A 115,343-nucleotide genomic window follows, 5' to 3' on the forward strand; every position below is an offset into this window, starting at 1 on the left:
GGATGCTGGAAAGCTGACACATAAAGGGAACTATTCACTGTGTGATTATAACCGCCAAGGTACGCCTCTTGTTGAAATCGTATCCGAACCGGATATCACTTCCCCGGAAGAAGCTTATGCTTATCTGGAAAAGTTGAAATCCATCATTCAATACACCGGCGTTTCCGATTGTAAAATGGAAGAAGGCTCACTTCGCTGTGATGCTAACATTTCCTTGAAACCTGTCGGCCAAAAAGAATTCGGTACGAAAACCGAATTGAAAAACTTGAACTCATTCAACTTCGTTCGCAAAGGGTTGGAGCATGAAGAAATCCGACAAGCGGAAATTTTGAATGAAGGCGGCATAATCGAACAGGAAACCCGCCGGTTCGACGAAGCTACAGGCAGAACGGTACTAATGCGAATTAAGGAAGGTTCCGATGATTACCGTTACTTCCCGGAACCGGACTTATTGACAATCCATATCGATGAAGAATGGAAAGCGCGTATTGCTGCCGAGATTCCGGAACTTCCGGATGCCCGGAAAAAACGCTATGTCGAAGAATTTGGCTTACCTGAATATGATGCAGCCGTTTTAACGGTAACGAAAGAAAGTGCTGATTTCTTTGAAGCGACAGTCGCTTCAGGAGCTGATGCAAAACTAGCATCTAACTGGATCATGGGTGAGGTTTCCGCTTTCTTGAATGCAGAAGGTAAAGAGCTGCATGATGTCAAATTGACTGCTGAATCGTTGGCTGGAATGATCAAGCTGATTGAAGATGGCACGATTTCTTCTAAAATCGCTAAAAAAGTTTTCAAAGAATTGATTGAAAACGGCGGGGATGCTGAAACGATCGTCAAGGAGAAGGGACTAGTCCAAATTTCCGATGAAGGCGCATTGCTTACAGCCGTTGAAGAAGCATTGAATAATAACCCGCAATCGATTGAAGATTTTAAAGCCGGTAAACAAAAGGCAATTGGCTTCCTTGTCGGACAGATCATGAAAGCGACAAAAGGACAAGCCAATCCACAGCTTGTTAATAAAATTTTGGTGGAAGAAATCAATAAACGTTAATATTGACCGTATCACTTTTAAAGTGGTACGGTTTTCTCTTGATTAAGAAAAGTGTTTACTGTGACAAAGGAGAAAATAATTTTTGATTTTTTTTGAGTTATCTGTAGGGGTAACTCCTTTTTGTGTCGTCTATTACATGAAAGTTTAACATAACAGGAAAGGAGGAAGAGAAGTGACGGATGAGTTAGTTGAGAAGGTAAGGGCTGGGAATGATCATGCATTCCGAATGTTGATTGAAACTTATAAACAGACGATTTATAGAACCGTCTATTCCGTCTTGCGGAATCAAAAGGATGCTGAAGATGTTACCCAGGAAGTCTTTATCAAAATCTATACTTCTCTTCCTCAATATAAGAACCAAGGTTTCAAAACTTGGATTACCCGAATTGCGGTCAATCATGCAATCGATTTAAAGAGAAAGAGGGAACGCCAAAAGGAAGAATTGCAGGACGAACATTCATCGGAAGCTAATTTGGGTTTAACTGATGATGTCGAGGCAGTATTTTTTCGGAATGAAAGGCGAAAGCAAGTATTACGGAAGCTGAATGACCTTCCAGAGGGATACCGGGACGTTGTATATGGCTATTACATAAAGGAAAAGACATTCAAGCAAATTGCAGAGGAACAGCAGATTCAAGTGAAATCTGTGGAGGTAAAGCTATATCGGGCAAGAAATTGGATGAGAAAACATTGGGAAGAGGAGGATTTTTCATGAATCATGTTCCTGAAGCAGAATGGGATGCATATTTGGCAGATGAAATACCAGAGGCTCTAAAATTTGAATATGAAAATCATCTATACTCCTGTGACAAGTGTTTGTCCTCCTATATGGAAGCGATGGAAAAAGAAGAAAACAGTCTGGACATTGAAGGGTTTGATATTGCAGGTCCTGTCATGGAATCGATTAGCCGATTGAAAGTCGACTCTGTTGAAGAGGCCAAGGCCAAGCAACACAGAAAAGAGAAATCACTTCGGACGATCACACGACATTACTTGATCGCGGCAGGGTTTACGATTTTATTAATGGCAGGCGGAGTATTTCAAACATTGACAGAATACGTGGATTCTGTCGAATCAAGCAGCGAAAAGGAAACGCAGTCCTTAACCGATGGACTTATTGATAAAACATTTAATTGGATGGACTCTATTGAAAAGAAAAATAAGGAGGGGTTTAGAAATGAATAAAAGTCCGGTATTAGCCTTTTTATTATCATTTTTGCCAGGTTTCGGACATTTTTACCTAGGAAGGAAATATAAAGGGTTATTTTATTTTCTTGCCACAGCTGGATTGGGGCTTGGAGGTCTTTTTCTTTCGTTGATCAGTCAATCTGATGCGTTTCTGGCTTTTTCCATTATTGGAATGGTGTTTTATTTCATCAGTATATTTGATTTGGTGGTCACCTCACTGAGGAAGCCTAAAAGTGAAGAGGATGTGGAGGGAATGGCAGATCAGCAGCCGGAGGCGGAAAGATTTTATGTAATCATCCTTTCATTCGTTCCAGGGTTAGGGCACTTTCAGCTGGGCCTCATGAATCGGGGACTCATTTTTCTCATCGGCTTTTTAGGCCTTGGCATTATGGTGATCTTCATCAGTGTGATGACACAGATGGAAGGTCTGTTAATATTCATGGCACTATTGCCTGTTATTTGGATTTACAGCTTTTTTGATTCTGTTCAGCAGCTCAATAAAAAGCAAAGAGGTGAGGAGCTTATCGATCGGACCGTTTTGGAAGATTTCGAGGAGAGGCGGGAATCCGGGAAGAAGAGTAAATCGGTCGCGACTTTATTTGCTATTTTTCCTGGTGCAGGTCACTTATATTTGGGGCTGCAAAAACGTGGGATTCAATTGATGGCCGGCTTTTTATTCGCCATTTACATACTGGATTTACTCCGTTTAGGTTTCTTCTTTTTCCTTATTCCAATTATCTGGTTTTATAGTTTTTTTGATGGATTGCAAAAAGCCTCGAAAATGGAGGAAGGTCCAGTTGAAGATATCCCCATCATTTCGGGGATGGTCGATCACCAAAAATGGATAGGATTGGGATTGGTGGGTCTTGGAATCTATTTCCTGGCTAGTAATATAATCGTCCCGGCCATAGCTCCTCATTTAGATGAATGGATTGGAAGAAACTTAGAATATTGGTTTAGAGATTATTTTCAAAAAGGCCTGGTATGCATCCTTCTTATAGGCGGGGGAATCAAATTGCTGTCGGGAAGTAAAAAAGGAAGAGTCAAGGAGGAGACAAAATGAGAACATGGAGAGTCGGAACGATTTCAATGGGAATCTCCCTGGTTGGTTTGGGTTTGGTTTTACTGGTTTCGCAAATTGCGGATATAAATTTGACGACGATTCTGCTATCATGGTGGCCATTGCTGTTCATTATCTTGGGTGCAGAGATTCTCTTCTATATATATTTTTCCAGAAAAGAAAGTTCTTTTGTAAAGTATGATATTCTTAGCATTCTTTTCGTGGGATTGCTTGGAACGACTGGGATAGTTTTAATTCTGCTAACATCAAGCGGATTGATGGATCAAGTTAAGGCTGCCGTGAATAGTGAAGAGAAAACGGTTAATTTGCCTGGTTTCAATCAAAAGGCAGGGAAAGGCATACAGAGAGTTGTCCTGGACCCTGGCCCATACCCATTGACAATTGAGAGTGGTAAGGGCGAGGAAGTTTCCATTTTTGGAACATATGGTGAGCGGGTAAGGAAAGAGGATGATTCGTTGTTGAATAAGGCGGAAGATTATTTACTCGTTGAAAGAAATGGTGATACGCTTTATATAAGCTTCAAGGATTTGCCGATTCAAAATGGGCTTTTGAACAGTGGTACAATGAATCTTAAGGCAACTCTTATAATCCCTGCTGAGTTGGCCGTGGAGATAGACGGGCAAAGTACCGATCTTGTCTTGAAGCCTAGAAAGCTCTTGAATGACTGGAGTGTGAAGGACAGCGGAAATCTAAGTGTATTCCTTCAGGATAAAAGTGATGTCAAGATAGATGCTAGAGGGGTCGAGGAACTTGAAGGACCTGAGAATGGCTGGAAGATGACTGAAGTGAAAGAAGAAACAAGTGAAGAAGGCGCTGTTAAAAAGAATGGGATATTCAATATTGGAAAAGGGAAACATACTTTAACGGTTACCGATACATTTAACGTGAATGTTCAATATCCATGATTGAAATCATTTACTAGAATAAAATTGTAAAAAGCATTATAATTTTCCCTGATAAGATTTCTAGTAAAATGCAAAAGATATGGACCGAAATACGGTCCTCTTTTTTCGAATATTGCTTTTCATGTAACGAAGGATTAAGATGTAAATTATGGAATCAATATGTATAAGGATGATGGGAAATGAAAAGAGCAAGGTTGATTTACAACCCGACTTCGGGCCGGGAAGCCATTAAGAAGAGCCTGCCAGGTGTTCTAGCGAAACTTGAAGAAGCTGGTTATGAAGCTTCTGCACATGCAACGACCGGTGCTGGGGATGCGACGAAAGCGGCTAAGATAGCGATTGAACGCGGCTATGATATAGTTATTGCAGCAGGGGGCGACGGTACGATTTATGAGGTTGTTAATGGACTGGCCACTGCAGAGAAACGTCCGAAACTAGGAATCATTCCGACGGGAACGACCAATGATTTCGCGCGGGCGCTGCATTTACCGAAGTCAATCGAAGGGGCAGCCGAAATTATTGCCAGCGGGCATACGATGCCGATCGATATTGGGAAAATGAACGATAAGTATTTCATCAATATTGCAGGCGGGGGCAGATTGACTGAATTGACCTACGACGTGCCGATCAAGCTGAAAACCATGCTTGGTCAGCTAGCGTATTATATTAAAGGAATTGAAATGCTTCCTTCAATTAAACCGACGGAAGTTTCTATTGAATATGATGGAAAGCTTTTTGAAGGAGAGATCATGCTTTTCTTGGTGGCTAACACGAATTCGGTCGGCGGCTTCGAGAAACTGGCTCCTGACGCCTCTCTGAATGATGGTATGTTCACGTTGCTTATTTTGAAAAAGGCCAACCTCGCTGATATTGTCCGTGTTGCAACATTGGCAATGCGCGGTGAACATATCCATGATAAAAACGTCATTTATGAAAAAGCCAATCGAATTAAAGTCCAGGCCAAAAACGACATGATGCTTAACTTGGATGGGGAGTTTGGCGGGATGGCACCAGCTGAATTCGTAAATCAGTACCGCCATTTTGATGTATTCATCCCGCAAGGAATACTGCCGGACGATCCGGCAAATAAATAGGGTGAAAAGGCCACTGATTATGGTGGCCTTTTCAGTTTAATGAAGCAAGGAGAATTGCAAACATGTATATCAGGAAAGCGACACCGGAAGATGCGGAAAAGTCAGCCATATTGACCCGGTTAGCGATTAAGGAAATTGCAGAGGTTTTGACAGGTGAAACGGAAGAAGAAAGAGTACTTTCCGTTCTTGCCGATTTGTTCAGGAAAAGTGGAAATCGGATCAGCTATGAAAATACCTTTGTAAGTGAACATGATGGACAAGTATCTGGATTGATCATTGCTTACCATGGCAAGGATGCCGAAAGCTTGGATGAACCGATAGTGAAACAATTAAGGATGAAAATGAAAGATCCGAGCCTTACACTCGATAAGGAAGCGGAAATGAAAGACTTTTATTTGGATACAGTATCCGTTGACCCGAATTTTCAAGGAAAAGGAATTGGTAGTGCACTGATTCAATATATTGAGGGATACGCTAAAAATAAGGGGTATCCAAGGGTTTCTTTAGTCGTTGAAAATGAAAATGAAGGGGCGAATCGTCTCTATAGCAGATTAGGATATATCGAAATGAAAACCATTACGATTAGTGGCCATGAATTTCGCTATATGGTTAAGGAAATAGAAGAACCTCCTGTTTAACAGGGGGTCCTTTTTAGTTATTTGAAATTTGGCACTGAATGCAATTACATTTGCTGCCCATTCATGGCTGCCCAATCAGCGTAAGCTCCGGAGCCATTACAGCCGGGACAATCGTGTATATCGGAAAAATGATATTCCGTAGGTACGAAAGAGCTGTATCCGCGTCCGTAACAATCCGGACAGAGTCCTTTTTGCTCCATACTTGCACGATGTTTTTCTAACCTTGTAGCATTCCATGCTGATATAGAGTTAAATAAACCCATTTTCTCACCTCATCTATTTTTCCTTATTTTTCTTTTTTTATTGAACTTTTATTCATGGAACTATGAAAAATCCGTAATTCCTTCCACTATATTTTATGAAATCCAGGGTAAATTGGTGAGTGGTTTTGTGGCAAGGCCTCTATTGTGGTAAAATACAGGCTAGCATAAAAAAGAAAAGAGAAGATGATATGAAAAAAACAGCACCAGTTGCTAAAAATGATATTATAGAGGTTTTATTTGAAGATTTAACACATGAAGGGGCTGGCGTCGCTAAAGTAGATGGCTACCCAATCTTTGTTCAGAGCGCCCTTCCTGGTGAAAAAGCAAAAATTAAAGTGATGAAGGCTAATAAGGGTTATGGCTTCGGACGTTTGATGGAGATTATCGAAAACAGTCCATACCGGGTTGAGGTCACGACTGAAGATTACCATAAATACGGTGGTTGTCAGCTGCAGCACATGAGCTATGAAGGACAGTTGGAATTCAAGGAAAAGCAAGTACGTGAAGTGATGACACGCATCGGGAAACTGGAGGATGTGAAGGTTCACCCGATCCTTGGGATGGAGAATCCAACCCATTATCGTAATAAAGCGCAAGTGCCTGTTGGTGAAAAGGATGGCAAGCTAATAGCAGGGTTCTTCAAACCGCGGACACATGAAATTGTTGAAACAAAAGAAAGCATTATCCAAAATGAAGTGATCAATGAATCCGTTCAAGTCGTTAAAGAGATTTTCAGTAAACTTGGCATCCCTGCTTACAATGAAGAGGCACATAAAGGTGTATTGCGGCACATCATGGCCCGTTATGGCAAGCAAACAGGTGAATTAATGATCGTTCTCGTTACAAGAACGAAAAGTATCCCTTTCATCGAAACAATCGTGAAGGAAATCGTTGAACGTCTTCCACAAGTGAAATCCATCGTTCAAAACGTGAATTCTAAGAAAACGAATGTTATCTTAGGCGATAAAATGACTGTACTATGGGGCGACGAAGTGATCCATGATATGATCGGTGATGTGAAATTTGCGATATCAGCAAAATCCTTCTACCAAATCAATCCAGACCAAACGAAAGTCCTTTATGATAAAGCACTTGACTATGCAGGGCTGACTGGTGAAGAAACGGTGATTGATGCCTATTGCGGCATTGGAACCATCTCTTTATTTTTAGCTAAAAAAGCGAAAAAAGTAATCGGTGTCGAAGTGGTCGAAGAAGCGATAGAAGACGCACGCCGCAACGCTGAATTGAATGATATCTCAAATGCAGAATTCATGGTTGGCGATGCAGGTAACGTTATTGCTGAATGGTATCAAAAGGGCAACACTGCGGATGTCATCGTTGTGGATCCTCCACGCAAAGGTTGTGAAGAGTCCCTTCTGAATACGATCATCGATATGAAGCCAAACAAAGTCGTATACGTATCATGCAACCCAGGCACTCTGGCGCGTGATCTTCATATCTTGGAAGAAGGCGGATATAAAGCAGTTGATATTCAGCCTGTCGATATGTTCCCAATGACGACACATGTTGAAAATGTAGTGTTATTAGAGTTGAAATGAAGGAATGGGGCCCGGTCTAAATGACCGGGCCCTCAGACTGTAGGCGAACTCGATGAAAATCGAGTCTGTCTACAGTTTTTTTATGGCTTGTACAATTTGGACGTTGATTTCCGCTCCAGACACTTGTCGCTGGCCGTCAGCTCTCTTGCCCCTACTGCGCGCCTCCTTAGACGCACTTTTCCCGCAGGAGTCTGGCACTGTTTCTCTCCAATAAACTTTGTTATAACATTTAGATAGAAACCATACCTGAGGAGAGGTGTTTCTTTGGGGCAGATGGTTCGGGAACATCATGTGATGAAAGATATGTTTTCCGAACCCATTGTCTACAAACTGTGGGTCTCGGTCTAAATGACCAGGGCCTTTTTCACGTAGTTAAATTGAAGTAAAGGGAGGGGGATTTTTTTTTATTATGTATATTCTTGACGCTCTGACTTGGACATATATTAAGGAATATATGATTGGGAGGCAAGGTGATTTTATTAATTTTCAAAAAGCGGTGGCTGTAATTGTTGGTAGCTTTTTGGTAGGTGTTGGAATCAATGGTTTTTTAGTTCCTCATCATTTAATAGATGGCGGCGTTATTGGGATTGCACTCATCCTTCATTATTTCTTTGATTATCAAACGGGGCTATCCATGTTGATCCTTAGTATTCCTATATTTTTATATGCTTGGTACTATGAACGCCCTTTTTTCTATAGCAGCGTTCACGGATTGCTTTTGACATCCCTTTTTATGGATTGGCTAAATCCACTGAAAAAGGTCTTTTCCATTTCGATACTAACAAGCTCTTTGATTGGCGGTGCCATCATAGGGATGGGCATAGGACTCATGCTTCGATATGAGACAAGCAGCGGGGGAACGGATATGTTAGCCAAAATCATCGCAAAATCTACCTCCATGGATATTGCATTTGCGATTATCGTCATAGATACACTAATCATTTCAGCTGCAGCATTCACTTTAGGTATCGAAATTTTTCTTTTTTCATGTGTGACGATTATCATCATTGGACTGATCACTTCACTTATGAAAGTGAGGGATTGAATATAGTGATCAGTTCCTTAAGATATGGGCTACGCCATCTATTGCCTTTTGCAGCTTTTCGCTATTTTTGCTAAACATCTCTTTAGCTTCCTTTGATTCCGTTCCAAGTGCAAACAGCTCTAAATCCGCCTGGCATTTTTTCAAGGTCGCGAGCATAAGAGGTTTTTCTTGAGGAGAAGGAACTTTAAGTTTATCATCAAAAAGGTCCACAGTTAATTCTCCGTTAGAATTAGCTTGAGCAAGAAAAACATTCTCGAGGATTACCCCCAACTTATCCAGTTCAGTTTGAAGCCAATTTCGGTTTAGTCCAATCGTGGAAAGTGGTTCATCGAGTATACTGCCGTCCATAATGATTGTTTGTGGCTCCTTTACTGCAGCCACTGGCAGGTTAAGGTCCTTAGGTGTTATAGGTTGATTTTGCTTCTTTAACATTACGGAAAAATCCCCGTTGGCTTCCAATAAGGCAAACTCAACTTCAGAGATATCGAAGACATCCTTTTTTCGGAGCAATCCCAACAATTCATCAATGGTATATTTCTCTTTTTTTAAATTATCTTCCATGACTTTCCCATCTTTGATGAAAACCGATGCTTTTCCTTCCACAAGATCACGGAAAGTTTTACTTTTTAGGGATATTAATCCTGCAATGAAGGGTGCTATGGCAAAAACTAGAATGGACAGTACACCATGTATAATATTGCCCTCCACTTTCGTAGCTAATTCTGCCCCAACATTACCAATGGTTATGCCCGTTACATATTCAAAAAAGGAGAGCTGGGACAATTGTTTTTTTCCTAACACTTTTGTGATCAAAAAAAGAACAATTAAAAAGAATAATGAACGCAAAAGAATTTCTATCCAATCCGGCATTACTAAACACCTCCTGCTTGATCATTGTTTTTAAAAACCTTTATATTGTGGTTCTTCCCGTTCTAACTCGCCCACGCGCTTCAGTACATCCTTCATAACTTCATTCACCACCAGCATCGTTTCATGTAAGATGCGTTTAGATTCCTCATCTTGAGTCCGGAGTGCTAAGCTGGATAAGCCTGCTTCAACTCCTTTCAGGCTAGAGACACATTGTTTTACATTAGAAGCTATCGTCATATAGCATCCTCCTTATCCTTAGGTCTAAAAATAATCGTTCGAACACCCCGTGGCTGTTTATTCCGGCACTGGTTACTTTAAAAATCCCAGCATGCTTTTCCGTATCCGCGAAGGCTACGGAAACAATCTCAGCAACCACGAATGTTCATTCTTTATGAGCAGGCGTATGTTTGAATCATGTTTGTGGTTCACCGCCATATTCGATCGATACGGCATGGGCAATGCATGGAATCGTCTCACTTTGTTGAAAGGATAGGGGAGATAACAAAGCACCGGTAGCCACGACGAGCAATCGTTTAATCTCTCCCTTTTTCATGCGATTTAATAAATGACCATAAACAACGGTTGCGGAACACCCAGGGCCACTTGCACCGGACAGGACCGGTTGACCTTCCCTGTATATCATTAAACCGCAATCTTTATATTGCTCTTCTTTAATCGGTGTATTATGTTTTTTAAATAATTCCAATGAAACTTCATGTCCAATTTTTCCTAAATCCCCAGTCACTATTAAATCATAATAGGATGAGTCAAGGTTCCGTTCTCTTAAATGGGCTTCAATCGTATCCACAGCGGCCGGGGCCATTGCACCTCCCATATTGAAAGGATCAGTCAATCCCATGTCAATGACACGGCCTATCGTAGCTGATGTGACCCTTGGGCCTTCCCCGGCACTGCTTAATAAAGCTACGCCGGCCCCCGTAACGGTCCATTGGGCTGTTGGAGGTTTTTGCCCTCCGTATTCAGTTGGATAGCGAAATTGCTTTTCTACTGCGGCGTTATGACTTGATGCTCCTGTCAATAAGTACTCTGCCCCTTTTGTATTGACAAGGTATGCACCAAGAGCCAGTCCCTCCATGGAGGTGGAGCAGGCACCAAATAAGCCGAGATAAGGTGTTCCTAGTGTTCGGCAGGCAAAACTCGTAGGGGTTATTTGGTTGATAAGGTCGCCTCCAAGGAAAAATTGAATCTGTTCCTTTTGAAGACCCGCCTTTTCGATTGCTTTTGTACTCGCTTCTTCCAATAAGACTTTATGTGCCTTTTCATAAGTATCTTGATTTATCCATAAATCGGAATGGAGAAGATCGAAATCATCCGCAAGCAAACCGTCTGCTTCAAATGGACCGCCAACAGTTCCTGTGGAGACGATGACAGGCTTTTGATCAAACACCCATGTACGATGCCCCGTAAGCATTATAAACCCCCCCATTGTATGAGTATTTTCATTACCAGTGCTGTGATAAAACCAAGGAATAACATAAATGATTCAGCCAATTTGAATATATTGCAGCCATTTCCTAAAACGTAACCTTCTGCCCGGTATTCTATGGCTGCTGCGGATATAGCGGCATTACCGAAACCTGTAATCGGAACGAAGCGGCCAATTCGGTCATACACCCCAAATCCGGTGAGGATCATAGCAATGAATATTAATATTCCAGCCATGGGGTTTCCAGCTGTCTGGTCCATGAAGTCATGGTATAGGAAATGAAAATTCGGAATGACTTGTCCGATCATATAAATTATACCGCCGGTCATTACTGACCTTTTAATTTCCAATTGAGTTTGAACTTGCTGATGTTCCTGTTGGATAGGAGTCAACTTTTTCTTTTTATCATTTAACATCCTCGCATCACTTCTTCCATCCATTCAATAAGGCATTAACCTTTTATTAAGGTCTTTCCAAAGTTCCTGTCAATCAAATTCTAAAAACGACCGGTTTACGATGATTTTTAAGCGTATGCAATTCATAGCTTTTACATCCGCGACTTCGTCCTTTTCCATAAGCTTTAGGCTTGAGCGCCCTCTGTTCGGTCAATTGGATTGCTGGTATGTAACCCTATGGTATATTCAAAATAAGTCCCTTATAATAGCCGTCTGACTCTCGAAAATCCTGTCTAACATAAAAGTAAAAAATTTTATTCTCCTTATGGATTGAAAGATATAAAAAAGGCTGGTTGCTTTAACCAACCTTTTTTATATGAATGATTATTGTTTATATTGAGGTTCCTCGTTTTGAATCTCTTCTATGCGAGGAGTGATGCTATCCACAATCGTTTGTGTTTGTTGGGCAGCTTGTTGGTATAGTTGTTTGGCTTGCTCATTATCTGTGGAAAGCGCGAAGGTTTCAAAGCTCGCTTGAGCGCTTTTTAGCCCTGCAATAGTTGTTTTGACATCGTTTATTACTGTCATGTATGAACCTCCTTAGTTTGTAACTGCTTTATTAGAGTAAGGAAAAAATAATTATCTATACCTTCCAAATTTCTCTAGGAATTGAATAAAGTAACTAACTCAATCCATTAATCAAACGTTTGATTAATGGAAAGGGAACAGGCAGAAGCATTCTTAAAATGGGATTTATTCGTAGTACAAATCGTTTTTATTGTTTAATTATTGACTGAATTCAGAATTATAAATATAATTGTAGGAAACATAACGCGATTACGTGAGGTGATATGACATTTATATTAGGGATGATTTATATAGTAGAGTTGTTTTTGAAATTTCATCTGAAGAAGTGATAAAAGGACTGCTCTTCCATAAAAGCAAACAAGAGTCGGAAATTGAATCGATCAAAGGTAAAATTCATAAATATGAGCAAAAACGAAGAGCTGAGGAAGCTTGGTATCAATCCCTATCACCGTTTAAACGTTTTTTTACAGGGCGTGCCCCAAGTCATCACCAGGCAGTTGAGCATTTGGTGAATGTTAAAGATAGATATAAACAAATCGAGAAAATAAAACAGAAGGTCGCTTTTTTAAATGAGGTGATCGGTTTACTTGAAGCTGAACCGGAAAAAAGGGAAATGAATTTGCCATCAGACATCATTAAAGAAATAATGGCCTGGCAGAAAGCGGAGGGAACACCAAGATGACTTTAGAAACGTTAAACGCTGGCTTGGATACGGTTTGGGTGGTTCTGACAGCAGCCATGATTCTATTAATGGAGGGCGGGTTTGCCTTATTGGAGGCAGGGTTCGTCCGCACGAAGAATAATGTGAACATTATTATGAAGGTTTTTGCCGATATTACGATAGGAACACTTTGCTATTTCATCGTTGGTTTTGGCTTAATGTATGGAACGGATGTATTTGGAACCATCGGAGCAAGCGGCTTTCTGCTGAAAGGTGATTTGTCGCACATCGACCTTACGATTTCCATGGATGCATTTTGGTTATTTCAAGGCGCATTCGTCATCGCCGTTATTTCCATCGTTTCGGGAGCAGTTGCGGAAAGGATTAATTTTCGGGCGTACCTTATTATTGTCGTAATGATGACGGCGTTCATCTATCCGATTGCTGGTCACTGGGTATGGGGAGGTGGCTGGTTAAGTGGGTTGGGCATGCAAGACTTCGCAGGGTCGGCGGTCATTCATGCGCTAGGCGGTTTTTCTGCACTTGCTGCTGCCATTGTAATCGGGCCGAGAGCGGGTAAATTCACTTCACGGGGTACTAGTTCCATTTCCTTGCCGAGTAATCTCCCATTGGCATCTGTTGGGGCATTCCTTTTATGGTTTGGCTGGTTTGGGTTTAATGCAGGAAGCACCTTACAAGCTACAGATGGGCGCATTGGCCATATTGCCATTGTCACGATGCTCTCAGCTGCATCAGGGGGGGCCGCGACATTGCTTTATACACTATTTAGGTATGGTCGTTCGGATGCACCTTCCGTCATCAATGGCTCACTTGCAGGCCTTGTCGGGATTACAGCAGGCTGTGCATTCGTTAGTGATCTGGCGGCGTTACTGATTGGAGCAGTTTCTGGAATGCTCATGTTAGCTGCGACAAATTGGTTGGAAGCAAGAAAAATCGATGATCCGGTTGGCGCCTTTCCTGTTCATGCGGCATCAGGAATGTGGGGTACGATAGCGGTAGGGCTTTTCTCCACTGAAAACGGATTGTTTGTAGGTGGGGGATGGCATTTGCTTGGAGTTCAAACATTAGGATTAGTGGTGTTATGCATCTGGGGCTTTTCATTGACATGGCTTGTTTTTAAAGTTATAAATGTTTGGCTGCCTATAAGATCCACTGAAGAAGAAGAAGAACTCGGGTTGGATATCAGTTATCATGGCATCATGGCCACACATACCTCGCCGGAGTTCATCAAGGTAGAGGATTACTATAAGCAGGAAGAAGATTTGACAAGGTAATGTCCATAATACTCATGGTAGAATCAAGTGAGAGGTGAATTTTATATGGGTACATGCAATCTTAATCATTCGCAGCATGATGTCAGGCTGAAATTTGAGAGTCAAAAGCCATTTTTACCAACTGAATTGAGTCAAACATTGAATCGTTATCTTGAAAAAGGGAATTCGCAGGAAACATTGAATGAACTCTTTCATCTATTGAAGAAGTATGACTTGGCTACCCAGAAGGACCAGGAATCAAGAAATGAAAAGTTGAAACAGATAATGTTATAAACAAGAAAGAACGGGAGTGCAAGAATGACTCCCGTTCTTTTTTGTTTTTTTATTATGGAATATCTTCTTTTAAATGATTTAAGGGATATTTGTGATACTATCTCATGAATTATTCACATATTTATACATGTGACGAAAGGAAACTTACGCATGGTGCTATCTATATAGATAACGATGAATGGAATTGAGGTGAGAAAAAACTAAATATATAGGCTTATAGGTGTAAGGAGGAACAAAAGGAGAGAGGCATAAAAAATGAGACATTGTAAATCATGCGGCAATCCTGTGAACGAGGACTCTCGAACTTGCCCATCATGTGACACCCCCATTGTTGGTGAAGAACAAATAACGGAAAAGGAAGCAGCCTCCGAGATGAGACAAGAACAAGCAGAGGAGACTTCTACCAAAAGGCATAAGAAAAGAACATTAACCATTACTGCAATATTGGCCTTTATCATGATTTCCAGTGCGGCCGCTGCCATTATTCTTCATAAATCCCCGAAAGAGCTCTATCTTCTTTCCGAATATAAAACATACCAGAAATCCAAAGAAGGATGGGTTGAGAAGTATGGCGATAAGATGGAATTTCAAGAGAAAATGATGAAGAAACCTTCAAGTTCGGAGATGACTCTAAGCGGCAATATCGATATGGATTCAATATCGAATGATCCAAGCTTAGAAATGTTTCAAGAATTATTGAACAAGGCAACAATTACTGCTAAAACTGAACGGGATCCAATAAGCAATCAAAGTTATTATAATTTGGCCCTGAATGTCGAGAAGGAAAAGGCAATGGATGTAGAAATGCTCCAAACCAAAGATCGACTAGGTTTGAAAGTCCCATTTTTATATGAAAAATTCTTTTATGTAAATTTTGATGAATATGGTGAGTTCATGCAAATGATCGATCCATCATATACTGGCCCTGAAACCTTGGATGCATCCGATCTTGAATGGCAAGACTTGAATATAACGGAGAAAGAACAGGAATACATCCAAAAACGATATGGGGCATTCCTGTTGGGAAATTTAGAAGATAAAAACTTTACGATGAAAAAGGGCGTGGAGTATATACATGAAGGCGAAACGATCAAGGTCAGGGAAGTGACGCTTATACTTTCTTCTTCGGAAACTAAAAACCTAGTAAATGATTTCATGGATCATTTGATTAAAGATGAAAAGCTTCAAAGCATGATAGTCACCAGGGCACAAAAAGTGTCAAAAACCGGTACAGTGACAAAAGAAATAGGAATTTCTGATGCAAACGGATTGAAACGGCAATTGGTGGACGGCCTAAAAGATGCAAAGAAAGAAATGAAGGGTATCCATTTTTCTAAAGGATTTTCTTCTACATTGCTAATTGATAAGGATGAGCAAATAATCGATCGTAAAATAACAACGGCTTTTGGAGGCAGCAAGAATCAACTCAACATGGAATTGAGGAGCAAAAACGTTTCATATGGCGATGATCAATTATTCGAAGAATTTAGCGTGGCACTCTCTCCTGAAGATGAAGAGGAATCAAAGATTTTGTTCCAGGTTACAAATGATGTGGTCATAAAAGAGGCTACTCGGAAAGAGAATCTTAATGCCTCCTTTAAGATTGAAGAGTATGGGGAGTCTGAGGAAATTAATTTTTCGATGAAGAGTGATATTGACGGAGAAAAGGATGGTAAGAAAAAAATCAGAAGAGATTTCAATCTTAACTTCGTTGTTGGCGAATTTACTGATAGGCCATCGGGTTTTAAAGGAACCATTAAACAAACGAGTGAACTTAACTTAAAGAAAGACTATTCCAACGCGAAATTCGAATTAAAGCTTGGTTTAGCAGATGAATTGGACTCTGATACGGTCACGTTCAAGCTGGACTCCAAAACGAAACTAAAAGACATACTGGAAATGCCGGATTTGAAACTTGATTCCGGTGCGGGCCTAAACTTAGTGAACATTCCAGAAGGTGAAATGTATCGTATTCAGGAAGAAGTGGGAATGAATTTGATGGAACTGGGCATTAGATACGGACTTGTACCAGAAGATGTATATCAGTTCGATAGCTATGATGGTTATTATGATTTAGAAGATGAAGATTCGGTTGATAAATTGTAGACGGGGATGTGTTGCTTTTTATTTAATAGTACTACTGAAAATGGAAAACAGCAGCGGAAATTTGGAAACTCCTATTTTCTTTTTATTGGACGCATCAGAAATTGGTAACTACTTTTTTAAAAAGGATGGCAGGGGTCACATTCAAGGTAGCGAAAAATACACATGATAGTAGTGAAATCGTAAAGCTCAGTAACCGAAAAGCTGTTCCTTTAAAATGGATTAATCAGTTTAAGTAACGCGGACAAGGGTTTAGTGGACCTTTAAAGATTTAATCAATCGTTTGATTAAATCTCATGTACTGACTATCAGTGCCTTCAAAAAATGCATCGGGAAAATAAAAAAAGCGGGAGCCCATAATGAGCTCCTGCTATTTCATTATTAAAAACCATCGTCTGTTGCGGTGAAGGGGATGTTTAGGTTTCTTTCCACAGCCCGAAGTCTTTGATTCAGCCTGTTTAACCTATTTGTATGTCGCTGGTCCGCTTGACTTAGCCTGGAGATTTCCTGGTTAATGCGGTTCACTTCACGATTTATCCGCGTGATTTCTTGGTTCTGCCGATTGAGTTCCCTCGTTTGACGTTCGTTTTGACGCTCAAGTTCCCGGACTCTTCTTTCAAGTTGTTGAGGCTGCCTTTCAACATCGATTGGGTCGGGCACCTGGCTATATGGATTCTCTTGTACCTGCTGAAGGTTCCAATCTTGCTGTGGCATATAATCAAATCGTTCAGGCTGTTGGAAATATGGGTTAAAATTAGATTGATAGTACTGATGATTTCCATTTTGTTGTGGAAAAGGATAAAATCCGTATGAATTCATAGTCAACTCTCCTTTTTAAAATCGGGATGGATACGTTATAACTTATGTAAGTTCCGGTGAAGTGACTAGGCGTTAGCCCATATGAGTGGGAAGAAGAGGTAATTTACAGAAAAAATTTCAATAAATTTGCAGAAACCATCCGGTTCCTATATCGTTTAGGATAGGAGAAATTCTTTTATCCATCTTGAAACCAATCCCAAGGATAATCCGTATATAAAGAAAAGAGTGTAAGTCAGGAGTGTAATGATTATGAATCGATTTCTTGCTGATTTTGTTCCGATATTGATTGCATTTCCAATGGTTTTGCCGGTGTGGATGATTAGCTATTTTGTATTGAATCAACCGTTTGCCCTGTCCGTTGTCATATCTTTAGCAGGAGGGGGGCTTGTATACTGGCTAAGTTCCGTATATTTTTCCTCTCGATACCTCAAAAAACATGAATTGACGAGAAAAGAATATCAATATATAAAGAAAAATTTAATTGAAGCAAAACCGAAGATATGGCGTGTGCAAAAAGCACTAATCTCGGTCAGGCATATCTCTTCTTTTAAACAGAGGAAAGATATGATTAAAATGATCAGGAAAATATATAGTCTGACAAAAAAAGAGCCAAAGCGGTTTTACCAGGCGGAACAATTTTATTACTCGCATCTGGATTCCGCCATGGAGCTTGCGGAGAAATATGTTTTTTTAGCACAGCAGCCAAAAAAGAATAGGGAACTCGAAATTTCCTTAACAGAGACTCGTAAAACCTTAAAGGAACTCACTTATACGATAGAAAAGGATTTATATAAAGTGATTGCCGATGATATCGATAACCTTAACTTCGAATTGGATGTTGCTAAGCAATCGATTAAAACTAGAAAAGAGTCACAAGTAATTGATGAAAGCAGGAGGTTAAAATGAATAACAATGATCCAAACCTGTTGAATAAAACGAATAATGCCAGTTTGATCGATGACCTTTTAGCCAATCCATTTGATGGGGTGCAGGAGCTTGAGAAAGTATCTTCCCAGGAAGCGAAACCGGTTAAACTGATCGATGTCATTCCTGAAGAGAACAGGGCAAAGGCTTATCAGCTTGCCGAACAAATCGACCCTACGAATCATCAGGCGATGATATCTTATGGTACACCCGCCCAATCAAAGCTCCTGACCTTTTCTAATTCCATGCTTGAGCATGTCCAGAAAAAAGATGTGGGTGAAGTGGGCAACATCATCAGTGATTTAATGAAAAAGTTAAACGAGCTGAGCCCGGATGAGCTAAAACCGGATAAGCCCTCATTCTTTGCGCGTATGTTCGGGAAGCTCTCGGGATCTGTCCATGAGGTGCTATCCAAGTATCAAAAAACTGGGGCCCAAATTGACCGAATCAGTGTGAAACTCGATCGGAGCAAGAATATCCTGTTATCGGATATCGTAATCCTTGAAAAGCTATATGAAACGAATAAGGATTACTTCCAGGCATTGAATGTCTATATTGCAGCTGGGGAAATTAAACTTGAAGAAATCCATGAGAAAACGATTCCGGAGCTAAGGAAGTCCGCTGAATCAAGCAATGATCAAATGAAGTTTCAAGAAGTCAATGATATGCTGCAATTTGCTGAACGGTTGGATAAAAGGCTTCATGATTTGAAATTGAGTCGGGAAATCACGATTCAAAGCGCACCGCAAATCAGGCTGATCCAAAACACGAATCAGGCGCTAGTCGAGAAAATACAATCTTCGATCATGACAGCCATTCCACTTTGGAAAAATCAGGTTGCGATTGCATTGACCCTAATCAGGCAGAGGCATGCTGTAGAAGCGCAAAAACAGGTTTCCAAGACTACAAATGAATTGTTATTGAAGAACTCTGAGATGCTGAAAACGAATACCATTGAAACGGCTAAAGAAAATGAGCGCGGACTTGTCGATATCGAAACATTAAAGAGTACTCAAGCTAACTTGATTACCACTCTTGAGGAAACCATGCGGATTCAAGAAGAAGGCAGGCATAAACGCCGTCAAGCCGAGCAGGAATTGGCGTCAATGGAAAATGAACTGAAGCAGAAACTATTAGAGATAAAGGGATAAGGGGAGACAACATGGAAACTATCGAGGCTATAAAAACGAGAAGAAGCATTGGAATCGTTAAGCAAGATCCGGTACCTAAGGAAATGATCGAGCAAATCATTGAAGCTGGAACGTATGCACCCAATCACCATCGAACGGAGCCTTGGCGTTTTTTTGTATTGACAGGAGAAGGAAGAAATAAACTTGGGCAGGTATTCGAAGAAATCACAAGAATTGAAAATGCTGATGATACCCCTGAAAGTTTAATCAGCAAGCTGGAAAGGCAAAAAAAGAATCCATTAAGGGCTCCAGTCATCATCGCAGTGGGCATAGAGCCTAGTGATAAGAATAATGTCCTTGTGGCAGAAGAATATGCGGCAGTGAACAGTGCCATTCAAAACATGCTTCTTGCAGCACATTCTCTAGGTCTGGGAGCAGTATGGAGAACGGGAAAAATAACATATCATGACAAGGTCCGTGAATTTTTCAATTTATCCTCTAAGGGAGAAGTATTGGCTTTCATATACTTGGGTTATCCTGACATGGAGCCGAAACCTACTAAGAAAACACCGATCGATCAATTGACCACATGGATCGGATGAAGGATTGAGGGGCAGCTGCAGCAGTGCATACACACTGCTGCAGCTTTTTTTATTGCCTTCAATTGGGCTTTTAATGTAAGGGATTTGGCTTCGTTTCAAGTGACGATTGATGAATTAGGTTGTACAATACAAAAGAAGAATAAATTTTGATGAATTAGGATGTGTCTATAGATGAGAACGATTGATCCATTTGAGATACTCGATGGAAAAGCGATAAAATATTTGGATGTTTTTGGCGTTGATGATGGAATTGCTTTAAAGAGTAAGTACGAAGATAAATCGTATTGGATATATGATTATTATTGCATGCATCAGACTTGTGATTGCCAGGAAGTATACCTTGAATTCGTTGAGGAGCTTAAAGGCAATAAACAGGCAGGACAACATTTTGGAGTGAGGGTTTCTTTCGGGGATAATCAATTTGTCCTTGAGGATTATAATATTTCCAAACAAAAGGCGATGGATATCGCGGAAGATACGTTAAAGTACAGTAAAGATGTAATGGAGTTATTTAAACAGCGGTATCAGCAAATGAAGGAAAAAGGCACGCAAATTATCATGGAAAGTGCAAAGGCAGCTAAAATGCCGCATGTTCATACAGAACCGGTTATTGGCAGAAATGAACCTTGTCCATGCGGAAGCGGGAAAAAATACAAAAAATGCTGCGGTGCAGCTTAACATCTTGGAAGCTGACTCGATTCGGAGTCGCTTCTTTTTTATTTGCGAAAAAATTGAGTAATGAATAAAAAAATATGGCATTAAACGAACATTTGTTCTATAATAAGAGTACCAGATAATAACACAAAAAGAAATAAAAAGTAGTCATTTAGATGGAATTTTCCGAAAACTTCTTTTTTATTTTCATAAATCTGGTATATATAAGAGAGAAGAGTTTTTTGATCTCATCTCTTTCAACGGTAGACGGCAACCAGACGGGATGAATATCCCCACACTGATGGCAGTTTAACTTATTGAACGAAGGAAGGGGTAATCAAATGACAAGAGAAAAAAGATTAATACCTTACAAAGTTCTTGAAGTAATGGAAACGGTGAAAGAGAAGATTCCTGAGGGTGTCGAGCTTGTGAAAGCCCCGGCAATTTGGGAGAAAAGCAATTATGGCGAGGGCGTGGTAGTTGCCGTCATCGATACAGGCATTGACAAGGGACATCCAGACCTAAAGGAAAGAATCATAGGTGGGAAGGATTTTACAAATACCGGGGATTATCAAGATGATAATGGACATGGGACACATGTTAGCGGTACGATTGTGGCTGCCGTCAATAATGCTGGTGTAGTGGGAGTGGCTCCGAAAGCGAGCATATTAGCGTTAAAGGCCCTAAATGGTCAAGGGCAAGGTGATATAGATTGGATTAATGGAGCTCTAGAGTATGCAATCAATTGGCGGGGACCTAATGAAGAAAAGGTTTCGGTTATTTCACTTTCACTTGGCGGTCCTCCGGATGAAGCTGAACACAAACTCATTCAAAAAGCCCTTCAGAACGATATCCTTGTTGTTTGCGCAGCTGGAAATAGCGGTGATGGGCGTCATGAAACGGATGAATTGGATTATCCAGGAGCATATCCCGAGGTAGTGGAAGTCGGTGCTGTGGATTTAAGCAGAAATTTAGCTGATTTTTCGAATACAAATGATGAAATTGACTTGGTGGCGCCAGGGGTTGATATTCTCTCTACGTATCCAGGAAATAAATATGCCAGGTTGAGCGGAACGTCAATGGCTACGCCTCATGTAAGCGGTGCAGCAGCCCTCTTGAAAGTGATTGCTGAAAAGGAATTTGACCGCAATTTAACTGAATCGGAATTATATGCACAGCTGGTGAAAAGTACGGAAGATCTGGGAATAAGCAAAAAAGCACAGGGAAATGGATTGCTTAACTTAACAATAGCGGACCAAAGAACTGAAAAATCGATTAAGATTACGATAGAATCAGAAAACCTTAAGTTACCGAGTAAATCGGTGGTAATGGAATATTAGAAGAGAAAAAAAGGTGCCTCAAGAATTTTTGGGGCACCTTCCTAATGATTATTTTTTAGTTTTCCTTAGAGCTGCAAAAAGCGCTACAATGGACAGAATTAGTGAAATGACAGCCAGAGTGATGATCAGCGTTTGATTTCCATCACCTTCTGTTGTTGCTGAATCCTTTGAATTGTCAGTTGCCGTGGAATCATTAGTGTCAGCTTCATCTTTGTGACCATGGTCCGCAGGTTCTGCATCAGCCTTGGGAGCAACTGTAATCTCCGTTACAGAATGCGGTAGGTCTGAGCCTTCATCACCGCTCCATTCAACAATTTCACCATCTTCGTAATATTGAAAAGCATCCCAGGCAACTTTCGTTTCTTCTTTAGGATTTTGTGCTACGAAAGAGAATTGCTGGAATTGTCCAGCAGCTATTCCTTCATCAGTTGATGCCCAAGTTACTGTTTTTACATGCCCATCTTTGTCAGCTTCTGTTGTTACTTTCCACCCCGGTACAGGCTGATAGCTTTCAAAAGTAACCCCTTCAGGTACTTTTAAAGTCACCTTTGTAGTGGCAGTTTCTTTTTCTACTGGTACTTTGAGTGTATAAGTTTCCCACGCCTCAGGTGCAGACGAACTAGGCTTGACTGTAACGTGAGCATATGCTGAACCGGAAAAAATGAATAATGCGGCAAATGTGAAAATAATTAGCTTTGAAATATTTTTCATTAGAATAAATCCCTCCTGTTATGAATTCCCTATCAAAATTATAAAATCAGCATTGATTGAATCCAGGCTTTCAGTTAATCCGTGAACATGGATATTCCACTTTCCTGGCATGGTTATTATAGACTTTGATGAAAATGTACCTGTGTTTTTCTCCCTCATCTGCAGCTTTATTTCACCGCGTGGTGAATCTAATGGCTGCATAGTGATTGTAAGCTGCTCTATTTCAGCAATTGGCTTGCCTTCATTGGAAAGATTTACTTGAATCAGGTTATCCCCTACTTCATTAGGAGTCACCATTAATGTAACCTCATTATTTTCTTCAGTCCGTAACGTCTTTTCAATGGGCCCAGGAGAAGACATGGCAGTTTGGACATTTGTCAATAGAGCTGCAATGAGAAGTATGACGATCCCTAAACCAAACTCCATTCCCACACTATAACCAAGTTTTTTCGTTTGCTTTTTCCCTCTGAGGAAATGAAAGCCTCCTAAAACGATCATGACTAACATGAGGCCGATTTTCGCCAGTAACAATTGTCCATATGTTGTATTGAACAATGAATGGACAGTCGGAACATGCTGTAAACTGCTATATATCCCGCTAACAATCAGTATGATTACAAACAAAAATGCCCATCTGGAAAACCTTTGAATGATCGACCAGTAAAATGTTTTCTTATCTTCTTGGACTGCCTGCCGTTCAGCAAGCCCAGGTAAAATCACCAATAAGGCCATAATGCCGCCGAGCCATAAAGCCATGGACAACAAATGAAGGAAATCCATCAAAACGGCCAGAAACTGATTAGGAACAGCTGCTGTATGTCCAGTTAAAGCCTTACATATCATCAAGCTTGCCATTATGATGAAAGAAAGGAAAGGCAATGATTTATTCAGGGAGTTCTCGAGCATGAAATAAATCACTAAAAATAGAAGCAGCAATATTAGAACTTCAATGATCCAGATCGTTCCAAAATTTGTAGCATTCAATACTTCTTTTATAAAATTCAATTTAAATGCATCTGTCCAACCTACGCCAGCGTCAATCGTAACTTTTAAAGGCAGATTGAATAAGATAGAAAATGCTAGTCCTGCATATGAAAGCCAAAGGTATAGACGTGTTCTTCTGCTTGCTTCAAAAAGTCGAGAATCCTTCATTAACGATAATCTGAAAAAAAGGATTCCAGTAAGTGCAGCGAAGCATATGTATTGAAGACTTTGAAGGATAACATTGATGGAATTCGGAAAACTTGCATTCACTTCGGGATTTTCTTGGTCTGAAAGGCCCGCTGAATCTCCGAATTGAAAGGGAATGGTTCCTTCAATGGGATGCCCATCACTTGAAACCACTCTCCACTTAATGTAGTAAATCCCTTCGTCGATAGTGCCCTTCCACTTAGCTTCCAGTATTTTTTCACTTTGTTCCGAGATTGTACTGTCTTGAATTTGAATTTTGTCCCCATCTTGGCTGTATACCCCAAGCGAATGGAAAGATGGTTGAATATTCTCGCTGAATTGAATGCTGATCTTTTCAGGAAGAGTATCCATCGCTTCATTCGGGCTAGGATTAGAGCTTATTACCGTAGCATGACCAAAAGCCATTGCCGGGTATAAAAGCAAACTGAATAGGCTGACTACCAGCCATAAATATTTTTTCATCTTGGTGTGCCATCATCCTTTCATCAGATCATGTAAGCCCATTATAAAAGGAAAATGTGAAAAAACAGTGAAAATAAATTAGTTATCTAAAGGCAGTTTGAAAGGTTCGCTAGAAAAGTGATCACAATAAGTTTAGATTTGCCTTCCTACCTACATTATAGCCATAAATATTGGTTTGGAATTCCGCTTTGCACAAAGTTGTTGACGAAAGAATCAATAGGTATTCTCCTGTTGGTATAAACTCCATTAAGAAATAATTAAGGTTCCTTTGGTAACCTGGCCCTATCATGTTTGCAGGAAATATAGGAGGGATAGGATTTGCTGAAGAAGGGATTAAAAGAAAAAAGTGTGAAGGTGATCTTGGTTGGTTCCCTTGTGGGGATGGGAACATCCACTTATATGCCTGTGGCAGGGGCTGAGGAAGGCACTTCTGTCATTCAGGAAGAGGCACAAACGGTAAATAGTCTTTCAAGGCTAGAAATAGAGGGCATAGCACTGGATCAAAAATTTTCAGAAGATGTACACGACTATAGTGCAGCAGTGGGAAATGATGTGGAAAAGATCACCTTGCTTGCAGGAAGTCCTAGTGAGACTGCAGCCATATACGTGAATGGTATCAAAATGACAGATGGTAGAGTGAAGGATTTAACTCTTCAAACTGGCATGAATACGTTTGAAATTACCGTCAGCGATGGGGAAAATGAAACGGTTGCCTATACTCTCAAGGTCGAAAAACTTGAAAGTGATGATAACCTTTTAACATCGATTGGATTATCAAAAGGATCATTGACATTCGATTCTAAAGTGACAGCTTATAATGCTTCTGTTGAAAATGAAGTCCAGTCCGTTACGGTAACACCGACATTGAGTGACAGTACCGCAAGTGTAAAGGTGAATGGAAAGGATGCAACCAGTGCCGGTGTAAAGGTTACCCTTCCAGTCGGTAAGACAACGGTGAAGATTATCGTTACAGCAGAAAATGGAGATGAAAAAACATATAAGCTTACGATTACACGGGCAGCTGCCAAGGAAACCGAATCGAAAGTTGCCCCTAAAGAGGGTGAAGTACAAAAGGAGCCTTCAACAGGAACAAGTAAATCTCAACCTTCATCCGATAAGGGGAATAAATCATCTTTAACATCAGCGGAACCCTCCAATAATCTAAAACCGACCAGTGGTGTCAGCCAAGAACCGAAAGCAAAGCAACTTGAAAGTATTTCAACACAAGAACCGAAAACACAGCAACTTGAAAGTATTTCAACACAAGAACCGAAAACGGATTCTATAGTGAAGGAAGCGTCAGCAGATTCTTTAGGCGAGGAAGGCAATAATGCACCAGTTTTGAACAATCTGACTGTATCATCCGGAGTATGGAACAAATCTTTTGATTCTAATGAGCATACCTATCATATCGAGGTCGAAAATGATGTGTCTTCAATTGAAATGTATGCAACGACAAATGCCAGCGGAGCGACGATTGAATATGACGGTGAGAGCAGTGAAAAAGTGAAGATCAAGGATAAAGCGAAGACGGCCATTTCCGTTACCGTTTCAAAGGATGGGGAGCGCCGTACTTACGTCCTTGTTTTCGAAAAGGATATAGATGTGGAAATGGATGAAGAAGAAACAGTGGATGATGTCAAAACAAAAGAGGCGGAAGTAGAGGCAACGCAAATGAGTACAGCTGGCAAGACGGTGAGCGATACATCCAATAATACAGGAGGCCAGGTTAATGGAAAACAGCCTGTTGAGACCGTGTCATTCTTTGGGAATATAAAGGATTTCTTCACCTCCCTGTTTAAATAGGAATGGTTCTGAATCCTGCAAAAAAAGGACAAGGTTTAGGCTTGTCCTTGGATTTATATTTTTATGGGCAGAATGATTTGGACCTCGGTTCCATGGTTTAGTTCGCTGTTAAAGCGGACCTTTCCCCGATGCGCCTCAATGATTCGGCAACTGACTGTCAGTCCTAATCCGGTTCCTTTTTCTTTAGAAGAATAGAAAGGCTCTCCAAGATGCTTTATCCGGTTTTTTTCAATTCCGCTTCCATTATCTTTGATTGTGATGGAAAGGTTATTGTTCATGCGTTCGAAATCAATCCAAATGTGATCGGCGGATGCCTCCATTGAATTCTTGAGCATGTTTATGAATACTTGTTTTAATTGGTTCCCCTCACATAATAGAAGCGGTATTTCGTTTTTAACAGATATTGATATTTGGGTGGGGTACGAGTCCGCCTCTGGTTTCAACAAGGTTTTGACATCATTCATCAGGTCGATGATTTGATGTTTGCTGAATGGAAGTTCCTGTGGTTTTGCCAGAACGAGTAACTCGCTTACAATAAGATTGATCCGGTCCAATTCACTTAACATGATCGTGTAGTATTGTTCATAGGGATGGTCGCTCTTTTTAAGCAGTTGGACGAAACCTTTTAAAGAAGTCAGAGGGTTTCGTACCTCGTGGGCTACACTTGCGGCAAGTTCGCCGACTATCGATAATTTCTCGGTTCTTCTTAAGCGTGCTTCGGTTTCTCGAATTTGAGTGACTTCTTTAGCATAAGTTATGATTCCGACCAAATCCTCGCCAACCATCATCGGGACAAACGTACAAGAAAGTAAGATGGACTTCCCGTACTTCGTCAGGAATTCTATATCTTTCCCTTTTTTGATCCCCTTTTGGTTTTCCTTGACATATTGGCAAGATGTACGGATCAATTCCGCGTCTTCTGCTGAAAAGTTTAAATTAATGAATGAGGCGCCATGTATTTCTTCCTGTTGAAAGCCTGTTACTGTTTCAAACCTTGGATTTACGGTCGTGATCATTCCGTTTAAATCAAGCATCAGCATCGGATAAGGGTTGTGTTCAAACAATGATTTATAGCGTTGTTCACTATCGAATAATTGATTCTCAGCGACAACCCTTTCAGAAATATCCCTGCCAATGACGACTAAGCCTTTTCGTGAACCATCCTCATTGAACAGGGGAACTTTAATCGTATCAAAGGTCTTGTGATTCCCATCAGGAAGAGGGACGATTTCTTCACACCTTGTGATTTCCCCTTTTACCCACGTTTCTTCATCGGAAACTTCACAGTAGATCAACGACTCTTTATAAAATTCGGAGTATTCTGCGAGCTCACTGTCTCTTTTTCCCTTATAATCTACATGCTCCAATTGAAATAATTGCAGCCCGAAGGTATTGGATTCAAGCCATCGGCCATCACCATCCTTGAAGTTAACGAAATCCACCATTGAATTGATGAGTGTACGCCGACGTTGTTCCGCTTCTTTTAATTGTTTGAATTCTTCCCTTTTAGCTAAATAAAGATATAAGATCAAGCCTATTGATAAAAGGAAAACAAAGCCTTCCACTCTTTGAAGTTGAATGAAGACCTCTTTGTTATGAATATTTGTAGTTAAAAAATAGTCGAACACGACTAGTGTAAGAATCCCGGATAGGATATATATTGCTAAGATGGAGCGTTTGGACATGGAGATTCTCCCTGATTTTAAGACATTTCAAAGGTAAAATTACATACACATTTTAACAAACTATCGGAAAAAAATATATGCAGAACCCTAAATAAAAAAACAGGGGCCAATGAGGTCACCTGTTTTTTCTGAAGAAGGTTAGCTTCTTCTTCTTTTTTGCACGCTTATAGATAATGAAGAATAGTAAGGAGAGGAGTGCGAGAGCAGCTAGCGTATATTGGTTCATTTCAACAGATAGAAGTCCATATGGGATTAGCGATAGGAAGAAAAAGTATATAAGGTTGCCTAGTGCCGTCGCTAATAAAAAATCCTTGAAAGTGACGGTGCTGACTCCAGCTGCCAAGTTAATTAAACTTGTTGGGATAAGAGGGAAAATCCTGCCTGTAAAAACGTACATGAAACCATGCTCCACAACAGTTTCTTGCCATTTTTCGCCAATCTTCTTTAAGAGAAGCTCCTGAAGCCAGTTTCTTGTTGCATAAAAAATGAAGCCTGAGGCAACAACACTTGTAAACCAACTCCATAGATAGCCATATATGAATCCGAATATCGTGACATTGATAGTCAGGAGTAAAATTAAGGGGATGATTGTAAAAGAATTTTGTACAAACATCAATACGAATGTCACAATAAATGTAAGTAAAAGGTTTTCCTTCAATATGCCAATGACAGAATCCAGATCACTTTTCCAAACCAAAGTGAACAACTCTGCATTAGAGTAAATAAATATTGCTATTACCAGTAGACCAATTATGGTCAGGACTTTTTTCAAAGGGCCACCACCATTCTTACTTATAGTTTATCATTTTCGAGTTCATTGGTGAAAAAAAAGAGCTGCCGCATCATGCAGACAGCTCTTTTCCATTATAGTGGGTTAACGTCTCGAAGATTCCTTTAAAGCCACTTTTCAAACTGAATTCTTTTGTTCATTCCATAAACGATTGGCGCACCAATCAGGAGGACAACGAACTCACCGACAGCTGTAGTCATCCAGCTTAGCCAGAATGGCAAGCCAAAGGCAAGGTTCAGTTCAATTGCAATTAAAAACATTGTGAACGTGAAAAAGATAATCGTGGCAATCATCCGTCCTTTAATGCTTTTTATGAACCGCGAAACAAAAATGACGAGCAATAAGGCGAGCAGAGATTGCCCCACCCCAAAAATCAAATCATATGGAACCATCGGAGAAAAGAGCAGATTCGATATGAAGACTCCGCCGACGATACCGTAGATATACTTTTTATTGAATACAATCAGATGGTTCAACATTTCCGGTACACGAAATTGGAACATCTCAAAAGCTATTGGTTTAAACACCAATGAGACCGCCACATATAAGGCAGCCAATAACCCGTTTATCACGAGTGTACGAACATTCATTTTACTCTCTCCCTAGTTTTTTATCGTGGGATGGTTACGAACCACGTTTAGGCGTTTATCCGAAGATTAATAGTATCCCATGTAAGCTTGTTTCGTCAATTTGTAAAGAATGGTTTTAATTTATAAGTTTCCGAGCAGGAGAAGTAGCCCAATAGGATTTTGATTTATTGCAATGAAGGATGATATTATTTCAATATGTACTTCAAAGGAGTGAATATTTTATGTCGATCGAGAGTGTCAAAAGCCATTTTAAACAATGGAATCGGGAAGGCGATGTAATGGAGTTCGAAACATCGAGTGCTACGGTGATTGAAGCAGCGGAAACCATCGGTGTTATTCCAGCGCGGATTGCTAAGACTCTTTCCTTTAAGGGGGAAGGTGAAAATGCAATTTTGGTTGTTGCCGCTGGGGACGCGAAAGTGGATAATAAGAAATTTCGTCAGACGTTTGGTTTCAAGGCACGAATGCTGTCACCTGAAGAAGTGCTTGAGCAGACCGGCCATGCAATCGGAGGAGTTTGTCCGTTTGGTCTGGCAAACGATTTAGCTGTTTTTCTTGATGTATCGATGAAGCGCTTTGAGTCATTGTTCCCGGCATGCGGCAGTTCGAACTCTGCAATAGAACTTACACTCACTGAATTATTTGAATATTCAGGTGCGAAGGATTGGGTGGATGTTTGTAAGGGGTGGGAAGAAAAGGGGAATGAGGAAACGGCGGTAGGCAATGCAGTTGATGGCTTTTGATTAATTAATGGTGCCAAAAAGATTCACATGAATGTGATTGAGTCCACTAGGGTGGACTTTATTTGTGGGGACCGCATGCATTTTATCGGTCTATGATTAAAGTGGAAAATCGGGCAGAAAGTGTTCCTGAGCGGAGGTTGAAAGGTGTTAAATGGAAGCCATAGAAAAAGCAATAGCAGCTATCTTAGTCTTAAAACTCTTTATGAAGAAAATATAACGGTTAAGAGCATTGCCCAGGAGCTTGAGTGTTGCCATAAAAACGATCTGGCGGTGGATATCCAGAAAGCATTGGAAAAAAAGAATTTTGATATATTGGCCGTGCAAGATCAAGGGGAAATCATCGGTTATATCGAAAGGGAAGAACTAGGTGAAGGAAGCATATCTGAATATTTGAGAAACTTTTCACCAAGGGAAATGGTTTCGGATTCAACACCTTTGATCCAGCTTCTCCATATTTTCAAGAATAAAACAAGGGTGTTCGTATTAGAGAATAATTCAATTAAAAAGTTGATTACCCATGCCGACCTTCAAAAGCCTCCGATCAGGATGCTTATATTCGGATATATTACCTTATTGGAAATGAGGATGAGCGATATCATCCTTGATAGATTCGGCGATGGCAGCTGGTATCCAATGATCAGCGAAGACCGTTTAGAAAAGGCAACTGAATTATATAGAAGAAGAATCGATAAAAATGAGGATATCAATATAATAGAGTGCCTACAAATCAGTGATAAATTCGATATCATACATAAAGATAAAGAATTGAGGTGTTTCTTCCAAATCCTTTCGAAAAGTAAAGGGAAAAAGGATGCGAATGCCATCCGGAAATTACGGGATAAGATTTCCCATGCTAATGAACTGGGTCTGGACATGTCCTGGATGGAAATCATCGAGGTTGTCGAGTCCTGTGGCCGGCTGCTTGAAATCTCTGAATCCTATCAGTATGAAAAATAAGGATCCGGCTAATCATGCTGGTTCCTTTTTTGCGCAGACAGAAAAAAACTGCCCATATCAGGCAGTCTCCCCGAAAACTCAAAACTCCGGCAGTTGATCCAGGTTATTTTCTTTTATTCCATCGGGCTCACTCCGCAATATGTCACGTCCATATTTATGAAAGACGTCAACATTGGCCAAGATTCCTGCTTTGGCTTCCGAAAGGGCAGTGGGGTAGTCGAGTTCGCGGCCAGAGTTCGTCTTGATGGCGATAATATTGTCCTCCTCATTTTTCCTTACGGCGATGATTTCTTCTTTTCCTGCTGCATCAAGTTGGTTTGCTTGCGGTGTTCCCTGCTGTTTATATGATTCATAGGCTTTTTCAAATTGGTCCATGTTTTGGACACCTCCTATTTATAGGGTGAGCTATTTTTTCTGCAATATACAAACCGGATTTCGTCCAACTTGAGCCGTTAATTCGTCCAAATGGGCCGATTTTTCGGCACTTTTTTTAAGTGAACGCTGTCGTCTTGGTCTTTTTACAGTGGCACGGCACTTGCATCTTGTTTAAGTAGTTGTAAGAAATAATATCCACTAGATTAAGGGAGGAATATGAATCATGAATGTAAAACAAGGGGCTAGCACTGTAAATGCAAAACAACAGGTCAAGACAATGAAAGCAGCGGTCGTCAATGAATTTAACCAAAAACTTGAGATCAAAGAAGTACCCATCCCAGAATTGGAATATGGTGAGATATTAGTGAAAATTAAAGCCTGTGGCGTGTGTCATACAGATTTGCATGCGGTACATGGTGACTGGCCGGTAAAACCCAAGCTTCCGCTTATCCCCGGACATGAGGGTGTGGGCATTATAGAAAAGGTGGCAGAAGGCGTAACTTCCTTGAAAGTAGGTGACCGTGTTGGGATACCTTGGCTTTATTCGGCCTGTGGCGATTGTGAATATTGTCTGACTGGAAGGGAAACGCTTTGCTTGGATCAATTGAATGCAGGATATTCCGTGGACGGTGGGTATGCGGAATATTGTAAAGCACCTGCCAAATATGTGGTGAAGGTTCCTGAAGGTCTTGACTTTGCGGAGGTTTCACCGATTTTCTGTGCAGGTGTAACGACTTATAAAGCGCTTAAGGTATCAGAAGCAAAACCTGGTGATTGGGTAGCGGTTTATGGAATTGGCGGATTGGGACATGTTGCCCTGCAATACGCGAAAGCGATGGGCTTTAATGTAATTGCTGTCGATATTCAAGATGATAAGCTTGATCTTGCAACGGAATTGGGGGCGGATTACACGGTTAATGGGCTTAAGACCGATCCTGTACAGGCCATAAAGGATAAAGTTGGCGGTGTACAGGCATCCATTTCTGTAGCGGTTACGAAAAAAGCATTCGAACAGGCTTATAGTTCAGTCAAGAGGGGCGGGACACTTGTCGTAGTGGGATTGCCAAATGATGAACTTCCAATCCCGATTTTTGATACAGTGTTAAATGGGGTAACTGTAAAAGGGTCAATCGTCGGGACGAGAAAAGATTTACAGGAAGCTGTTCAATTTGCAGCTGATGGTAAAGTCAGAACGAATATAGAGACGAGGAAACTCGATGAAATCAATGATGTGTTTTCAATGATGGAAAAGGGAGAAATCAACGGACGCATCGTATTGACGCTAGAATAGTAACAGAGGAGGATGCCCTGGAACGGGGCATCCTCCTCTTTATTATGTCTGGTTCTTCTCATTTAATATATAGCGTAATTTCCTTATGGATATTTGCAAGCGTTTGGCTGCTTCATTCCGGTTGCCGTAGGTTTTTTGCAATGCCTGCATGACGAGCTCCTTTCCAATTGTGGATTGAAGCTGTTTGATTTCCGTAAGGATTTCTTCAAGCATCAGTTCATCCTTCTCATTAAAGTCAGCCACTAGCCTTTTACGCCACTCTTCAAGAAGGTTTTCAGTTGACTGAATCTCATTAGGGGACACGTTTTTGTCAGGGGTGATCTGGCCGTTAGATAGAGAGATATCATCGGCGGTTATTACCGACTTATGGTCTGCAAGAGTTAGCGTGCGCATGACCACATTAGATAGTTCGCGTATGTTGCCCGGCCAGTTGTATTGCTGTAATTTTTCAATGGCTTCATTGGAAAAAGAGATATCTCCATGACCATTTCTCTCCATCAAGTGACGGACAAGCAAGGGAATATCTTCTTTTCGGTTGCGCAAAGGCGGGATATCTAGAGTCACGACGTTCAGTCGGTAAAATAGGTCTTCCCGGAATTTATTCTTATCCACTGCCTGCTGCAGGTTTTCATTGGATGCCGCCACTAGCCGGGCGTTCGTCCGTAATGTCCCGCTGCTGCCGACCCGCATGAATTCACGCGTTTCCAAAACTCGAAGCAATTTGACTTGAATGGCGGGACTTGCGTCTGCGATTTCATCAAGGAAAAGCGTCCCGTTCCCTGCAATTTCGAAAAAACCTTTTCGCAGTTGGGTAGCTCCTGTGAAAGCCCCCTTTTCATGACCGAATAATTCGCTCTCAAGCAGGGATTCAGAGATCGCTCCACAATTGATGCCGATAAAAGGTTCATGGTTTCGGGGGCTGGCTATGTGGATGAAGCGGGAAAGCACTTCTTTACCGCTACCGGTTTCTCCTTCGATTAATACATTGACGGATTTTTGGGCCACCTTGAAGGCCATTTCAATCAAATTCTTCATTAAAGGACTTTCACCGACAATGAGTCCTGAATCCTCGGCTAGCTTATGGATGAAATGCTGATTCAAATCTTCATTTTCATTCAATAGGTTGTCAATCTGCCTTTCCAGTACTTCAATATCCACAAAGGGTTTTTCCATATAATCACTCGCGCCAAGTTTCATTGCTTCAACAGCAGTCTTGACGGTGCTGTATCCGGTCATGATCAGTACCTTGCAACGCGGCTGCAGTTGTTTTAGATGCTGAAGGAGGGAAAGTCCATCACAATCCGGAAGCTTCAGGTCTATCATTGCGACATCAAAACGCTGCTGATTCCAATCGATCTCATGAAATTCCTTCCCGCTATTCACAACTTGTACGAGGTAACCTTTCATCGTAAAAAGGCGGGATAGAAAAGTCCCAACCTCTTTCTCATCGTCTACCACAAGTAAATGAATCACCTTATCATCCCCTTTCCTCTTCTGCTTGGAAGGGAAGCCTCAGGAAAAAAGTGCTTCCTTGTCCTGGTGCGCTCAAAACGTCGATCTTTCCGCCATGGTCTTTGGCGATGCCATGGCTTACAGATAGCCCCAAACCTGTACCTTTTTCACGGTCTTTAGTCGTATGAAAGGGATGGAATATGAAGGGCAGGCGTTCTTTTTCAATCCCCGTTCCGTTATCAGTCACCTGAACCACCATGAACTTGTTTTCTGAATAGGTAGTGATCGCAATCGATTTTTCCTTCTGAGTGGACTCATCCAATGCGTCCTTGGCATTCAATAGCAAGTTGATGATGATCTGTTCTATCTGCGGCTGGCTGCCCTTTATGAAAGGAAGGTCTTCCTGAAGGGTAAGATGGAGGGAGATCTGCTTCTTCCCAAGTTGGAACTTCAAAAGGTTCAAAACCTGGTGAATGGCTTCGTTAATAGAGTAATAGTGGAATCTATACTCATCCTGCCTTGAAAAGGTAAGCAAGCTTTTCACTATTTGCCTGCATCGGTCTCCGCAAATCTTAATATCGTTCAATAGCATATAATCCGGATTGCCCTGTGGAGTTTTCCGTAATAAAATTTGCGAGTTACCAAGAATGGCCGTTAATGGGCTATTCAATTCATGGGCAATCCCAGCTGCCATTTCACCAATCGCCCCAAGTTTACCGGCATGTAATAGCTGGACTTCCATCTGTCTTCTTTCGGTGACATTTTTATAATAAGCAATGACACCATAGACTTGATGCTCTTTATTTTGAATCGGGTAAGCATGCATTTCCAAGATGGTATCATGCTGAAGGAGTATTTCCTGAAATCCTGGCTTATTGAATGAAAAGGTATCTTGAATCAGATTTTGGGATTTTTCAATTAAAGGAACAAGGTCGGAAAAGTCCCTGGCTGAATCATTGGATTGATAGACCGTTCCTTTGTGATCAAAGACGATGATCATATCTTCAACTGCTTTGAATGTATCCTCCCACTCCTGTTTGGAATGAAGAACTTCCTTATAAAGCTGGGCATTCTCCAAAGTTAACGCAAGCTGATTGGATAGTTGCTCAAGAAATTCCAGTTCATCTTTATGCCATGTTTTCTTTTTCTTCCTGCCGAAAGTCCAAATTCCGATTTTTTTACTTTTTCCGTATAAAGGAACTAATAGAAGCGATTCAATCTCAAGGGATAATAGACGTTCCTTTTCTGGGAAGTCCGGTAACCGTTTAACTTCCACCTGAATGGGCTGCTTGTCTTTCAAGGCAGACGAGAAATCATGAAAAGGGTGTAACAGGTTTTTAGAATCCATTTCAAGTTCGCAGTGACCATTGGGGCAGATGTGAAGCAGGGCAGGTTCTTCCTCATACAATATGACAAAATGACTGTCATCGAAGGTAATGAGCTGCTTAAGTTTTGTAATAACATTTCGGAGAATCTCTTGGATGTCGATGTCCATATTCATATTTTTAGTGATGTCATTCATAATTTCAAGCTGCATATTCTTCTTCTTCAGCTGATCCACGGTTTTCTTAAGTTCCGTGTAATACGTTTTCTTTGAAGATTTCACACCCGTCATTAAATCTATCAATTCAAGTTTGTTCATGCTTTTCACCTCTTATAGGGCTGTAAGAAGCAGCTGGTTAATCTGTTCTAATGACATATCACGAGGATTTGTGATCATGCAGGCATCCTCAAGAGCGGTCATACCTATGGGATCTATCATTTCCTTTGTAATGCCGACATCACTTAAACACTTGGGAGCCCCTATATCCTGGGATAATTCCCTTACGAAGTGAATGGCTGCCATTCCTGCTTGCTGCTCGGTCAATGTCCGTGTATCGATGCCCATGATGTCGGCAATCTCTCTGAATCGCCTTGGTGAGGCAATTCGATTGAAATCCATGACATGGGGAAGGAGTATCGCATTGATTTCACCATGCGGAAGGAGGTACTTGCCGCCTATGGCATGTGAAATGGCATGGGCAGCTCCCAAAATTGCATTGGAAAAAGCTAGTCCAGCCTGCAGGCTCGCCATCGCCATCGCTTTTTTTGCTTCCTCATTATGCCTGGATGCAACAGAGGGGCGTAAGTGGCGGGAAACGATGGAAAGTGCGTTTTTAGCTTGTACATCTGTCAATGGTGTCGCAGCGATTGAAACATAGGATTCAATGGCGTGGGTTAAAACATCCATTCCCGTAGCTGCGGTCAAATCCGGTCCCAATGTTGTTAAGGTACCAGGATCGACTATTGCAATATCGGGGACGAGTGATTTTGAAATGATCGTCATTTTTTTCTCGCGGAATGAATCGACGATCACCGAAAACTGAGATACTTCCGAACCCGACCCTGCAGTGGTCATGATCATCACCATGGGTGGGAGGGGAGAGTGGACTTTATCAACACCTTCATAATCACTGATGATGCCGCCATTCGTTACTAAAAGGGCTACCCCTTTGGCGACATCCAAAGCACTGCCTCCACCCAAACCAATGATGGCATCGCATTCTTGTTCTTTAAATGCCAAACAGCCGGCTTCGATCTCCCTGTCCTTCGGATTGGTCGTCATTTCAATGAAGGTAGCAAAAGCAAGGCCTGCATCTTGGCAGGATTTAATGACTTTATCTAACCAGCCAGCATTAGCCACCCCGGAGTCGCTGACTATCAGCGCCTTTTTGGCACCCAACCGCAAGCAGGCCTCGCCAGCTTGTTCAATCGAACCTTTTCCAAAAATAACTTCCGGCATCACGAATTTAGTTATCGACATTTTTGCGCCTTCTCCCTGTAAAAATTCTATCTCTTCTGTATTATTTTCCCGAAAAAGAGCGAAAATCCTGTTTGGATTCCAGGTATTTTTATATAATATGACAAAATATAGAATGGTAGATAACTTTTGGCGTGGGTCAAATATCCTGTTAATTTCTTTAATTTGTAAATTAGTTACTTTAGACATGTATGAATAGGGATAAACCTACCTAGTTAGTATTCTCTATGTATTGTAAAATTATGGGGGAATCTATTAAACTGGGAGGCAATCTATGAAAAAACAATTTCTAACGGTAACCTTAATCGCGGCATTGACACTCGGGACAGCTGGGACAACCACCGCCTTAGCAACGCCACACTCATCACCGGTGCTATCTGCGCCATCCACGGATAAGCAAGTCATTAAAAGGATCGATGCCGATAAAATCTACAAGAATATTGAATACCTCTCACAAACACCTCGGGTGGCGGGTACGGATTCTGAGTATAAAGCCGTCCAGTTCATCAAAAAGCAATTCAAATCTTATGGCTATAAAGCCGATATCGAAGAGTTCAATTTTTTATCTTATACAGACCCAAATCTGGTCGAACTGTCCGTTGCCGGATTTGATGGGCAAATCCAAGCGAACCATTTAACCTATTCAGTTAATGGGGACCTATCCGGTGAAGTGGTATATGCCGGTTTAGGAACGAAAGAAGAACTAGAGGAAACCGACGTTTCAGGGAAGATTGCCCTTATACAAAGAGGGAGCCTCACTTTTGCAGAGAAAGTATTGAATGCAGCAGAAAAAGGGGCAGCGGGAGTCATCCTATTCAATAATGCAGATGGGGAATTAAACGGGACACTCGGAGAGGATAATGACAAGTATATTCCATCTGTCACGATAACCAAAAAGGATGGAGAAGCCCTTCTGGAAAAATTGAATGCCGGAGTTAAATTGACAGCATCATTAAAAATTGAAGGAGCTTATTCCGGAGAAAAAACCTCTTATAATGTAGTGGCGACGAAAAAAGCAACAAAGAACAATAAAGCAACAAAGAGCGATATCATTTATATTACTGGACATCATGATTCCGTCGCGGGGGCACCCGGAGCGAATGATGATGCATCTGGAACATCCGTCACCCTTGAACTTGCACGTGTTTTGAAGAATCTTCCTACAGATTCGGAAATTCGCTTCGTCACCTTTGGGGCAGAGGAAAATGGATTGCTAGGTTCACAGCATTATGTGAACAACCTTTCTGATGATGATATCAAGCGGACCATTGCCAACTTCAATCTGGATATGGTGGGAAGCAGGGATGCCGGGGATTTGGTCATTTTGACCAACGATGGAGAAATGAACCTTGTAACCGAGCTGGCCCAGGCTTCAAGTACAAGACTAAATGGCGAGCCGACTCCATATGGAAAAGGCGGGAGAAGTGACCATGTATCTTTTGCTGAGGCTGGAATACCCGCTGCTTTATTCATCCACAGTCCATCAGAACCTTGGTATCATACTCCTGATGACACCATTGATAAAATCTCAAAAGAAAAGCTTCAAGATGTTGCTGAAATTGTCGGCACCGCTGTATATGACCAAGCTAAAATCGAAGCTAAAAAACCTGATCTAAATCATAAAAAAGGGAAAAAGGTGAAAGTTCCGCATTTATTTGACGAAAAGGAATTCAAATAATGCAGTAAATATTTAGAGGGTGCAGCCTGCACCCTCTCTTTGTGTTTAAAAATGGAAAACGAGGGGTAAAAGGTCCAATCTGGAAATCGTGCCTATGGGATGAATTCCCTAAATACCTAGCATAAATAGCTTATTTATCCCTATTTAACTCTAAGACTATAATCCTTATAATAAAAAATATGCAAAATATGACAGTCTACATAATGAGAATAGTATGTTTGAGGTGATTTTTTTAGTGTATGCAAATTCATTGAGTGAAATTCACTCAGCCCTCTCCAGTAAAATGTCCGATGTGAATGAAAAAATCAATCGTTTGGAGCAGGCAAAAAGAAAAATCAAAGAAGAACAGAATGCTTGTCTGGGGGAAATCGCTAAAATTAAAAATCCAGACTTGGCAAAAAGCTGGACGGGAAACCGTGCAGAAGACTTTCAAGATGCCCGCAGTGATGCATACAAGGCAATGTCAACAATCATTCATGATGATTATGACGACTATCAAGAGAAAATCGACGGTAAAATCATGATGCTTAATATAGAGAAAAAGGCTCTGAGTGCAGCAGGTACCATAGCACATGAAGCGGATGTTCTTTTAGGTAAAGGAGAAGCCGTCATAGATCAATTGGAAAGCAAAATATCATACTTAAAAGGGTGGTTGTTTTAATGACGACAATCAAACTGAATCATCCTGCCGTAATGAAGCAAGTCGATCAGGTGAAGACGGCACTTGGTACAGTCACGCTTGGAAATTTGCCGGCAGGCGAGCTTGGCAGCAATAAATTGGAATTCACCTCGAAATGGATCGACCGGGAAACGAACCTGGAGAAGGTCTTCGAGCAATATATCAAAATCGTCCAGAAAAATGTGGAAGATACCCGTGCCAACATTGACTTATTAAAAGAACAGGATGAAGCCATCACCCATACGTCTTCACATGGGTATCCTACGCGATGAAAATATATGAAGCCAAGACATTGACGGCCGCAACCAAGTCGCGGGCCAAGCAATATGAAGAACTAAAGAAGGAAGTCACAGCCCTGAAAAAGGAATTTCAGGGCATCGTCGGCCTGGATAATGAGTTTCAAGGGGCCGGTGCCGCCGCCATCAAAAGCTTCTATGAAGCGCAAATCGAGGTGGCCGACGCCTGGATGGAACTATTCACTACCCAGATCAGTTTTTTGGAAGGCATTCCGGCCAGTCTGGCAGAGGCGGACCTCTCCGGAAATACGGTGGTCGAGGTTCCCTTTTTAGATAGCGAAGTGTCGAACGGCATTAACCAAGCGAAGTCGCTTGTCGATGAACAAGCGAACGATCTCCAAAGAATCCTGAACAGTATTGACGATATCCTTCCTCTGGATATGTTCGACCAAAAGGATTTTAATGAAAAAATCACGCTGGCCGGGCATAGACTGGATGACACCGTGACAAAGGTCGAGAATGTCGATCGGCAATTGGTCCAGGAATATGATGTGTCCGTCGGACAGGAAAACGTGGCCGTTGGCCTCTTTCGTGCCTTGCTTGATGCCACCAAACAGGACAGCAACGTTTCGCCGATGACATTCAATCAATCGGCATTTAAGAATAGTGACGTCTATCAAGTAAGGGATGAAGTCGCCGGTCAGATGAAAGACTATCAGACCTTCAAAAAGGAACAAGCCGAAGCCCGGAAAATCGAACGCGAAATGGAAGAACTTGAAAACCGCCCATGGTATGAAAAAGCCTGGGATACGACAAAAACCTTTACAGGGGAATTCACGGGATATTATGATTCAATCAGGGCCTCAACCGGAGTCGATCCAGTAACGGGCCGCAAGCTGTCCGATGCCGAACGAATCGCCGCCGGCGCCATGGCAGCAGCTGGATTCATCCCCGTCGTCGGCTGGGCCGGCCGGGCCATCAAAGGCGGCAGCGCCATCTACAAAACGGCCAAAGGACTTAACGCAGCTAATCACGCGCTCGATGCCTATAAAACGACAAAAGGCTTTAGCCTCCTCCAGAAAACCGAATACGGAATATACGGACTCCTCGCCGCCAACGGCCTCGGCGAAGCGGCCACTGGCAAAGACATGTTCGGCAACCAGCTAACCGAGGAACAGCGCCAGAACGGTCTGTTGATGGCACTCGGAATCGGCGGTGTGGCAGGTGCGGCTAAAGTCGCTGATAAAGTAGCAAGTGGTACAAAGTTCGTCCCTTACAGTAAGGAATTTGCGCAAAAGCAGGTTCAGTATGCAAAAGCTACAATAACAGACATAGCGAGATCTGGAAAAGCCACGTTAAAAAATATAGGTGAAGAACTAGGTAAAAAAGAAATCCCTAAACGGATAAGTATGGAACAAGTATCCCTTGCAGGAGGACCAACCCTTCGCCAAGTTATGATGGAAAAGCAGACAATTAAGGAAGCCTATCAGAAATTTACGGTTAAGGATAGCAAAGTAGAGGGTGTTTCAGGGGAGAGTATTCCTAAGGGTACAGATAAAGGTCTTGAAACTAGAGGTTACAGACCAGAACCTGGTGAAAGAACAATGTCAAGGGAAGAGTGGAAGGCGCTGGATAGAGAGAGACGTATAGAGGTTAATTATCCAAAACCAATTATTAATGGTGGAAATTATGAGCTTGTCAAATCTAAACCCGAATATTATACTCCCGAGGGTGAAATTATTTGGCCCCCTAACCGTGGCGTATTAGGTGAACCCGAACCCATGATATTAAAGCCTGGCACAATTATTGATAGATTTGGTTATGAGGGTGGAACTTTTGTTTCACCGTATGGTGTTCCCTATGAAATGCGTGCATTAGCTCCTGAAACATATTTAAAACCTTATAAACTCTATGTTGTGAAGAAACCTATAGAAGTGCAGGCCGGGAAAATTGCTCCATGGTTTGATGAACCAGGTATGGGTGTTCAGTATGAACTCAACCAATCAGTAAAAAATTTTATAGAGCAAGGAATAATTGGAAGGGTAGGAAAGTAGTATGAAAAAAGAAGAATTACAACAAATGTTAATTAATGCTAATGTTCCAAAAGATTTATATAACTTAAATGGGGGATTACCTAATGAGGCATTTTGCTTAAATAAAGAAGATAATATTTGGGAAGTTTATTATAGTGAACGTGGTGTGAAATCACAATTAAAGAAATTTGACTCAGAAGATGAGGCATGTGATTATTTTTATAAAACAATTTTGGAACTTCTGAATTAATAGGATTTAGCATTAAAATAGAAAATTAAATGAAAAAGAAAAATTAGATAAGGTGGGCATACAGTATTGTAGGCTCACCTTTCGTCTGTTCAAAAATACTAAGGATTTGTAGTAAATACAATTATGGCAATTCAGAGTCGTGACTTTAAAACCTGGCTAATCATAGATAGATTCGGGTTGGAACATTTATTCACCTATCCGCTCTATATTAATATTGTGAGCTTGAACCCCGTACCCTTTTTAAACTGCAAAAGAAAAAAGAAGCTTTCTCATCTAAAGGTAAAACTATAATTCTGAAATCTCCTTTGAAGAATATAGTAAAATAATGAATTCTATTAAATGAAAATGAGGTTTTTAATTTGAATGGATTAACAGGTGATATTTTATTGAAAGGAAACATACTTAATGGCAATACAAATAAACAGGATTTTTGTATAAAATTTCAAAATGAACTACTATCAAGCGATATATCGAATAATATGTTTGTTTTTAAGGACGCAATTATGTTAGATGGAATTTATTTTTGGATTGTAGTTAACTTTCAGAATGGTAAAGTTTCTCGTATTGAACTCGACAATGCTGATGAAAGTTTGAAAAATACTTACAATAATTGGGCTAATTATAAAGCTAAAAAAAAGAAAGAGATACATGATAAATGGGTAGAAGAGATATTAGGAAAACCAGATATTAAAAAAGGAGACTCATTAATTTATAATAGAGCTTGGGGAGAAGTCACTTCATTTGAAGATAAGAAAAGTGGACAAGTAGAGATCTGGATCAGTTATAAAAAATGACACAGGAAACCGAATGTTGCTAGAATAAAATAAAACCTTGAGTGGCCAAAGCCATTCGAGGTTTTTTAATGAATTGAAATAATACTCCAATTAACGTGAAAGCCCTGGAGAGTATCAGGGATATTACTTAAATAAAGGAGGTTGGTAAAATGACACGAAGTGAATATGAAAATAAGATAAAAGAGTTAGGGGTAGATTTACAAGAACTCAATATTGTTATTGGAAGAAAAACAAAATTCTTCAATTATCGAAAGAGGTAACGAGGATCGAATTTTCAAATTTTTATATATGATAACGAAGGGGAAAACAGGAAAGTAGAATTATTAGTGGTAATCATATTGATTTGAATACCAGACTACTCATCCAAAAGCACCAAAACCATTGCCTGCCGTGGTAACATAGTTAAGATTATCGAAAAGGAAATCCGTATTTCACTAGAATAAAATGAAACCTTGAGTGGCTTAAATATACGAATGTTTGAATCAGTTCTTTAAGGAAGCAATCAAGCGATTATTTTTTTCAACATCGGGTATAAAGTATTAAGCGGTCTTTCATTTAATTTCTAGCACTAAGTTTTCTTTATGTGTAATAAGGAGAAATTGGTGGGAGGTGATTAAATGAGGAAAGCATATGGTATAAAAGGTTTAATAATTTACCTTGAGTCGGTAAATTATCCAATTACCGAAGAGGAAATCAATGATCTAATATTAAATAAAAAGATACCCCATCTCAGACCCATCGATAATTTTCAAATTTTTAATTTAGATCATATTGATGGCTGGCTTAGTGATCAGCAATTCTAACCTTAGTTAATTGAAGCCCCTTTAAGTGGGGCTTTGATTAATATTTTGTACCTGTTATCTAAGTCTATTGCTGCAAACACGTGAATATGAAAAAGGAAAGGCTAGCTGAGGTGTTTCATGAAAACCTTGGCTGGCCTTTTGTTTACCTCTTCATTTTCAGAAAAACGACTCAGCACCAGTTGATTTGGTAGCTGCAGTATACTGCCGTTACCAAACCGGCCGAAGGTGCCTGAATTATAACAGCTTAAGCAGAGCCTGTGCACCTGTTAGGATAAGCCCTATTATAAAACCACAGACCGCTCCGTTCACACGAATCCATTGCAAGTCTTTTCCTACACCATTTTCCATCATATCAATCAGCGTTTCATTGTCTAGCTTATCTAAATTTTCTTGTACAAGATTGCCGATCTGCGTATGATTATTTTCAATGAGAACAGTAATTTGTTTCTGTATCCAATGATCGATGTGGGTGCTATTTTCTTTAATATTGTCTAGTATGTGATGAATCATTGGATTCAGATAAGTATCCATGAAATGTTCATCTTCGACGAAATCCAATGCTTCTTGTTGAATTTGTTTAAGACTTCCCATAATTGTTGCTTCTGGCTCCCATTTTGTCAGAAGTTGATTTTTCCATTTTTCAACTCCTTCTAACAGTTCCCTGTTATGGTTAATGCCTTGTATCTCTTTCCTGATATATAAGATTAAAGCCTCTCTATTTGGTTCGTCCTCGTTTTGTAAATTATTTACGACACTTAATAACAGGTTTTGTATGATATTCCCAAGTTTCTCTTCGTTAAGTAGGCTTTGAATGGATTTAACGGCAAACTGAAGCATACCTTCCAGTTCAATCTTACTGAGTACATCCATGGAAACCGTGCCAAGTCGGTGACTGGTTTGTTTTTTTCTTAACCAATCTTCAGCTTTTTTCAAAACATGATCCAAAGCCTTCTTATCAAACTCTTCGTTAAGTAACTGTGAACTTACTAAATGTAGAATTTTACTCATGTCTATGTTAGAAAGTGATGCTTTAATTTTTTTTGCAACGAAAGGTGTAATCTTTTCAATATCTATATAACCGATCATTTGCTTGATAAGTTTAATCAGGACTTTTCTAAAAGTATCACTTTGTATCTCTTTTAATAAAATAGGGATTAATTTTTCTGTAAAAGGAATATGTTTTACTTTGTCCTGAATACTTTCCTTAGAAAGCCAGTCGTTTTTTAACATCGAAACAAGTGCATTTGTCATTCTTTTACGATTGTTGGGCAAAAGCGCTGTATGGGGGATTGGCAATCCAAGCGGATGGCGGAATAATGCAGTGACTGCAAACCAATCTGCCAATCCGCCAACTAAACCAGCCTCAAACCCTCCATGTAATAAATCTAGCGGCAATGAACCTTGAAATGGAGTGGTTGCAATATAACCCGCCCCCATGATAATTAGTGAATATCTAGCTATTTTTCTTGACGATTTTATTTTTGGTGACATTATATTCTCTCATCCTTAAAATGAAATTCAGTTACTATTAACGAATCATCTATTTGTTTAATGTTTTACTTTTATCTAGTAGTATAGCAGGTAGTTCAAAAAAATACTCCCAACAAAGGCAGTAAGTTCATTTATTGGGGAATGGGAAAATCACTTTTTAAGACCACAATCATTGATATTTTCCTTTGAATTTCAAAGATGCGGATGGTTGATTCACAATAAAAAAAAGCCGATTTATTCAATCGGCTTTTTTTTATTCATTTAATGAAAAGAGTTTTTGGTTCATCACCAACATATTATGATGCGTCTGTTTTTATCGAATTATTTTTAACGGTCCCTACATTTTTCTTATCTTTCATACGACTGAAGATATAGGCTAGAACGGAACCTGATATATTATGCCAAACACTGAAAATGGCACTAGGTACAGCGGCTAAAGGTGAGAAATGTGCTGTTGCTATAGCTACACCTAAACCAGAGTTCTGCATACCAACCTCCATTGCAACAGCTTTCTGTTTTGCTAAATCCATCCCGCATAAACGAGCAAAGAAAAAGCCGAGTAAAAAACCAAGAACATTATGAAGAACGACTACTGCAAAAATAAGCAAACCTGTTTTAGCCAGCTGAGCTTGGCTGCCAGCTACTACGGCTGATACGATCAGAACGATAGAAATGACAGATACTAGAGGTAAAGCCTTTGCACCAGCCTCTGCCTGTTTACCGAAAAACTTTTTAACAATGAATCCAAGCATCAGTGGGATAATCACCACTTGAATGATGGAAATGAATAAAGACCCAATACTGATATTGACCCATTTACTTGCCAAGAGCAGAATAAGCAGGGGAGTTACGATAGGCGCTAGAATAGTGGAAACAGAAGCAATGGCAACTGCAAGCGCAACATTCCCTCTCGCAAGAAACACCATGACATTTGAAGCTGTTCCACTAGGGCAACATCCTACCAAAATAACACCAACAGCCACTTCTTTCGGCAAATCGAACCCTATTGCTAATACAAATGCCAATAATGGCATAATGATAAAATGTCCTGCTACCCCTAATGCAACTTCTTTCGGACGTCGGAAAACTTCTTTAAAATCCGCTGCTGATAAAGTAAGTCCCATGCCAAACATGACAATTCCTAATAATGGAACAATATAGTCTCCTATCCATATAAAATGATTAGGTGAGATATACGCAATAACTGCAAATATAATGACCCATAAGGTAAACGTTTTACCAGCAAATCCGCTGATTTTCTCTACTAAACCCATTGTGACCTCCTAGATGTTTTAAAATAAATCAATTATAGTTTATATTCAGAATATTTTAAACCTTTTTTTAAAAAAATCAATACGTTTCTAACCAGACTTTTGGTTAGTTTCACTATGGTCAGTCATAAAGGTAATTTTTTGAACTGTAATTCTCTAGCGCTGAAATTGTATGAATATGATGGTTAACAAAAGAAAAAGCAGATAGGTTTTAGAAATTCAGTTCACTTTTATCTTTTTCCATTTTTTGAAAAATAAGAGGGTGAAAGTTATTGGCATACTAACTATATGGAAAGCAGCTACCGGTTTTCTAGAGCAGGAAATAGTATTTGTTGTTTTACAGGATTAATTATTGCTATTGTATGTTTAGCCAGGGTTATAAAAGAAGTGGAGATGTGGTTTCTTTGATACATATATTAATTGCGGATGATGATCGGCATATTCGGGAGTTGCTTAAATTTCACTTGGAAAAGGAAGGGTTCATGGTATCTGAAGCGAAGGATGGGAATGAAGCTTCCTTGATACTGGAGAAGGAAAGGATCCATCTGGCGGTTGTTGATATTATGATGCCGTTTAAAAACGGACTGGATCTTTGTAAGGAAATCCGTGATCAATATGATCTGCCGGTCATTTTGTTGACAGCTAAAGATCAACTTAGCGATAAGGAAAAGGGGTACGTTGCAGGTACGGATGATTATCTCGTCAAGCCATTTGAGCCACGGGAACTTCTATTTCGGATAAAAGCGCTATTGCGGAGGTATCGCATGGTGAACTCTGAATCCATATCATTGAATCAAACGGTCATTGACCGTAAAAGTTATGAAGTGCGATTAAATGGGAGTACGCTGCTCCTGCCGCTTAAGGAATTTGAGCTGCTGGCTCAGCTGGGGAGTTTTCCTGATCAGGTCTTTACGCGTGAGCAGCTTATTGAATTGGTGTGGGGTGCTGATTTTGAAGGGGATGATCGGACGGTTGATGTCCATATTAAACGGTTAAGGGAACGTTTTGCCGGGCGGACCGATGATTTTGTTATAACGACAATCCGTGGTTTAGGTTATAAACTGGAGGTCAACAAGAAGTGAAAACACTCTATTTCAGGATAGTTATTCAAACCATTTTGATCATGGTGCTTGCCAGTGTCATCGCTTTTTTAATTTCCAATGTCTATTATCATCAGGTTCAAAAACCCTACAATGGTGAGAAGATAAAGAAAGTCGCAAGTGATATCGTCTCCTTATATGAGGAAAATCCTGATCAGGACATTGATGTGTATTTAAATCATATTGCAGGATTGCACTATCAAATGTATCTATTTAATGAGCAGGGTGAAGGAACTTTGTATGGTGAGCCGTTTCGGGAAACTGGTTTGGATCGAGATACGATTTCAGGAGTTTTGAACGGGAAGACCTATCAAGGGATAGCCAATTATAATAATGGGTTATTTATTACCGGATTTTTTGAAGATGTATTGGTTAATAGCATTGGGGTCCCAATGAATGTGAATGGCGAAAAACATGCATTGTTTGTAAGGCCGAATATAGAGCTCCAGTTTGGGGAATTCCGCTTTTTTCTTGCAGTTTTGCTAGTACTCACGCTTCTTCTCAGTTTTTTATTTGTGATCATTAACACGCGTTTCATCGTTAAGCCGATTACGAAATTAACGGAAGCTACAAAGAGGATTGCCGATGGGGATTATAGTAGTGAATTGAATGTTACACGCAGTGATGAAATTGGATATTTGGCTCAAAATTTCTCGAAAATGACTCAAAGCATACAGCGGTTAGATGATATGAGGCAGGAGTTCGTATCGAATGTATCTCATGAAATTCAATCTCCGCTTGCATCCATCCAAGGTTTTTCTCAAACCCTCCAATCGGAGGAATTGACAAAAGAACAAAGAAATCAGTACTTGTCCATTATTGAAAAAGAAAGCAGGCGCATGTCGTTGTTAAGCAAACAGCTGCTCATGCTTGCTTCGTTGGATAAAGTAGATGATCCGCTGCAACGGTCAAATTTCGATTTAGCGCAGCAAATCCGGCAAGTGTTGTTCATGCTGGAATGGAATTGGCGGGAAAAAGATATGGTGATCGAAATGGATTTGCCTTCAACCGTCATTTCTGCAGATGAGAAACTTTTAAATCAAGTATGGACCAATTTGGTAACCAATAGCATTAAATACTCGGAAAGCGGCAGTTCGATCGATATTCGGATTAAAAGAATAGGCAGTACAGTTGAAGTGATGATTGCGGATACGGGCATGGGAGTTCCCGAAGAAGACCTCCCTTATATCTTTGATCGCTTTTATAAAGTCGACAAAGTGAGGAACAGGAGTGAAACAGGCAGCGGATTAGGACTTTCGATTACAAAGAAGACGGTTGAACTTCATGGGGGTACGATCGAAGTTCAAAGCGAACTCGGTAAAGGGACCACTTTTTATATACGGCTGCCCCTTATGTAATGAGCTGTTCATCTTCCATTCATATTGGTTGTTTACAATCGAGTCATACCGATTGAAGTAGGACTGGATCGGTAAACTAAAGGAATGGGAGATGAAATGATGTTTTTGGCAATACGTGAATTAAAGCATTCAAAGTTACGTTATCTGCTGATTGGATTGATCATGGTATTGGTCGCTTTGCTTGTCTTTATCATTTCAGGATTAGCTAATGGACTTTCTTCAGATAATGCTTCATCCATACAAAACATGAAGGCCGACTATTTCGTTATGGAGCATGACTCTAAAAATAAATTGAACCGATCCATCATATCCATGGAAAAGCTAGATGAAATCCGTGCCTCATCGGATGTTAAGGCAGCCGAAGGTCTGGGGCAAATGATGATCACATTGAATAAAATCGGCACATCCGAGAAAACGGATGTCACCATTTTTGCTACCGATGCAAGTGGTATTTTAGCACCGAGGGTCATAGAAGGAACGAACTATGATAATAAGAAACAAGGTGAAGTCGTTGCAGATCGTTCTTTAAAAGAAGTGGGTTATAAATTGGGTGATTCACTTAAAGATGACCTATCAGGTAAGGTTTTCACCATTGTTGGTTTTACTGAAAAGCAATCTTACAGCCATTCACCGGTAGTTTACATGAATGTTAAGGGGTGGCAGGAGATTAATCCTGCATTAAAAAATCAAGAGAAAGATTCAATCAGCACAATAGCCGTGCAAATGGATTCGAAGGCAGAAGAAAATGTACGTGAATCATTGCCTGAAGGCGTAATGCTCATTTCGAAAGAAGAATCACTTCAGAGTATACCAGGCTACAAAGAGGAACAGGGTACATTGACGATGATGATTGCCTTCTTGTTTGTCATAGCAGCTTTCGTTTTGGCTGTATTCTTTTATGTGATTACCTTGCAGAAGACGAATCAATTTGGAGTCCTTAAAGCACTCGGGGCCAATACGGGCTACCTGGCAAAAAGTATCGTTGGTCAAGTAATGCTGCTTGCCGTGACATGCATAGCCATCAGTGTTGTACTGACATATGGAGTCACTTTAATCATGCCAGAAGGAATGCCATTTGAATTGAGTACAGATTTGGTCATTAAATATTCCGTGATACTTTTGGTTGTATCCGTATTGGGTTCGCTGCTATCACTATACCGAGTAGCGAAGATAGACGCGATCGAAGCAATCGGGAGGGTATCATGATGGGGGATAAACTATTATTTGAAAACGTAAGTAAGATTTATGGGGAAGGCGATAATAAAGTGACTGCCCTAGATAATATCTCCCTGAATGTGAGAGCGGGGGAATTCGTCGCCATCGTGGGTCCTTCAGGCTCAGGTAAAAGTACTTTTCTTTCAATAGCAGGTGCGTTACTTTCACCGAGCAAAGGTCGCTTACTGCTGAATGATGAGGATATTACAACACTATCCCCAAAGGAATTGACTAGAGTACGCCTTGAAAAGATCGGGTTTGTATTCCAATCGTCGAATCTTGTGCCATATCTCACCGTAAGAGATCAACTTCTGCTACTTTCTGAACTGATTGGCAAGCGAGATAAAAAAACTGTGAAAAAAGCGGACGAATTGCTTAGCCACCTTGGACTTGGACATCGGGCAGGACACTTGCCAGAAGCACTGTCAGGCGGTGAGCGGCAGCGTGTAGCCATAGCCCGTTCGCTGATGAATGATCCAGAAATCATTTTAGCGGATGAACCAACAGCAAGTCTTGATTCCAAAAGAGGCAGGGATGTTGTTGAAATGCTTGCACATGAGGTGAAATCAAGAAATAAAGCGGCCATCATGGTAACGCACGATGAAAGAATGTTAGATTTATGTGATCGAGTGGTCAATATTACAGATGGCAAGGTATTTGGATGAGTTATACGTAAAACACACTCTCAATAAGCGATAAATAGGCCGCCGTTTCTCCAAAGGAATTAGGAGAGGCGGCGGCAGAAATCGCTTGAATTGGACCCTAGTAAATCGACAGTAAGCAGCTGAAATACTAGTCGTTACTTTATATAAACGGCCTGCAATTATGTATCATATTTTTGCTTGGATCCCAGATGTTTATCTTGGATTAAGCATGTTTTTTTATTTTAAAGAATAAACAATGATAGGTTGCTTTCACACCTGATTCATCTCGGTATTCTGTGTCGTATATGTTGATTAACTCTCGAAAGAAGGAAGGGCGCTGGCAGTAGTCTTCTTTGTTGCTGTTAGCAGCACCAATCTTTTTAATTGAAGTGAAAAATTCGCGTACTGTCTGAAAGTACTCTAGTTCAAGCTTTTCTTTTTTTGTTATCTCGATTGGAAATGCTGATGAAAAGGGGAGTGCTTCTTCACATACTTGGGATAAATCTTCTAGAGTGTAAAACATTTGGCCCGGTGAACTATCAATGGAAAGTTGAAGCTTTTCTTTCGCCTGTTCATATGACCTATGAAGCTCTTGAAAGGTATCTATTCCAAACGTTGAAAATATCAGGCTTCCTTCAGCCGTTAATCGTGTAGATAGTTTTTCAAGGGTTGCAGGGAGATTATTCAGCCATTGAAACGTTGCATTAGAAATAATCAAGTCGTAATTTTCATTAAGCGCCATTTCTTCGATATCAGTACATAAAAATGTAACACGATCTTCCTTTGTCATTCCTTTCGCGACTTCAACCATTCCTGGTGCCAAATCAACAGCCGTAATTGCGGCATTAGGGAATGTTTTGACGAGTAACCTCGTTAAGTAACCCGTGCCACAGCCAATTTCAAGAATATTGATTCTATGATTGGCGTTTTTTTTAGGAAGCAAATCCACTAATTGTTTTGCCATGTTTTTTTGAACATTGGCATACGCATCATATGTTTTCGCGTGTTCACTGAACCGCTTACTTAACAATCGTTTATCTATCATGAATGTACTCCTTTTGAATAAATGTTTTTATATGCTCCATACATTCCTGTGGTTTTGTGAAAAATGGAATATGACCAGCGCCTTCGATAATATGAACCTCGGCTTTCCCACCCAAATTTTCTTTAATGAAAGATGAGGCTTCGAGTGGACAAATTTTGTCTTCTCTCCCATGAATCAATATAAAGGGGGCTTCAATCCGGTCGAGTCCTGCTCTGGCATCTTTCTGAATTAGATAATCCAAACCAATAAGAAGCGAAAACACATCATCACCATGAAACTCTCGTTGAGTTGTCGTGATGAATCGATCATAAAAACCTTCTTCTTTTTCAGCTTCGGAAAACATTGCTTCATAGAAAGAATTCAAAGTCTTCTCTTTATTGCGCTGCAGTTGTTTCTTCATGCGCTCGACCATTCGTGGATCCCAGCCAAATGAATAATTTTCTCCTGTGGTAAACCGACTTGTCGCGCCAAAAAGGATAAAACCTTTTATTTTTTCTCGATACGAACTTGAAAGTTCAAGTGATACTATTGATCCTAATGACCAGCTCAGTAAATAAACGGGACCATCGATGGAAGCGATTGTTTCTATGACCCGTTCTTCAAAGTCATTTAGTGATTTCATATCTTTCCATTCTATAAATGAGAGGTGAAATACTTCTGACAGCGGTTTGATTAACGGTTGAAACGCATCTTTTTCCATTCCCCATCCAGGAAGCATGACTAAATTCGGCTGTTTCATTCTATAACACCCATTTCTTTTCCAATGATCGAAACTTTTTCAACTGCCCAATCAAGATCTTTTTTATCGTGGAGAGCAGTTACTGTAAACCGGATTCTCGCCTCATTTTCAGGAACGGTCGGCGGCCTGACAGCAATAGCGGCAATTCCTTCTTTCTGCAAACGTTTGGCAAATTCCATCGCTTTTTCGTTTTCCCCGATTATGATAGGAACAATTTGTGATCGACTTCCACAAATATTAAACCCGTAATATTTGAGTTCTTCTCTAAAGTGTTCTGAATGTGTTTGGAGCAGTGAGCGGCGTTCTGGTTCTTGCTGTACAAGTTCAATCGCTGTTTTCATAGCACCGAGTATGGCCGGGGGGAGTGCAGTTGAATATATGAATCCGCGCATGCGATTTTTTAAATAGTCGATAAGCCATTTTTTCCCGACGACATAGGCCCCGAATGAACCGAGCGCTTTACTGAATGTTCCCATTTGGATATCTATTTTATTTTGAAGATGGAGATGACCGGCATAACCTTCACCGTTATTACCGTAGATGCCGCTTCCGTGTGCTTCATCAGTCATTAACATTGCGTTATAACGTTCTTTCAACCGAACAAGGTCTTTAAGATAAGCAAAGTCACCGTCCATGCTGAAGACCGTATCCGTCACGATTAATTTACGTGCTTCCATTGATGATTTTTTCAATAATGCTTCTAAATGATCTAAATCATTATGACGATAGCGTAGATGCTTTGCACGACTTAAAAGAGCTCCATCGACAATGCTTGCATGATTCAATTTATCGCTATAAATAATATCGTTACGGGACATCAGGGTGGAGATAATTCCAAGGTTCGCGTTATATCCACTGTTAATAATGAGCCCTGCTTCGGCTTTCTTCCAATTGACAAGAGCTTGTTCCGCTTGCTCGTAAAGTGGGTGATTGCCAATAATTAAACGTGAAGCCGTTGCTCCTGCACCATATGTATGTACTGCATCAACCATAGCCTTTTTCAGCCGCTCATCTCCTGCATATCCTAAATAGTTATTAGAAGCTAGATTTAGCATCCTGCACCCGTTGATCATAAGCCATGGCTGCTCGGCGAATTCCGTTGAAACGAGTTCACGTTTTTGCGATATCTCTTCTAGATAAGCCAGTTCTTTCTTAATTTTTTCTTCCCAACCAGGTAATTGTTTTTCACTGTGCATGGCCATTCTCCTTTTTATATGTCAACTAAAAATAATATAGGTTAACATATAAAACATTCTAATCATGACTCAATGAAACTGTCAAGCTTTGAAAAGGAACATGATAATAAATTGATTATCCATTAATCTAGGAGAAATCAAGGGGCGAAAAAAGACACTCATCATAAATGTGCTGTTGGTTATTTGAACCAAGTCGAGGAGCATGAAACTAACATGAAAATAGGTAGAAGGAGGATTAATGATGTTTGGACAGTGGCTTTGTTAAGCTAAAGTATAAAAGAGTGTAGTGAAAATTGGTGCCTTTGTATGTATTAAGCTCGTTCATTGAAGATAATCTAATCTCCAAGGAAGTCTTTTTGTTAAACCTTCAAATCTTTGAAGGATTAAATGGAATTCCATGTTACTATAGAGCAGTGAATTTAACAGATTCACATTAACCATTACATAAAGGAAGGGTAATAAATATGAAAAAGATTTCTTTAGATGTTTTCTTTATACTAGTAGGAGCTTTTATTTTTGCTTTGGCAATAAATCTTTTCGTCATTCCTAATGAACTTGGTGAGGGAGGAGTCACGGGGATAACCATCATTTTATTTTATCTTTTTGAATGGTCACCGGGGCTGTTAAGTTTGATTATTAACGCTTTCCTGCTCATTGTCGGTTATAAATATTTGTCGAAATTAACAACGGTATATACAATCATAGCCGTTGCATTTAATTCACTTTTCCTTCATTTAACCGAAAGTTGGACGATATCTTCAGATGAATTGGTCATCAATGCGATATTTGGCGGGGTTTTTGCCGGTGCAGGAATAGGCATGATCATTCGTGTGGGAGGCACTACTGCCGGTACGACGATACTAGCCCGAATTACGAATAAGTATTTGGGATGGAGCTTAAGCTATGGACTTCTGTTTTTCGATTTAATCGTTGCGTTCTCATCTTATTTCATCATTGGTGCAGAAGGTCTGATGCTCACTATCCTTATGCTTTATATTGGAACAAAAACGATGGAATTCATCATTGAGGGATTGAATCCGAAAAAAGCGATTACCATCATTTCAAAAGAAGCGGACCAGATTGCAAAACAAGTAACCGAATTGATGGACCGGGGGGTCACTGTTTTTAGCGGCCATGGATACTATACAAAAGCATCCAAGGATATTTTATATATCGTTATAAGTAAGCAAGAGGTACTAAAGTTAAAGAGAATAGTGAAGTCAACGGATAGCAATGCTTTTATTGCCATACATGATGTTCGGGACGTATTTGGTGAAGGATTCCTGGATATTTCGAAGTCCTGATGCGCATTCTCGGGAGGCGGATATGGTATAAGCGAAATGAAAAGGCCTAATAGGCTTTTTTATTTTGAACTGCAAAAAATCTGTAAATTCGGAATAATTTGTTATATTATGTAAGTAAGAAACCACACACCCTGAGGAGTGCAGCCATTAAATGTGGAGGTGTCCAAGATGATCCTTTTAAAAGTGGATGACAGAAAGTTTGGGAAAAGCAATATCAAGTACAGTGTCGTTGATAAGGAAACGAATGAATTGATCATTAGTGGTGTGTTTAAAGAATTTGGACAGGCAAGCGATAAATATTATGAATTGAAGGATGAATACGGTTCATCCAATGTGAAGATGATATTGAAGTGAAAAGAGGGGGACCGACGGGTTTCCCTTTTTTCGTGTAATGCCAGGAATGAAAATGGCCCGTACAATAAATAACCGGATAAAGGAATAATCAAAGGTTTCTGAATCATATAATTAAGTTAAGAAGGTTCTTAATATCCTTTTTTTACAATATACTACAATTTTATTGTAAAGTATGGAATTTGGTGGTAATATTAAGCCCATAAATGTAAACGTTTGCAAGGAGTTTTGTGAGGAGGTGATGTAAAAGAAGCAGGATAGATTACGAGTTTTATAAAATGAAAGGCTTTTATTTTACTATTTTATGCAAACGTTTTCTTAAAATTGCATGAATATTATGAGAAAAAGGGAGAGTCGGTAGGCATGAAACGTAAAAAATGGTACGGGGGAATCTTTACTGTTTTATTAATTTTTAGTGTGATTTTGGCTGGATGCTCTTCTTCAACCGGTGGAAACAGCGACTCAAAGGATGTCGTGACGCTGGATATATTTCAATTCAAGGTAGAATTCAAGTCGCAATTCGAGACATTGGCAAAACAATATGAAAAAGAAAATCCAGATGTGAAGATCAAGGTATCGACAGTTGGCGGCGGAAATGATTATAAATCAGCCATTACGGCAAAGTTCGCTTCAGGTGAGGAACCAGCGGTTTTTAACATTGGCGGACCGGTAGATGTCGAACAATATAAAGATAGATTAACAGATTTAAAGGACACGAAGGCTGCTGCTGCAGCACTTGATGGTACTTTGGATGGCGTGGAAGAGGACGGGCAGGTCCTTGGACTTCCATTTAACCAGGAAGGATACGGCTTGATTTATAACAAACGGATATTTAAAGAAGCCGGAATTAATCCTGATGAAATTACAAGTTATACAGCCTTAGAGGCGGCAGTTAAGAAAATGGATTCGCAAAAAGACAAATTGAAAATCGATGCAGTTTTCGCTTATCCGGTCAAAGAGAAGTGGGTGACAGGAAACCATTTATCCAATGTATTTTTAGCACCGGAGTTTGATGGGAATGTGTTAGAAGCTAGCAAGGCTCCAACGGTTAAATTCACGGATGGTGACAAGTTTAAACAACTTGTCGATATCCAAAATAAATATTCCGTCCAGCCGACAGCGAGCCTCGATTACTCCCAACAAGTGGAAGAACTGTTCTCACTTGAAAAAGTTGCGATCATTCAGCAGGGTAACTGGGTGTATAACACAGTGTATGATATGGACCCTGAGTTAGCTGAAAAGGGAATTGGCATCATCCCAATTCCAAATGGAGACTCTGCAGGCATGCCGGTCGGCGTACCGAACTATTGGGCAGTGAACAAGAAATCGGATGAAAAGGTACAGGAAGCAGCGAAGAAATTCCTCGACTGGATGTATACATCCGAAGAAGGGAAAAAAGCCGTTTTGGAAGATTTTAAATTCATTCCTGCATATGAAGGATACGATGTAGAAAAAATTGCCGATCCAATTTCAAAAGAAATTTATAAATACTCCCAAGAAGGAAACACGATTGGGTGGGTGTTTAATGGATATCCGGTTGGTTGGAATGATGATCTTGGAGCAAGTGTCCAAAAATACGTAACTGGTAAATTGACTTGGGAGGAACTTGTCCAACAGAACATTGAAAATTGGGAGAAGATTCATAGCAAATAAGTTTTGGGAAATGCAAGTGACCAATCGGCATAAAATGCGTGTCGATTGGTTGTTCCTTGTGATAGAAAAGCCGTTTAGGGAAATTGCCTCAACAAGGGATTCAGCAAATAACCCAGTCATGATCTAAACCCATTAACTATTAAATCATTTCAAGGAGGTCGGTTTCGTTGAGGAATCGGGATGCCGCATATTGGCTGTTTTTGACACCTGTTCTTGCTGCACTCATTTTGGTTGTGATCGTGCCACTCATCTACGGATTTTATTATTCCTTTACGAATTGGAACGGTTTAGGGAAGCCGGATTTCATCGGTCTTAAGAATTATATAGACTTGTTTACGGATAAAGGGTTCCTTGATACATTTTGGTTCACCATTAAATTTTCCGTAGCCGCAATTGTGGTAATCAATGTCATCGGATTAAGCTTGGCTCTCATCGTGACTTCGAAAATTAAATCAAGCAACATACTGCGGACAGTTTTCTTTATGCCCAATTTAATTGGCGGCTTGATTCTCGGCTTTATTTGGCAGTTCATTTTCATTAAGGTCTTCGGTGCGATTGGTGACTTGACTGGGATCGAAGCATTTAATGGATGGTTATCAACGACTGATACAGGTTTTTGGGGATTGATCATTTTAACGTCTTGGCAAATGGCCGGATATATCATGATCATTTATATTGCCTATCTGCAGGCTGTTCCTGAAGACTTGATCGAAGCGGCAAAAATTGATGGAGCTAACAGCTTCCAGCGTTTTCGCCATATAACTTTTCCACTAGTGGCACCTGCTTTTACCGTCAGTTTGTTTTTGACGCTTTCCCACTCGTTCAAGATCTATGATCAAAATCTTTCTTTGACGAATGGGGCTCCCTATAATTCAACTGAAATGGTTGCGATGAACATTGTAAAATCCGCCTTCACCGAAAACGATATGGCATATGCACAAGCAAAAGCCGTTATCTTTTTCGTAATCGTGGCGGTCGTTTCGCTGACACAAGTCTATTTCAATAAAAAACGGGAGGTTGAGCTGTAATGAGGGGAAAATGGAAATTGTGGCTGATTGGATTCATCGGATTCATTTTGGCCATATTATGGCTCACTCCGTTTTATTTAATGATTGTCAATGCCTTTAAAATGAAACGGGATATATTTGCCGACACACTGGGACTGCCTGAAACCTGGACATTCGAAAACTTCATTCAAGCTTTCGAGCAATTGGATTTCCTCCGGACTTTATTCAATTCTTTATTGATATCGGGCGTCAGTGTAGTCATCATCATCATTTTTTCTGCGATGGCAGCATACGCTCTTTCCCGAAACAAAAGTAAAATAAGTTCCCTGCTTTTCTTTGTGTTTGTAGCAGCCATGCTGATCCCGTTTCAGTCTGTGATGATACCGCTCGTTGCCCAATTCGGACAGCTTGGGATGTTGAACAAGGCCGGACTGATCTTCATGTATTTAGGCTTTGGTTGCAGTCTTTCCATATTCCTTTATCATGGTACCTTAAAAGGGATTCCCGTCTCACTTGATGAGGCAGCAAAGATTGATGGTGCTAACCGGTTTCAAGTATTTTGGTATATCATATTTCCATTATTAAAACCGATGTCCATTACAGTTGGGATCTTAAATGTCATTTGGATATGGAATGACTATTTGTTGCCATCCCTTGTAATTGGCGGCGCAGGATCTGAGACCATACCACTTAAATTATTCTTCTTTTTCGGTCAATATACGAAGCAATGGCATCTCGCCTTGGCTGGACTTACTTTATCCATCATTCCAGTCATCATTGCATACTTTTTTGCTCAGAGGCAAATTATCAAAGGAATTGCAGATGGAGCCGTTAAATAACTATTTAAATATAGGGAATATTAAACCATGTGCGGTGAACGGGGAGTGTTGATGAATTTTGTCTGTTACTATAAAAGACGTTGCAAAAAAAGCGAATGTCGCTCCATCAACGGTATCGCGTGTAATCCATAACAGCCCGACAATCAGTGAAAAGACAAAGCGTAAAGTACGCAAGGTATTAAAGGAAATGGGCTATCATATGAATGAAAATGCCCGGAACTTAGTCACGAAGTCAACTAAGGCCATTGGGATCGTTATGAAAAGTTCGGCAAGGGAATCACTTTACAATCCCTTTTTTCCAGAAGTGATTCGAGGCATCGGAGATTTCTGTAATAAAGAAGGGTACAGTCTTTCTCTGACAACCGGCGAGACGGAGGATGCCATCTTTGAGGATGTAGTGAAAATGGTTCAGGGCAGAAGAGTGGATGGCATGATTGTTTTGTACTCTAAAAAGGAAGATAAAGTGGTGCCGTATTTATTAAAGCAGGGCTTCCCGTTTGTTTTGATTGGGAAGCCAAGTACGAACATGAGCGGTATCACATTCATTGATAACGATAATGTTCAAGCGGCCAGGGAAGTATCGGAGTTTGTACTCAGTCTTGGACATGAGCGAATCGCCTTCTTAGGGGGCAGTCCCGAGTTTGAGGTGATTCAAGACCGCTTGACAGGCTTTCAACAAGCGATGGAACAGGCCGGGTTGGATGTGCCACAGGAATATATCAAATTGATTCCTTTAAATCGAACGGATGGAATTGACGCCATTGACGAATTGCTGGAATTAAAAGAGGCTCCAACCGCTTTTTTGGTTATGGATCTTTTATTGGGTGTTCTCTTGCTGGGAGTGTTAGCTGAAAAGAACTTGAAAGTACCACAGCAAATAAGCGTCGTCTGTTTTAACCACTCGGAATTCATAGAATTTTTAAGTACGCCGCTGACAACGGTTGATATCCATACGTATCAGTTAGGGTATGAGGCGGCAAAATGCGTGTTCGATTTAATTGCAAATCCGGAAATGATGGAAAAGAGTATCATGATTCCTACTAAAATCATAAAGCGGGAGTCGCATTTTGTTGCCGAAAAGGAAATTAAATGAAAAATGTAGAAATGTTTTACCAATTAAAGCTTGATTTTTGCTAACATAAATTTACAATATAGATTATCACTATTATTTTTGAAAATTCATACTTTCTGGAGTCGATAAGTATGTTCTTATATTTTGATCACGCCAAACGCAAACGTTTGCGTTAGGAAATAAAGAGGTAATAGTTAAAGATACAAAGCAAGTTGCCGTGAAATGAATCTTGAATGGAGGAGGTTGTTCATGAGAGTCCTAGTATGGAATGAGTTTCGCCACGAGAAATCAAAGCCTGAAGTAGCCGGAGTATATCCGGATGGTATCCATGGTGCAATTGCCGGCTTTTTACAAAGTGAGCAGGTCGAGGTGAGGACCGCCACTCTCGATGAAGAAGAGCATGGGTTAACTGAAGAAGCACTGAAACGAACCGATGTACTTCTATGGTGGGGGCATGTTGCACATGATGAAGTTCAGGATGAAATCATTGCAAGGGTTCACAAGCGAGTACTCGAGGGAATGGGTCTCATCGTTCTCCATTCTGGTCATTTTTCAAAGATCTTCAAAAGATTAATGGGCACGACTTGCGATTTGAAATGGCGGGTGGCGGATGAAAGGGAACGGCTCTGGGTTGTCGATCCCAGTCATCCGATCGTTGATGGAATTGGAGAATATATAGAGCTTGAGAAGGAAGAAATGTACGGAGAACATTTTGATATTCCTGCACCAGATCAATTAATATTCGTCAGTTGGTTTGAAGGTGGGGAGATATTCAGAAGCGGTTGCACGTATCAGCGGGGCAAAGGGAGGATTTTCTACTTCCGTCCAGGTCATGAAACATATCCTACCTACCATAATCCGGAGATTCAACGAGTAATCAAGAATGCCGTTGATTGGGTCAAGCCGGAAATTGGAATGGTAACGAAATATGGGAAAGCCGAACCGTTGGAATCCATCTCAAACAAAGAGATGAAGTGAAGGAGAGAACAAAATGGGCAAAGTGAAGGTAGGAGTCATTGGATGCGGGAGTATCGCAAAAAACAGGCATTTTCCGGAGTATGATGCACATCAGGAAACTGAGATCATTGCCGTTTGTGATATTGTGCTGGACCGGGCGAATGCAGCAGCACAAAGGTATGGCGCGCAAGCATATACTGATTATATAGAACTTTTGAAGAATGAGGAGATTGAAGCGATCAGCGTATGTACACCGAATTACCTGCATGCACGCATCACAGTTGCGGCCTTGGAAGCTGGTAAGCATGTCCTTTGTGAGAAACCAATGGCTACTTCTTTGGTAGACGCTGAAAAAATGAATGCAGCAGCAGCGAAAAGTGGCAAAATACTAATGATTGGTCATAATCAGCGTTTTGTTCCCTCTCATCAAAAAGCGAAACAGCTTATTGAGAGCGGGGAGGTAGGGAAGGTCTATAGCTTCCGGACGGCATTTGGACATTCCGGGCCGGAAACCTGGAGCGTGGACGGACTGGAAAGCTGGTTTTTTAAGAAGGATCAGGCAGTCATTGGTGCAATGGGCGATTTAGGCGTTCATAAAGCTGATTTATTACGGTTTATCCTTGGAGAAGAATTTGTTGAAGTGGGAGCCTTTGTGGAAACGACTGCCAAGAAAAATACGGACGTTGATGACAGTGCGGCCTGTATCCTCCGGACGGAGAGCGGTATCATCGGAACTCTTACCGCCAGCTGGTCTTATGCAAAAGAAGACAATGCTACAGTCATTTATGCGGAAAAAGCGGTATTGCGCCTTGAAGACGATCCGAAATACTCACTGATCATCCATCATGATAATGGAAAGACAGAAACCATTCAATTAGGAAGCATCCAGACTAATGACTCAGAAGGACAGCATGATTCCGAAGTGATAAGCCACTTTGTAAAATGTATGGTGGACAATGAGGAGCCTCTTGTCTCAGGAGTTGAAGGATTAAAATCATTAAAAGTCATTCTTGGCGCGATGGAATCAAATGCATCCCGAAAAATCATCCGCTTATAAAGGGGTTAAAAGTCATCATGTACAAATTAAAAATGGGTATTATCGGTGCTGGCGGAATTGCCCAAAAAAGGCATATCCCAGCTTTTCAAAAATTTCAAGATAAAGTGGTTTTATACGCCATTCAGGATATCGATGAAATGAAGGCGCGAGAAGTGGCGCGTGAATTTCATATCGAGAAAGTTTTCACAAATTATGAAGAAATGTTTGCTGAAGTGGATGCCGTTACGATTGCAACGCCAAACAAGTTCCATGCGGAGATTTCCATTGCTGCTCTGCAAGCGGGTGTACATGTGTTATGCGAAAAGCCAATGGCCATTACAACTGAGGAATGTATAGCAATAACCGAGGCTGCAAACATATCGGGTAAAGTTTTATCAACTGCTTATCATTACCGCTTCATGAAGGAAGCCCAGGCTGCAAAGAAAATGATTCAGGCCGGTGAAATCGGTGAACCATATGTAGCGCGTGTACAGGCAATCAGACGACGTAAAGTCCCTGGCTGGGGAGTGTTTACAAGCAAGGAATTGCAAGGCGGGGGAAGCGTGATCGATTACGGCTGCCATTTGCTTGATTTGGCTTTATGGCTGATGGATGACCCAGAACCGATTGAAATCGTAGGTTCGACATATAATTATGTCAGTAAGGGTGTCGATCAGGTCAATTTATGGGGGAATTTCGATGCCTCCGTATTTGAAGTGGATGACCATGCCACGGCATATATCAAATTTGCTAACGGAGCATCCCTATTATTCGAAACATCTTGGGCAGCGAATATCCGTGAAGAAGCAACTGTTTTGAGTTTATCCGGAACGCAGGGCGGACTTGATGTGTTCCCGTTAGTCTTGAATCAGGCTAAGCACGGCATGCTTCTAAATAGTGAGGCAGTATGGATGCCTGGGGAGGATACACCAGACCTGCAACAGGCAGAGAACTTTATTAATAGCTGCCTGGGGTTGGCAGAACCATTGGTAAAACCATCGGAAGCCATGAAAGTTTCAAAAATAATTGAAGCCATTTATCGAAGCTCGGCAAGTGGGAAGGTCATGAGCATAAATTAATGAAAAGGTGAGGTGGGGCTTGTGAAATTAGGGATTTTTACAGTACTATTTGCTCAAAAATCATTCGAGGATATGCTTGATTATGTCGCGGATTCGGGATTAAAAACAGTTGAAATCGGTACAGGCGGGTATCCAGGAAATATCCACTGTCCACTCGATGAACTGCTGGAAAGTGAAGAAAAACGTCAAAAATACCTCGAATCCGTTCAAACAAGAGGGTTAACAATCAGTGCATTCAGCTGCCACGGCAATCCAATCTCTCCAGATGAATCATTCGCTAAAGAAAGTGATGAAATACTGATTAAAACAATCAAGCTTGCATCTTTGCTGAACGTCCCGGTCGTCAATACCTTTTCTGGTACAGCCGGTGATCACGAAGGAGCTAAATATCCAAATTGGCCTGTCGCCCCATGGCCGAATGAGTATACAGATGTGCTGAAATGGCAATGGGAAGAAAAATTGATCCCCTATTGGAAAAAAGCAGCCGCCATTGCCGATGAGCACAATATAAAAATCGGTCTTGAACTGCATGGGGGCTTTCTCGTCCACACACCCTACACCTTGTTAAAACTGCGGGAAGCTACATCTAATGCAATAGGCGCCAACCTTGATCCAAGCCATCTTTGGTGGCAGGGCATCGAACCAGTCGGGGCCATCAAAATCCTAGGGAAAGCAGGAGCAATCTACCACTTCCACGCTAAAGACACATACTTGGATCAGGATAACATCAATATGTATGGATTAACCGACATGCAGCCATATGGAAATATCCAGAGCCGTGCCTGGAACTTCCGCTCTGTAGGATGCGGCCACAGCCTGCAAGAGTGGTCCGACATCATGAGCGCCCTTCGCACATACGGTTACGATTACGTCGTCAGCATCGAACACGAAGATCCGCTAATGTCAGTTGAAGAAGGATTCCAACGGGCCGTAACCAATCTGAAAACTGTACTCATCAACGAAAGTCCAACTGATTTATGGTGGGTATAATTTGTATAGCCGATAACGAGCAGCCTATTGCAGGTTGCTTTTTATTTTGGCCCTTACTCGTGAAACTCACGAGTAAAAGTGCAAAATTCACGAGTAAATCAGCAAAACTACGAATAAAAAAGCAAATTATTGCTGGAAACTCTTTTTAATTTAAAAAGAAGATGCCCCCAGATATATCTGGGGGCATCTTCTTTATCATCTTTGCCTTGGAGTATAATCCAATTCCTTAAATAGTTCCGTCAATTCATCCTCGGTCAGGTCGCGCCATTGTCCGATCGCCAGTCCGTCCAAATGGATGTTCATGATCCGGATTCGATGCAAATCACGGACTTCATAGCCTAGTGCGGAGCACATACGGCGGATTTGTCTGTTCAGTCCTTGCATCAAAGTGATGTTAAATGTATATTTTGTCAACTGTTCAACCTTGCATGGAAGTGTTTTCGTATCCAAAATCTCCACTCCGGATGACATATCTTTAATGAAGGAAGCGGTAAGTGGTTTATCCACGGTTACGATGTATTCTTTTTCATGTTTGTTTTCTGCACGAAGGATTTCATTTACGATGTCTCCATCATTTGTAAGAAGGATCAGACCGCTTGAGTCTTTGTCCAGCCGTCCGATGTGAAAAATGCGAAGCGGATGATTTACAAAATCAACGATATTCCCTTTAATGTGTTTTTCCGTCGTACTTGTAATCCCTACCGGTTTATTCAGTGCAATATAGACATTTTGCTGTTCCACTTTTATCGGCTTGCCATCTACACGAACATCATCGCCGGGTTCAGCTTGACTGCCTAGCTCAGCTACAGTGCCATTAATCGTCACACGGCCCTCGGCTATCCATTTGTCTGCGCCGCGTCGCGAGGTAATTCCGGATTCACTGATATATTTATTGATCCTCAACTAAAGCACACCTTTTCATTCAGATTTTCTTCTTTAAAGGATAACGTAAATCATGGTGCATAGACAAGGGGAAAAGACAAGAAAGCGTTCGTTGTTGAGAATTACTGGATTACATGTTCTTCGTGAGAGCTGCCGGATCTTCCTTTTTCTTTTTGCTTGTCAGGTAGACGCCAATGAAGACAAGGAGACCTCCTAGAATTTGGACGATAGTAATCGCATGCCCTAAAATCAGGCTAAGAATGGCGGTAAATACAGCAATCAGATTTAGATAAATTCCAGCCTGGCTGGCATTGATATGACGAAGGGAAATGTTCCAGAAAATAAAGGAACCGACAGACGGGAAGATTCCAATATATAAGAGACCTGTGATGGCTTTACTGCTTAAATTAAGGTTCATTCCCGAGCCAATGGCGAATGGAGCGACGAGAATCAATCCGAGAAATACGGAAACGGCAGTGGCTGAGATGATCGGAATGTTTCTCAGTTTTTTACCGATTATTGAATAGAAGGTCCAAACGAGAATCGCCAGGATCATCAATAAGTCGCCTTTATTGTAATTGAGCTGGAAAATATCCAGAAGGTGTCCTTTTGTCAAGACCAATAAAACGCCGAATAAAGATATGATAAGTCCGAGTGCATGGAGGGATGAAATTTTCTCCTTTAACAGCAAAGCGGAAAAAAGAACAATTAAGGCAGGGTTCATGGAATTGACAAGAGCGGCATTCATGGAAGTTGTATAGGTCAGAGCCCAATAAAGGAAAAAATTATAACTGATGATTCCGAGCACACCCATGACTAATAGTAACTTCCAGGTTTTCCATACACTCTTCCAGTTTGGCTTTTCAATCCATTGGGCTAAAGGAAACAATAAGAAAACGGCTATTAGCCATCGTGTAAATGTTAGTTGGATCGGGGAAAGTTCGGTCACAACGTATTTTCCGAAAATGTAATTACCGGCCCAAAACAAATTTGCCAAGATAAGAAATAAAATAACAATAGATTTTTTCATCAGACTGCCTCTTCCTTAATTGATGGAATATTCATAAAATATAACAAAACAGAAGTACTTAAGCAATATAGAGAGCCTAGTAGTCAATTTTTGTACAAGGATGGACCAAAGGAGCAGGATAAATAAAGAAAAGGCCGTTCAACTTGATCTGAACAGCCTTTTCACATCTATATTAAGCGAAAATGGCACTGATTTCGGCGATTTCATCCATGCTTAAATCGACATCCAATGCTTGTAAGTTGCGTGTGACCTGTTCTGGCTTTTTCGCTCCGGGAATCAGTACATCTATCGAGTGCCGAGTTAAATACCAAGCTAGTACCACATCGGCGACATCGGCATGCTTCCTGTTGGCGATTGCCCGTACTTCTTCCACTTTTTGCAGGTTGCTTACAAAGGCTTGTCCTTGGAAAAGCGGACTTTTTGCCCTGCCGTCCTCGAATGTTGATTCCTGATTATATTTGCCGCCGAGCAGACCGGAAGCAAGGGGGAAATAAGGAATGAAGGAAATATTATTTTCGGCTGTATATGGCAGTAGGTCTTGCTCTGCCTCCCGTTTGAATAGATTGTACTCGGATTGCAGGACATCGACATAGCCGTCTTTATTCGCTTCCTTCAATTGTTCGAACGAAAAGTTCGAGACGCCGATTGACTTGATTTTGCCTGCATCCTTCAATTCCTTTAAGGCACCTACTGCTTCATCTTTAGGGGTATCCTCATCAGGGAAATGGATATAGAATAAGTCGATGTAGTCTGTCTGGAGCCTTTTTAGACTCGAGTCCACGGCATTTTTCAGAAAATCCGGAGAGTTATCAAAGACGATGTTGCCATCGACAAATTTGTGTGCCCCCTTAGTGGCAAGGACTATATCCTCGCGTTTGCGCCTCTCTTTAAGGATTTCACCTATAAGTTCTTCTGAACGCTCAGGACCGTAAATGTAAGCTGTATCCCAAAAGTTAATTCCCTCTTCCAATGCCGTTCTCAAAACATCCCTTCCTGTATCCTCGCTTAGATTAGGGAATAGGTTATGTCCGCCAATTGCATTCGTGCCAAGGCCAATCGGATTTACATACAGATCGGTTTTACCAATACGGGTTTGCTTAGACATATTACTTATCATCTCCTTTGACCCCATCATAACAAAAAGCGGATGTCGATTTCCAAAATAAAGCAGTGTAGGCATGTAAAAAAATAAGCAGGTGATCCATAAAATCACCTGCTTCCTTCATTAATATAATGTTTCGATTTCCAACTCCTCCGCTGGAGCTATTTGTCCGATTTGACTGAGCAGTAGGCCAAAGGCTGTGCCGACTAGAGCAGGGATGATCCACTCCATGCCGTAGGCAGAAAGGGGAAGGAAATAACTCAAGGTTTGCACGGGTCCTAATTGTAAACCGAATGCATTCAGTCCATCTATCAAGGCGAAAACTCCTGTGAAAGTCATTGCACTGCGATAAACCTTCTTCGGGTTTTTGAAATGACGGCTGAAGAATGTCAGGACAATCAGGACGATCGTTAACGGATAGGCCATGACAAGGAATGGTACCGATACTTTTAAAATTTGATTCAGACCCATATTTGAAAGGATGAAACCTACCATTGTTACAATCAGAATGACGGTTTTGTAGTTCAGCTTGGGGAAAAGTTTTGAGAAATATTGTCCGCAAGCAGTCGTCAATCCGACGACGGTGGTGAAACATGCTAAAGTGAAAATGATGCCGAGAAGGACCTTCCCGCCGGTTCCAAGTAAAAGGGTGGATGCGACAGTGAGGATATCCGTTCCGTTTTCGAATGTCCCATCGGCTGCCATGCGTGCTCCCATTAACCCTAAGGAGATATAAACTAAAGAAAGCAAAACACCAGCGATAAGACCCGCTTTTACTGTATATCTCGTCAATTGTTTTCGTTCGGAGATACCCCTTTGCTGGATTGAAGTAAGGATGACGATCCCAAAAGCCCAGGCGGCTAGAGCATCCATCGTGTTGTAACCTTCAATGAACCCTTTTGAAAATGCTCCTGCAGCATATGCTTCGGTTGGAGCTTGGAATGGAGCATCAAGCTTTACGAACCCAACGACACAGAGAATGACCATGGACAAAAGTAGAACGGGTGTAATCCAGCGTCCCATGAAGGTTTCCATTTTTTTTGGATTCAATGAAATAGCATAAACGATGATGAAAAATATGGTTGTGAACATGAATAAAAATAGTGGTTGATTCATTGAGTCGCCAAGATATGGCTTGAAGCCCATTTCATAGGCAACATTCGCATTCCGTGGAATTGCCAGAAATGGCCCGATGCTTAAATAGATGACCACCATGAACAACGTGCTGAATAGAGGATGTACACGGGCACCGATAGTTTGTGCCCCGCCTTTAACAAGTGAGACTGCAAGAAGCACCAAAATTGGCAGGCCGACTCCGGTGGCGACAAAACCGGCAATGGCTGGCCAGAAAGAAGTTCCCGAAGATGCTCCTAAAAATGGAGGGAATATGAGATTCCCCGCTCCGAAGAACATTGAGAAAAGCATAAGGCCGATAAATAATGTGTCTGTTTTTTTCATGGTGATTTCTCCTTTTTTTAAAAATGATAACTCTCGCCGACTGGCCTGAAAAAGGCTAATTAAAGTGTTTTGTGCAAATAAAAAACTCGCCCCTGAAAATCAGGGACGAGTTTGTGCTCGCGTTACCACCCATATTCCGCACTTCAAAGAAGCTGCGGCACTCAGTCAACGTACGAATTCATACGTGATCCATTGTAACGGCGGAAACCCGTCAAAGCCTACTGCATTTTCAGCTTTGCATCTCAGAGATGATTTTCGGATAGGCCTTGGACATCGACTTCCACCACATGTCGACTCTCTGTGGAACAGGGTTCTCATCTTACTCTTTCTCTTCATAGATTTTATAATATAAAGATAATTTAGCGAATTCTGATTATGAAGTCAACATAATTTATCATTAATCCTTTTAAAGGAGCAGGAAATTAGTCCCCAGTTGGCGAAACTTCCTTTATCAAGAGTGTTTTTTGAAAAAGAATAGGATATTACTCCCTATTATCTTTCTAATCGCAACTATATTATAATAGAAGGCAGAACACTAAAGGAGACAACAGTATGTCTGAAAATAAAAAATTAAGCCTGGCGGATGCAGTCAAACAAAAACTGGCTCAAAAGCAAGCAGGATCAAGTAAAGATAAACTGGAAACAGGCGTTGTGAAGAAAACGAAACAACTTAAAAGCCAGTTGACCAAAAAGCCGAATAACCAACGTAAGCGTACAGGGGTATAATCCTAATTTGTCAAAGGACAATGACTGTTCGGAGCTTATCAGAGAGCAGTTACCTTTCATGAATGAGGGTACTGCTTTTTTATATGAACGCAAAAATGGGGATTTAGTAATGGACAAGGCAGAGTGATGTTGTTTTTTACCGCTTATAGGTAGTTGGAGGGCTGGGCTTCTGGTAATTTAGAGGTATAAAGAATGGTTCGCTCACCTCTATCTGATATGTGGTAAAACTAGAAAAAACATATTTTCTCGAATATGGAAATGACATCTTTGTATCGGTTTATTAAAAACATTACAGTTGTGTTTGTTTCTGTTTTAAAATTGTAAGAGTAGTGACATGTTGTTACCATATTGTTTTGCTAAAATAATATTTTAGGGTTTTGTAAATAATTTTTTAACTAAAGGAACCTATAAATTGAATGTTAGGTCTACTAGAAGGCTTATAGAATCAGTGATGATCCTTTAATTGAAAATATGAAATATATCGGGGGAATAAAGATGGACGAACGGCTGATCGGTAAAAAATATTATGAAACAATGATTGAGGATACAAGGAAGCACCCCATTCAAGCTTTGGGTGAAATGTTTCTCGTGGAACAAAAAAAGGAAAGAGCGGATTTAACCGCAATTCGATTTGCTCAAGGAGAAGTGTATTTTCAGCATCATGACTATGAAGCAGCCATTTTCAAATGGGAAAACATAGAAGGGGAACTTGGTTCATGGGCGAAGAAAAACATTGCTGATGCTTATTTTGAACTGGAAATGTATTCAACCGCAGAGGATATCTATAAATCTGTCGATACGAATGAAGCGGTCTTGAAAACAGAGGTTCTTTTGCAACTTTTTTCCCTGTACATAGTGGAATCGAGAAATGACCTGGCTTCCAAAGTAGTGAAAGAAGCAGTCGAGTTTCAACCGGACTACCCGAATGTCACGGAAATCGCACGTGCCTTTTTTGAAGAACAAAAGGATTGGAACAGTGCTGTGGTATTAGCGGCGAATGAAAGTATCCGTACAGAATCAATGGGCTGGTTCGATGTGCTGAAAACGTATATCCAGCAGGGTGTTGCCCAATCGATGGAACCGGATTATTTTTCAACTGTCCTTGGTTCGCTATACACACTCGACCAGGAACGTTTCGAAAAGGTGACGGTTGCCCTGTGGAAAAATTATAAATATACGGATTCTTATTTCGAATGGCTAAGAGTGATTAATAACTTGATAGATACCATCGAATTAAACCATGCGGATGTATGGGATGAGCTTTCCGGCTATTACAGGGATGCATATGCAGGTCTGTTAGAAGGAACGCACCTAATCAAAGATTTAAGTCCTGTCGTGCCAAGGTTGCTGGAAAACTGGCTCAAAATAGCAGATGGGGAGCTCTCGCTGTTTGCGGCGGCATCCGCGTTGTCCTGGAATGAAATCTTCCCGGATACGATCAATGCTCTGGTCATTCAGGATGCAGAAAGCCTGTTGGCGAAATCGCCTAAATTGGGAGGCGGACTGGAAGCGGGAGAGAAGCTGTTCAATTCCATTATCCAGTGGGCTGAAGATAATGATTTAAGGGTTGGCAATAAGCTTAAATGGATGGTCGAGGGGCTTAAGAATACCGAAAATTTCAATCTTCTTCTTGTAGGAAGTACAGGAAATGGAAAGACATCCTTTATTCAGTCAATTGTTGGTGAGAGCATTGCCGCTGAAGATCATTCGTCATTAGTCAGTGTCAAAGACGGGGATGATTTGGAAATCCTTGAAATTACCGATATAGATAGAAAAGTTGTCATGGAGCTAACTGAATTGGATGAAACACGCCGCCAGCGCGGGACTATTGTCGATGTGACGATCATCAGTGACTACCTAAGAAATAATAGTCTGCGATTATTGGATACACCGGGGTTCAATGGGGAAAAAAGCGTGGAATCCGATTTCCAAGGCTATTTACATGGCAGTGATGGATTGATGTTCGTTCTTGATGCCCGGGCGCCTTTCACCGGCAGCGAACGGGATTTGTTATTGGAAATTCAAATGATGGCACCGAAACTGCCGATTCATTTCTTATTAAACAAAATGGATACAATATACAGTGATCAGGTCGCAGTCCGGATGGAAGACGAAACATGGGATAAAGTGAATGCATATTTCCCGAATGCGAAAGTATTCGCTTTCTCCAAACTTTATGACAGCAAGCAGCAATTGAAGGACCTTTCAGCTTTCCTTCAATCGAATTATCAAGATGATAATTGGAAGGAAAGAAGATCTGAAAAAATCCTAGCATTCATTCGTAAGACTTTATCTTATCTGTTAGAAAAACGGGCAGCCAATGAGCGGAAATGCGAGCATTCCATCTCTTGGAATGAACAGATGGAAGTCAAGCTGAATGGGGCGGTCAATCAACTGGCTGATTTGGAAAAAGAAAAAAGTGAAAATATCACAAGGTCGTATCGTCTGCTTAAGGATGAAGTGAAAAATCAGCTTTCTACTAAAATTCCTGAATTACTGAGGGATTGCTCTAAATCGTTAACGGAAAGCAGTGATTTCAGTCAGGTCCATGTACAGTTAAACCAGGAAATGAATGAGCGGATTCAAAACTTCATTTCTGATAAGATCATGCCTCAATATTACCGTTCTCTTCAAGACTGGATTGCCAGTTCCCAAATGGAGTTCTCACAAAGCCAGCAGTTTATGGATGAGATGAGTGCCGGATTCAATGATTTATACAAAGAAGAACGGATTACGCTGGCAGGTGACTTCAGGGTATTGGATGACTGGCGCCGTGATGCCGACCGGATGACAAGCAGTATCCGCATCGAAAACGTTAATATCCTTTTGCGCAGGACTCCATCACAATTGCTGCTTAAAGGAGCAGGGAAGCTGTTTGGAGCGATACCGCAAAATAAAGCCAATATGTACAATCGTTATAAGAAATACTTGGAAAGTGAAGATTACCTGGATGTTGCCGAAATGATCACGGAACGTTTCCTTACCCAATTTGGATTGTTTGAAAAATCTTTGGATCGGGACATCTCACTTTTCTATCGCAGTTCATTTGCTTTACTTCAAAAAACGATAGAGCAAACGCAGACTGAAATAAAAGACTACCAGGCTGCATTGGAGCATATGAAAGAAAATCCGGAAGTTTACCGTGACCCGATCACTTTGTTCGAAGTGAAATTAAGGCAGTTGGAGAGGCTTGAAAAAATTGAGAAAAAGCGTCTAGCCCAGCTTCAAAGAAAATAAAAAATAACGGGGAACATTTCAAATATTCAAAAATCTATTGACTTTACGACTATATCCCTATAAAGTGTTAATTACGAAAACGTAACACAATATATCTCTTATCAAGAGTGGCGGAGGGACTGGCCCTAAGATGCCCAGCAACCGTTCCATTAGGAATTGGTGCTAAATCCTGCAAAACAGAAATGTTTTGACAGATAAGAGAGGGACAAGTCTGCAAAACAGCCGATTAAACCTCTCTATATTAGAGAGGTTTTTATTTTGGGATTTACACCAACTTAACTGATAAGAATAATAAGGAAAAATGGAGGGAAACAAGATGAGAAGGTCTATTAAAGGGATATTTATTTCAGCAATCGCTTCGGCATTGCTTTTAACGGGTTGCTCTACAGGGCAGAGTTCCACAGAATCGAAGAAAGAAGAAAAAGTATCATTTGAAAATGTCCCGGAAAGATTTGCTGATGGGGATGGAGCCAGAATCAAAGTGATCCGTAAAATAGGCGGTGATGATCATACGGCTCAATACCTGGCGGGGGCAAAAGAAGAGGGAGAAGCACTGGGATTTCAAGTGGATACGTATACAGCAAATGGTGATACGGCTAAATTCCATGATGCGATAGCGCAGGCTTTGGAGGAAGATTACGACGGCTATATCATTTCCCATGGTGATGATGCAGCAACTGTGAATGACGTTCAAAAGTTGGTTGATGCAGGTAAAAGCGTTGTCACATTCGATTCAATAAGCGATCTATCTAAAATAGAAGGTGTGACATTAACTTCACAAGATGATGAAGCATTGGCAACACTGGCTTTTGATAAACTGATAAAAGAGCAGAAAGGTGAAGCGGCAATTGCATATCTTTGGGTGGACGGTTTTCCTCCAATGGTAAGAAGAAATGCAGTCTATCAGGAAAAATTAAAAGAAAATCCTGGGATTAAAGAAGTCGAAAGATTCGGAGTGGCATCTGCTGATACTTCGGTTCAGACACAAAATGCTGTAGCAGCAATGCTGAATAAATACCCTAAAGGTAAATTGGATGCCATTTTCGCAACATGGGATGCCTTTGCAATCGGTGCAGCCCGGGCGATTAAAGAAGCGGGCCGAGATGAAGTGAAGATATATGGAATTGATGTATCTAATGCAGATCTCCAGGAAATCCAATCAGCTGATAGCTCGTGGTCCTACACGGCAGCAGTCGATCCCAAGTTGATCGGTGCAGTGAATATGAGGATATTGGCTAAAAAATTAGCGGGAGAAGAAACGCCGCAAACATATGACCTGGATGCTTCACTTATTTCACAAAAGCAAATCCAAGCTTCAAAAGAAGCGGTAAACATGGCAAACCTGTCTGGTATTGTCGATGGCTGGGGTGTATCCACGGAATTTGAAGAAGATTGGATGAAGGTTTTGAAAGATCATTATAAAAAGTAAAAAGAGACACTCTCTTTCCAGTGAAGGGAGTGTCTGTTCAATAAGGGGGAATGGACATGGGCACGCAACTAGAAATGAAGAAGATTTCGATTGAATTTCCGGGGGTGAAGGCGCTGAGTGAAGTCGATTTTTCCGTACAATCAGGGACAGCCCACGCATTGGTCGGTGCAAACGGAGCAGGGAAATCGACGTTAATGAAAGTTTTATCGGGAGCCCATGTTCATTATTCAGGTGACATTTTTATTGATGGGATGAAGCGGGATATCCGCTCTCCAAAAGCGGCTCAGGAACAAGGCATTCAAATTGTTTATCAGGAAGTGGATACCGCCCTCATCCCTTATTTAACGGTTGGGGAAAATGTAATGTTGAATGATATGGTCCAAAACATGGGGAAAAAACAGAGAATCCAATGGAAAGAGCTGCACAACCAAGCCGCTAATATTCTTGAAGATATGAAAATTCGTGTCCCTTCGAAAAAGCTGGTAAGAGACCTTACCTTGGCTGAAAAACAGATGGTCCTGATAGCAAGAGCCGTTTCGACAGAATGCAAATTCCTGATTCTCGACGAGCCAACTGCTCCGTTAAGTCATACGGAGACGACAGAACTTTTTCGAATTGTAAATGAATTAAAGCAAAAAGGCGTGGGAATCATTTTCATTTCACATCGTCTGCCTGAGATTTTTGAAATTTGTGAGGAAATTACGATCATGAGGAATGGGGAGCGTGTCATGTGTCGGAAAAAGGAGGACATAACCCGTACCGAAGTGGTAGAGAACATGCTCGGGAAAACCATGGATGAACAGTTTCCTGAAGTGAATACTTCGATTGGCGACGTTATTCTGGAAGTGAAGGGATTGTCAGATGCAGAGAAAGTTAAAAATGTTAGCCTGAATATTAAAGCAGGCGAGATAATCGGCTTGGCAGGTTTGGTCGGGGCTGGGAAAACGGAGCTGTGTAAAACCCTTTTCGGTCATACTTCGATCACAGCGGGCGAAGTCATCCTGAATGGTCGAAAGCTTTCTATAAAATCACCGCACGAAGCAGTAAAAAGCGGTCTGGCACTTGTACCTGAGGAACGCAGGAAAGAAGGGGTCCTCGTTCAGGAATCAGTCTCGGCGAACTTGACCGCAGCCAGTCTCGGCAAATTCTGCAAGACGTTCAGCTTCGTGGATCGTAAGGCGGAAAAGGAAAAGGCGAAGGAAATGATCGCAAGTCTCGGCATTAAAACTCCTTCAGGAGAAGTGAATGTTGAAAACCTTTCAGGTGGTAACCAGCAAAAAGTTGCCATTGGGAAATGGCTTATGGCCGATGCGGATGTATACATATTCGATGAACCAACGAAAGGGGTCGATGTTGGAGCCAAGAAGGATATATTCGAATTGATTGCAAAGCTTGCAAGGAATGGGAAAGCGATTATTTATGCATCATCCGAGCTTTCCGAAATCATTGGCATTACCAACCGGACATATGTGTTATATGACGGGAGCACAGTCATCGAATTAGAAACGAGCAAAACGAATGAAGAAGAACTATTATTCTATTCAACAGGAGGAAAATAGAATGAGCATACCCATTCCTGTTACACAGACAGCGAAAGCGAAGAAAAAGGTGGAACTATTCGACTTTTTCTATAAATACGGCACAATATTGACGATTATCATTCTGATTGGAATTTTTGCCGTGTCCAATCCATCTTTCATTCAAACGAATAATCTGATCAACATCCTGCGTTCCATTTCAATCGTGACCATCATTGCGATTGGCATTACGATATCCCTGACCGTGGATGGCTTCGACCTTTCCGTCGGCTCCGTCGCATCATTGGCCAATGCCATCGTCATATCAATGTTTGTCTGGTTTTCGCAGGATACATTAATCGCCATATTAGCTGCGATCGGCGCCTCACTTGTCGTAGGGGCTTTGAATTCATTCATGATCGTTAAATTGAGAATTCCCGACATGCTGATGACATTGGCTACCATGTTCATTATCCAGGGAATTGCCCTTACTTATACCAAGGGGGCCACGGTCTCGCAAAATATGGTCATGCCCGACGGGACATTCGCAACAGGACTGATCAGCCCGTTTTTCGCCAAAATTGGACAGGTACCATGGATAATCCTGATCATGGCAGTCATTGTGATAGCCACACATATCTTTTTGACTTATACGAAGCACGGTCGTTATATGTACATTATTGGGGGAAATAAGGAAGCGGCGAGACTTTCCGGGATATCGGTCAATAAATACAAAATCCTTGCCTATCTGCTTTCAGCTCTATTAGCTGCAATCGGGGGGATTGTCCTTGCTTCAAGGGTCATGACATCGGAAATCAATTCAGGGTCCCCCTATTTAATGGATGCCGTTGCAGCAGCCTTCATTGGTTCCTCCGTTTTAGGAGCGGGAAAACCGAATGCATTTGGAACCTTTGTCGGAGCAGTCCTGATCGGAATCCTTCAAAATGGTTTGATCATGATGTCCGTTCCGTATTATGCGATGGATATCGTCAAAGGAACAGTGCTGGCCCTTGCGCTCGCGGTAACCTATTACAAACAAAAACACTAAAATGACAGAAATCCTATAATTGTGAATTTTGAAGATTGATAAAAATCCTGTTGGATATGCAATAGGATTTTTCTTTTTTTAAAAGGGATGGGTCATGGATATAAAATTTCGCATCTTCATCATTTTACTTAATAATAATGAAATCTTTTTACTTTCGCTAAGGCAGGAGGACCCTTTGCTCCCTCATTTTTGGAGTATAAACATTGACCACAATAGTAAATTTCTATAGAGAACTTACTTTACCTTTTAATAAGATTGATAATGATCTATTGTAAAGTATGAACATTCATATCCTATACTTATCTAAAGGAGAGTGTAAACTTATGCGTGAAACCTGTGTTCCGACTGGCGTGAAACCAAATGACACTGGCTTTGGATATACGTTGTCCTTAATAGGCGGCAAATATAAAATGATCATAATGTATTGGCTGTCTGAAAATAAGGTTATGCGGCATAATCAGCTGAAGCGGAGTATCGGTACCATTTCCTTTAAAACACTAAGCATCATGTTAAAAGAGTTGGAGGCAGACGGCCTTATCATACGCAAGGAATTTCCCCAAATACCCCCAAAAGTAGAATATTCATTATCTGAACGTGGTCTATCTCTCATTCCATTGTTAAATTTGATGTGCGAGTGGGGAGAAAAAAACAGTTTGCCAGCTCAGGAGTCTGTACAGCCGTAGGTGTAGCTATTTTGATTAATTCAAAAGAAGTATTTCCCTAACAAGGAAATACTTCTTTAATGGAACTGCCTATTAAAGGTTGTCGACAAAATTCAAATAATCTTGTGCGCTTTTTTCCAATTCGCTTGCGGACGGCTCATTTTCAGCACCATAAAACGCAAAGAATGAACAATAATCTGCATTGCAGTATAGGAAGGTAGTTTCAAAGGGAGATAATAAATGTTCAAGTGTATAGCGATATCTTCCCTCTTCACTATAATCTTCTTTGTTAATTCCGGCAGATACAGCTAAAGCAGCTTTGCGATTCTTTAATTTATCGCCTCCATTTGAACCATAAGCCCAACCATAAGTAAAAACATCGTCAAGCCATCTTTTTAGGAGAGGCGGACAATTAAACCAATAAAAAGGAAACTGTAAAACAATATTACTATGCGATTCGATTAATTGCTGTTCTTTTTCCGCATTAATGTTTCCGTCAGGGTAAACCTTATTCAATTCGTGTACTGTATACTTTTCCGGATATTTCCGGAGCTCTTCTACCCATCGCTTATTTATGACGGATGTTTCTAGACTTGGGTGTGATACGATAACAAGAGTTTTCAAAGATTTATCCTCCTTAATTATTATTTATCTTAAGTATAAAGTGCACTCTGCAAGTACGTAAGTATGCACTTTTAGTATAGGTACTTACCTAAAGGAGAGTGTTAAATCAAAATGAGAACAACCAAGAAGCGTATGTTTTAACAGGATGCTCTGGCTACGATATACCTTACTATTTAGGCGCAGAGTCTTCTTATATTAACAGCTGCGATCGTTCTTTGTCGTTCAGATCTTTTTCTTATGGGTTTAAAGGAATCGGTAGTTGCATAAGATTTTTTTTACTTTATAATTAGTACCAGGTATTAATATCAGTTATAAAAATGATGCAATTCATAACACGAGGTGGTTATTTTATGTTCAAATCCAAAGCACGTATTACTGCGATAGGTTCTTATGTTCCAGAAAAAAGGTTAACAAATAAGGACTTAGAAAAGATGGTTGAAACCAATGATGAATGGATTGTTAAACGTACTGGTATTAAAGAGCGAAGAATTGCACATGAAGAAGAGTTTACTAGTGATATAAGTTATAAAGCTGTAAAGGATTTAATGGAACGGTATGATAAATCTGTCGAAGATGTTGATATGATTATTGTCTGTACCTTTACACCTGATTTCAACACTCCAAGTGTAGCTTCTTTAGTCCAAGCAAAGCTAGGTATTAAGAATACTGGAGCTATTGATTTAAACGCTGCTTGTGCAGGATTTACTTATGGATTGCATGTAGCTAATGGATTAGTAACATCTGGTTTAAATAAGAAAGTTCTTGTTATTGGAGCTGATACTTTATCTAAAATCATGGACTATGAAGATCGAGCCACTTGTATTTTATTTGGAGATGGTGGAGGAGCAGTTCTTGTAGAATATGATGAAAAACAGCCAAGTTTTATTTCTTCACATTTATATTCGGAAGGGGAAGGCGGAAAAAATTTATATAGTACAAACCTATCGACACGTATAAATGGTGAAGACTTGAATAATAGTGGTAATCTTGTTCAAAATGGACGTGAGGTTTATAAATGGGCTGTTACTACTGTTCCAAAAGGAATGCAAACTGTGATGAAAAATACTGATTTGCAATTGAATGATGTTGATTGGTTTGTTCCGCATAGTGCAAATTTAAGAATGATTGAGTCAATATGTGATAGAAGTGGCTTTCCAATTGAGCGTACTTTATATAGCTTGGTGGAATATGGAAATACTTCTTCAGCAACAATACCATTAGCTTTAGATCAAGGAGTAAGTGAAGGGAAGCTCAGTAATGGTGAGAAGATTTTATTATATGGTTTCGGTGGTGGGTTAGCACAAGCAGGATTGCTTATCAATTGGACCCTATAATACTTTTTTCTGTTACTGATCAGCAGCTTTGTTCTTATTGATCTAAAGGGCCAGTTTAAGTTAACAAGGATACTAAAATAACAAAAAGACACCGTACTAATAGGTATGGTGTCTTTGAATTATCTTAAGGGAGTTCAAAATCTCCAAATGGGCGGAAGCCCGCCTTTATACGAACGATGTACGTACAGCACTGGATGCAGCAGAAAATTTACAAGTTGGTGGAGTCATGATCAACGACATTCCGACATTCCGTGTGGATAATATGAATTACGGCGGAGTGAAGGAAAGTGGAACTGGCCGTGAAGGATTAAAATATGCAGTTGAAAAATGACAGAAATGAAGCTGGTTGTCTGGAACCGAAATTAGGGAGTGGTGAAGCATGGCTTATTATGCAGCAATTTTACACATGATTGATGCTGAAAAAAATATAGAAGTGCGTCCAAAACATATCGAGTATTTAAACGAACTTGATCGTAAAGGGAAGATTTTTGCAAGAGGACCTTTTGCGGATGGCTCAGGCGGCTTGGTTGTCTATATTGCAGACACATTTGAAGAAGCACTCTCATTAGCGGAAAATGATCCCCACGTTGTACATAAAGTTCGTAGACTGGAATTAAAAGAGTGGAACATTTAATAATGAAACGTTATGAGAACTAATTATTACGTTCATCACAATGAATTCATACCGGGAGCTGGAGACAGTTCCTTCATTATGGTGAGGGTTGCTGAGGCAACCTTTTTTTTGCATGTGCATTTCAACTTCATAACGAAAAGATAAAGTTCTACAATTAGAGTTTGAATGTAACGATATTTGTATGAGCTTACTAACCGTTGATAATTGCCAGTTGTTATACTTTGAAAAAGTATTAGTGTAAAAAGGTTCAAAGAGCGAAATTTCTTGAAATTAAACAAGCGGAATTTATAAAAAATAGGATTAAAAGTCTTGTCTATACAAGGCTTTTTTTGAATTGAGGTTAATTAGCTAATTCTTGATATATGTGATAGTAAGATGGCTTGTTGGATTAAAAAATTATATGATTGAGTAGCTTCTTACAATAACTACTCTTAGATTGAAGAAATTTGCGGCACTCCTGCCGAATAACCGGATAGCCGAGACCCCACAGGCGCTTGCGTCGAGGAGGCTTGGCAGACAGTCGGCGGAAAGCGAGCGAATTTCTGAAATCAACTGGAACGTTTTTTAAAAGAAAAAAAACTGTATTCGTACCGCTTCTTCGAATTTGTCTTCAGTCTGTGAGTAGCTGCACTTTTTCCAAGGTCTCCACTACTTTCTTGTTGACTGGATGCACTTTCTCTTTTATTTAGCTTTCTACAGCAGTTCCAGAAAATTCAATTGATTCCCTTAATATATCAAGGTTTTCTTCGGTGTCACTCATAAGTTGCATAGTAATGCGCTTATTACTATCTTTACTTTGCATAATTCATCTCACAATACTAGGAGTAAGGAAAGGCGATGAACTCATTATGATATTTAGCGAGCGATTAAAAAAAGAACGGGAAAAAAGAAATTGGTCACAAAATGATCTTGCAGAGAAGATTCATGTGAGTCGCCAATCTGTGTCGAAATGGGAAACGGGAAAAAATTATCCAAGTATTGAAGTACTCATTAATTTAAGTGATTTATTTCAAATTACGGTAGATGAATTATTAAGGAGTGACGAAGAATTGAAAGAAAAAATAATACGGGAAAGTAAGCAGTTAGCATTTCCAAAAAGGAAAATGTTTTTTGATATCGTGTTATTACTAGGAGCATTTTTGTTAGTGTCAAAATTAATTATTTTTGGCCTTAACAAATTTGTTGGCACGGATATTACCATTTTAAAAAGTATGCCAGTTGTATCGAATTTTTTACCATTAGCCTTGATGGTTATTGGTGGTATTGGTTCAGATTATTTGAAAGATAAATATGTAGATTGAAAGAACTCTGCTAAACCTTTTGAAACGTAATCATAAAAGAACAGAACCTTTAAATTTCAGGTTCTGTTCATATTTCTTATTTGAACTTTTGCACTTCCTCTTGTCCCTCGAATTTGTTATCTTTCAATATGCCGATTTCTTCAATATGGTTTCGTGCCGTTTCATCCCCTAATTTATAAATGAGGGCATAAAGCCTTTTCATGGCTGCATCGTATTTATCATTTGCCCGGTCATGATGATAGAGAAGGTAGGGCACATGTGAACGGGCATAGGACTCCAGGTCATCTGTCCGGTGTTCCTCCAAGCATTGTTTCAATTGTGCAAGTTCCTCATCGGTTGCGTGTACAGTGAAGCTCGGATTCTCTTCAAGTTTTTGTCCAAGTACGTCGCCGCTGACCAAATCGACATGATAGGTCTGTTTTTCCTGCATCATTCTGCGTATCATCCTTTCAAGCGTTTATCTATTCTGTACCACTATTTGTAAAAATTTAATCATGGAAGTAAACATTTCCTTAATGAAAATGATAGGAAATAGAGGTATCGGATTTCTTATCAAATGGTTTAAGATGGATTTACAGAATATTATGGGAAAATGAGGAGTGATATAGTGAAGAGGTCAATCATGTTTATTTTTTTGATGTTGATTGCTTCAGGCTGCGTAACAAGGAATTATGATTCCAATATGGATCTAGGGAAAAGTCAGTTGAATGAGGAAAATTATTTAGAAGCCCACGAGGCATTTGAATTAGCGTATAAAGAAGCAAAAACACCGGAAGCAAGGGAGTTAATGGATCTTTCAGGTTTTCTGGCAAGTGGAATGAAGAAATACGACGAGCAGGATTTTGATTCGGCTAAAAGAGATTTTGAAGAAGCAACCGTATATAAAGCAAAATACCGGGAAGGTAAACTATTGGTTTCAAAGGCGGTGGAAATGCACCCGGTATCAGACTCCGCCACGATAGAAACCGTAGAGGGGAATGACGAACCTGCGGAGGAAGAAACCGAGGACGGATCCAAAGTAGAATATAAGGCGGCAACGGAAACAAAAGGCATAGGAAGCAAGGATTCGGTCAGTACATTAAGTAAATCTCAGGCGGAAAAGCTTGTGAAGGATTATGTGGACATGGAAAATTTCCCGCATTTACATATCGAATATGATCATGATGCCGAAAAGGGAGATTACATTTTTCATGTATTCGAGGTGGATGAACCTAGTCAGAAAAGTGGCCACAAAACCACTTGGGGCTGGTATGGCGTGAATAAGAAGACTAAAGAAGTTTATGAAGTCATGTAAGGATAACTGAATGGTCGGATTAAAGGCCCCTGTTGAGGCCTTTTTATTTTGTGGCGCGGTAAAGTACAGGATTCGATAAAATTTTATAATTTTTGTAAAAAGGTCACCTTATTCTTTATTTTCTTAAGAATTTTTTAATAATTACTGTTTATGATTGAGCCAAGTAAAGGACAATCCTAGGAGGGATAAAGATGGAGAATTATAATGGTGATGAGCAAGTCAGAGTCAAGGCAGAACGGAAAAAGGGTAAATCTCTTTGGATAACCAGTCTTGTTTCCGGAACGGTTGCTTCTATGGTTACATCGTCTGTATTTCTATTTGGCGGGGATTTTATAGATCAAGGGAAAAGTTCAGTGAATGAGGCAACAGAAACGGCAGGTGTACAGCAAACGGAAAGTGTTGAAAAGGATAAAAGTGTCACGGCAGAAAAGTTATCGACAAGTACGGATTCAAATGATAGGGCAGAGATGGTCGAATCAGCATCCAAATCAATTGTAGGGGTCGTGAATTTACAGGAGATGCAAAACCAGAACCCGTACCAGCAGCAAAGCACGGAGAGCGAAACGGTAGAGAGCGGTACTGGCTCAGGGGTCATTTATAAAAAAGCTGATGGGAAAGCCTATATCATCACGAACAATCATGTTATTGAAGGAGCTAAGGAAGTCGAAATTTCATTGTATGATGGACAAAAGGCAACGGCAGCGGTTGTCGGCGCGGATGCTTTGACGGATTTAGCGGTTTTGACAATTGATGCCTCGAAAGCACCGGAGGGAATTAAATTCGGTAATTCTGATAGCATGCGTCCAGGTGAAGAAGTATTGGCAATTGGCAACCCACTTGGACTTGATTTTTCACGATCGGTTACACAAGGGATTGTCAGTGCGACCGGACGCTCCATTTCAGTCGATACCTCGGATGGGGAGTGGGAACTTGATGTCCTCCAAACAGATGCAGCGATCAACCCCGGCAATAGCGGCGGTGCATTGATTAACACCGTTGGGGAAGTAATCGGCATAAACAGCTTGAAGATTTCCGAAAACGGTGTGGAAGGCTTAGGGTTTGCCATACCAAGCAATGATGTGATTCCGATTGTTACGGAGCTGATTGAAAATGGAAAAATCACGCGTCCATATTTAGGAGTTAGTTTGGCTAGTATGGAAGAACTGCCGCAATATTACATTCAAAATGTTCCTGAAGCCGTAAAGTCCGGTGTAATGGTGACGAGTATAGAAGCAGGATCGGCTGCGGCGAATGGAGGGCTCAAGCAACAGGATATCATCGTTGAGATTGATGGAACGAAAATAAATACAGCCGCTGCATTAAGGAAGTACTTATATACAGATAAGAAAATCGGCGATAAAGTAAAGGTTAAAGTATATCGGGGTACTGAAGAGAAAACGGTAACGTTAACCTTGCAAAAACGATAGAAAGTGGTAAGACCCCTGAGTATCGATCAGGGGCCTCAGTTTGTATACAAAAGAGGTTCGGAATTATAAAATTCCGAACCCTTTTGAAATTCCCTTTGAATTTTAGGCGATTTTTGGAACTTACCATGTCCATTTGGCCATCTTCTTTAAATTAAAGGCAGCGAAAGTAAGCACCGCCTGCATCGACAAATTTTTAAGTCCCATTAAAGTAGTCCAACATATACCATACTTTTCTTTTGGAACAATAAAGATTTAGGCAAAAAGTTTTTATCTAAAAGTTAAACCAAAGTTGTGGAACGGAAGGTGCGAGACTCCTGCGGGGAAAGCGAGTCCAGGGGAGACCCCGCAGGCGCAAAGGCGCCGAGGAGGCTCCTGGACAGCCCGCGGAAAGCGAGTGCCTGGAGTGGAAATCAACGTTCAAATTGTACAAACCCTTATTTAATAGGATACAAAAGGTTACTATCGGAAAAATAGATAGTGTATTTGTACTGTTTTGCAAATTCTTGATATAGTCTTGAATACCTAAAAGTGAATAGTGGCGCCTTCTATTTGTCAAGGTTTTCATCGTGAATATGTTAAAAAATAGAAAAGATTTGACAAAATTGTGAAATGTCATAAAATAGAAAGAAAGGGGATGAAATTATGGAAGCTAATCAGAAGATGTTAGATGCAGTGAAATGGGTATCGGGCACAGGTTGTGTAATCGGAATTATTATTTTTGCTTTAAGTTTCTTTGTAAGCGATTACAATAAAGATTATATATTTACCGCTGTTGGAATTGCCATCACACTAAGCGCAGCTGCAATTTTTCTAGTTGGTATATTTTTTGTCCTGACAGAAGAAATGGTAATGAATACACATAAAGGTGAAAGAATTGTACCGGAAACGACTAAAATCATAAAAATTAAATCAAAGGCTAAAACTCAAACAAAAAGAAGTACAGAATTCAGTAACTAAAACCAGGAATATAGCGTAATGAAATGGCATTCTATCTTCAGATTAACTAACATGGATGAACATAACCAGCTGTTCGCCTTTCTGAAGAATTTAAATCAATTTAATATGAATAATTGAATGCGCTTTCATTCCGTATAGGACCTGGTTTAATTACCAGTTGGCTGCTTTTTAATTCAATACAATATATTGCACTCGTTATGTACAAAAAAAATATTTCAGCAACCCTTTGAAATACATACGATGTGCTTGGACATTCAAACCAAACTGCCTGAACGCCAGGAAGTTTTCACATTACATTTTGAACTATATCCACGAGAAAAGGACACTTTTAAAAAGTCCTTTTTTTGTGGTTTTTTTATGTACTTTTACTTGAAGATACAAAAGGGATTCCGTTATCAATATGGGGTTTTGAGTAGTGAGTTTTCAAAAGTCGGAGTTGATTGAACCAAAATAGTTTTTGTCCTGTCCTACTGAAATTGATAGTTAAACAACTTGACTATAGTTACAACAAGTTTAACTGACACCTGAATTATTTCCACCCATGACCTCTTTAGGAATACTGACAGGTCAATAAGTAATGCGAGAAGAAAGAATCAATTACATTTCACACTCGTTGTTTCCTTATATATATATAATATTGATCAGTGTTGGGTCATAAGGGGATTGAAGCATGAATATAGCATTTTGTACAATGCGGCAACCATTTGCCAACTTCCATGGCCGAGTGAAGAAAATCCGTTTTAAATCACGTTTCACAACGATATATATCTAATTAACAGGATAGGTAATATAATTCATAATCTTAAGAAGTTTTGAGGTAATAAACGCGGTGAATATAATGTGGAAATTCTATTTCATTATATTAGAGTAATATTAAACGGGAAGTGACCGGTATAATTGCAATCCAGTACTGATAAGTGAATTTTCCATAGGTAATTTATTAAACATTTATTATATTTCATTTGCTGAAGATTTTCGAACATTTCTGCTCATTTACCATCTTCTTACTGCTCTTTATTGAACTTTATGTGACAGATGTCACTTTATATTGTCTTTTTTTACACTTGGGATTAATATTGGTATGTCGGGTTTGTGAACATGGTAACACTTTGTCCGAATAATTACCAATTGGAATTTTATTATGTAAGAAAGGGGTAGTACTATGAAAATAAAATGGGCTCTATTAACTATACTTTTTACAATTGCCACTGTGCTAACCGGTTGCGATAACCCATTAATGGTCTTGGACCCTAAAGGGCCAGTAGCTGCAACACAAGCAGATGTTATTATGATTTCGATATGGACAATGGCCTTTGTCGTCCTTGTCGTTATGGTACTGTATATCTTCATGATAATGAAATATCGTGCTTCCAAACAACGTGATGATTATGAACCGCCTCATATAGAAGGAAGTAAGGTTCTTGAAATAATTTGGGTTGCGATCCCAATTTTAATCGTCGCTTTCCTATCCGTTGTTACTGTTAAAACAACAAATGAAGTTGAGGCAACGCCTAAAGGGTACGGAGATCAAGAACCTTTAGTTATTTACGCTTCATCTTCCAACTGGAAATGGCATTTTAGTTATCCGGAAGAAGATATCGAAACAGTCAACTATCTGTTTATACCTACTAACCGACCAATCGAATTTAAACTTTACTCATTCGGTCCAATCTCAAGTTTCTGGATTCCGCAACTTGGAGGACAAAAATACGCGATGTCGGACATGGTTAATACGTTGCACTTAGCAGCTGATGTACCAGGTGAGTATATGGGTCGAAATTCAAACTTCAGTGGTTCAGGTTTTGCTCAGCAAACGTTTAACGTTAATGCACTGTCTGCAGAAGAATACGATAAGTGGGTAGATGAAATTAAAGCTACTGCTAAACCGATTACTGAGGAAAAATTCAATGAATTATTAAAACCTGGTCATGTAGGGCAATCCACTTACACTGGAACTCACTTAGAGTTTTCACCAGCTCCTGAAGGGGAAAATGCTGGTCATGACCACGGATCTTCTGATACTGAAGAAAATGATTCCAAGGATTCACACGAGGAACATTCAGAACACAGCAACATGAATCATGATCAATAAGAATTAATTTCGTTCGATAAAACAACTAGGTTTACAAGATAAGGAATATTTTCCTGAAAGGAGTCACAAAAGTATGGATTACTTTGATCGATTTGCCGTACCTCATCCAAGTCCTGCGATTTATGCATCCATGGTTGCCATTGGTTTAACCATGATTGCGGTTGTTGCCGGAATTACCTATTTTAAAAAATGGGGTTACTTATGGCGTGAGTGGTTAACAACGGTTGACCATAAACGTATTGGTATCATGTACATCTTGGCAGCACTGCTTATGCTTTTCCGTGGTGGCGTCGATGCCCTTATGATGCGTGCTCAAACGGCTATTCCAGATAACGGTCTTTTGGATGGACAGCACTATAATGAGGTATTTACAACACACGGGGTCGTCATGATCTTGTTCATGGCTATGCCATTTATCATTGGGTTAATGAACATTGTTACACCATTACAAATTGGAGCGCGTGACGTAGCATTCCCACGTCTGAACGCAGTAAGCTTCTGGTTATTCTTCATGGGGGCAATGCTATTTAACATCTCTTTCGTAGTCGGTGGTTCCCCTGATGCAGGTTGGACATCTTACTTCCCGCTGGCAAGTAACGATTTCAGTGAATCAGTAGGTTCGAACTATTACGCGATTGCACTTCAAATAGCTGGTATCGGTACATTAATGACTGGTATCAACTTTATCGTAACAATCTTGAAAATGAGAGCACCTGGCATGAACTTAATGAAAATGCCAATGTTCACATGGTCTATCTTGATCACAAACTTCATTATCGTTTTCGCTTTCCCTGTATTGACAGTGGCACTTGCGTTGATGACAATGGATCGTCTATTCGGAACTCAATTCTTTACGATGGCCAATGGCGGTAGCGATATGCTTTGGGCGAACTTGTTCTGGGTTTGGGGACATCCTGAAGTTTATATAGTAATTCTTCCAGCTTTCGGTATTTACAGTGAAATCATTTCGACATTTGCACGTCGTAACCTGTACGGGTATAATTCGATGGTTATCTCCATGGTAGCTATTTCTACTTTATCTTTCATTGTATGGGCTCACCATTTCTATACAATGGGTCACGGTGCAATGGTTAATGGTATCTTCTCGATTACCACGATGGCAATTGCCGTCCCGACTGGTGTTAAGATTTTCAACTGGTTGTTCACACTTTGGAAAGGTAAAATCGTATTTACCGTTCCAATGCTATACTCTTTAGCTTTCATTCCGATTTTCACGCTCGGTGGGGTAACAGGGGTAATGCTTGCCATGGCAAGTGCTGACTACCAATACCATAATACAATGTTCTTAGTAGCTCATTTCCACTACGTTTTAATCCCTGGTACTGTATTTGCCGTACTTGCTGGTTTCACGTACTGGTGGCCAAAAATGTTCGGTTTTATGTTGAGCGAAAAAATTGGGAAATGGTCGTTCTGGTTCATTACAATCGGCTTTAATGTAACATTCTTCCCGATGTTCATCACTGGTTTAGATGGGCAGGCACGTCGTATGTATACGTACTCTGAATCAACAGGGTATGGTCCATTGAATATGCTCTCTTTCGTTGGAGCGATTGGCTTGGCAATAGGTTTTGCACTTATTGTGTACAATATCTATTGGAGTACTCGTTATGCGTCAAGAAATATCTCGAACGATCCATGGGATGCACGTTCTCTAGAGTGGGCTACACATACACCAATCCCTGAATATAACTTTGCAATCGTGCCAACAGTTGATTCTACGGAAGCATTCTGGGATTCAAAGAAAAAAGGCTTTAAATTATTTGGTGGTAAAGTAGAAAAGATTCATATGCCAAATAACAGTGGCGTGCCGTTTATCATGAGCTGTATCTTCTTCGTTTGGGGCTTTGCATTGGTATTCAGCATGTGGATCATTGCAATCATTGCAACGATCGGTATCTTTGCTTGTATGATTCACCGTTCATTCGAAAAAGATCACGGACGTTATATCTCTGTTGAAGAGATCGAAGAAACTGAAAATAAATTGCGAGGTGCTAAGTAATGAAAATAGATAACTCGCTGCCACTAGAATATAGCACGGAAGAAAATCGCTTAAAGATTTTTGGGTTCTGGATTTTCCTGGGGGCAGAAATAGCTCTTTTCGCTACACTGTTCGCCACTTATTTTGTATTAGTTGATGGTACTGGAAATGGTCCAACAGGGGAACATCTTTTTAAAGTCCCAACCCTAATGTTTCAAACAATCTTTCTTTTAACTAGTAGTTTTACCATAGGTCTTGGAATCAATGCAATGAGACTTGGCAGACAGAAAGCAACGATTGGTTTCTTCATTATCACCCTTATTCTTGGTTTAGGCTTCTTAGGAGTCGAAATTTATGAATTCGTGGAGTATGTACATGAAGGAGCAACGATTCAAACAAGTGCTTTCTTATCTAGTTTGTTCACATTACTAGGTACGCATGGAGCTCACGTTACACTTGGTTTATTCTGGGGAACCTTCATTATCATGCAGATTAAAAAGCGCGGTATGACTCCACAAACAACAAACAAGGCTTTCATCTTTTCACTTTACTGGCATTTCTTGGACGTTGTCTGGATTTTCATCTTCAGTTTCGTCTACCTGAAAGGAATGATGTAATATGAAAGAATTATTCCCACGGGGCCAAGTTATGGGATTTGCCTTTTCACTAATCCTGACTTTGGTCGCTCTATCAGTTATTGTGTTTGATCTCTCACTTAAAATGGCTGTGATCATTCTACTCGTTACAGCTTTCATGCAAGCTGCACTTCAGTTTGTTATGTTCATGCATGCAGGAGAGTCTGAAGATAAAGCATCGATTTACACAAACGTTTATTACGGATTGTTCGTTGCATTGGTAACAATTTTCGGTACATTGCTAACAATGGTCTGGGGATATCAATAATCCATTCCGGAAAACTGGGCGTCTTGATGACGCCCAGTTTTTTTGTGTTTTAGTTGAGAACATATACCGCTTTATCCACTTCATTCATAGAAATTTGTATGGATAAGAAGGATGTGGATGACCCATTTTGTTTAGTATAACCATTTCGGAACATTATATTTATTAAACGAAAAATTTTCCCGTTTTGGAGTGCGCCCTTGCGTTTAAGTGCAAGGTTTTACTAAAGTAAAACGTTAATAGAACGGACACATTCTCTAAGAAAAACTGTCAGTCCTTTTGATATAAGAATTAATTTATAAACGTAGCGGAGATGATGAAATTGACATTGCCGGTTTTGATTTTGACTATTATATTGAGTTTGTTAAAAATATTGGTTTCCTGTCTTCCAACCGATGCGGTTAATTGGATTATCAGCAAATTTAAAATACACTCTGAAATTAGTGACGAGAATGCGATTGTAACCTTTGACGGAAAACGTTTGGAAGGTGAAGAAAAAATTCAAGTTATTAATTATTTTAATAACGCTAGATTTTTGAAAAAAAATCATATATTCCCTGGGAACGAGCAATTGTTTTTGAATCCCGAGAATAGTGGTTTTCCATTGGTCATTGATACTAAAAGAGGCAAAAAGGATGTTAGGTTATTTGTGTACATTTACAATGACCACGTGGATGTAGTTAAACAGTACAAGAAGAAAGTCATTTCTTATAGTTTGTTTTCCGATAGCCTCCAAGAACGTTCCGTGCCATTAATAAGTAATTTAGCTTAAAAGAACATTAAGATGACGGTCCTTAAAAAGACCGTCCTTTTTTATAAGTCTTTTTATTGTGTAATCCCATCTCATTTAGGTGCTTTTTTCATTATAAAAAATTCTAAATTACTTGTTATTCAGATTGAGAGGCTAACGTACACACTGAATTCTTGGATTTTAGTGTATTTTGGAAAAAACAATTAAAAGTGAGGAGACTGCTGTAAGAGGTTCTTTAATAGTGCATTGAATAGAATTTTGGAAATTATTAAATGGTAATAAAAAAGCAGGTATCTATTACGATGCCTGCCTTTTTATGCTTTCCATTGTTTTTCAACTTGATGAAGGGCTTGTTGTAAAATTACTTCATGATCAGTACCCGGTTTAGTAAGGACGTTTGTTTGATAAGATTTTCCTTGGAAATCAACTGTTACTGTAACTTTTACCATTATGCATCTTTCCTTTCTTAATTCAGAATTAAATGAGATGGTTGTACCTATTTCTTTAATACCCGTGGCAGAGGATTTTTCAAACATTGCAAAAGCTGTAAAATCTTAAGAATTAATATTCAAAATTATCTGATATTTTTGGAGATGTGTCAACATTTTTTTTTTTACCAACCCAATTTCCCGGCTAACTACAAAAAAGCCCTAGCTTGTGTGCACATGACAGCCAGGGCTTTTTTCAAATGAACTATATTCATATTTTAGTTAAGATAATACCGATTAATGCTGCAAGTACGCCAGCGATTTGATAGTTTTTTAGTTTTTCCTTGAATAAGTAACATCCAGCGAATACGACAACCAAACAGTTCAGGCTGACGACAGGGAAAATGATGCTTGCGATGCCGGTGTTCAACGCAAAGAAATAACATCCATAGCCTATGGTGCTTAATAAGCCTACTAAGGAACCGATTTTGACTTCCTTTAGCTTGATTTTTTCATTTTTAAAGGCCAGCACCGAAAGAAGATAAAGCATTCCTCCTCCGTACATTGATACTAGGATATCGAGGGAGTTTAAATGAAGACGTGTTGATGTCGTCATTAGAATGCCGAGCACACCAAAAGATAAGATGGATAATAATGTGTGCATTATCCAAGGGACATATTGGTGGTTACCTTTAGCATTAGGTGTATACTGAATGACTAAGGTAGCGAGAAACATGCAGACAATTCCACTCCACTGCAAGGAAGAAATATGTTCGTGAAAAATTAAAGCTGCACAGAGAATGGGGAATATTGCATTCGCTGCGATTAATGGAGATGTCAAGCTTGCCGGCCCTTTTTCAAAGGCGCTTGCCATCTGGAGATTACCATTAGCGTTCAGTACCCCAATGGCTGCACCAAGCATGATAGACAGCCAGTTCAGCTGCAAACCATCCACAAGTACTCCATAAAATATAGACAAAATAAAAGCTGAAAAATAAAAGAAAAATTGGATATGTACCTTTGAGTAACCTTTTCCGCTACTCCATTTAAAAATGCTGTTATTGATTCCGAAACATAAACTCGTGATGAGCGCTGCAAAAATCCACATTGACTTAATCTCTTCCTTCATGTAGGATAAACTTCTTCTACATTTTAAGCTGAAAGCATACAGGAATCAAACCAAATTATAAAAGTATGATTGACAGATTAGATATTTTTTTCTATATTTACTATGACAATTTTAAAATATTTCCCGATAAACGGGAGAGGTTCATAGCATCACCCTCTTAAAAAAACTATGGCTTTGATATTTTTCGCGAATCAACCATATCTTTGAGGAGATATGGTTTTTGTTATATAGAGGCCCACTTTATGAATCTCCCTGTAACCTGGGATTAGGAGGACTTTTAATGTCTGGAAGAAAAGAAGAAGAATTAAAAAAAGATATCACACTGCTTGGTAATCAAGGAACAAAATATACATTCGACTATGCACCTGAAATCCTTGAGTCATTCGATAACAAGCATCCGAACCGGGATTATTTCGTCAAATTCAATTGCCCGGAATTCACTAGCTTATGTCCGATAACGGGCCAGCCGGATTTTGCAACCATTTACATCAGCTATATTCCCAGTGTGAAAATGGTGGAAAGCAAGTCTTTGAAACTTTATTTATTCAGCTTCCGCAATCACGGTGATTTCCATGAAGACTGCATGAACATCATCATGAATGATTTAATCGAATTGATGGATCCTAAATATATTGAAGTCTGGGGCAAGTTTACACCTAGGGGCGGAATTTCCATCGACCCTTACACAAATTATGGGAAACCAGGTACGAAGTATGAGGAAATGGCGGATTACCGCTTGATGAACCATGATTTATACCCGGAAACAGTCGATAATCGCTAAAGAATACGAGAGACAATGGGCATATGCCCGTTGTCTTTTTTTTGTTTTTAGCCATTATCGATCGGTGGTCCTGTCGTTTTGTCCTTTTTAAAAATACAAATGTCCTCCTATAATGGAATTTGCACTTGATTGTTTCGCGAAAAAGCGTAATAATAGGGAGAGTTGATTTTGACAGAATATTTACGAAAATAGGGGATGTCGAGATGAAAGTTGCAAAGTTTGGCGGAAGTTCACTTGCATCAGGTGAACAGTTGAGGAAGGTATTCGAAATTGTTGTTTCTGATCCAGAGAGGAAGATTGTAGTCGTTTCGGCTCCAGGAAAACGCAATTCCGATGATATAAAGGTGACGGATTTATTGATTGGGGCTGCGGAACAGCAGCTGCGCGGGGATAATGGAGAGCATTTGATAGAAGATGTCGTATCCCGCTATGCGAGCATTGCTGAAGAGCTGGATATATCCGGGAGTGTCATCACTGGGATTCATGAAAATTTAATGGCACTGTTGCATGCAGACCAAACTAACCCGAAGCGCTATCTGGATGCCTTGAAGGCCAGTGGCGAAGATAATAATGCGAAGCTGGTCGCAGGTTATTTCCAAAGTCTTGGAGTAGAGGCACAGTATATAAATCCGAAGAAGGCTGGCTTGATCGTAACGGATGAAGGTGGATTTACCAAGGTGCTGCCAGAGTCTTATGATCGGTTATATGCTCTGCGTGATGAGCCTGGAATCTTAGTATTCCCAGGGTTCTTCGGGTATACGTTAGATGGTGATGTTTTAACCTTCTCAAGGAGCGGTTCCGATATTACGGGTTCGATTCTTGCGAATGGGGTCAAAGCTGATTTGTATGAGAACTTTACGGACGTGGATGCCGTTTATGCGGTGAATCCAAATGTGGTTTCCAATCCCAAGGGAATCCGGGAATTAACCTATCGTGAAATGCGGGAGCTTTCTTATGCAGGTTTCTCGGTATTTCATGATGAGGCGCTGATTCCTGCATTCCGTGCGGGAATACCTGTCCATATCCAGAATACGAACAATCCGGCGGCACAAGGGACCCGAATTGTGAGTACACGGGATAATACGAACGGGCCGGTTATTGGGATAGCAAGTGATAAAGGATTTTGCAGTATTTACATTAGCAAATATTTGATGAACCGGGAAGTTGGTTTTGGCCGGAAACTGCTGCACATCCTTGAAGATTATGGAGTTTCATATGAGCATATTCCATCAGGCATTGATGATGTGACGCTTATTCTAAGGCAGGACCAGATGAAGGATGAAGCCGAGAAGAAAATCATTTCACGAATCAAGAAAGAGCTTCATGCCGATGAAGTGAATGTGGAGCATGATCTTGCCTTGATCATGGTTGTAGGAGAAGGAATGCGTCATAATGTCGGTACAACGGCAAGAGCGTCAAAAGCCTTGGCAGAAGCAAAGGTGAATATTGAGATGATCAACCAGGGCTCTTCGGAGGTAAGCATGATGTTCGGTGTGAAAGGGCATAATGAAGAGACGGCAATTCAGGCATTATATCACGAGTTCTTTTGAGTATGAACGTTTAGGGACCTCCTTGAAAAGGGAGGTTTTTTTGGTTATGAAAGTTCCAAGTCGATAATAAGGTGGATTCCATGATTGTGGGAAACGAATGATTTTCATGGAATTAAATTCGAGTGAATAAAAGACGCGCCGAGGGTTCAGCGCGTCTTTAGTTCAGTACCCATTTATCCTTTAAGAATAATATCCTTGAGACAGCAAAGAAGAGGATGATCGAGACAATGAGGGAGCTGGCTGTAAGGAAGATATTCTGAATATTGATAACACCATATAGCAATTCTTTAAAGAGCGGCATCATGGCAGGAGGAAAGAGGGGAGATAGCCCAAATCACGCTCCATTTGTATAAAAGGAGCGGTATGTACCTATTATCAAGCAATAACAGCTGTCTGCCCATACCTAATCCCATTCTGGATGCACTGTTTGAAAAATGCGGTCTAACCACGAAATTGGGGCCGCATGAAGGGGTGGGTACGAAAATTATCGCAGATATCGTGAAAAAACATCAAAGGTAATCTTTAAGGGGGATTATGATAAGTGGACTACAACATTTGCCCGCTAATCATTGATTGCTCATAAATATAAAAGGAAAGCCTCCAAATGGAAGATTGGAGGCTTTCCTTTTATGTTAGTCCATAATTGTCAGGAGTTGATCGATCGCGTTCCTTGGCCGTGGAGCAGGGATCATATCGGGATAGCCAACGTGAAGGCTGCCGACGATCTTCTCACCGGGTTTCACGCCTAAAGCTTCACGAAACTCCATGCTGTGTATCATGCCGTATGTTTCCCATATCATCCCGATTCCTTGTTCCCAGGCAAGCAGGCTGAAATTCTGGATCAAGGCACTTGTGGCCGCATAATCTTCTTCACGTGTCATAGGATTCGGATTCTCTTCCATGATCACTGCGACAAACATCGGTACACCTATAAGTTTATTATATCCCCGCTGTCCGGCTGCATTTTTCTTTTCAGGGTCCTTCTCTTTGCCTGCCATGAATGCACGGGTTGCTTCTGCGAGTTTTAAACGGCTATCACCATGCACCACGACGAAGCGCCATGGTTGGGTCATTTTATGGTTCGGTGCCCATGTAGAAGTTTCCAATAATGTTTGGATGGTATCAATAGGAACAGGAATGTCCTTAAATCGTTTGATGCTGCGCCGTTCTTTTATGATATCTTCCAGTTTCATGATTATCCTGCTCCTTTAATCATATATGTAAGTTTAATAGTTGAAAAAAAATAATCCCCGGCTGCCTAATATGCTTCCAACGTGAATAAATTACTTGAATAAAGAGGGGGCAATATTCTAGTGACTTGCATTCGCTAATGAGCATATAATTTTTACTAGGCACAGAGAAGCCGGGGCGACATTGTATCTATGTACAATATCAAAAGGGTACGATAAGAGATTATCGTAATTGCTTATCAAATTTCAGAGATCGATAATGAAATTGAAAATCATTATCAATTAGAATTTTCGCTTATTTCCTGTTATTTGTCAAGGGTATTTATAAAAAAAAATTCAAGATGTTTACTAGTCCTTTAAAACAGTTAAAATCTTTTAAAAAATCTGTATAAAAATGTATAATGAGAGGATGAATAGATGCTATCTACATATGAGGAATCGAAGGTGTCATAGATGAAAAAATTGTCTTCATTTCTTAAGCCGTACTGGCTTTTGATCATTCTTGCTTTATCCTTAATGATTGTCGAGCTCGGGGTAGAGCTGTTACAACCTCTATTTATAGCAAAAATAATTGATGATGGCATTTTGCAGAAAGATTTATCGGTGGTGATTAAATGGGGAAGTGTCATGGTTGGACTTTCCGTTTTTTCATTTCTTGGCGGGATCGTTAATTCCTTTACGGCATCACATGTAAGTCAAAGCTTTGGACATGATGTCAGGAAAAGCCTTTTTGGTAAAATACAGGCGTTTTCTTTTGCAAATTTGAATAATATTCCGACTTCCTCTTTGATAACAAGGATGACGAATGATGTGACTCAACTTCAAAATACGGTTTTTATGGGCCTGCGTATCATGGCAAGGGCGCCATTGATCGTAATCGGCGGAGCGATAATGGCTATTGCGGTCGATTTGAAACTATCACTTGTTTTGGTCATTTCAATTCCGGTTCTTGTTTTCTTCCTGGGATGGGTTATGAAACGAGCAGCTAAGCTGTTTAAGCTCGTACAGAAAAAACTCGATAATGTCAATGGCGTCATGAGGGAAAACCTGATAGGCATGCGCTTGATCAAAGCTTTTCTTCGTAAGGAGCATGAAATCGGCCGATTTGACGATGTGAATGAAGAGTTGAAAAGAAAGACTGTGACTTCCCTTCGTTTAATTGAAACGACGATGCCTGTGTTGATGCTTGTCATGAATGTGGCGATTCTGATCATTCTCTGGCTTGGAAGTGAATTTATAACAACGGGTGATATACAGGTAGGGGAAGTTGTGGCAATTGTCAACTACGCCACGAGGATTGCGGCATCCCTTTCCGTTTTTTCATGGCTGATCATGGTCATTTCCCGTGCGAAGGCTTCAGCGGAACGTGTGACGGAAATATTTGAAACCCCGATAGATATTGATGAAGGTAAGGTGGAGAGCAAGAGTGGGGCCGTCAATGGGGGAGGCATTAAGTTTCTGGATGTATCTTTCCGCTATCCTGGAACCGAAACCCCGATATTGAAAGACTTAACCTTCTCCATCGGTCCGGGAGAATCACTTGCCATCATAGGAGCGACAGGATCAGGGAAAACATCACTGTTTCAGCTGATTCCGAGATTATACGAAGTTGAAAGCGGCTCCATTCAAATTGATGACCAAGACCTTAAAGATATTCCCTTGGATTCGCTGCGGAAAAGGATCGGCTATGTACCGCAAGAGGCCCTGCTTTTTTCAGGAACCATAAAAAATAATGTCGCTTGGGGAAAAGAAGGTGCCTCGATGGAGGAAATCATGGAAGCGGCCATGCATGCTCAGGTACATGAGACCATAATGAAACTTCCTAAACAATATGAAACCCTGTTAGGGCAAAAAGGGGTGAATCTGTCCGGAGGGCAAAAACAGCGCTTATCGATTGCAAGAGCATTGGTGCGCAGACCAAAGATTCTCCTTCTGGATGATAGCACGAGTGCTCTGGATTTGAAAACGGAGAGTAAATTGCTTGCTGCTTTAAAGGACTATACATGCACAACGCTCATCATTACACAAAAAATCAGTACGGCCATGGAGGCGGACAAAATCTTGTTGCTGGAAAGTGGTCAAGTACTTGCGCTGGGGAAACATCAGGATTTGATTCAAACAAGTGATCTTTATCGAAAAATCGTTCACTCACAGTTTGGGGAGGAGGGCATTTCTCTTGAGTCGAAGAATATCTCCCGCTAAAGCAAAGTCTAAACCGGTTAACTCCTGGAATACGATAAAAAGGATCATTCCCTACTTAGCAACGAATAAAAGCCTGCTATTTTGTGTACTTTTTATGGTACTGATAAGCTCGGTTTTGGGATTGCTTGGCCCCTTTCTTGTTGGGATGGCCATTGATGATTATATTGTCACAAGAGATAGCGGGGGGCTGATCAGCCTTCTTTTCGGACTTCTCGGAGTCTATGTATTCTATTCCCTATCCATGTGGCTTCAGAATTATTGGATGATTGGAATCGCGCAGGATACGGTTTATGCGATGCGCAATCAATTGTTCAAAAAACTTCACCAGTTGTCCATTCCCTTTTTTGACCGGCGTCAGCATGGGGAATTGATGAGTAGGGTCACGAATGATATAGAAAATGTCAGTTCCACTTTGAATAGTTCCGTCATCCAGATTTTTTCAAGTGTGCTGACACTGGTCGGGACGATCGGAGTCATGCTGTATCTGAGCCCTTTATTAACTGTTTTAACCTTATTAATCGTTCCTCTTATGTTCTTCGGTCTGAGGTGGATAACGAACCGGACGGGAAAGCTGTTTAAAGCACAGCAGAAGAACCTTGGAGAACTGAATGGGTTTATAGAAGAAACGATTTCCGGACAACGGATCGTAAAGGCTTTTTCACAGGAAGATAAAGTGATAAGGGATTTTATCATCCGGAGTGAAAACTTAAAGAAAGCTGGATTTCTATCACAATCATACTCTGGGCTGATTCCAAAACTGATGAATTTACTGAACAACTTAAGTTTCACGGTAATAGCAGCTGTCGGCGGGTTTTTGGCGCTGAGTGGGATAGGAACGGTTTCCATCGGGGTCATTGTCATTTTCACCGAGTATTCAAGGCAATTCACCCGTCCGCTCAATGACCTAGCTAACCAATTTAATACACTCCTATCAGCTGTTGCCGGTGCGGAGCGGGTTTTCGCCATACTTGATGAACAAGAAGAAGAAGTGGATGAGAAACAGGCCTCCGAACTTCGTGATGTCCGTGGTGAGGTGGACTTTGAGAGTGTTTCCTTTTCATATAATGATGATGATGAGCAAACGATAAATGATGTTAGTTTCCATGTAGAAAAAGGGGAGACCATTGCGCTTGTAGGTCCCACAGGGGCCGGTAAGACCACAATCATTAATCTTCTTGCCCGTTTTTACGAGCCGAACAGCGGTCGGATAATGATTGATGGCCAGGATATCCAACAGGTGACGAGATCCAGTCTCCGCAAGTATATGGGCTTCGTTTTACAGGATTCCTTTTTGTTTCAAGGTACGATACGTGAAAACATCCGCTACGGCCGACTGGAGGCGGAGAATGAAGAAGTGGTGAATGCAGCCAAGCTTGCCAATGCCCATTCCTTTATCATGAAACTGCCAGATCGATATGATACCATCTTGAATCAGGATGGCAGTGGAATAAGTCAGGGGCAGCGCCAGTTATTATCGATTGCCAGGGCTATTTTAGCTGATCCCGTTCTATTGATTTTGGATGAAGCGACAAGTAGCATAGATACGATTACCGAGCTTAAAATCCAGGAAGCATTACACCGTTTGATGGAGGGAAGGACAAGTTTTGTCATTGCCCATCGATTGAATACAATTCAGCAAAGTGATCAAATCCTTGTACTTGATGAAGGAAGGATCATTGAAAAGGGATCCCATGATGAATTGTTGCGGCAGAGGGGTTTTTATTACGAACTATATCGCAGTTCATTAAGGGAAAATCAATCCGGATGAAGAAAAAATGTGTGCCATCAGGCGCACATTTTTTGCGTTGGTCCCATAAAACAAGGACCTTAAACTTTCTAAAAATATGAAGAGTTCTTCCTTGAGAAGATGAATCGGCCGCTGATTTTACGGACTTCCTTATCGTAGCAATTTTTTTGCTGCATTTTTTACCCGATACGGTTTTTAGATAGAGTGAATTCCTAAATACATAACGGTGGGAGAAGAGGGAATTATCGACAAAATAATGGAAAATACTTTACAAATTGACCAATTTACTATTGCTAAAAAACCTTATGATAACATATAATTCAGAATATATATAAAATTCTTTAAATTTAATGGGTCAGGGAGGAATATAGTCCTAGCCCCTTATAAATGAAGGTTTTTTTATAGGTGCACAATAGTTCAATAGAGAGGAGATGGAAAAAATGAAAGCGCTTAAGTCGGTCATTCTTTGGGGGATCATATCTGCGTTGGGTGCGGTGAGTTTTGGTTTCGTCGCGCTAAACCGGGGGGAAAGCATCAATGCCATGTGGATTGTCACTGCAGCACTCTGTGTTTATTCAATTGCATACCGCTTTTATAGTAAATTCATTGCACGGAAAGTGTTTGAGCTAGATGACAATCGCCAGACTCCATCGGAAGCGAATAATGATGGGAAGGACTACGTACCTACAAATAAATGGGTGTTGTTTGGCCACCATTTTGCAGCAATTGCCGGAGCTGGCCCTCTCGTAGGTCCCATCCTTGCAGCGCAGATGGGATATCTGCCAGGGACACTATGGCTTGTAGTTGGAGTTGTATTAGCTGGTGCCGTACAGGATTTCATCATTCTCTTCGGTTCGATGCGCCGTAACGGCAAATCATTGGGAGAGATGATCAAGGAGGAAATTGGACCGATTACAGGCTTGATAGCGATGATCGGTATCCTGGGTATAATGATCATTTTATTAGCGGTACTTGCCCTGGTTGTTGTAAAGGCGCTTGTGGGCAGTCCGTGGGGGATGTTCACGATTGCCTCGACCATACCGATTGCTGTGCTTATGGGCATTTACATGCGCTATATAAGGCCGGGACGGGTTGGCGAAGGATCGATTATCGGAATCATACTATTGATGCTCGCGTTATATTTCGGCCGCTTTGTATCCGAGAGCGCAACATTGGCGCCAATGTTCACTTTCAGCGGGGAAACCATCGCCATCATGTTGATTGTATATGGATTCGTTGCCTCCGTTTTGCCTGTATGGATGTTATTGGCACCGCGTGATTACTTAAGCACATTCTTGAAAATCGGTACGATCATCGGACTTGCACTTGGTATCTTTATTGTCATGCCGAGCCTTGAAATGCCTGCCGTCACTCAATTCATCGATGGAACAGGACCTGTATTTTCCGGAAATTTATTCCCGTTCCTATTCATTACGATCGCATGTGGAGCGGTATCGGGATTCCATGCACTCGTTTCATCAGGTACAACTCCTAAAATGATAGAACGGGAATCCCATTCACGTCCAATCGGATACGGGGCGATGTTGACTGAATCATTTGTAGCCATCATGGCGATGATAGCAGCCTGTGTACTGACTCCGGGGATCTATTTTGCTATTAACAGCCCGGGTGCCGTTGTGGGAACGGAACCAGCTCAAGTGGCTGCTACGATATCCGATTGGGGTTTCATTTTGACACCTGAGATGATTACCGGCCTTGCAGACGATGTTGGGGAAGAGACCATTATATCCCGTACTGGAGGAGCTCCAACCTTTGCTATCGGTATGGCCCATATCTTCTCGCAAGTGATTGGCGGAGCGTCCCTGATGGCGTTCTGGTATCATTTCGCGATCCTGTTCGAGGCATTGTTCATTTTGACCACCATTGATGCTGGAACCAGGGTAGGGCGTTTTATGATACAGGATATCATCGGGACTTTTTACAAACCTTTTGCCGAAACGAATAAATGGCTGCCCAATATTATTGCGACTGCCATTTGTGTAATCGGCTGGGGGTACTTCCTTTATCAAGGGGTCATTGATCCTCTTGGCGGAATCAACACCCTTTGGCCATTGTTTGGAATTGCGAATCAAATGCTTTCCGCCATTGCGTTGCTGCTTGGGACGACGGTACTTTTCAAAATGGGCAAAAAAGCGTACACATGGGTCACTCTTGTACCTACTACATTCTTGTTGATAGTGACCATGACGGCTGGGTGGCAAAAGCTGTTCCACGAAAACCCGGCTATTGGCTTTTTAGCACATAAGGATAAGTTTAAAGCGGCCTATGATAATGGGGAAATTCTTGCTCCGGCAGCTAACCTTGCCGAGATGAAACGGGTCATCGTCAATGATTATGTCGATGCTGCCCTATGTGCCATCTTCATGATAGTGGTGATCACGGTCCTGATTTCTGCAATTAGGTTATGGATAAAAGTCTTGAAGAACCAGAAAATAGATTTACATGAAACACCTTATGTATCAAGGTCGTCATAAGGGAGGGAAGGCAATGTTGAAAAGATTGATTAAAATTCTCAGCTACAGAAAGCAATTCGTCAGTTTGCTAGTCGGCGTGCCAAGTTATGATACTTATGTGGCGCATATGAAAATGCATCATCCTGAAGACCCTGTGAAAACCAGGAAAGAATTTTTCTGTGAAGCACAGGATGAGCGGTATAATGCAAAGGGTGGGAAAGTGTCTCGTTGCTGCTAACTGAATATCTTTTGAAGGGCCCTCAATAGGAGGGCCCTTTTTTAGTGGGTTTTTTCGGAGTAGGACATAAGTAGAGGGGGAAATGTAACGCCATGGAGTCGTGAAAATGTGGAAAAGTAATTTTTAAACCAACAAAATCACATTTTCTAATCTATTATTCATAGTAATGTTATATAACCTAACATTTTTTAAGCGGAAAACAAAAATTAAGTTGAATTATTAGAAAATTAAGTATATGATAAAAAATATAACATAATAGTGTTAATAAACATAACATATACAAAAACAAGGGGGAAAAAACAGTATGCAAATGGCAGATTCGGTATTCATGTTTTTGGCGACGATGATGGTTTGGATAATGACACCAGGGATTGCCCTATTTTATGGAGGGATGGTAAAAAGTAAAAATGTCCTGAATACGGCAATGCATAGTTACATGCCACTGGCTGTCATTTCGATTCTTTGGGTGCTGATTGGGTATTCATTATCATTTTCACCTGGTAATACACTTCTGGGCGGTCTGGACTGGGTTGGTTTAAAGGATGTAGGCTTTGCACCTGGACCATATAGCGAAACAATTCCTCATAGCTTGTTCATGTTATTCCAAATGACTTTTGCCGTTTTAACGGTTTCGATCATTGCAGGTGGCATTGCTGAGCGGATGAAGTTTTCGGCATTCCTGATTTTTACGATCCTTTGGTCTTTATTCGTATACGCTCCCGTTGCACACTGGGTATGGGGAGGCGGCTGGTTAGCGGAACTGGGCGCACTTGACTTTGCAGGTGGCAACGTGGTTCATATTTCTTCAGGGGTTGCGGGTCTGGTTTTAGCGATCATGTTAGGTAAAAGAAAAGAGTCGGGTGACAGTGCACCACATAATCTTCCTTTAACATTCCTCGGAGGTTCACTAATTTGGTTCGGCTGGTACGGCTTCAACGTCGGAAGTGCATTGACAATCAATGAAGTGGCGATGAATGTATTCGTTAATACAGCAGTGGCAGCAGCAGCTGGTATCATTGGCTGGCTGATCGTTGAGTATATGGCTAATAAAAAGGCAACATTGCTGGGTGCGGTATCCGGAGCTATTTCAGGCTTGGTAGCCATTACACCTGCTTGTGGATTCGTAACCACTGCCTCTTCCATCATCATCGGTGTAGTTGGCGGTGCCGTATGTTTCTGGGGCGTATTCTTCCTGAAAAATAAACTGGGTTACGACGATGCACTTGATGCTTTCGGATTACATGGGATCGGTGGGACATGGGGTGGCATCGCTACAGGTTTGTTCGCGACCACTACCGTAAACGAAAACGGTGCAAATGGTTTATTCTATGGCGATTTCAACTTGTTGTGGAAACAGCTTGTAGCGATCATCGCGACATATATCTTCGTTGGCGTGGTCACTTATATCGTTGCTAAAGTCATTAGCCTCTTCGTGCCGTTGCGTGTCAGTGAAGAAGATGAGTCAATGGGGCTTGATCTTACACTTCATGGAGAAAAAGCTTATCACGAATCAATTTAAAAGGGGGTTGATCATATGTCCGAGGTTTTAACGAAAATAGAAATCATTACACGTCCTATCAAGTTTGAACAATTCAAAGCGGAACTTGCAAAAATAGGGGTAAGCGGAATGACAGTATCGGAAGTAAAAGGAACGGGTCTTCAGAAAAGTTATGTGGAAACATATAGAGGCAGAAATCGTGAAATGTCCTTGCATGACCGAATGAAAATCGAAATTGTCGTGTGTGAAGTGCCCGTTCAGGATGTTGTGGATGTAGCAAGGAAATTCCTGAGTACCGGTAAACCAGGTGACGGTAAAATCTTCATTTATGAATTGGCGAATGTTGTAAATATCCGTACCGGAAAAGAAGGACATGATGCGTTAAAGAATGATATCTGATGCTGTGAATTAATGCGGCCGAATGGGCCGGATATAGGAGATTAAAGAAAGGGAGCTGAAAATGGGGAGACTGGTCCGAATTGTTAATGCAAAAAAACAGAAGATCGTTAATACGCTCATTTCAGAGGATGTATATCAACCTGATGACCGACCCTTTTTATTGGAATTACCATTGAAAAATTTAGAAGAGATTTTATCCCTTCGAATAAAATCTTCGTTTCAAAATCCCCGCTTAAAAAAATAACCTTTCAGCCGTTATCCTGTATGGGGAGAGCGGCTCTTTTATGCGTTTGGTGCCAACTCTCGGCTGTAGCATTTAAATGTTAGTATGGAAACTTTTTTCTTGAATCCCCCATGGAAATCGGGGAGATTTCCAACTATAATGAATAAGGATATAAATTTAAATACGATTTTTTTGCTTTTTTTGACGATTTTCGCTTAGTTACTTCAATTTTTCTTTAATTTTACGAAAAGTAAATTCAAAAAAATGTAAGTTTTCCAAAAAACTATAAGTTATTTCATGAATGCCCCGTTTAATAATAGGGAAATTATTAATATGTTCTTTTAAGAGGTGAAAGGAATGGATCAATTTACGGTCGAATCCGTTTTAAATATCATCAGGGAGTTTGTACCGAAGGATGCTTCAATTTCTGTGGCTGATTCCGAAAAATACATTTATTATCAACCGAGCAAACAAGTTGATTTGAGAATAAAACCGGGTGATTTAATCAGTGAAAACACGGCGACATATAAAGCGCTGAGTGTCCGTAAAAAAATAGGGGTGCAAGTTGAAAGCAATGTATTTGGCGTACCTTACTATGGGCTGAGTGTTCCTATTATGGACGAGGGCAATCCTTTAGGAGCGGTAACGGCCATCTTGCCGTCAAAGCCATTAATTTTACCGACATCATTTTTGACCATTAAAACAGATGATCGCTGGATACCGCTTCCATATGATGAAATTATGTATTTGGAAGCTCAAAATAGGAAAACTAAAATTCAGTCCGAACGTGTGAGTGGATTCCATAAAATGAATTTAAGTGAATTGGAATTCATTTTACCTAGTGATTTATTCATTCGGGTGCATCGTTCGTACATCGTCAATATCAACTATATACAAGAGATCCTTCCCGATTTTCATTCTACATTTTTACTGATAATGAAAGACAATTCCAAAATCCAAGTCAGTCAAACATATGCAAGTCAATTCAGAAGGGCTTTAGGATTTTGATTCTCCCTTGTGTGAAAAAAATGCTGGTTTATGCTCTATTTAAGGCTTTTCATTCGAAAATGAATGTGACAATTACACCGGATTGGTAAAATTAAGTGTAAGAAAAGCGAAAATGGGGGTCTTTTGTATGAACGAAAGCGTTTTCAAAAAAATTCGCAACGAACAATTTAAGGGGAAAGTAGTTACAGCGGAAGAAGCAGCTTCATGGATTAAAGATGGGATGAAACTCGGTATGAGCGGATTTACCCGTGCTGGTGATGCTAAGGTTATTCCGATGGCTTTAGTTGAAAGAGCTAAAACTGAAAAATTCAAAGTTGACGTTTATACTGGTGCTTCATTAGGACCGGAAGTCGACCAACATATGGCGGAGGCCGGTATCATAAACAAACGTTTGCCGTTCCAAGCGGATAAAGGCATTCGCAATAAAATCAATGCTGATGAAGTCACTTATGTGGATCAGCATTTATCTCATACTGCTGAACAAGTTCGTCAAGGCATTGTCGGACCTATAGATTTTGCAATCATCGAAGCATTGGCGATTACGGAAGATGGATTGATCATCCCGACAACTTCTGTAGGTAACTCAGCCATATTCGTTCAAGAAGCTAAACATGTAATCATTGAATTGAACGTGTCTCATCCAGAAGGATTGGAAGGGATGCATGATATATATACACCAGCTAAACAGGGGGAACGCGAACCGATTCCAATGACTAACGCAAGTGATCGCCTTGGATCGATCGGTATTGCGGTTGATCCTGAAAAGGTAATGGGAATCGTCGTTTCTACAGATCTTGATGCACCTTCTACAATCGTGCCGCCTGATGAAGAAACTGCAACAATCGCTAACCACCTTATTAACTTCCTTCGTGAAGAAATCAAGGCTGGCCGTTTAACTGAGAGCCTTGCTCCGCTTCAGTCGGGTGTAGGTTCAGTGGCAAATGCAGTATTCGCTGGCTTCCTTGATTCTGAATTTAAAGATTTGGAAGTTTATTCAGAAGTGCTGCAAGATGCGGTATTTGATTTAATCGATGCTGGAAAGGTTAAATTCGCTTCAGGGTGTTCGATTACATTAGCTGAAGAAAAAGGTAAACAAGTTTACGGTGAGCTTGAAAAATACCGTGATAAACTAGTTCTTCGTCCACAAGAAATATCTAACCATCCTGAAATCATCCGTCGCCTTGGCTTGATTTCAATCAATACAGCGCTAGAATGTGATATCTATGGTAACGTGAACTCGACACATGTTTCTGGGACAAGAATGATGAATGGAATCGGTGGATCAGGAGATTTTGCCCGTAACTCACGCCTAGGCATTTTCGTAACGAAATCATATGCAAAAGGCGGCAAAATTTCTAGTATCGTTCCTTTCGTTTCTCATGTGGATCATACTGAACATGATGTGGATGTATTAGTAACAGAGCAAGGGATCGCTGATTTACGTGGTTTGGCACCAAAAGAGCGCGTAGAGTTAATCATAGAAAACTGTGCGCATCCTGACTACCGTCAACAGCTTCGTGCATACTTCACTGAAGCTGTTGCGCAAACGGGTGGGCATCAAACTCCACACATTCTTGAAAAGGCATTTTCATGGCATACAAACCTAGCTAAAAACGGTACGATGCTTGAAGCGGTACTTCAAGATCAAAAATAAGACTCAAAAGACCCCGCAAATACAGCGGGGTTTTTTTATTTGGGTCCGTGTCCCTTATTGGCTGAAAACCGATGAATCTTTCGTCACACCAATACAATATTGAAAAGTAAATAGATTATTTCTCCTAAGTAATATGTATGATGTTGCCGATTAGTTCTTTTTCTTCCAACATATAACAGATTTAAAGTGTAAAATGAAGCTTAACCATCAAAAAGATAGGGAACTGTATCTTTAGGCTTTTTTCTTTTATTTTTGTATATAATTATTCATTCAAGTTATAGAAATATGGTAAACTGCTAACAATGAAAGATTATCATACATAGGATTTTTCGTATTTATGATGTTGTTTCCTTAGAAATAGGGAGTTAAATAGAATGCTCATAGTGGAGGAGATAATTTGTTCAAGACAAAATTACATTTTTGGACGTTAGAGTTATTACTATTGTCTTTACTTTTTTATGTTGGTACAAAGATTTCTTTTCTTTTTGAACCAATAGTCATTTTTACATCTACATTGTTCTTTCCAATCTTAATTTCAGGTTTTCTCTACTTTTTGTTCAACCCCACTGTTGAATTCCTGGTTAAAAGAAGAGTGCCTAGGGGATTGTCGATATTATTGCTATATGTATTTTTCCTGGGATTGATTAGTTTGCTGGTAGGTCTGGTTGGCCCGTCACTGTCCAAACAGGTTACGGATTTAATCAATAACCTCCCGGAATATTTCAATCAAACAAGGAAGTTTATTGAAGATTCGGCTGATTCAAAATGGTTTTTGTGGACGATGGAACAAGACTATGTTTCCCTGAAAGAAGTGGGCGACTCGCTTCAGAAATATTTGACTGATTTACCTAGTAATATTACGAACAGCTTATCTTCCGTTTTCAGCGTAGTGACGAATATTACTTTAGTGGTCGTAACGGTTCCTTTCATCCTATTTTATATGTTGAAGGATGGGGATAAGCTTCCGGCCGCCATTATGAAATTCGTTCCGGTTCGCTATAGAAAACCAGCTTTAACAGTACTTCAGGAAACTGGCGGGACGCTTACTACATACATACAAGGGCAGATGCTTGTTTGCATGTTTGTCGGGATCGGAACGTTCATTGGGTATGTAATCATTGGTTTGCCTTACGCGTTCTTATTCGCGCTGATTGGTGCTGTAACCAATATCATTCCATATGTAGGTCCGTTTATCGGAGCCGCTCCTGCTGTCATTGTGGCATTGATTCATTCACCGACCGAAGCGTTATTGGTCATTCTCGTTGTAACGGTCATTCAGCAATTGGATGGTAATTTCATTTCACCGTTAGTCATCGGGAAGAAATTGAACACACATCCTCTTACCATCATCATCCTTTTGCTCGTTGCTGGAAACATTGCCGGTATCATCGGCATGATTTTAGCGGTTCCGACTTACTCCGTTGTTAAAACGATTGTATTGAATATCGTGAAATTCATCAGGATCCGAAAAGAGGAAAAGCTTGAAGAAGATATATTGGAATGAAAAAACGGGTCCGACTCAATTGAGTCGGACCCGTTTTCTTAGTGAAGGAGCAAAAGCGCCAAATTGGTTACAAACCTAAGGAAATATATTTTACTTCCAGGAATTCTTCGATGCCTTGATGTCCACCTTCACGGCCGAGCCCGCTTTGCTTGAATCCGCCAAATGGAGCTTGCGGGACGGAAGGAAGTCCATCGTTCAATCCTACAATACCGAATTCTAGTGCCTCGGTGAATTTGATGCCCTTGGTGATATTTTCAGTGAAGACGTAAGCTGCCAGACCGAAGATGGAGTCATTTGCCCTCTTGATTGCCTCTTCATCAGTCTTAAAGGAGGCAATAGGAGCTAGAGGACCAAATGTTTCTTCCTTCATGCATAGCATGCTGTCATCAATGTTGGACAGTACGGTTGGTTCAAGAAAGAGGCCGCTTATTGATTTACCGCCAGCTTCGAGCTTAGCACCGCTGCTGATGGCTTCATCAATTTGTTTTTGAACCTTATCCACTGCATTTTGATCGATAAGAGGACCGATATCGACGCCATCTTCCAGTCCATTTCCTACCTTTAGTTCTTTGACCTTGGCAACGAGCTTTTCGATGAAGGCTTCTTGAATGGCTTCGTGGACATATATGCGATTTGAACAGACGCATGTTTGTCCTGCGTTACGGAATTTTGAACTAATGATGCCATCAACGGCTTTATTAAGGTCGGCATCCTCAAGAACGATTGCAGGTGCATGACCTCCGAGCTCAAGCGAGATTTTCTTTACCGTGTCAGCTGAGCCCCTCATAAGGGTTTTACCGACTTCTGTAGAACCGGTAAACGTCAATTTACGAACCCTCGTATCTTGAAGCCAAGTTTCGCCGATCTCTGATGATTTTCCTGTCACGACATTGATGACTCCTTTTGGAATGCCAGCTTCTTCAGCTAATTCAGCCATTTTTAAAGCCGTTATGGGAGTCAGGTTTGCCGGTTTAATGACGACTGTGCAGCCGACGGCAAGCGCTGGTGCAACTTTTCTTGTAATCATGGCTGCAGGAAAGTTCCAAGGCGTAATGACAGCTACAACTCCGACAGGCTGTTTAGTAACGAAAAGCCGCTTATTGGACACGGAAGCAGGAATCGTTTCGCCGTACACCCGTTTTCCTTCTTCGGCAAACCAAGATAAAAAGCCATTTGCATATGTCATTTCACCAAGAGCCTCTTTAAGGGGCTTGCCTTGCTCTTCAGTCATGATTTTGGCTAGTTCTTCTTTATTATCATCAATCAGTCGATGCCATTTCCAAATTAGTTCAGCACGTTCGTAGACTGAGAGTGCAGCCCAGCTCGTAAAGGCTTCATATGCGGCATCTGCAGCCTTCGCTGCTTCAGTTGCACCGCCTTTAGGAACGGTGGCAACTATTTCATCCGTTGCCGGGTTTCTCACTTCAATTTTATCCAATCCAAAATCCGACCACTCACCGTTAATAAATAATCCGTAATCCTTCATGATAAAACCTCCTAATTTGGTTAAATCCATCAAACTACTAAAACTTTTAACTTTATACTTTTACCTGTTACATAAAAGTATAAACACTTTTCAGTGATTCTGAAATTTATTTGATTGGCTATTTATAGAAAATCGGCCATTCATTGATAGAAAGGGAGCATTACATAAAAAAAGAGGTGCAAGTTGCACACCTCTTCATTCAGGGTTCGATTATTTTTCCGATGAGACGGCCACTTCACTCATATCACCTGAGATGGCTTGATTTGGATTGAATTCACCTTCTGATTTAGAAATGACCACTGTAGCAACACTGTTACCGATTAGATTAGTGATGGCACGTGCTTCAGACATGAAGCGGTCGACTCCCAGCAGTAATGCCATTCCTTCAACTGGAATCATTGGGAAGGCAGCTAATGTTGCAGCAAGTGTAATGAAACCGGATCCCGTTACACCGGCAGCTCCTTTGGATGTTAACATCAAGATTCCTAAAAGGGTCAATTCCTGCCAGATGCTTAAATCAACACCATAAGCTTGAGCGATGAAAATCGCTGCCATGGATAAGTAGATGGATGTGCCGTCAAGGTTGAAAGAGTAACCAGTTGGGACAACTAAACCGACTACCGATTTTGAGCAACCGTATTTTTCGAGTTTTTTCATCACGCTTGGTAGAGCGGACTCCGACGAAGAGGTTCCTAAAACTAAGAGGATCTCTTCTTTTAGATAGGCTATGAACTTGAAAATATTAAAGCCGTAGATTTTTGCGATCGAACCAAGGATAAGAAAGATGAATAGAGCCATGGTGATATATACGCTACCCATTAATTGTCCTAAAGAGCTTAAAGAACCGAGGCCAAACTTACCGATTGTATAAGCCATTGCTCCAAATGCGGCCAATGGAGATACTTTCATGATCATACCGACGATGCCGAAGAAAATATCGGCAATATGCTGAAAGAAAGAAACGACTGGCTGCACTCTCGGTCCCATTGCCGCCATTGATAATCCGAATAATACGGCAAAGAATAAAATAGGGAGTAAGTCTCCGCCAGCCAGTGCGGCAACGGCATTATCAGGAATGATATTAGAAATGAATGCAACGGCGCCATGTTCCGTTTCGGAAGCGGCCGTTGTATATTGTGATACATCTCCGCCCTCGACTGAATCGATGTTAAAGCCTTTACCAGGTCCCAGCAGATTGACTACGATGATTCCGATGGCAAGTGCGAAAGTGGTAACGATTTCAAAATAGAGCAGGGCCTTTCCGCCGATGCGGCCAACCTTTTTCATATCACCCATACCGCCAATTCCGATTACGACGGTTAAGAAGATGATTGGTGCAATGACCATTTTAATCATTTTAATAAATAAATCAGCTAATATCTTCAGTTGTTCACCGAAAGTAGGGAAGAAGAAACCGACTGTTATACCTAGAATGATACCGATAATGACCTGAACTGTTAGATTTTTTAATATTTTCAAGGTGCATTCTCCTTTGTTATATGATAGCGCTTTCGTAACTTGATAATAGTGTAACAGAAGAAAGAATCAGAATATTCTTTTGGTGATATTGTTTTCTTTTTGTTCTTTTTGGTCTTGGGGATTTATAATAACTGAAGGATAGAAGAGGAATTAAAAGTTACTATTAGGATATAGATAGATTACTAAGCTGCAAAAAAAAATACCGGGGGAGCTCCGGTATTAGGGAAAATCAATTTTCAAATGGTTTTATAAGTGCATATAGGGTTCCGATCACAGGAAGTTTCAAACCGACCTTGTCGGCAAGGCGCAGTGCACCGCCCTGTAAATGTTCCACTTCTAGCGTTAGGCCCTTCCGGCGGTCCTGGTGCATGGAAGAGGTAGACTCTTCAGGTAAACCTGCCATGTTTTCCAATGCCTGAGCAATATTCTCCACAGTAATTCCTACGTCATAAGCATTTGCAAGATCCTTCATTTCAACAAGGACCTTTTCTAGCAATCCATTGGTTTCCGGGAATCTCCTTATCGTGCCGATAGGGAGGTTGGAGGCAGTTGTCACACCGGAGAAAGCGGTGATGAACATGTATTTGATCCACATCCTGATTAATATGTTTTCCGTTCTGCTTACCTTCATGATAGCTGATCCGGCCGCCTGTTCGAATTCATCACAAATCTTCTTTTGTGACGGATGTAGCGGGCCATAGATTAAATCGTGATTATCATTGGAGTGAATGACATGACCTTTTTCATCAAGCGTGGCAATGATGAATGCACTTCCTCCCAAGACGGCTTCATCGCCCAGCTCGTCCTGCAAAATGGATATATGCTCCAATCCATTCAAAAGCGGGAGAACCTTTGCGCCCTTTTCAACAAGGACCTTTAAATCAGTAAGGGTGCCTTGCAGATGCTGGCCTTTTACGGCGAGAATCACGAGGTCGACCTTTTCTATATCACTTACATTCTCTGTGATATGAAGGTCGTTAAATTGGTAGCTTCCATGTGGGCTGGTTATGCTGATGCCGTTTTCCTTCAATTGTTTGGCGCGGTTTTTACGGACAAGGTATTGAACATCCTGCCCGGCCTGCTGCAACCTGCCTCCAAAGTAGGAGCCGAGTGCCCCGGCCCCTATAATGACAATATTCAAAGTGCACACCTCTCTTTTGATTAAGATGTACTAATCATAACATTGACTGAAATTTCAGTAAATATTTCCGTTTGAAGGTGAATTGTTTGTTTAGAGGAGTGTAAGAATGGGAAAAACAAAAGACCAGCCTGAAAGGTTTCAGGCTGGTGCTTATCATTATTTATAGATTTTTACTTTAACGGTTTTTCTGCCCCAATTGATAGCTTTTGAGTGAGAAGAGTAGAAGACGTCAATTTTATTCCCTTTGATTGCGCCGCCTTTATCTGCCGCAATGGCATCCCCGTATCCTTCTACATGAACTTTTGTTCCTAGTGGAATGACCTTAGGGTCGACTGAGATCGCTTTTACGTTAGGGTTTTTCTTTAAGTTAAGACCTGATGCTGTAATACCGCTGCAACCTTTGCAGTTCGCAGTGTAAGCTGTTGCCTTCACGGTGATCGTTTTATATTTCTTGGATGATGACGTTTTAGCTTTAGCCTTAGGTTTAGCAGAGGTCGAAGTCTTCTTGACCTTTAAAACTTGTTTTGGATGGATGTTATCTTTTTTCAGGTTGTTCCAACTTTTGAGTTGATTGACTGTTATATTATGTTTATTGGCGATACCCCATAGTGTGTCGCCGCTTTTAACTTTGTATGTAGTAGTAGCAGCCGATGAAACTCCGGAAAAACTAAATACCAGGAAGAAAGCAGTGAATAGTGGAAGTAGTATTTTTTTCAAAATGAATAGTCTCCTTTGTTTTAAATCGTAGACTTAGAATAACAGGTCTTTATGACAAAGATGTTTCGGTGAAATAGTAATTGTGTTACAAAAACGTTTCCCTTGATAAATAATTGTAATATAAACTAGGACAAAAGGACTTATCTGTTAAATGTAAATATATTATTTATTATGTCAGTATAAGCGTATTTTTGTTAAATAGTGTTGGTATAATGGCGTATCCTGTTTAATTAGGTAAAATATGGATGTTTAATGCCTGGTTTTAAAGTCCTGTATATTTTGTAAAAAAACAACGCAATAATAGACGAAAGAATGCCGTTTATTTTAGTAGGAGAGGATATTCGGAACATGAAAAAAAACCGACATCTATGTGATGCCGGCTTTTTTCATGATTTGGATTAATTTAAAACGAATTCAGAAGCGAAATCGACTAGCATTTTTTGATAGACTGCTACCGATTCTAGATTGACGCATTCCTTATCTCCATGCCAGTTCTCACCTTTTGGTCCGAATTCGATGGCTGGGATATCATATGCCGCAAAAAAGACGGTATCTGCGGAGCCGTGTTGTCCAAAAATGACAGCGTCTTGCTTGGTATTTTTTTTGATAATTGGGCGAAGCAGGGTGATGAATGGGTCGGACTCTTCGGTTTTTACAGGTTTACTGTACATATTAAGGTGGACATTATTTCCTGTCACACTTTCGATCTGAGCGATGATATCTTCCATTGTTTGTGTAGGAAGATAGCGAATATCAAGACTTAGCAAACAGGCATCCGGTACCTTATTATAGACATCCCCGCCTTTTATTTTTGCTAGGTTAAGTGAAGGGGAAGAGTAAAGGGGAGTATGATCCCGGGTGAAAGGAAGTTCCTTTATTTTTTGATAGAGATCATAGGCCTTTTCAATTGCATTCACGCCTTCCCATGGACGGCTTCCGTGTGCCGATTTGCCGGATACTTCAATATCGAGACGAAGGGCACCCTTTGCTTGGAGCCCGATTCCCAATTGTGTCGGTTCAGCACAGATTACAAAGTCCCCTCTATAACCATGTTTCGCTAAATATCCGGAACAGTTCAAGCCACCAATCTCTTCATCTGATACGATCTGTAGCTGGATTTTCAAACCTAAGTCCTTATCTTTCAGTTCGGTAAATGCACACATCATCCCTGCAACTCCAGCTTTCATATCGGCTGTCCCGCGTCCATATAAGTTTCCTTCATGAACCTCAGGGAAAAACTGATCCGGCGTACCGCTGACAACATCGACATGGCCATTCCAAATTAGGGTTTTATCTCCGCTGCCAATCTCGCTAACAAGCATTTTATAACCGTTATTTACAATCACATTCACGGTAATTCCTTGTTTTTTAAGCCAGTCCGCACAGTAATCAACTGCTTGGTTAGCTCCTTCTTTCGATGAACTGTCAATAGATACTAAATCTTTAAGTAACTCGATGAGCAAAAAGAAAACCTCCTAAAAATATGCATACGATTATTATATATACCCTTTCCAAGTAAGGGTTAACTCAAAAATATTTTCCTGTAAAATAACGTTTAGCCTTTTCATCCCCTGGGGTATGTAAAGGGGGAGCGACAATTTACATTCTTTAAGGAGGATGATAGATATGGATAAACGTATAATTGGTGTATATGAAACTGGAGAAGAAGCTATAAAGGCTGTTGAGTCATTACAGGCCCAAGGGTATAATCGTGAAGATATTTCAGTGGTAGCTAAAGATAAAGAAGAATTAAAGTCAGTGAATGAAGAAACGGGTACAAAAGTTGAAGAGGGGCTCGCAGCTGGTGCGGCGACCGGAGGTATTTTTGGCGGTGCGGCCGGATTATTAGCAGGTGTGGGTGCGTTGGCGATTCCGGGAATCGGACCGGTATTGGCAGCTGGTCCGCTTGCTGCAACATTAGCCGGAGCGGCTGTAGGTGCTGGTACAGGAGGATTGGCCGGTACATTAATCGGTATGGGCATACCTGAAGACGAAGCGAATCGTTATGAAGCGGATGTAAAGAGTGGCAAGCTGCTTGTATTAGTCGATTCGGATGCAAGAAAATCCAGTTCTTCTTACTCAGGAATTACTGAAACCGATGAAACGCTAACGAACAGCAGAAGAACTCTATAAGTCGTATGTAAAAAAGGACGGATCCCTTAGGGCCCGTCCTTTTTTGATTAGAATGTAAATTTCTTTATTTCTTTGTGCATTTCCTGGGATAGGGCATCCAATTCACTAGCCAGGGCATTTAATTGTTCCATGGAAGCATTCGTTTGTTCTACGGAAGCAGATACTTCTTCAGTTCCTGCTGCAGTTTCCTGATTGATCGAATTTAATTTTTCTGCATTGTTCGCCATCCTTGTGACCTCGTTTACCATATCGTTCATCATCTTTTTTATTTCGTCAAAATTGCTGAATGTGTTCGCGATAATGGATGCAATGTGACTGAAGGCATTTTCCGTATCCGTTACAGAAGTATCCTGAAGA

General features: G+C 40.6%; 108 protein-coding genes, 2 pseudogenes, 2 riboswitches and 1 other annotated feature (2 of these 113 only partly in view). Of the genes and pseudogenes, 73 read left to right on the plus strand and 37 right to left on the minus strand.

The annotated features are described in order from the left end of the window. From gatB to NYE63_RS02490, 7 genes are all read left to right on the plus strand, one after another. Window positions 1-1,054: the 3' portion of an Asp-tRNA(Asn)/Glu-tRNA(Gln) amidotransferase subunit GatB gene (gene gatB, locus NYE63_RS02460; RefSeq protein ID WP_251432209.1), read on the plus strand. 374 nt of this gene lie to the left of the window's left edge; only the last 1,054 of its 1,428 coding nucleotides appear in the window; its start codon lies beyond the left edge, outside the window; the stop codon is at window positions 1,052-1,054. A gap of 172 nt (window positions 1,055-1,226) precedes the next feature. Further along, the gene (locus NYE63_RS02465; RefSeq protein WP_342603939.1) at window positions 1,227-1,769 is read left to right on the plus strand and encodes a sigma-70 family RNA polymerase sigma factor; all 543 of its coding nucleotides are present in this window, start codon (window positions 1,227-1,229) and stop codon (window positions 1,767-1,769) included. Continuing rightward, entirely contained in the window at window positions 1,766-2,239 is a 474-nt protein-coding gene (locus tag NYE63_RS02470) for a hypothetical protein (RefSeq protein WP_342603940.1), read from the plus strand. The genes NYE63_RS02465 and NYE63_RS02470 overlap by 4 nt, the downstream gene beginning before the upstream one ends. Continuing rightward, window positions 2,232-3,305 (plus strand): hypothetical protein, encoded by a 1,074-nt coding sequence (locus NYE63_RS02475; RefSeq protein WP_342603941.1) that lies wholly within the window; start codon window positions 2,232-2,234, stop codon window positions 3,303-3,305. The genes NYE63_RS02470 and NYE63_RS02475 overlap by 8 nt, the downstream gene beginning before the upstream one ends. Beyond that, window positions 3,302-4,228, plus strand: a complete 927-nt coding sequence (locus NYE63_RS02480; protein WP_342603942.1) for a hypothetical protein — start codon at window positions 3,302-3,304, stop codon at window positions 4,226-4,228. The genes NYE63_RS02475 and NYE63_RS02480 overlap by 4 nt, the downstream gene beginning before the upstream one ends. A 179-nt stretch (window positions 4,229-4,407) precedes the next feature. Continuing rightward, on the plus strand, window positions 4,408-5,322 hold the full coding sequence (locus NYE63_RS02485; RefSeq protein ID WP_342603943.1) for a diacylglycerol kinase: 915 nt from the start codon (window positions 4,408-4,410) through the stop codon (window positions 5,320-5,322). A gap of 62 nt (window positions 5,323-5,384) precedes the next feature. Next, a complete protein-coding gene (locus NYE63_RS02490; RefSeq protein WP_342603944.1) occupies window positions 5,385-5,960 on the plus strand; it encodes a GNAT family N-acetyltransferase in 576 nt (191 codons plus the stop codon). A gap of 44 nt (window positions 5,961-6,004) precedes the next feature. Here NYE63_RS02490 and NYE63_RS02495 read toward each other — a convergent pair whose 3' ends face one another. Then, a complete protein-coding gene (locus NYE63_RS02495) occupies window positions 6,005-6,223 on the minus strand; it encodes a hypothetical protein (RefSeq protein WP_063235743.1) in 219 nt (72 codons plus the stop codon). Between the two features lie 188 nt (window positions 6,224-6,411). Here NYE63_RS02495 and rlmD point away from each other — a divergent pair, with 188 nt between their 5' ends. Together rlmD and NYE63_RS02505 are read left to right on the plus strand one after the other, a co-directional pair. Next, window positions 6,412-7,782, plus strand: coding sequence for a 23S rRNA (uracil(1939)-C(5))-methyltransferase RlmD (gene rlmD, locus NYE63_RS02500; protein ID WP_342603945.1), 1,371 nt, complete (start codon window positions 6,412-6,414; stop codon window positions 7,780-7,782). 409 nt (window positions 7,783-8,191) lie between these two features. Then, window positions 8,192-8,827 (plus strand): YitT family protein, encoded by a 636-nt coding sequence (locus NYE63_RS02505; protein WP_342603946.1) that lies wholly within the window; start codon window positions 8,192-8,194, stop codon window positions 8,825-8,827. A 9-nt stretch (window positions 8,828-8,836) separates the two neighbouring features. Here the strand turns inward: NYE63_RS02505 and NYE63_RS02510 are convergent, their stop codons facing one another. The 5 genes from NYE63_RS02510 to NYE63_RS02530 all read right to left on the minus strand — a co-directional run bounded on the left by NYE63_RS02510 (window position 8,837) and on the right by NYE63_RS02530 (window position 12,127). Beyond that, window positions 8,837-9,697, minus strand: a complete 861-nt coding sequence (locus NYE63_RS02510; RefSeq protein WP_342603947.1) for a DUF421 domain-containing protein — start codon at window positions 9,695-9,697, stop codon at window positions 8,837-8,839. 30 nt (window positions 9,698-9,727) lie between these two features. After that, window positions 9,728-9,934 carry a DUF1657 domain-containing protein gene (locus NYE63_RS02515; RefSeq protein ID WP_063235746.1) on the minus strand — a complete coding sequence of 69 codons (207 nt, stop codon included), beginning with the start codon at window positions 9,932-9,934 and terminating at the stop codon, window positions 9,728-9,730. 175 nt (window positions 9,935-10,109) lie between these two features. Further along, window positions 10,110-11,129 carry a stage V sporulation protein AD gene (gene spoVAD / locus NYE63_RS02520; protein WP_342603948.1) on the minus strand — a complete coding sequence of 340 codons (1,020 nt, stop codon included), beginning with the start codon at window positions 11,127-11,129 and terminating at the stop codon, window positions 10,110-10,112. Further along, window positions 11,129-11,560 (minus strand): SpoVA/SpoVAEb family sporulation membrane protein, encoded by a 432-nt coding sequence (locus tag NYE63_RS02525; RefSeq protein ID WP_342603949.1) that lies wholly within the window; start codon window positions 11,558-11,560, stop codon window positions 11,129-11,131. The genes spoVAD and NYE63_RS02525 overlap by 1 nt, the downstream gene beginning before the upstream one ends. 363 nt (window positions 11,561-11,923) lie before the next feature. Beyond that, the gene (locus tag NYE63_RS02530; RefSeq protein WP_057278507.1) at window positions 11,924-12,127 is read right to left on the minus strand and encodes a DUF1657 domain-containing protein; all 204 of its coding nucleotides are present in this window, start codon (window positions 12,125-12,127) and stop codon (window positions 11,924-11,926) included. Window positions 12,128-12,452: 325 nt separating this feature from the next. On the opposite strand from NYE63_RS02530, the gene NYE63_RS02535 reads away from it, so the two are divergent. From NYE63_RS02535 to NYE63_RS02550, 4 genes are all read left to right on the plus strand, one after another. Beyond that, window positions 12,453-12,809, plus strand: a complete 357-nt coding sequence (locus NYE63_RS02535) for a hypothetical protein (RefSeq protein ID WP_230160220.1) — start codon at window positions 12,453-12,455, stop codon at window positions 12,807-12,809. Beyond that, window positions 12,806-14,083, plus strand: a complete 1,278-nt coding sequence (locus NYE63_RS02540; protein ID WP_342603950.1) for an ammonium transporter — start codon at window positions 12,806-12,808, stop codon at window positions 14,081-14,083. The genes NYE63_RS02535 and NYE63_RS02540 overlap by 4 nt, the downstream gene beginning before the upstream one ends. A 45-nt stretch (window positions 14,084-14,128) precedes the next feature. After that, a complete protein-coding gene (locus NYE63_RS02545) occupies window positions 14,129-14,356 on the plus strand; it encodes a hypothetical protein (RefSeq protein WP_342603951.1) in 228 nt (75 codons plus the stop codon). 255 nt (window positions 14,357-14,611) lie between these two features. Further along, window positions 14,612-16,462 carry a DUF6583 family protein gene (locus NYE63_RS02550; RefSeq protein WP_342603952.1) on the plus strand — a complete coding sequence of 617 codons (1,851 nt, stop codon included), beginning with the start codon at window positions 14,612-14,614 and terminating at the stop codon, window positions 16,460-16,462. Window positions 16,463-16,840: 378 nt separating this feature from the next. On the opposite strand, the gene NYE63_RS02555 is transcribed toward NYE63_RS02550, so the two are convergent. Beyond that, a complete protein-coding gene (locus NYE63_RS02555) occupies window positions 16,841-17,173 on the minus strand; it encodes a hypothetical protein (RefSeq protein ID WP_342605666.1) in 333 nt (110 codons plus the stop codon). Between the two features lie 354 nt (window positions 17,174-17,527). Here NYE63_RS02555 and NYE63_RS02560 point away from each other — a divergent pair, with 354 nt between their 5' ends. The 5 genes from NYE63_RS02560 (at window position 17,528) to NYE63_RS02580 (ending at window position 21,928) form a co-directional block, all read left to right on the plus strand. Further along, a complete protein-coding gene (locus NYE63_RS02560; RefSeq protein WP_342603953.1) occupies window positions 17,528-18,184 on the plus strand; it encodes a 5-bromo-4-chloroindolyl phosphate hydrolysis family protein in 657 nt (218 codons plus the stop codon). After that, complete coding sequence (locus tag NYE63_RS02565) at window positions 18,181-19,353, plus strand: toxic anion resistance protein (protein WP_342603954.1); 1,173 nt, start codon at window positions 18,181-18,183, stop codon at window positions 19,351-19,353. Before NYE63_RS02560 ends, NYE63_RS02565 begins: the two co-directional genes overlap by 4 nt. A gap of 11 nt (window positions 19,354-19,364) precedes the next feature. Further along, window positions 19,365-19,934, plus strand: coding sequence for a nitroreductase (locus NYE63_RS02570; protein ID WP_342603955.1), 570 nt, complete (start codon window positions 19,365-19,367; stop codon window positions 19,932-19,934). Window positions 19,935-20,105: 171 nt separating this feature from the next. Continuing rightward, window positions 20,106-20,612: an SEC-C metal-binding domain-containing protein gene (locus NYE63_RS02575; protein ID WP_230160206.1), complete on the plus strand. Its 507-nt coding sequence runs from the start codon at window positions 20,106-20,108 to the stop codon at window positions 20,610-20,612. 317 nt (window positions 20,613-20,929) lie between these two features. Continuing rightward, on the plus strand, window positions 20,930-21,928 hold the full coding sequence (locus NYE63_RS02580; RefSeq protein ID WP_342603956.1) for a S8 family peptidase: 999 nt from the start codon (window positions 20,930-20,932) through the stop codon (window positions 21,926-21,928). 48 nt (window positions 21,929-21,976) lie between these two features. Here NYE63_RS02580 and NYE63_RS02585 read toward each other — a convergent pair whose 3' ends face one another. Both NYE63_RS02585 and NYE63_RS02590 read right to left on the minus strand, forming a co-directional pair. Further along, window positions 21,977-22,639 (minus strand): DUF1775 domain-containing protein, encoded by a 663-nt coding sequence (locus NYE63_RS02585; RefSeq protein WP_342603957.1) that lies wholly within the window; start codon window positions 22,637-22,639, stop codon window positions 21,977-21,979. An 18-nt stretch (window positions 22,640-22,657) separates the two neighbouring features. After that, entirely contained in the window at window positions 22,658-24,292 is a 1,635-nt protein-coding gene (locus tag NYE63_RS02590; protein ID WP_342603958.1) for a copper resistance protein CopC, read from the minus strand. Between the two features lie 318 nt (window positions 24,293-24,610). Between NYE63_RS02590 and NYE63_RS02595 the strand changes: the two genes are divergently transcribed. Continuing rightward, the gene (locus NYE63_RS02595; RefSeq protein WP_342603959.1) at window positions 24,611-26,098 is read left to right on the plus strand and encodes a cadherin-like beta sandwich domain-containing protein; all 1,488 of its coding nucleotides are present in this window, start codon (window positions 24,611-24,613) and stop codon (window positions 26,096-26,098) included. 53 nt (window positions 26,099-26,151) lie between these two features. Here the strand turns inward: NYE63_RS02595 and NYE63_RS02600 are convergent, their stop codons facing one another. The 3 genes from NYE63_RS02600 to NYE63_RS02610 all read right to left on the minus strand — a co-directional run bounded on the left by NYE63_RS02600 (window position 26,152) and on the right by NYE63_RS02610 (window position 29,163). Further along, window positions 26,152-27,783: a PAS domain S-box protein gene (locus NYE63_RS02600; RefSeq protein WP_342603960.1), complete on the minus strand. Its 1,632-nt coding sequence runs from the start codon at window positions 27,781-27,783 to the stop codon at window positions 26,152-26,154. A gap of 115 nt (window positions 27,784-27,898) precedes the next feature. Then, window positions 27,899-28,555: a VTT domain-containing protein gene (locus NYE63_RS02605; protein WP_342603961.1), complete on the minus strand. Its 657-nt coding sequence runs from the start codon at window positions 28,553-28,555 to the stop codon at window positions 27,899-27,901. A 122-nt stretch (window positions 28,556-28,677) separates the two neighbouring features. Further along, entirely contained in the window at window positions 28,678-29,163 is a 486-nt protein-coding gene (locus NYE63_RS02610) for a QueT transporter family protein (RefSeq protein ID WP_251432138.1), read from the minus strand. A 6-nt stretch (window positions 29,164-29,169) separates the two neighbouring features. Continuing rightward, window positions 29,170-29,214, minus strand: a riboswitch (PreQ1 riboswitch). Between the two features lie 170 nt (window positions 29,215-29,384). Between NYE63_RS02610 and NYE63_RS02615 the strand changes: the two genes are divergently transcribed. Continuing rightward, complete coding sequence (locus NYE63_RS02615) at window positions 29,385-29,906, plus strand: YbaK/EbsC family protein (protein ID WP_342603962.1); 522 nt, start codon at window positions 29,385-29,387, stop codon at window positions 29,904-29,906. 144 nt (window positions 29,907-30,050) lie between these two features. Beyond that, window positions 30,051-30,863 carry a hypothetical protein gene (locus tag NYE63_RS02620; RefSeq protein WP_342603963.1) on the plus strand — a complete coding sequence of 271 codons (813 nt, stop codon included), beginning with the start codon at window positions 30,051-30,053 and terminating at the stop codon, window positions 30,861-30,863. A 78-nt stretch (window positions 30,864-30,941) separates the two neighbouring features. Here NYE63_RS02620 and NYE63_RS02625 read toward each other — a convergent pair whose 3' ends face one another. Next, complete coding sequence (locus NYE63_RS02625; RefSeq protein WP_098370398.1) at window positions 30,942-31,238, minus strand: DUF3892 domain-containing protein; 297 nt, start codon at window positions 31,236-31,238, stop codon at window positions 30,942-30,944. A gap of 277 nt (window positions 31,239-31,515) precedes the next feature. Between NYE63_RS02625 and adhP the strand changes: the two genes are divergently transcribed. Then, window positions 31,516-32,529, plus strand: a complete 1,014-nt coding sequence (adhP, locus tag NYE63_RS02630; protein WP_342605667.1) for an alcohol dehydrogenase AdhP — start codon at window positions 31,516-31,518, stop codon at window positions 32,527-32,529. Window positions 32,530-32,571: 42 nt separating this feature from the next. Here the strand turns inward: adhP and NYE63_RS02635 are convergent, their stop codons facing one another. From NYE63_RS02635 to NYE63_RS02645, 3 genes are read right to left on the minus strand one after another with little or no spacing between them, the layout of a single operon-like run. Beyond that, window positions 32,572-34,002 carry a sigma-54 dependent transcriptional regulator gene (locus NYE63_RS02635; RefSeq protein ID WP_342603964.1) on the minus strand — a complete coding sequence of 477 codons (1,431 nt, stop codon included), beginning with the start codon at window positions 34,000-34,002 and terminating at the stop codon, window positions 32,572-32,574. 4 nt (window positions 34,003-34,006) lie between these two features. Beyond that, on the minus strand, window positions 34,007-35,623 hold the full coding sequence (locus NYE63_RS02640) for an ATP-binding protein (RefSeq protein WP_342603965.1): 1,617 nt from the start codon (window positions 35,621-35,623) through the stop codon (window positions 34,007-34,009). A gap of 12 nt (window positions 35,624-35,635) precedes the next feature. Further along, window positions 35,636-36,784, minus strand: a complete 1,149-nt coding sequence (locus NYE63_RS02645; protein WP_342603966.1) for an iron-containing alcohol dehydrogenase — start codon at window positions 36,782-36,784, stop codon at window positions 35,636-35,638. Between the two features lie 271 nt (window positions 36,785-37,055). On the opposite strand from NYE63_RS02645, the gene NYE63_RS02650 reads away from it, so the two are divergent. From NYE63_RS02650 to NYE63_RS02680, 7 genes are all read left to right on the plus strand, one after another. Further along, window positions 37,056-38,459 (plus strand): M28 family peptidase, encoded by a 1,404-nt coding sequence (locus tag NYE63_RS02650; RefSeq protein WP_342603967.1) that lies wholly within the window; start codon window positions 37,056-37,058, stop codon window positions 38,457-38,459. A 235-nt stretch (window positions 38,460-38,694) separates the two neighbouring features. Continuing rightward, the gene (locus NYE63_RS02655) at window positions 38,695-39,120 is read left to right on the plus strand and encodes a DUF5082 family protein (RefSeq protein ID WP_230160192.1); all 426 of its coding nucleotides are present in this window, start codon (window positions 38,695-38,697) and stop codon (window positions 39,118-39,120) included. Beyond that, window positions 39,120-39,410, plus strand: coding sequence for a YwqI/YxiC family protein (locus tag NYE63_RS02660; protein WP_342603968.1), 291 nt, complete (start codon window positions 39,120-39,122; stop codon window positions 39,408-39,410). The genes NYE63_RS02655 and NYE63_RS02660 overlap by 1 nt, the downstream gene beginning before the upstream one ends. Further along, window positions 39,407-41,428: a T7SS effector LXG polymorphic toxin gene (locus NYE63_RS02665; RefSeq protein WP_342603969.1), complete on the plus strand. Its 2,022-nt coding sequence runs from the start codon at window positions 39,407-39,409 to the stop codon at window positions 41,426-41,428. The genes NYE63_RS02660 and NYE63_RS02665 overlap by 4 nt, the downstream gene beginning before the upstream one ends. A gap of 1 nt (window position 41,429) precedes the next feature. Next, window positions 41,430-41,657, plus strand: a complete 228-nt coding sequence (locus NYE63_RS02670; protein ID WP_141992725.1) for a hypothetical protein — start codon at window positions 41,430-41,432, stop codon at window positions 41,655-41,657. A 359-nt stretch (window positions 41,658-42,016) separates the two neighbouring features. After that, the gene (locus tag NYE63_RS02675) at window positions 42,017-42,451 is read left to right on the plus strand and encodes a hypothetical protein (RefSeq protein ID WP_342603970.1); all 435 of its coding nucleotides are present in this window, start codon (window positions 42,017-42,019) and stop codon (window positions 42,449-42,451) included. A 617-nt stretch (window positions 42,452-43,068) separates the two neighbouring features. Then, complete coding sequence (locus NYE63_RS02680; RefSeq protein ID WP_342603971.1) at window positions 43,069-43,254, plus strand: hypothetical protein; 186 nt, start codon at window positions 43,069-43,071, stop codon at window positions 43,252-43,254. A 234-nt stretch (window positions 43,255-43,488) separates the two neighbouring features. On the opposite strand, the gene NYE63_RS02685 is transcribed toward NYE63_RS02680, so the two are convergent. Then, the gene (locus NYE63_RS02685) at window positions 43,489-44,745 is read right to left on the minus strand and encodes a DUF445 domain-containing protein (protein WP_342603972.1); all 1,257 of its coding nucleotides are present in this window, start codon (window positions 44,743-44,745) and stop codon (window positions 43,489-43,491) included. A 296-nt stretch (window positions 44,746-45,041) separates the two neighbouring features. Next, the gene (locus tag NYE63_RS02690) at window positions 45,042-46,019 is read right to left on the minus strand and encodes a bile acid:sodium symporter family protein (RefSeq protein WP_342603973.1); all 978 of its coding nucleotides are present in this window, start codon (window positions 46,017-46,019) and stop codon (window positions 45,042-45,044) included. Window positions 46,020-46,378: 359 nt separating this feature from the next. On the opposite strand from NYE63_RS02690, the gene NYE63_RS02695 reads away from it, so the two are divergent. From NYE63_RS02695 to NYE63_RS02710, 4 genes are all read left to right on the plus strand, one after another. Continuing rightward, on the plus strand, window positions 46,379-47,098 hold the full coding sequence (locus tag NYE63_RS02695; RefSeq protein ID WP_342605668.1) for a response regulator transcription factor: 720 nt from the start codon (window positions 46,379-46,381) through the stop codon (window positions 47,096-47,098). Beyond that, window positions 47,095-48,474 (plus strand): HAMP domain-containing sensor histidine kinase, encoded by a 1,380-nt coding sequence (locus NYE63_RS02700; RefSeq protein ID WP_342603974.1) that lies wholly within the window; start codon window positions 47,095-47,097, stop codon window positions 48,472-48,474. The genes NYE63_RS02695 and NYE63_RS02700 overlap by 4 nt, the downstream gene beginning before the upstream one ends. 99 nt (window positions 48,475-48,573) lie before the next feature. After that, window positions 48,574-49,680, plus strand: coding sequence for an ABC transporter permease (locus NYE63_RS02705; RefSeq protein ID WP_342603975.1), 1,107 nt, complete (start codon window positions 48,574-48,576; stop codon window positions 49,678-49,680). Beyond that, a complete protein-coding gene (locus tag NYE63_RS02710) occupies window positions 49,677-50,354 on the plus strand; it encodes an ABC transporter ATP-binding protein (protein WP_342603976.1) in 678 nt (225 codons plus the stop codon). The genes NYE63_RS02705 and NYE63_RS02710 overlap by 4 nt, the downstream gene beginning before the upstream one ends. Before the next feature lie 202 nt (window positions 50,355-50,556). On the opposite strand, the gene bioC is transcribed toward NYE63_RS02710, so the two are convergent. Genes bioC through bioF form a run of 3 tightly spaced genes read right to left on the minus strand, consistent with a single transcriptional unit; the run spans window position 50,557 to window position 53,313 of the window. Next, the gene (gene bioC / locus NYE63_RS02715; RefSeq protein WP_342603977.1) at window positions 50,557-51,378 is read right to left on the minus strand and encodes a malonyl-ACP O-methyltransferase BioC; all 822 of its coding nucleotides are present in this window, start codon (window positions 51,376-51,378) and stop codon (window positions 50,557-50,559) included. Then, entirely contained in the window at window positions 51,368-52,117 is a 750-nt protein-coding gene (locus NYE63_RS02720) for an alpha/beta hydrolase (RefSeq protein ID WP_342603978.1), read from the minus strand. The genes bioC and NYE63_RS02720 overlap by 11 nt, the downstream gene beginning before the upstream one ends. Further along, on the minus strand, window positions 52,114-53,313 hold the full coding sequence (bioF, locus tag NYE63_RS02725) for an 8-amino-7-oxononanoate synthase (protein WP_342603979.1): 1,200 nt from the start codon (window positions 53,311-53,313) through the stop codon (window positions 52,114-52,116). The genes NYE63_RS02720 and bioF overlap by 4 nt, the downstream gene beginning before the upstream one ends. A 464-nt stretch (window positions 53,314-53,777) precedes the next feature. Here bioF and NYE63_RS02730 point away from each other — a divergent pair, with 464 nt between their 5' ends. The 10 genes from NYE63_RS02730 to NYE63_RS02775 all read left to right on the plus strand — a co-directional run bounded on the left by NYE63_RS02730 (window position 53,778) and on the right by NYE63_RS02775 (window position 63,601). Then, a complete protein-coding gene (locus tag NYE63_RS02730; RefSeq protein WP_342603980.1) occupies window positions 53,778-54,617 on the plus strand; it encodes a YitT family protein in 840 nt (279 codons plus the stop codon). Between the two features lie 168 nt (window positions 54,618-54,785). Next, the gene (locus NYE63_RS02735) at window positions 54,786-54,971 is read left to right on the plus strand and encodes a hypothetical protein (RefSeq protein ID WP_063235290.1); all 186 of its coding nucleotides are present in this window, start codon (window positions 54,786-54,788) and stop codon (window positions 54,969-54,971) included. 360 nt (window positions 54,972-55,331) lie between these two features. Continuing rightward, window positions 55,332-56,621: an ABC transporter substrate-binding protein gene (locus NYE63_RS02740; RefSeq protein WP_342603981.1), complete on the plus strand. Its 1,290-nt coding sequence runs from the start codon at window positions 55,332-55,334 to the stop codon at window positions 56,619-56,621. A 167-nt stretch (window positions 56,622-56,788) separates the two neighbouring features. Next, a complete protein-coding gene (locus NYE63_RS02745; RefSeq protein WP_214745626.1) occupies window positions 56,789-57,649 on the plus strand; it encodes a sugar ABC transporter permease in 861 nt (286 codons plus the stop codon). Then, window positions 57,649-58,467: a carbohydrate ABC transporter permease gene (locus NYE63_RS02750; RefSeq protein ID WP_342603982.1), complete on the plus strand. Its 819-nt coding sequence runs from the start codon at window positions 57,649-57,651 to the stop codon at window positions 58,465-58,467. Before NYE63_RS02745 ends, NYE63_RS02750 begins: the two co-directional genes overlap by 1 nt. A 58-nt stretch (window positions 58,468-58,525) precedes the next feature. After that, entirely contained in the window at window positions 58,526-59,560 is a 1,035-nt protein-coding gene (locus NYE63_RS02755; RefSeq protein ID WP_342603983.1) for a LacI family DNA-binding transcriptional regulator, read from the plus strand. A gap of 228 nt (window positions 59,561-59,788) precedes the next feature. Then, window positions 59,789-60,517, plus strand: a complete 729-nt coding sequence (locus tag NYE63_RS02760; protein WP_342603984.1) for a ThuA domain-containing protein — start codon at window positions 59,789-59,791, stop codon at window positions 60,515-60,517. Window positions 60,518-60,530: 13 nt separating this feature from the next. Beyond that, window positions 60,531-61,553 carry a Gfo/Idh/MocA family oxidoreductase gene (locus NYE63_RS02765; RefSeq protein WP_342603985.1) on the plus strand — a complete coding sequence of 341 codons (1,023 nt, stop codon included), beginning with the start codon at window positions 60,531-60,533 and terminating at the stop codon, window positions 61,551-61,553. A gap of 17 nt (window positions 61,554-61,570) precedes the next feature. Then, entirely contained in the window at window positions 61,571-62,611 is a 1,041-nt protein-coding gene (locus NYE63_RS02770; protein ID WP_342603986.1) for a Gfo/Idh/MocA family oxidoreductase, read from the plus strand. A gap of 21 nt (window positions 62,612-62,632) precedes the next feature. Next, window positions 62,633-63,601, plus strand: a complete 969-nt coding sequence (locus tag NYE63_RS02775; protein WP_342603987.1) for a sugar phosphate isomerase/epimerase — start codon at window positions 62,633-62,635, stop codon at window positions 63,599-63,601. Window positions 63,602-63,796: 195 nt separating this feature from the next. Here NYE63_RS02775 and rluF read toward each other — a convergent pair whose 3' ends face one another. From rluF to brnQ, 4 genes are all read right to left on the minus strand, one after another. Next, window positions 63,797-64,504 carry a 23S rRNA pseudouridine(2604) synthase RluF gene (gene rluF, locus NYE63_RS02780; protein ID WP_342603988.1) on the minus strand — a complete coding sequence of 236 codons (708 nt, stop codon included), beginning with the start codon at window positions 64,502-64,504 and terminating at the stop codon, window positions 63,797-63,799. A gap of 109 nt (window positions 64,505-64,613) precedes the next feature. Beyond that, window positions 64,614-65,513: a DMT family transporter gene (locus NYE63_RS02785; protein ID WP_342603989.1), complete on the minus strand. Its 900-nt coding sequence runs from the start codon at window positions 65,511-65,513 to the stop codon at window positions 64,614-64,616. A gap of 172 nt (window positions 65,514-65,685) precedes the next feature. Then, window positions 65,686-66,618, minus strand: coding sequence for an aldo/keto reductase (locus NYE63_RS02790; RefSeq protein WP_342603990.1), 933 nt, complete (start codon window positions 66,616-66,618; stop codon window positions 65,686-65,688). A gap of 120 nt (window positions 66,619-66,738) precedes the next feature. Then, window positions 66,739-68,073, minus strand: a complete 1,335-nt coding sequence (brnQ, locus tag NYE63_RS02795) for a branched-chain amino acid transport system II carrier protein (protein WP_342603991.1) — start codon at window positions 68,071-68,073, stop codon at window positions 66,739-66,741. Between the two features lie 98 nt (window positions 68,074-68,171). Next, window positions 68,172-68,418 (minus strand) — a binding site (T-box leader). Between the two features lie 207 nt (window positions 68,419-68,625). Between brnQ and NYE63_RS02800 the strand changes: the two genes are divergently transcribed. From NYE63_RS02800 to NYE63_RS02825, 6 genes are all read left to right on the plus strand, one after another. Beyond that, a complete protein-coding gene (locus tag NYE63_RS02800) occupies window positions 68,626-68,799 on the plus strand; it encodes a hypothetical protein (protein WP_164468807.1) in 174 nt (57 codons plus the stop codon). 495 nt (window positions 68,800-69,294) lie between these two features. Further along, window positions 69,295-72,036, plus strand: coding sequence for a GTPase domain-containing protein (locus NYE63_RS02805; protein WP_342603992.1), 2,742 nt, complete (start codon window positions 69,295-69,297; stop codon window positions 72,034-72,036). A gap of 95 nt (window positions 72,037-72,131) precedes the next feature. Next, window positions 72,132-72,237: riboswitch (SAM riboswitch) on the plus strand. A 115-nt stretch (window positions 72,238-72,352) separates the two neighbouring features. Beyond that, entirely contained in the window at window positions 72,353-73,465 is a 1,113-nt protein-coding gene (locus NYE63_RS02810) for a sugar ABC transporter substrate-binding protein (RefSeq protein ID WP_342603993.1), read from the plus strand. Window positions 73,466-73,521: 56 nt separating this feature from the next. Continuing rightward, complete coding sequence (locus NYE63_RS02815) at window positions 73,522-75,024, plus strand: sugar ABC transporter ATP-binding protein (RefSeq protein WP_342603994.1); 1,503 nt, start codon at window positions 73,522-73,524, stop codon at window positions 75,022-75,024. A gap of 1 nt (window position 75,025) precedes the next feature. Continuing rightward, on the plus strand, window positions 75,026-76,030 hold the full coding sequence (locus NYE63_RS02820) for an ABC transporter permease (protein WP_342603995.1): 1,005 nt from the start codon (window positions 75,026-75,028) through the stop codon (window positions 76,028-76,030). 323 nt (window positions 76,031-76,353) lie between these two features. After that, window positions 76,354-76,713 (plus strand): helix-turn-helix domain-containing protein, encoded by a 360-nt coding sequence (locus NYE63_RS02825; protein ID WP_098370430.1) that lies wholly within the window; start codon window positions 76,354-76,356, stop codon window positions 76,711-76,713. Window positions 76,714-76,785: 72 nt separating this feature from the next. On the opposite strand, the gene NYE63_RS02830 is transcribed toward NYE63_RS02825, so the two are convergent. Further along, window positions 76,786-77,316 (minus strand): NAD(P)H-dependent oxidoreductase, encoded by a 531-nt coding sequence (locus NYE63_RS02830; RefSeq protein ID WP_342603996.1) that lies wholly within the window; start codon window positions 77,314-77,316, stop codon window positions 76,786-76,788. Window positions 77,317-77,666: 350 nt separating this feature from the next. On the opposite strand from NYE63_RS02830, the gene NYE63_RS02835 reads away from it, so the two are divergent. From NYE63_RS02835 to NYE63_RS02850, 4 genes and pseudogenes are all read left to right on the plus strand, one after another. Further along, entirely contained in the window at window positions 77,667-78,650 is a 984-nt protein-coding gene (locus NYE63_RS02835; protein WP_342603997.1) for a ketoacyl-ACP synthase III, read from the plus strand. A gap of 154 nt (window positions 78,651-78,804) precedes the next feature. After that, window positions 78,805-79,016: pseudogene (locus tag NYE63_RS02840) on the plus strand (aldehyde dehydrogenase family protein); the annotation flags it as partial. A gap of 13 nt (window positions 79,017-79,029) precedes the next feature. Next, a complete protein-coding gene (locus tag NYE63_RS02845) occupies window positions 79,030-79,284 on the plus strand; it encodes a YciI family protein (protein ID WP_342603998.1) in 255 nt (84 codons plus the stop codon). An 848-nt stretch (window positions 79,285-80,132) separates the two neighbouring features. After that, entirely contained in the window at window positions 80,133-80,585 is a 453-nt protein-coding gene (locus NYE63_RS02850) for a helix-turn-helix transcriptional regulator (protein ID WP_063235308.1), read from the plus strand. A 76-nt stretch (window positions 80,586-80,661) separates the two neighbouring features. Here NYE63_RS02850 and NYE63_RS02855 read toward each other — a convergent pair whose 3' ends face one another. Continuing rightward, window positions 80,662-81,018 (minus strand): hydrolase, encoded by a 357-nt coding sequence (locus NYE63_RS02855; protein ID WP_342603999.1) that lies wholly within the window; start codon window positions 81,016-81,018, stop codon window positions 80,662-80,664. A 189-nt stretch (window positions 81,019-81,207) separates the two neighbouring features. On the opposite strand from NYE63_RS02855, the gene NYE63_RS02860 reads away from it, so the two are divergent. After that, complete coding sequence (locus tag NYE63_RS02860; protein WP_342604000.1) at window positions 81,208-81,879, plus strand: hypothetical protein; 672 nt, start codon at window positions 81,208-81,210, stop codon at window positions 81,877-81,879. Between the two features lie 191 nt (window positions 81,880-82,070). After that, window positions 82,071-83,306: a trypsin-like peptidase domain-containing protein gene (locus NYE63_RS02865; RefSeq protein WP_342604001.1), complete on the plus strand. Its 1,236-nt coding sequence runs from the start codon at window positions 82,071-82,073 to the stop codon at window positions 83,304-83,306. A gap of 120 nt (window positions 83,307-83,426) precedes the next feature. On the opposite strand, the pseudogene NYE63_RS02870 reads toward NYE63_RS02865, so the two are convergent. After that, window positions 83,427-83,543, minus strand: a pseudogene (locus tag NYE63_RS02870) (hypothetical protein); the annotation flags it as partial. A gap of 405 nt (window positions 83,544-83,948) precedes the next feature. On the opposite strand from NYE63_RS02870, the gene NYE63_RS02875 reads away from it, so the two are divergent. From NYE63_RS02875 to NYE63_RS02900, 6 genes are all read left to right on the plus strand, one after another. Then, complete coding sequence (locus NYE63_RS02875; RefSeq protein WP_342604002.1) at window positions 83,949-84,263, plus strand: hypothetical protein; 315 nt, start codon at window positions 83,949-83,951, stop codon at window positions 84,261-84,263. Window positions 84,264-85,425: 1,162 nt separating this feature from the next. Then, window positions 85,426-86,355 (plus strand): cytochrome aa3 quinol oxidase subunit II, encoded by a 930-nt coding sequence (gene qoxA, locus NYE63_RS02880; protein ID WP_342604003.1) that lies wholly within the window; start codon window positions 85,426-85,428, stop codon window positions 86,353-86,355. A 73-nt stretch (window positions 86,356-86,428) separates the two neighbouring features. Next, entirely contained in the window at window positions 86,429-88,375 is a 1,947-nt protein-coding gene (gene qoxB, locus NYE63_RS02885) for a cytochrome aa3 quinol oxidase subunit I (protein ID WP_342604004.1), read from the plus strand. Further along, entirely contained in the window at window positions 88,375-88,971 is a 597-nt protein-coding gene (gene qoxC, locus NYE63_RS02890; protein WP_063235315.1) for a cytochrome aa3 quinol oxidase subunit III, read from the plus strand. Before qoxB ends, qoxC begins: the two co-directional genes overlap by 1 nt. A 1-nt stretch (window position 88,972) precedes the next feature. Beyond that, window positions 88,973-89,257, plus strand: coding sequence for a cytochrome aa3 quinol oxidase subunit IV (gene qoxD / locus NYE63_RS02895; protein WP_063235316.1), 285 nt, complete (start codon window positions 88,973-88,975; stop codon window positions 89,255-89,257). Window positions 89,258-89,576: 319 nt separating this feature from the next. Next, window positions 89,577-90,026 (plus strand): YfmQ family protein, encoded by a 450-nt coding sequence (locus tag NYE63_RS02900; RefSeq protein WP_342604005.1) that lies wholly within the window; start codon window positions 89,577-89,579, stop codon window positions 90,024-90,026. Window positions 90,027-90,319: 293 nt separating this feature from the next. Here the strand turns inward: NYE63_RS02900 and NYE63_RS02905 are convergent, their stop codons facing one another. Both NYE63_RS02905 and NYE63_RS02910 read right to left on the minus strand, forming a co-directional pair. Then, window positions 90,320-90,454, minus strand: coding sequence for a BA3454 family stress response protein (locus tag NYE63_RS02905; protein WP_095390432.1), 135 nt, complete (start codon window positions 90,452-90,454; stop codon window positions 90,320-90,322). 250 nt (window positions 90,455-90,704) lie between these two features. Beyond that, the gene (locus NYE63_RS02910) at window positions 90,705-91,562 is read right to left on the minus strand and encodes an EamA family transporter (protein WP_342604006.1); all 858 of its coding nucleotides are present in this window, start codon (window positions 91,560-91,562) and stop codon (window positions 90,705-90,707) included. A gap of 280 nt (window positions 91,563-91,842) precedes the next feature. Here NYE63_RS02910 and queF point away from each other — a divergent pair, with 280 nt between their 5' ends. Together queF and NYE63_RS02920 are read left to right on the plus strand one after the other, a co-directional pair. After that, window positions 91,843-92,343, plus strand: coding sequence for a preQ(1) synthase (gene queF / locus NYE63_RS02915; protein WP_061461394.1), 501 nt, complete (start codon window positions 91,843-91,845; stop codon window positions 92,341-92,343). Window positions 92,344-92,546: 203 nt separating this feature from the next. Continuing rightward, complete coding sequence (locus NYE63_RS02920; RefSeq protein WP_342604007.1) at window positions 92,547-93,893, plus strand: aspartate kinase; 1,347 nt, start codon at window positions 92,547-92,549, stop codon at window positions 93,891-93,893. Window positions 93,894-94,525: 632 nt separating this feature from the next. Here the strand turns inward: NYE63_RS02920 and NYE63_RS02925 are convergent. Beyond that, complete coding sequence (locus tag NYE63_RS02925; RefSeq protein WP_342604008.1) at window positions 94,526-95,086, minus strand: nitroreductase; 561 nt, start codon at window positions 95,084-95,086, stop codon at window positions 94,526-94,528. Between the two features lie 450 nt (window positions 95,087-95,536). On the opposite strand from NYE63_RS02925, the gene NYE63_RS02930 reads away from it, so the two are divergent. The 9 genes from NYE63_RS02930 (at window position 95,537) to NYE63_RS02970 (ending at window position 108,030) form a co-directional block, all read left to right on the plus strand. After that, window positions 95,537-97,285, plus strand: coding sequence for an ABC transporter ATP-binding protein (locus tag NYE63_RS02930; RefSeq protein ID WP_342604009.1), 1,749 nt, complete (start codon window positions 95,537-95,539; stop codon window positions 97,283-97,285). Next, window positions 97,260-99,053, plus strand: a complete 1,794-nt coding sequence (locus tag NYE63_RS02935) for an ABC transporter ATP-binding protein (RefSeq protein ID WP_342604010.1) — start codon at window positions 97,260-97,262, stop codon at window positions 99,051-99,053. The genes NYE63_RS02930 and NYE63_RS02935 overlap by 26 nt, the downstream gene beginning before the upstream one ends. Window positions 99,054-99,472: 419 nt before the next feature. Then, complete coding sequence (locus NYE63_RS02940) at window positions 99,473-101,527, plus strand: carbon starvation CstA family protein (protein ID WP_342604011.1); 2,055 nt, start codon at window positions 99,473-99,475, stop codon at window positions 101,525-101,527. A 13-nt stretch (window positions 101,528-101,540) separates the two neighbouring features. Beyond that, window positions 101,541-101,744, plus strand: a complete 204-nt coding sequence (locus tag NYE63_RS02945) for a YbdD/YjiX family protein (RefSeq protein ID WP_076370801.1) — start codon at window positions 101,541-101,543, stop codon at window positions 101,742-101,744. Between the two features lie 304 nt (window positions 101,745-102,048). After that, entirely contained in the window at window positions 102,049-103,263 is a 1,215-nt protein-coding gene (locus tag NYE63_RS02950) for an ammonium transporter (protein ID WP_342604012.1), read from the plus strand. A gap of 15 nt (window positions 103,264-103,278) precedes the next feature. Continuing rightward, window positions 103,279-103,641 (plus strand): P-II family nitrogen regulator, encoded by a 363-nt coding sequence (locus NYE63_RS02955; RefSeq protein ID WP_063235326.1) that lies wholly within the window; start codon window positions 103,279-103,281, stop codon window positions 103,639-103,641. Between the two features lie 580 nt (window positions 103,642-104,221). Beyond that, window positions 104,222-104,872 (plus strand): LytTR family DNA-binding domain-containing protein, encoded by a 651-nt coding sequence (locus tag NYE63_RS02960; RefSeq protein WP_095390442.1) that lies wholly within the window; start codon window positions 104,222-104,224, stop codon window positions 104,870-104,872. Between the two features lie 127 nt (window positions 104,873-104,999). Continuing rightward, window positions 105,000-106,526 (plus strand): acetyl-CoA hydrolase/transferase family protein, encoded by a 1,527-nt coding sequence (locus NYE63_RS02965; protein WP_342604013.1) that lies wholly within the window; start codon window positions 105,000-105,002, stop codon window positions 106,524-106,526. Window positions 106,527-106,923: 397 nt separating this feature from the next. Then, a complete protein-coding gene (locus tag NYE63_RS02970) occupies window positions 106,924-108,030 on the plus strand; it encodes an AI-2E family transporter (protein ID WP_063235330.1) in 1,107 nt (368 codons plus the stop codon). A gap of 67 nt (window positions 108,031-108,097) precedes the next feature. Here NYE63_RS02970 and NYE63_RS02975 read toward each other — a convergent pair whose 3' ends face one another. The 5 genes from NYE63_RS02975 to NYE63_RS02995 form a co-directional block, all read right to left on the minus strand. Further along, complete coding sequence (locus NYE63_RS02975) at window positions 108,098-109,516, minus strand: NAD-dependent succinate-semialdehyde dehydrogenase (protein ID WP_342604014.1); 1,419 nt, start codon at window positions 109,514-109,516, stop codon at window positions 108,098-108,100. 210 nt (window positions 109,517-109,726) lie between these two features. Continuing rightward, window positions 109,727-110,995 carry a dicarboxylate/amino acid:cation symporter gene (locus NYE63_RS02980; protein WP_342604015.1) on the minus strand — a complete coding sequence of 423 codons (1,269 nt, stop codon included), beginning with the start codon at window positions 110,993-110,995 and terminating at the stop codon, window positions 109,727-109,729. 229 nt (window positions 110,996-111,224) lie between these two features. After that, the gene (locus NYE63_RS02985) at window positions 111,225-112,145 is read right to left on the minus strand and encodes a 2-dehydropantoate 2-reductase (protein ID WP_342604016.1); all 921 of its coding nucleotides are present in this window, start codon (window positions 112,143-112,145) and stop codon (window positions 111,225-111,227) included. A 147-nt stretch (window positions 112,146-112,292) separates the two neighbouring features. Then, entirely contained in the window at window positions 112,293-112,853 is a 561-nt protein-coding gene (locus tag NYE63_RS02990) for a 3D domain-containing protein (protein ID WP_275728777.1), read from the minus strand. A 398-nt stretch (window positions 112,854-113,251) separates the two neighbouring features. Continuing rightward, window positions 113,252-114,316, minus strand: a complete 1,065-nt coding sequence (locus tag NYE63_RS02995; protein WP_342604017.1) for a M20/M25/M40 family metallo-hydrolase — start codon at window positions 114,314-114,316, stop codon at window positions 113,252-113,254. Window positions 114,317-114,479: 163 nt separating this feature from the next. Here NYE63_RS02995 and NYE63_RS03000 point away from each other — a divergent pair, with 163 nt between their 5' ends. Continuing rightward, complete coding sequence (locus NYE63_RS03000; RefSeq protein WP_342604018.1) at window positions 114,480-114,986, plus strand: general stress protein; 507 nt, start codon at window positions 114,480-114,482, stop codon at window positions 114,984-114,986. Between the two features lie 47 nt (window positions 114,987-115,033). Here NYE63_RS03000 and NYE63_RS03005 read toward each other — a convergent pair whose 3' ends face one another. Then, a protein-coding gene (locus tag NYE63_RS03005) for a hypothetical protein (RefSeq protein WP_342604019.1) crosses the window boundary here: on the minus strand, window positions 115,034-115,343 show its 3' portion. It continues 113 nt past the right edge of the window; 310 of the gene's 423 nt are visible here — the last part of the coding sequence; the start codon falls outside the window, past its right edge; its stop codon occupies window positions 115,034-115,036.

The sequence above is a fragment of the Peribacillus sp. FSL E2-0159 genome, assembly GCF_038643155.1.
Lineage (GTDB): Bacteria > Bacillota > Bacilli > Bacillales > DSM-1321 > Peribacillus > Peribacillus simplex.

Coding starts and splice junctions, on each gene's coding strand:
- NYE63_RS02470 (WP_342603940.1), top strand. CDS start 1,766: ATGAATCATGTTCCTGAAGCAGAATGGGATGCATATTTGGCAGATGAA.
- NYE63_RS02475 (WP_342603941.1), top strand. CDS start 2,232: ATGAATAAAAGTCCGGTATTAGCCTTTTTATTATCATTTTTGCCAGGT.
- NYE63_RS02480 (WP_342603942.1), top strand. CDS start 3,302: ATGAGAACATGGAGAGTCGGAACGATTTCAATGGGAATCTCCCTGGTT.
- NYE63_RS02485 (WP_342603943.1), top strand. CDS start 4,408: ATGAAAAGAGCAAGGTTGATTTACAACCCGACTTCGGGCCGGGAAGCC.
- NYE63_RS02490 (WP_342603944.1), top strand. CDS start 5,385: ATGTATATCAGGAAAGCGACACCGGAAGATGCGGAAAAGTCAGCCATA.
- NYE63_RS02495 (WP_063235743.1), bottom strand. CDS start 6,223: ATGGGTTTATTTAACTCTATATCAGCATGGAATGCTACAAGGTTAGAA.
- rlmD (WP_342603945.1), top strand. CDS start 6,412: ATGAAAAAAACAGCACCAGTTGCTAAAAATGATATTATAGAGGTTTTA.
- NYE63_RS02505 (WP_342603946.1), top strand. CDS start 8,192: ATGTATATTCTTGACGCTCTGACTTGGACATATATTAAGGAATATATG.
- NYE63_RS02510 (WP_342603947.1), bottom strand. CDS start 9,697: ATGCCGGATTGGATAGAAATTCTTTTGCGTTCATTATTCTTTTTAATT.
- NYE63_RS02515 (WP_063235746.1), bottom strand. CDS start 9,934: ATGACGATAGCTTCTAATGTAAAACAATGTGTCTCTAGCCTGAAAGGA.
- spoVAD (WP_342603948.1), bottom strand. CDS start 11,129: ATGCTTACGGGGCATCGTACATGGGTGTTTGATCAAAAGCCTGTCATC.
- NYE63_RS02525 (WP_342603949.1), bottom strand. CDS start 11,560: ATGTTAAATGATAAAAAGAAAAAGTTGACTCCTATCCAACAGGAACAT.
- NYE63_RS02530 (WP_057278507.1), bottom strand. CDS start 12,127: ATGACAGTAATAAACGATGTCAAAACAACTATTGCAGGGCTAAAAAGC.
- NYE63_RS02540 (WP_342603950.1), top strand. CDS start 12,806: ATGACTTTAGAAACGTTAAACGCTGGCTTGGATACGGTTTGGGTGGTT.
- NYE63_RS02545 (WP_342603951.1), top strand. CDS start 14,129: ATGGGTACATGCAATCTTAATCATTCGCAGCATGATGTCAGGCTGAAA.
- NYE63_RS02550 (WP_342603952.1), top strand. CDS start 14,612: ATGAGACATTGTAAATCATGCGGCAATCCTGTGAACGAGGACTCTCGA.
- NYE63_RS02555 (WP_342605666.1), bottom strand. CDS start 17,173: ATGCCACAGCAAGATTGGAACCTTCAGCAGGTACAAGAGAATCCATAT.
- NYE63_RS02560 (WP_342603953.1), top strand. CDS start 17,528: ATGAATCGATTTCTTGCTGATTTTGTTCCGATATTGATTGCATTTCCA.
- NYE63_RS02565 (WP_342603954.1), top strand. CDS start 18,181: ATGAATAACAATGATCCAAACCTGTTGAATAAAACGAATAATGCCAGT.
- NYE63_RS02570 (WP_342603955.1), top strand. CDS start 19,365: ATGGAAACTATCGAGGCTATAAAAACGAGAAGAAGCATTGGAATCGTT.
- NYE63_RS02575 (WP_230160206.1), top strand. CDS start 20,106: ATGAGAACGATTGATCCATTTGAGATACTCGATGGAAAAGCGATAAAA.
- NYE63_RS02580 (WP_342603956.1), top strand. CDS start 20,930: ATGACAAGAGAAAAAAGATTAATACCTTACAAAGTTCTTGAAGTAATG.
- NYE63_RS02585 (WP_342603957.1), bottom strand. CDS start 22,639: ATGAAAAATATTTCAAAGCTAATTATTTTCACATTTGCCGCATTATTC.
- NYE63_RS02590 (WP_342603958.1), bottom strand. CDS start 24,292: ATGAAAAAATATTTATGGCTGGTAGTCAGCCTATTCAGTTTGCTTTTA.
- NYE63_RS02600 (WP_342603960.1), bottom strand. CDS start 27,783: ATGTCCAAACGCTCCATCTTAGCAATATATATCCTATCCGGGATTCTT.
- NYE63_RS02610 (WP_251432138.1), bottom strand. CDS start 29,163: ATGAATGTTCGTACACTCGTGATAAACGGGTTATTGGCTGCCTTATAT.
- NYE63_RS02615 (WP_342603962.1), top strand. CDS start 29,385: ATGTCGATCGAGAGTGTCAAAAGCCATTTTAAACAATGGAATCGGGAA.
- NYE63_RS02625 (WP_098370398.1), bottom strand. CDS start 31,238: ATGGACCAATTTGAAAAAGCCTATGAATCATATAAACAGCAGGGAACA.
- adhP (WP_342605667.1), top strand. CDS start 31,516: ATGAAAGCAGCGGTCGTCAATGAATTTAACCAAAAACTTGAGATCAAA.
- NYE63_RS02640 (WP_342603965.1), bottom strand. CDS start 35,623: ATGAACAAACTTGAATTGATAGATTTAATGACGGGTGTGAAATCTTCA.
- NYE63_RS02645 (WP_342603966.1), bottom strand. CDS start 36,784: ATGTCGATAACTAAATTCGTGATGCCGGAAGTTATTTTTGGAAAAGGT.
- NYE63_RS02650 (WP_342603967.1), top strand. CDS start 37,056: ATGAAAAAACAATTTCTAACGGTAACCTTAATCGCGGCATTGACACTC.
- NYE63_RS02660 (WP_342603968.1), top strand. CDS start 39,120: ATGACGACAATCAAACTGAATCATCCTGCCGTAATGAAGCAAGTCGAT.
- NYE63_RS02665 (WP_342603969.1), top strand. CDS start 39,407: ATGAAAATATATGAAGCCAAGACATTGACGGCCGCAACCAAGTCGCGG.
- NYE63_RS02670 (WP_141992725.1), top strand. CDS start 41,430: ATGAAAAAAGAAGAATTACAACAAATGTTAATTAATGCTAATGTTCCA.
- NYE63_RS02680 (WP_342603971.1), top strand. CDS start 43,069: ATGAGGAAAGCATATGGTATAAAAGGTTTAATAATTTACCTTGAGTCG.
- NYE63_RS02685 (WP_342603972.1), bottom strand. CDS start 44,745: ATGTCACCAAAAATAAAATCGTCAAGAAAAATAGCTAGATATTCACTA.
- NYE63_RS02690 (WP_342603973.1), bottom strand. CDS start 46,019: ATGGGTTTAGTAGAGAAAATCAGCGGATTTGCTGGTAAAACGTTTACC.
- NYE63_RS02695 (WP_342605668.1), top strand. CDS start 46,379: ATGTTTAGCCAGGGTTATAAAAGAAGTGGAGATGTGGTTTCTTTGATA.
- NYE63_RS02705 (WP_342603975.1), top strand. CDS start 48,574: ATGTTTTTGGCAATACGTGAATTAAAGCATTCAAAGTTACGTTATCTG.
- NYE63_RS02710 (WP_342603976.1), top strand. CDS start 49,677: ATGATGGGGGATAAACTATTATTTGAAAACGTAAGTAAGATTTATGGG.
- bioC (WP_342603977.1), bottom strand. CDS start 51,378: ATGATAGATAAACGATTGTTAAGTAAGCGGTTCAGTGAACACGCGAAA.
- NYE63_RS02720 (WP_342603978.1), bottom strand. CDS start 52,117: ATGAAACAGCCGAATTTAGTCATGCTTCCTGGATGGGGAATGGAAAAA.
- bioF (WP_342603979.1), bottom strand. CDS start 53,313: ATGCACAGTGAAAAACAATTACCTGGTTGGGAAGAAAAAATTAAGAAA.
- NYE63_RS02730 (WP_342603980.1), top strand. CDS start 53,778: ATGAAAAAGATTTCTTTAGATGTTTTCTTTATACTAGTAGGAGCTTTT.
- NYE63_RS02735 (WP_063235290.1), top strand. CDS start 54,786: ATGATCCTTTTAAAAGTGGATGACAGAAAGTTTGGGAAAAGCAATATC.
- NYE63_RS02740 (WP_342603981.1), top strand. CDS start 55,332: ATGAAACGTAAAAAATGGTACGGGGGAATCTTTACTGTTTTATTAATT.
- NYE63_RS02750 (WP_342603982.1), top strand. CDS start 57,649: ATGAGGGGAAAATGGAAATTGTGGCTGATTGGATTCATCGGATTCATT.
- NYE63_RS02760 (WP_342603984.1), top strand. CDS start 59,789: ATGAGAGTCCTAGTATGGAATGAGTTTCGCCACGAGAAATCAAAGCCT.
- NYE63_RS02765 (WP_342603985.1), top strand. CDS start 60,531: ATGGGCAAAGTGAAGGTAGGAGTCATTGGATGCGGGAGTATCGCAAAA.
- NYE63_RS02770 (WP_342603986.1), top strand. CDS start 61,571: ATGTACAAATTAAAAATGGGTATTATCGGTGCTGGCGGAATTGCCCAA.
- NYE63_RS02785 (WP_342603989.1), bottom strand. CDS start 65,513: ATGAAAAAATCTATTGTTATTTTATTTCTTATCTTGGCAAATTTGTTT.
- NYE63_RS02790 (WP_342603990.1), bottom strand. CDS start 66,618: ATGTCTAAGCAAACCCGTATTGGTAAAACCGATCTGTATGTAAATCCG.
- brnQ (WP_342603991.1), bottom strand. CDS start 68,073: ATGAAAAAAACAGACACATTATTTATCGGCCTTATGCTTTTCTCAATG.
- NYE63_RS02800 (WP_164468807.1), top strand. CDS start 68,626: ATGTCTGAAAATAAAAAATTAAGCCTGGCGGATGCAGTCAAACAAAAA.
- NYE63_RS02805 (WP_342603992.1), top strand. CDS start 69,295: ATGGACGAACGGCTGATCGGTAAAAAATATTATGAAACAATGATTGAG.
- NYE63_RS02810 (WP_342603993.1), top strand. CDS start 72,353: ATGAGAAGGTCTATTAAAGGGATATTTATTTCAGCAATCGCTTCGGCA.
- NYE63_RS02815 (WP_342603994.1), top strand. CDS start 73,522: ATGGGCACGCAACTAGAAATGAAGAAGATTTCGATTGAATTTCCGGGG.
- NYE63_RS02820 (WP_342603995.1), top strand. CDS start 75,026: ATGAGCATACCCATTCCTGTTACACAGACAGCGAAAGCGAAGAAAAAG.
- NYE63_RS02825 (WP_098370430.1), top strand. CDS start 76,354: ATGCGTGAAACCTGTGTTCCGACTGGCGTGAAACCAAATGACACTGGC.
- NYE63_RS02835 (WP_342603997.1), top strand. CDS start 77,667: ATGTTCAAATCCAAAGCACGTATTACTGCGATAGGTTCTTATGTTCCA.
- NYE63_RS02845 (WP_342603998.1), top strand. CDS start 79,030: ATGGCTTATTATGCAGCAATTTTACACATGATTGATGCTGAAAAAAAT.
- NYE63_RS02850 (WP_063235308.1), top strand. CDS start 80,133: ATGATATTTAGCGAGCGATTAAAAAAAGAACGGGAAAAAAGAAATTGG.
- NYE63_RS02855 (WP_342603999.1), bottom strand. CDS start 81,018: ATGATGCAGGAAAAACAGACCTATCATGTCGATTTGGTCAGCGGCGAC.
- NYE63_RS02860 (WP_342604000.1), top strand. CDS start 81,208: ATGTTTATTTTTTTGATGTTGATTGCTTCAGGCTGCGTAACAAGGAAT.
- NYE63_RS02865 (WP_342604001.1), top strand. CDS start 82,071: ATGGAGAATTATAATGGTGATGAGCAAGTCAGAGTCAAGGCAGAACGG.
- NYE63_RS02875 (WP_342604002.1), top strand. CDS start 83,949: ATGGAAGCTAATCAGAAGATGTTAGATGCAGTGAAATGGGTATCGGGC.
- qoxA (WP_342604003.1), top strand. CDS start 85,426: ATGAAAATAAAATGGGCTCTATTAACTATACTTTTTACAATTGCCACT.
- qoxB (WP_342604004.1), top strand. CDS start 86,429: ATGGATTACTTTGATCGATTTGCCGTACCTCATCCAAGTCCTGCGATT.
- qoxC (WP_063235315.1), top strand. CDS start 88,375: ATGAAAATAGATAACTCGCTGCCACTAGAATATAGCACGGAAGAAAAT.
- qoxD (WP_063235316.1), top strand. CDS start 88,973: ATGAAAGAATTATTCCCACGGGGCCAAGTTATGGGATTTGCCTTTTCA.
- NYE63_RS02905 (WP_095390432.1), bottom strand. CDS start 90,454: ATGGTAAAAGTTACAGTAACAGTTGATTTCCAAGGAAAATCTTATCAA.
- NYE63_RS02910 (WP_342604006.1), bottom strand. CDS start 91,562: ATGAAGGAAGAGATTAAGTCAATGTGGATTTTTGCAGCGCTCATCACG.
- queF (WP_061461394.1), top strand. CDS start 91,843: ATGTCTGGAAGAAAAGAAGAAGAATTAAAAAAAGATATCACACTGCTT.
- NYE63_RS02920 (WP_342604007.1), top strand. CDS start 92,547: ATGAAAGTTGCAAAGTTTGGCGGAAGTTCACTTGCATCAGGTGAACAG.
- NYE63_RS02925 (WP_342604008.1), bottom strand. CDS start 95,086: ATGAAACTGGAAGATATCATAAAAGAACGGCGCAGCATCAAACGATTT.
- NYE63_RS02930 (WP_342604009.1), top strand. CDS start 95,537: ATGAAAAAATTGTCTTCATTTCTTAAGCCGTACTGGCTTTTGATCATT.
- NYE63_RS02940 (WP_342604011.1), top strand. CDS start 99,473: ATGAAAGCGCTTAAGTCGGTCATTCTTTGGGGGATCATATCTGCGTTG.
- NYE63_RS02945 (WP_076370801.1), top strand. CDS start 101,541: ATGTTGAAAAGATTGATTAAAATTCTCAGCTACAGAAAGCAATTCGTC.
- NYE63_RS02950 (WP_342604012.1), top strand. CDS start 102,049: ATGCAAATGGCAGATTCGGTATTCATGTTTTTGGCGACGATGATGGTT.
- NYE63_RS02955 (WP_063235326.1), top strand. CDS start 103,279: ATGTCCGAGGTTTTAACGAAAATAGAAATCATTACACGTCCTATCAAG.
- NYE63_RS02960 (WP_095390442.1), top strand. CDS start 104,222: ATGGATCAATTTACGGTCGAATCCGTTTTAAATATCATCAGGGAGTTT.
- NYE63_RS02965 (WP_342604013.1), top strand. CDS start 105,000: ATGAACGAAAGCGTTTTCAAAAAAATTCGCAACGAACAATTTAAGGGG.
- NYE63_RS02975 (WP_342604014.1), bottom strand. CDS start 109,516: ATGAAGGATTACGGATTATTTATTAACGGTGAGTGGTCGGATTTTGGA.
- NYE63_RS03000 (WP_342604018.1), top strand. CDS start 114,480: ATGGATAAACGTATAATTGGTGTATATGAAACTGGAGAAGAAGCTATA.